Genomic DNA, 115343 nt, shown 5'->3' with positions numbered 1-115343 from the left:
CCCGTGCTCTTCCATTCGCGAACGCATGCGCGCGGTGAGGCCCTCCCCCACCTCTTCGTGATCGTCAGAAAACTGATCTACCACTAACACGTCGCTGAGGAACTGTGTGTAATCGTAGTTCTTCTCGGCATCGATATGGGTCTGCGCGCTGTTGCTACAACCCGTCACCAGGGCGATCAGGGACAGTAAAAGGCAGACGATCAAAAAAGAGGGAGCTGAAATGTGACGCATTCGAATAGCGTGCTGTCAAGTAGTAGGTTTAGAACGTGTTTGGTGGATCGCCTTCGGCCACCCGGAGGTGCGGACTGCTCTACGGTCGATCCTCGCGGAGCTCGCAAAACGAGGCTCGGCTGATCTCGTGCATTCTGTCTGCTGCGTCAGTGCTAACGGATCACCGCCAGACTCATGATCTGCCTGAACGGCCGCGCTTACTTCTTTGCGATACATCCGGCAAACAGATGTATAATGATTAAGTGCGTCCTGCTCATCAGCCCAATCCTGTTACGTCCATCTCGTGCCCTCCTCAGCACAGGAGCAACGCGAACATCGGGAGGGCCAGTACCTGGGCATCGTGCAAACTAACCGCAGTCAACGCGACTGCCGCGCCGCTCCTAGCGCATCGCGATTCCGCTCTTCCAAACCAAAGACCCCGTCATTTTCCATCGCCTGCACGAGTTCGTTTGCAATTCGGTCGGCAAGAAAGGACTCATCTTCAAACGTTTCGACGATCCCGCGCCACATGCGACGTCCCGTATCAACATCGTACAGACCGGCATCGACGTTAATTAGCATCGGAACCTGACTTTCGGGAATCCCATCGGAATCCATCCTGCGCTCGTTGAACGTGAGCAGCAAGGCATAGGGCATCTCGTTTTCCTTCGCGTGGTCAAGCCCCGGAGCTTCGTCAAGTTCAAGGTTGTCGTAAACCCGCCATTCCGCAGCCGCTCCGTACTCCGCGAATGCTGCTTCTAATGCCCTCGCTAGTTCATCTTCGGCGACCAGATCGGCGGCTTCTACAGATACGAAGAGATCCTCGACCGGAACAGCAAAGTCGTCTGCAACGGTCGACCGCGTCGTCGTCTGTAGACCCGGACCGCAGGCAGTCAGGGTCAGATTGATCGTGAAAAGAAAAACGATCCAGGTGCACGAAGGGCCGAGCAGACCAGATAGCAATAACCTTCGCTTCTTCGCAGGAGAGTACGAAAGCATAGAAAGCGGAAGCAGTCAAACGCAATGAGAAAAAGGACAAGAAGGAAGCGATATTCAACATCACACCCCACGCTTCCTCTATTGAAATAGACAACGCGATGTCGATTAACGGTATGTGCCGGACACGTTGTCATTCTGCATTGGGGGAAGAAGACGGTCTTCTGCGAGACGCTCTACCATCTTATCGGCCATCACCTCGCCTTCCATGGACTGGCTGGTTGTCTTTGTCCCTTTGGCTGTAACATCGGCTCGCCAAATTCGCTTTTGTAGATTTACGTCGTAAAGACTCGCCTCGAAGACGTACGACTGATGGGTCGTGCTCGCCATCCCTCCCGTTGGCCCCGTCGGCGGTGCGTACGTTGTGCTTTCTGATTGACTTTTCTCCTCGATGAGGAGCACGTGCGAGGCGTCCACACTCCGCGCCTTCTCGTACGGAACGACGAGTGCCTTCTCTTTCTCAAGACGAGGGCCTCCTTCGCTCTCTTCCTTGCTGTCGGGGGTGTACGCTCGATGCTGAACCGTCGTCCCGATGCCGTAGGAAACGAGAGACAGACGGATCTTTTCGGATGCGCGCTGCGCGAGTCCTTCGAGGTCACTGCTGATGGCCGTCTGCAAATGCAAACGTTCCACGGTGCCCGCGTAGTCTGGGTCTTTTTTAGATACAACTTCAGCCGACGTACAGGCTGCGAAGAGGCCAACCGCAGCGATGAGTGCAACACATCGGGATAGAGAATTCGACATAGGTGAGGCCATATATAAAGAGGTCAGTAGCGTGGGCTACGTCACACAAGCAGAGAGGATGAAAACTCGGCACGCCAAGTCAACGAATACATATTTTAATACGTAAGGTATCTTGTGCTCACCTCATAATTCACCATGATTACCCCTCACCCCATCTATTCATCTCATATTAAGAAAAGAACACATACAGACTAGGGCACACCGGTCTGCGGTCGTGTCCTCTGGAACTCAGCGATGACTTCTTCAATTCTGTAAGCACTCTCTTACTACAGACTCCATCGTCTTTGTCCTCATGATGTGTTGTTGTCGCGTGCCCCGCTCTTTGGTCTAGCGCCCCGGCCCCGACAATGCCTAACATATTTCAGCAGTCTGCCCTATTGTCGCCTTCCCGGTTTGCGCCGTGAAGGCGTTTTTCATTTTGCTCCCGACTGACCCTGCTCCGCCGTGACTGTCACGATCATCCACGAAAACGACGACTGGCTTCCTCCGCTTCGCGATGCACTCGATCGCGCGGGCGTGCCATTCGACGAGTGGTTCCTCCACGAAGGCCATTTTGACGTCCTCTCCGCCCCACCCGAGGGTGTGTTCTTCAACCGGATGAGCGCGTCGTCGCACACGCGTGGCCATGCCGCGAGCGTCGATCACACGCGTCAGGTTCTGGCGTGGCTGCAGCGGCACGGTCGTCGCGTCGTGAACGGGTTGCCTGCATTCGAGCTTGAAATGAGCAAGGTCCGGCAGTACCAGGCCCTTGCGGCAGCAGGTGTTCGAGTACCCGAGACACGCGCTGTCGCCGGCGACACGGAGGTTCTTATCGACGCAGCCAAAGAGGTGCCGGCTCCGTTCGTCACGAAGCACAACCGCGGCGGCAAAGGACTCGGCGTCCAGCTCTTCAAAACGCACGAGGCCTTCGCGACGCACGTACGATCCGACGATTTCGTGCCATCGCCCGATCACATCACGCTTCTTCAGCAGTACATCGAAGCCGCCGACCCTCAGATCACGCGATGCGAGTTCGTCGGTGGCACCCTCGTCTATGCCGTGACAGCTGACACCCGCGAAGGCTTCGAGCTCTGCCCCGCAGAGGCCTGCCGCACGGGCGACAGTTGCACGATCGACGGCGACGATAGCCTCTTCGAGCTGCGCACGGAGCTCCCCGCCCGCCTGATTGCTCAGTACGAACGGTTCCTTGCCGCCGAGCACGTCGATGTCGCGGGAATCGAGTTTATCGAGGACACGGAGGGTCGCTGCTGGACCTACGACGTGAACGGAACGACCAACTACAACCCCGAGATCGAGACGGCAGCCGAGCAAAGCGCATGGGACGCCGTTGCCCAACTCCTCGGCCAGGAACTCCAGGTCGCAGCATAGAAGCATGCGCTCACCCTACATTTCGCATTTCGCAATTAGCATTTCGCAATCGCAATGATCGATCTCGGTATCTGGCTCCCCATCTTCGGCGGATGGCTTCGAAACGTGGAAGACGAAGGGATGCCACCTACCTTCGAGTACAACAAGCGGGTCGCACAGGCGGCAGACGAGTCCGGCTTTTCGACGATCCTGATCGCCGAACTGAACCTAAACGACATCAAAGGAATTCGGGCGCCGAGCCTGGAATGCTGGACGACGACCTCTGCTCTGGCTGCCGTCACCGACCGGATCCGGCTTATGTCTGCCATCCGTCCGGGCTTCCGGGAGCCGGCCGTAACGGCGAAGATGGCCGCCAACATCGATCACATCAGCGGCGGACGGTTCGAGATCAACCTCGTCTCCGCGTGGTGGGAGGAGGAGATGAAGATGTACGTTGGCGACTGGCTTGAGCACGGCGATCGCTACGACCGGTCCAGAGAGTTCGTCGAGATCCTGCGCGGGCTGTGGACGGAGGACACGTTCTCGTACGACGGCGACTTCTACACGATTGAAGACGCGATTCTGGAGCCGAAGCCGGTTCAACCGCGCGGCGTGCCGATCTATGCGGGAGGCGGGTCCGACGAGGGACGCACGATGATCGCCAACCACTGCGATCACTATCTCATGCACGGCGGCTCACCCGAGAAAATCGGTCGCGACATCGAAGACATGCGCCAACGTCGCGCGGAGGCAGGCTACAACTCCGATGATATGCAATTCGGAATGGCGGCGTATGTAATCTGCCGCGACACGGAAGAGGAGGCGCAGGCCGAGCTGGATCGCATCACGACCATCGACTACGAGTCCGAAGGCTACGATAGCTACGACGACTTCGTAGAGAACTCGAAGCTGGATTCAGAGATCGACCTCAAGGACTACTCGGTGTCGAACCGGGGCCTGCGCCCGAACCTCGTTGGCACCCCGGAGCAGATCGTGGATCGGTTACAGGAATACGCCGATGTCGGCCTCGACCTCGTGCTTCTGCAATGCTCCCCGATGCTGGAGGAAGTTCAGCGCCTCGGCCGGGACGTGATCCCCAAGCTCAAACGCGTGAAAACACGCGTGTAGGTTTGGAGGTGTTGAAGTGTCAAGATATTGAGGTGTTAAGGTGTGAATGTATCCTTGAACCCTGAACCCTACCTACCGGACACGTTCATTCGAGCGTGTGTCATTTCAGTATTCCTAGGCGCGGCTGCTCGGAGATGGATGGGAGTATGTGGGTATGGGAGTGTGTGAGTGCGTCATGTTCGACGATAACGTCTCGTTTCCAGGACGCATGAGACGCACGAGATCCGTTTTTCGTAGACATACGAATGAAGTCAAACTGTGCGGTAGCTAGCCTTGAACCCTGAACCTTGAACCATGAACTCAAAACACCCGCCCCGTCTGCTGGCAAAGCAGCTTGGAGCGGGCGAAGGTTAAGGATCGTCACGCGCGGTTTATGCAGTCGAGGGTTCGGCCTTCGGATTCAATAGACCCTTGGCGAGGTTCGTCATCCGCTGGTCTATCTCCGAGCTCTCGTCCAAATTGTTCTCAAGTGCCTGTGCCGCCTCATCCATGCCGAGTCGCTCCGCGTACGTGTGGGCACACCCGTACCCGGCGATTCCGTAGTGCTCGACGCGCTGAGCATCGGCGATCAGCCCCGCATCGCGGACAGCGGTTGGCTCCGACTCCTGAATGTACTCAGTCCCTTCCTTGAGGAGCCCTTCCATTCCGTGGCATTTCTCGCCGGTCGGCTCGACGTTCATCGCGTTACAGATCTGCTGTAACCGATTCATGCGACGGGACGCCTGCTCGATCCGGTCAGATAGCAGCGTCTTCAATTGCTGGGACTGAGCCGCATTAGACCAGCGCTCGTAGGTCTTCTGCACCTGCGTTTCCGCGTTGTAGAGATCACGAACCTGTTCGATGAAGAGGTCTTCCAGGTTAGCTACCGTCATGACCCTCTGAGCCGATCGATTCGCAGTTCACTCACAGCGTGTTTGCAGTTATAGTATGGGAGCAAGCAACATTCCGCCCGACCTGAACGGGACCTGCACTCCGAAATCCCCCTGCGTCGGTGTCACATTGTCGACTTCTAAGTCCTGCCGACGACAGGGTGACGCGTCGATTTCTCGAGTCGTCATGCCTCCGCCTCCTCCAGACCGTGGCCCCGAAGCCAACAAAATCGCGGTAATTCCACCCCCTTTCTCCCTTTCTCCCTCGCCCTTTCCCCCTCCCACATCCCTCACACCTCAAACCCCAAACCTCACAAAACCATATCAACGACATCGCGAAGCGTCTTCGCCCCGGTAACATCGATGTCGAGGTCGACCGTGATGCGGTCGAGGTTGTTCTGTGGAATAACGGCGCGCTCGAAGCCAAGCTTTGCCGCCTCCTTAAGCCGGGGTTCGACCTGGCTGACGGTTCGAATCTCGCCACCGAGCCCCACCTCGCCAATTAACACGCTGCCCGTATCCGTCGGCACGTCTTTAAAGCTGGAGGCCGCGGCCACGGCCACGCCGAGGTCAACGGCCGGCTCGTCCAGTTTCACACCGCCCGCCACGTTGATGAACACGTCGTAATCGCTGAAGGCGAGGCCGGATCGCTTCTCCAGCACAGCGAGAATCATCTGCAGCCGCTTGTACTCGAATCCGGTGGCCGTGCGTTGCGGCGTCCCGTAGCTACTCGGTGTCACCAGCGACTGGATTTCCACGAGCACAGGACGCGTCCCCTCCATCGAGCACACGACGGTCGAGCCGCTGACCCCATAGCCGCGCTCCGAGAGAAAAATTTCGCTTGGGTTCTGCACCTCCCGGAGCCCGGACTCACGCATCTCGAACACGCCGATCTCGTTCGCCGCGCCGAATCGGTTTTTGACCGAGCGCAGAATACGATACGCGTGATGCCGGTCGCCCTCGAAGTACAGGACGGTGTCGACCATGTGCTCAAGCACACGGGGGCCGGCGATCGTGCCTTTCTTTGTGACGTGACCGACGAGAAACGTAGAGAACTCCAGTTCCTTCGTGATTTTGAGCAATGAGGCGGTGCTTTCGCGCACCTGACTGACCGAGCCCGGCGCGCTGGAGAGATCGGGACGGTAGATCGTCTGAATCGAGTCGACAATGAGAATGTCTGGCTCCACGTCTTCGACGGCAGAGCTGATTTCCTCCACATTCGTCTCCGAAAGCAGAAGGAGATTTTCCGAGTCGACCCCAAGGCGCTGAGCCCGCAGCTTCACCTGCCGCTTCGACTCCTCGCCTGTCACGTACAGAATCGTGTGATTCGGGAGGTAGCGTCCCATTTCGGTCATCAGCGTCGACTTTCCGATGCCGGGATCCCCGGCGATCAGGCTGAACGAGCCCTGCATGATGCCGCCGCCCATCACGCGGTCGAACTCCACAATGCCCGTGCGAAGGCGTGCCTCCTCCGTCAACTCAATCTCCGTCAGACGCTTGATGTCCGCATTGGTTGTCCGGTTGGCCCCCCATCCTCCGCGAGAACCATTGGACCCGGCGGACTTCTTTTTTGATGCCCCTTTCGGCACGCGGGCTTTCACTTGCGACTTCGGGGTTTCCTCGACCATGGTATTCCACGCCCCGCAGCCGGGACACTTGCCCATCCACTTGTGAGCTTCGTGTCCGCATTCCTGGCAGACGTACAGAATGGATTTCTTGGCCATGGTTGACGAATGGATCGATCAGAGCAACGAAAATCGAGCGCGCTGGGATGACGAACCAAGACGCTCGCGTGACAGTTGATACAGAATGCCGTACACAGCCAAAGCAAGAAACCTGGTCGGGCACGTCCGGCGCACAACGTCAGTCTACGCGCCAGATCTGCCAACGTTGTGTCACTGCCTGGTGGATCGGCGCACGATTGTAACAGCTCAACCGCATCATACCGGCACCTTTGCAACGTATTCACGGCACGGGATGAAGTCGCCGTCCGTGTTAACGTGTACGTTGTACGCCGAAGTGCATTCGCCTGACGGCACGGCATCCCTTCATTTTCTGCTCTTAATCTCACGCGTCTGGTGGCCGATCGTCTCCTTGCCCCGTTCTACACGCTCGGGCGCTACATTTTGCTGCTCACCCGTGCCTTTTCGTCGCTTGATGAGGTTCGGACGTACTGGGGAAACCTGGTCACGCAGATGGTGCGCATCGGGATCGACTCGCTTCCGATTACGGCATTGGCAGCGGCGTTCTCTGGCGCGGTGCTGACCGTCCAGACCGCCTACCAGTTGGAGGCGTCCTTTATTCCTAACACCATTATCGGCTCCATCGTCGTCCCTTCGATGATGCTAGAGCTCGCCGCCGTGATCACAGGGTTTATCCTGGCCGGTCGTGTCGGCGCTCGCATCGCGGCTGAACTGGGCACGATGCGGGTCTCGGAGCAGATCGACGCCCTGGAAGCGATGGGGCTGAACTCGATTAGCTTTCTCATCCTTCCGCGCGTGCTGGCCGGTATCATCATGTTCCCGGTACTCTACGTCGCGGCCTGCCTGATCGGTATCGGGGGCGGCGTCATGATTGGACACGTCGGAGGCTTTCTCAGTGCTCAGGAATTCATCGACGGCGCGCGTCAATTTTTTAAGCCGTTCGATCCATTCTTTGGTCTAATTAAGTCCTTTACCTTCGGCTTCATTATCACGTCCATCGCCTGCTACAAAGGGTACTACACAACCGGTGGCGCTGAAGGTGTAGGCGACGCTACAACGCAGGCCGCCGTCCAGAGCTGTGTATTTATCTTGATCGCGGATCTCTTCCTGGCTGTTACGCTTCTCTGACTCTCCCCGTGCTCTCGCTCGCTGTACCCCTTGCTGCATGATTGAGGTAGAAAACTTATACAAGAGCTTCGGCGACCTCGACGTTCTTGAGGACGTCGACCTTACAATCGAAGATGGTGAGACGATCGCCATCATCGGGCGATCCGGCTCCGGGAAAAGCGTCCTTATGAAGCACCTGGTCGGACTGCTAAAGCCGGACAAGGGCCGGGTCCTCGTCGACGACATCGATATCGGCGCCATTCCATACGAAGAGCTCCGCGAGGTCCGAAAGCATTTCGGCGTACTCTTTCAGGGCGGCGCTCTGTTTGATTCGATGACCTCATTCGAGAATATCGCCTTCCCGCTAAACTACTTCACCTCGCAGTCAGACGAGGAGATTCGCGAACGCGTTCTCGAGTGCCTCGAACTGGTCCGGATGCCAGATGTCGGGCCCAAAAAACCGTCGGAGTTGTCCGGGGGCATGCGTAAGCGTGTCGCCCTGGCCCGGGCGATCGCGCTGGAACCGCGGTACATCCTGTACGATGAACCGACGAGTGGCCTTGACCCCGAAACGTCGAACACGATCGACGAGCTCATCACTCAGCTCTCCGACGAGCTTAACGTGACCAGCGTGGTCGTGACGCACGACATGCACTCCGTTTTCGCCATTGCCGATCGTGCGGCGTTTCTCCACAACTGCCACATGCACTGGGTCGGCCCGGTCGACGACATCCACAAAAAGCCGGATGAGATTCTCGACCGGTTCGTCAAAGCCAACGAGTACCACGTCGGCGATCCGCTACGTGCCACAGCCTCTCAACGTGGACAGGTATAAGCAGGCTGTACCGCTATCTCACCTTCTTCGACTCTCCCGCACTCGTTCGTTCGCGGACTTCCCGCATGACTTACAGTAAAGAAATTAAGGTCGGCCTCTCGATCGTCGTCGCAGCGATCGTGTTCTTTGTCGGACTCCGATTTTTACAGAACGTCCCGATCTTCAAAAGCAGCTATGCGCTGCAGACGGAGTTTCAGGATGCCGGTGGCCTCGTTGCCGGTAACCCCGTCCAGATGAAGGGCGTGAATATCGGCACGGTCGAGAGCGTAAAGCTGGACCTCAGCGACCAGGTCGTCCGCGTGATTTTCCGCGTGGAGGAAGACGTGAAGGTCCCGCAGGGCTCGTTTGCAGAAGCATCAGGATTCAGCGCCCTCAGCGGAGTGAAACTGGCGATTACTCCGGGCCCCGCCAGCAACCCGCCTGTCGAGCCCGGCTCCACGCTACCTGGCCCGCCGCAGGGTGGCATCCTCGAACAGCTATCGGACGCCGGTCCTCGCCTCGTTTCGCGTGCCGACTCGACCCTGACCGACGCGAGCATAGCCATGCAGGCGCTCAGCGAAAAGGTCAGCAATCCGACGAGCAACCTGAACCAGCTCATCAGCGCACTCGAGCAAACGGGCCGCAACCTGGAGCGCGCCACGGACGACGAAGCCCTCGGCAACACGATCGAGAACCTGGAAGCTGTAACGGCTGATCTGCGCCGCCTCTCGGGTGAGACTCAGGCCGCCGAGGACTCGCTGTCCGAAAACAACCTCGGCGAAATCATGGCGCGCCTGAACCGGTCGCTCAACAAGCTCGATCGCAACCTCGCCAACCTCGAGCGTTCGACGACGAATCTGGGTGAGATCACCGACAAGATCAATAACGGCGACGGCACGGCCGGCCGCCTGATCAACGACCCGAGCCTATACAACCGACTGGACTCTGCCGCAGTGCAGGCGAACGAACTCCTGCGCGATCTGCAGGAGAATCCGAACCGGTACCTAGACGACATGACACTGGTTAAAGTGTTTTAGTTCAGGGTTCAAGGTTCAGGGTTCAGAGTTCAGGGTTCAGAGTTCAGGGTTCAAGGCTAGCTACCGGACCGTTTGATTTTAATACGGTACGTCTTGGGGCGACTTTGAGAAACGGGCCTCGTAGGGTCTCATCCGTCTCGAAAACAAGGCGTTATCGTCGAAAAATGACAAACCCTCACACGCCCCCACACGCCCCCACACGCCCACATGCCTACGCATTCGGGAGGATCTGCGCCGGGGGATGTGGACGCGACGCAGGCACCCGTGAAACCGTCCGGTAGCTAGGGTTCACGGTGCCCTTCTTTTGGTCTCATTTCTCGTAGATGGCGGATCACGATACATCATCGGCACCGGATATTGCATCCTCGGAGGCGGGCGCGTCCTCTTCCGAGTCGACGGCTGGTGACCCGTCGGCACCGTCCTCCGCTCTGTTCCCCGTACCAGCGACGCGGACGGGGCGCCTTCGCCGCCTGCTGGTCGCAACGGTCCAGAAACACATGCCTCGCCCGGACGAGGAGGCGGAAGCGGTGGAGGAGCCGCCGCGTCGTACGGGCAGCTACGCTCGCTGGCTGCCGATCCTTCGCGCCGTTCCGTGGATCCTACTGGGCGTGTTCGGTACCTCCTTCGTCTGGGACTTCCCGGGCGCCGAACTCACCGTCTGGGGCCACACGATCACGGTCGAAGGCCTGCTTCGCATCACGTCGGTCAGCGGCCTGATCGGTTTTCTGACCAACTGGCTCGCGCTCACGATGCTCTTCCAGCCCAGGGAGCCGCGTCCGCTGGTGGGCCAGGGCGTCATTCCTGCTCAGCGTGAGCGCGTAGCCTGGCGATTGGCACAGGCCGTGTCCGACGAGCTGATTAACGAGGAGATCATCATCGAGAAGATTCACGATAGCGATCTCACATCGCGCTATCGGGATCTCGCCCTCTCCATCACGCGGGACGTGACGGAGGACCCGGTCTTTCGCGCCGAACTCAAGACGCTGCTGGAGGACTACTTCCGCGAGGTTCTCTCGTCTCCGGAAGTGCGTGAGCGCATCGTGGACTTTACGGAAGCGCAGATCGAGAAGAACGTCGGTGAGGGACTGCCTGGCCTCGCACTCCGTGTCTATCGAACAGTTGGGGAGGAAGCCTTTCAGAAGCGGCTCGATGAAGCCGTTGGCCAACTCCCGGATGCCGTCGGTCCCATCCTCGACGAGGCCATGCCGTATCTCGACCATGTGCCCGAACAACTCGAGCGCCGCGCCGATGAGATCGAGGTCCTGCTCACCCAACTCGTGCTCCGCTTCGTGGAATCGATCAATATCCAGAAGATCGTTCTGGACAACGTCCGCGCCTACGACGAGCGTCAGCTTGAGAACCTCCTAAAACGCACGACGAACGAACAGCTCAATTACATCAAGTACCTCGGCGGCGTGCTCGGCGTCATCGGTGGACTGGTCATCTGGGCGCCCGTTGCCTCCTTGATCGGACTCGCTATTCTCGTTCCAGGCGTCTGGGCGATGGACGAAGCCCTGTTTCGCATGCAAGGCGGGGAATAGGGTCAGGGTTCACGGTTCACAGTTCACGGTTCACGGTTCGCTGCTAGCTACCGGACCGGTTGATTTCAAACCGGAATGTCTTTGTATGTCATCGAGGAACGGACCTCGTGCGTCTTATGCGTCTCGGAAGCGAGCTATGGGTTCGTTGGGAAGAACGGGCCGACGTTCGTGCTTCTGACGAACGATGGTGCACCCAACAAGCGTCTCGTTTCGCTCGACACCCGTGAACCGGAATCAGGAATCGCGACGCCCGTTCCGGAGACGAACGCCGTCCTGCAGAACGTGGAGCGGGTGACCAATTCGTCGTGCCTGCAGTCGATGACGTCAAAGCGAAAGTGACCGTCCATGCCCTGGATGGCTTGCAGGAACGAGAGGTCGAGCTTCCCGCCATCGGTAGCATCACCCGCATGACCGCCTCTCCGATGTCGGATCATGTCTACTACGGTTTCGACTCGTATACGCACCCCACGTCGATCTACCATGCCGATCTCAGCGTGCAAAGCGAGCAGGTCTTCCTCAAGCCAGAAATCTCTGGATTCGATGCCGACCGTTATGCCGTAAAGCGGCATTCTACACCAGCAAGGACGGCACGCGAGTCCCGATGTTTATCGTTCACGGAAAGGGACTAGAGCTGGATGGATCCAACCCGACGCTCATGTATGCGTACGGCAAGTTCAACATACGTCTCACCCGGAGCTTCTACGTCGGAAGGCTCCTTTGGCTAGAAATGGGAGGCGGCTACGCCGTAACGAATCTGCGCGGCAGTGGTGCGTGCGGCCAGACCTGACACGAAGCCAGCATGCTCGAGAACAAGCCGAACGGCTTCGATGAAATTCCTGCCGCCGGGCAGTATTTGATTGACGAAGACTACACTTCCAGCGAGAAATTGGTCATTGCCGGAGGGTCGAACGGCGGCCTGCTCACCGGCGCCTCACTGGTCCAGAACCTAAACCTCTTCGGCGCTGCGATCGTCTCTGACCGCGTTCTGGGCATGCTTCGGTATCACAAATTTACCACTGGCTGGGCAGGGGTACCCGAATACGGTTCGTCAGATGACCCAGAGCAGTTCGACGATCTCCGCGCATACTCTCCCCTTCACAATGTCGAGGACGGACCCGCCTACCCGGCGACGCTCATCATCACGGCCAACACCGATGATCGAGTCGTACCGGCGCATTCGTACACGTTCGCTGCTCGTGTACAGGGGCACAGCGTGGCGATGAACCGGTTCTGTTGCGCGTGGAACCAAGGCCGGTCACGGTAGCTGCAAGCCGACGTCGAAGATTATCGCGGAGCAATCTGATGTTTCCGCTTTTCTGGCGCGAGTTTTGAAGGTACGTATCGGTGACATTGCACTCGATACCTCGAGCCCCCCACGCCGGTAAGCCCCACCCGCCCCGGCGGCAGAAGGAGGAGCGATCGGAGACGGCCTGTTTGAAGGCGTCTTGGATCGCTCCTCTTTTGCGTTTGGGTACAGCGTCTCCGCATTCATCAGGCAGCGTCCTCCACGCTACATATTCGAACACGCCTTCTCTGATTGTGTCCGTCCGTGCTACGTGTTACCTTTCTATTCACTTGACCGTGGGAATAAGGGTCTTTATTGTCTGCGCCGTGTGACCTCTCCGAATCGGGCTCCCACCGGTTCTCCGTTTGCCTCTCGCTTCTCGACGGCCGCATCTGATGAAAGACTACGAACCGCTGTCCGGCGTCGACGCCGCCTGGCTGCGCATGGACGAGCCCACCAACCTGATGACGATCACGTCGGTCCTCGTCCTGGAGGACCCGATGGATCTCGCCACACTGCGAGAGATCGTTGCAGAACGGTTCGTCGGCTTCACACGCTTTCGCCAACGAATTCGCCCGTCGAGCAGTGGCGTGCAGTGGGAGCTGGACCCACACTTCGACCTGACCCAACACGTGCGTCGGTCAGCCCTACCTGGCGATGCGGGGAAGCACGAGCTGCAAGAGCATGTCAGTGAGCTGATGAGCATGCCGCTGGACCGCAACAAGCCGCTCTGGGACCTTGAGCTCATCGAGGATTACGCTGGCGGCAGTGCCGTGATCGCTCGCATCCATCACTGCATTGCGGATGGAATCGCACTCGTTCAGGTCCTCCTGTCGTTGACGGACGAATACTTCGATCCGTCACGCTTTCCAAAAGCGAAGTCCGGCAGCCGGCTCCCCAGCCTGATTCGCGCTCCACTCAATGCCGCCAAAAAGGCAGCGGACGCAGCCAGCGTGCTGATCAACGAGGGCGCTCACTCGATCGTCGACCCGAGTCGAATCACGCACCGCGCCAAGCAGGGACTGAGCCTCGGCGCAGCCCTCTCGAAGCTTGCTCTGATCGGGGCCGACTCTGATACGCGAATCAAAGGCAACCTCGGTGTCGCGCAGAATGCCGCATGGTCGGGGCCGATCGATTTGGAGGTCGTAAAGGAAACCGGTCGCGCGATCGACGCCAAAGTCAACGATGTGCTCCTGGGGGCCGTCGCCGGCGCGCTTCGCCACTACCTGGAGCAGCACGGCGACCCAACGGACGGCATCTCAATTCGTGGAATGATTCCCGTCAACCTGCGACCGATCGAGGATGCCTTCGACCTTGGCAATCGCTTCGGCCTCGTTTACGTTGACCTCCCGGTCGGCCTCGGGGACCGCACGGAGCGCGTGCTTAGCGTGAAACAGCAGATGGATGAAATCAAGGCATCCTCTGAGGCGGCAGCGGCGTTCGGCATACTGGAGGTCCTCGGCTACTTCCCGAATGAGCTCGAGGAGCAGGCCGTCCGCCTCTTCAGCAGCAAAGCCAGCGCAGTTCTCACAAATGTGCCCGGCCCCCGCAAGATTCTCCACATGAAAGGTCACCGGCTACAGCACATCATGCCCTGGGTGCCCCGAGCCGGCAACATCGGGCTGGGCATCAGCATCTTCAGCTACGCAGGCGAAGTCCGGCTCGGCATCGCGTGCGACAACGGACTCATTCCAGATCCAGGAACGATCCTCGAAGGCTTTGAAGAGGAGTTCGACCAGATCGTCGAATCCTTCGGTGAGAACCGAGGCGATACCGCTCCCTCCACGACGCCACCCGAAAATGAGCCGGCTGATGACAGTGAGGGGATGACCTGAGTACCGATTATGGTTAGATGTACTTAGCTCACATCCGGGTCGCCAGCATACAAAAGCGCCGGAGCGATGTCGTTCGCTCCGGCGCTTATCGTTTCCATTAAATAGAGGACGCACTGATCACGCGTCGTCCGCTTTCTGTTTCTCCTCCAGAGCTTTTGTCAATCGGTCGATCTTATCGTTCAGATCATCGACCTGCGACCGTAGGGTTTCCATCTCGGTCTGCGTCGGCACACCCATTCGGTTGAGCGCGTCGCCCACTTCGTCACGCACCTGCTCCTGTGCTGACTCCGCGGCCTGTTCTCCCCCGCGTCGAAGTTCGTCCACTTTCCGCTTCACGGCCTCTTGCGTCTCTCTCCGTGATCGCTCCCACGTCTTCCCCTCTTGCACAAGACTGTCGAAGACCTGGGCACTCACCGTTTCAGCGTATGAGAGCGCGCCTAGGCCTGCGAGCCAGGCATTCCGTACGCCTGTCGCAGCCGCCGTGGCAACGTCGCTGAAATTCACGCTCGTTCCAGAAGAGGACGACGATTTCGAGGAGCCATTGGCCGATGATTTTCGTCGGCGCGATCGGCTGCCACGCGTGATGTTGATGTTGGGGCTGGAGTCGTCGCTCATCGTCGGTCGATCCGTTCAGTGATAAGACCAGTTCGAGTCGGTGTGAGTCCACCGTCGATACGGCGGAAAATCAGCACGGCCGGGTTGTCGCAATCGACGAACAGTCCGACCGCGGGTTCCACATTGACCCTGTTTTAGTACGTTTTGTCAATCTTAGCTGCTACCTCGTTCAGCCCTCGGAAGACGCCCATGTTCGACATGATCTTGATCGTTGACCCGTCGATGTTGTAATCGGGGGACGTGAGCGCCTGCATCGCTCCGATTTCTCCCTTATCCATCTTCACCCACATGTCGTACGGGGCCGACGCCCGGGCCATCATCACGGATTTGTCGAACGGTTCGTCACGCATGTCGCTCGACGGGGCGTCGTCGATCCAGAGATCCACGTCTACGATCTTGCCGTCGTCGAATGTGTACGCGGCCGCGACGTCTTCGCCACTCGGCGTATCGAAGCAGCGGAGTTCGATCGTATTGGAGAATCCCGAGGCCGTCTCCTGGAATTCGTTGTCCGAATTGATTGCCTGAACGAAGGCTTCTACGAACTCGGGCGTCCAGTACCGGGGAGCGTCACTCATCGATAGGTCGGCAGTGTAGGTCGGGGAGAGCATGGACCGCACATGGTACGAACCGCATGCAGACATTCACAAGGGTTGTCGCCATGACGTGCTCATTTCACCCGCCCACGAACGATTCCAAATCCGGCGCTTGCCTTTCGCGGTCTTCTGCGGGACCAACCTCCGTTCACTCGTGCACTGAAATCAATCCGCCGATCAATATGCCGTCCCGTCGGCTGGCTCGCGGTCATCTGGGTGCTGAAGGACCTTGTAAATCAGTGCGGCCGCAGCTCCAAAAATGATGTAGTTCGCGATGAGGGCCAACTTACCACCGATCGCAATATCTGGAGCAATCGTCCACGTCAAGGCCACATTGGCCGTGTAGAGAAATCCACCAAAGGCCCCACCGATGATAATTGCTATGAAGGTTTTCCAGTGATGAACGAGCCGCGCGAGAACCGCCGTTGCGGCCAGCGAGAGAGCAAAGTGAATCGCGAGCGTACTAATGAAGCCTCTGGTGGTGTACTGCCCAGGGGTAAGGTCAACAACATCCTTGATGGTTGCGCGAGCAGGCCCGATCGGCGTTCCCGCCCCCAAGGCACTGGCCAGAAGTTCGAGCAACAGAAAGACAAGACCTGCACCGAGTCCGGCAACGGCGGCGGCAGAAAGGGAAAAGTTTGACGTCGGCTCGTCCGTGGTTGGCCTCGTTTCCGTATTCCGTGCCACAGATGAGACCGGCGCGTCAGACGGGGATGGCTTTGAGCTCATGGTGACCACATCGTCGTCGAGTCATAAGATTCGAGCTTCATCATCACATGCGATGAGCTTGAATTGACCCGCGACGCACGGTGGTTCGCCACACCCGTTACGATCGTGTTGTGCCCAGACGGTGATTGAAAAACGTTCCGACGGAGGGAGCACAAAGGCTCTCAGCTCGACGTTGGCAGTCCGGCTGCTGCCGGGTCGACCTTCTTCGACGCAGGCGCGCCGTCCCCGGAAGGAAGCGTGGCCTTCTTGGTTTTCGTCGGACGGTCCGGCAGGCGCGCAGAAGGAATCTGAATGTCCGGGGCGTCCGGCTTGAAATTGAGCATGACCTCCAGGACGCCCTCCTTCGTCTTCGGCTGCATGAGCTGGTGGCGGAGCTTCGACGCGTTGCGGAAGCCCTTAAAGTAGCCGCTGTAGTTTCTCCGCATCTCGAGCACGCCTGTACGCTCGCCCAGCCATTCGCACTTCATGGACAGGTGCTCCGCGACGACCTGTACGCGCTCCTCCCACGACGGCGGAGGCGGAACCTCTCCCGTTTCCATGTAGACCTTCGCGTCGCGAAAAATCCAGGGGTTGCCAATGGCGCCCCGACCGATCATGACCGCATCAACGCCGGTCTCGTCAAACATCTTGTCGATACGCTCCGGATCGAGGCCGTCGCCATTTCCGACCAGTGGGATGTTGCGCACGCCCTCCTCTTTGATCTTGCGCAGCCACTTCCAACGCGCTTCGCCCTTGTACTTCTGCTCCCGGGTCCGCGCATGGACCGTTAGCGCGGCTATGCCCAGATCCTCCAGCATGCGAGCAACGTCTACGATCTGAATCGAGTCCTCGTCCCAACCGAGCCGCGTCTTAACCGTTACGGGCCGATTGGCCTCCTCGATGACCGCCGCTGTGATTTTCTCCATCTTTGGCAGGCAACGGAGAACACCCGCGCCGCCGTCCTTGGATACGATTTTTCGGACCGGACAGCCAAAATTGATGTCAATCACGTCCGGATCCACGGCGTCGACCAACGGAGTGGCTCGCCGCACCTCGTCGATTTCGCCTCCCCAAACCTGAACGCCGATGGGCCGCTCCTCGTCAAAAATCTCGAGCTTCTGATGCGATCCCTCGACGTCATGCAGAAGGCCCGCCGACGACACGAACTCCGTGTACAGCATGTCCGCCCCGTACCGCTTGCAGAGAATGCGGAACGGCGGATCACTGACATCCTCCATGGGAGCCAGGAAAAGAGGTCGGTCGCCGAATTCGAGGTGGCCGATACGCATAGGTTGCAGGCGCGGCGAGGGATGACACGATGTATTGACGATAGGCAGGACATGCGAACCCATTCGCTTTTTACCCTGTTCCGTCGAACGGCATCCTCTGAAGACGATGTCGATTCTCTTTGCGATCTATACATTTTCAAGCCGGCTGTATCATTCTACCGGCGTGCAGCGTCTATTTACCACATTCGCCGACGCTTCCTTCCATACTTCGCTGGAGATATGACCGAATCTACTTCCACTCCGTCAACGACGCGTTTCACCTTCCTTGATCGCTTCGCGCAACAGAAAGCCGCGCTGTGGTCAATGGCCGTGCTCGCTATGGTGACCCTCTCCGGTTGCGGGACGAACCTGATCGACCGGATCCAGCAACCGCGCTGGGGGATTTGCGGAACGCTCGTCATTATTCTGGACATCGTCGCGCTGGTGGACCTCATCGGCGACCGCGGCCGAAGCGCGGCCAACAAAGTCATATGGGCCCTCGTCATCATCTTTATGCCCGTCCTGGGCGTCATCCTCTACTTCTTCCTCGGCCGATAACATTCCGTGTGTGCAGTGTGCCGTCCATGTCGTTTCGCCGCCGTCCTCGTCCTCCTTCTGTTCGTGTCCGGGTGCGCGACGACACCCGTACGCCCGAGCGAGAATAACGCGGAACTCAAGAAGCAGTACCGTGCCGCAATTGAGGATGCAAAAACGGCCGAGGCATCGGAAATATCGGTCGAACTTACACCCGTGAGGCCGTACGTATCGAAATTGCGGCGACGACCGGCCGGTACGCGGGACGAGCCATCTCACGTTCGCGTTGCGACCTGGACGGCCGAATACGGGGACGTGGCTCCCGGCGACACCATTCGATCGGCGGACGTCGTCTGGGTGACGCTCGTGCCGGAATTGCAGTCCTTCTGCCGAACGAGCGCGCTTTCGGGCCGGGCGCTGAATGTGCGTCTGGCGCAGGTTCTTGGTCTTCCACCCGACGTCGGATACACGCGATTCGTCGAGATGTGGGTTCGCCCTGACGACCTTCGCCGTCCCTGCCCGGACCCGGAGATTACAGATCGAGAGTGTGAACTCTCGACTCCTCGACCGGCCACGGCGATCGAGGTGGATACGTCGCACGTGCGCTGGATGGAAACGACTCGAGCCGCGTCCTACGGGCCAAATGGCTATCCGTGGACGCGGCTCGGTTATACGTATGACTGGAATCCAAATACGGACGAGGTCGGGACGAGCGAGTACGTGATCCGGAGCGGCGCAACCGTCGAGATCCACGCCGTAGCTTCTACGGCGGAATACTGCCGCCCGTAACCGAGAGGGGCAGCTCGCCTACTTCCGGCTATTTGAATCGTTCTTCTGTTGCTCTCGCTCGCGTTCCAGCTCGCGCTGCTCCTCCTGCCGTCGGCGCTGCGCCTCTTCCGCTTCTCGAGCCATCTGCTCAGCGCGTTGCTCCATTCGTTTTGCCTCCCGCCGCAGGTGTTCTGCATGTTCGCGCAGAACCTCCACGTCCTGCTCCATTCCAAGCGCTCGGAGTGAGTCCCCCATACGCTGGAAGCGAAAAATCCGGGGTCCACTCAGACTATCGAGTTGCATGAGACGCGGGAGCTGAAGCGTATCGAGGCCTTCCAGAGATCGGAGACTGCGTTCGATGAGACTATCTGTATTCACCTCTTCGATCGACATGCGGATCACCGTGCGCAGACGATCCATGTCTAGATCGAACGCCTTCACCTGCGCGCGGAGGGCTGCTGTATCGATGCGCGCTGCTGCACGAGCGATCGAGTCAACCTGCGCCACCCAGGACGTGTCTTTTCGAATGATAAACCGGCGTGCCTCCTCCCTGTCGCTGTCGCGGACAATCACCGAATCGACCACGACCGTTCCCGAGCGCATCGTATCTACCTCTCCATGTGGAATCACGACGGTCGATGTAATCACCTCCTCCGTTGTTGTCTCCGTCGACGGCTTCTGAGATGAGCACGCAACAAGAAGAAGAGGGACCAGAAGGAGTGTCGCTGCAGCGCACAGAAGAGATGACCGACGGACCGGCTCCGTCTGACCTTGCGTTACCATCCGCCGAATACGATGAAGCAGCGCCCCGTCGCTGGCCGCCGGTGTCAGCGCCACACCCGGCGCCGGTCGCTGGAGAAGAGCCTGCTCTGCCACATGGGTGAGTGCCTGAGCATACGTCAGCGGCTCAATGCCCGACTCGACGACGCGGTCATCGGTAACATGCTCACGTTCACGACGAACCTGCTTCGACAACCACCAGACGCCCGGATGGAAGAACAGGAGCGTCTCAGCCGCAGCCTGAAGCCAACCGACCATCACGTCGTGCCGGTGAACATGCGACAACTCGTGCACGAGAAGAGCTTCGAGCTCCTCACGATCGCAGGTAGCCATGAGGGACTCCGGCAGTACGATCATCGGACGATACCATCCGCACACGAGCGGAACCTCAATGCGCTTGGACCGGCGCACGGCGATGGCTTCGTCGAAGCCGGCTCGCTGCGCAGCCTGCACGGCAACGGACTGCATGTCGTAAGGTAAAGAGCGTGCCGACGCCCGGAGACGCCGAATCCACCAGATGCCTCCGGTCACGCGGAGCGCCAGAAGACTCACTCCGGCCAGCCAGAGCGCCACCCACACGGGTGCCGTGCGATCAATCGCGCTCTCCCACTGCGCGAGCATCTCAGGCGGAACGAATGCTCCGACCACAGCTCCGGCGGACTGCATCACGTCCCAGGGGGCGATCGACTCACCGGGCGTAGGCGAAGCCTGATCGGCCCCGACCTCAAACGGAGCGGGATTATCAGGCGGGCTCGGAGCGGGAGGGACCGCTGTCGGCGGCGCAGGCGCCGGAGGTGCGTTTGCGGAGGGCCCGGGCGGTACCGGAGGCGCAGTCTGCAACCCGCTCGACACCACCGGCAGGAGCAGCATTAGCACAAGCGCCGACACCGCCACGGAATAGCGCCAGATCGGCCGAACGTGACGGAGAAGCGCCAGAAGAAGGACGGCCGTAGCAGCGACCACGGCGCCCTGCCATACCGCCAGAATCAGCAGGTCGCCCAGAGGCGACGCGGCTTTCGACCAGACGCTCCAGAGTGAAAACGCGTCGAGCATCACCGGGCTATCACTGATTATCGATTCCATCGTCAGCATCATCAGATTGTAGAGAGTCCAGAAGTTCGCGGATGGCCCCGAGCTCTTCGCCGGAGACCCGATCGCCCGAAATTGCGTGTGCGACGAGCCGGCTAGCGGAGCCGCCGAACGCACGATCGAGTAAGTCGTCAACGAGACGCCGCTCCGTCGCGCGTTCCTCGACTGCGGCGGCATACACGTGGGCACGACTGGACTCGTCTCGCGTCACCAGCCCTTTCTCATGCATGATCTGCAATTGCTTGAGTACCGTCGTATAGCCGGCCTCATCGACGTGGTCAAGCACATGACGGACCGTGGACGGCCCTTCGCGCCAGAGTACGCGTAGCAGCGAGAGCTCCGCATCCGTAGGAAGAGGAAGGTTGGGATCAGACATCGGGGCGGGAGGCGTGGGAAGTACGATGGCATTCGTAGGATACTACGAAATGCTTCGTATGTCAAGTCAAGACGCCATTTTTTAGAAACACGAAGCCCGTCTGCTCGTGAAGACGGGACCGTTGGAGAACTAGAGCCGGTGACATCGTTGGTCGCAGGCGCTTGCATTGATCTCCGCGGAATCGCACGTTGTACGGGGGACGGCCCACGTATCCGGACTCCCCCGTTCTCTTCTGTCTTCTGCCGACTTCCTTCAATTTCCGCAGCCCCGATGGACACAATCCTTCGTATCGCTCTCACGCCCGACGCCACCGCCAAGGCGACGCCGTTGGAACTGCTCGAAGATTTTGCGGATGCCACGCCCGGCTGGCATTACTTGGAAAGCGAGTCCCAACACTATGCGGCAGAGAAAGGGGTGGAGGCCTGTGTCCTCCGTCACCAGCGCGGGGGACAGCCTCGCTACGTCGATCTAGCGTTCGCCGCAACCGACCCCGACAAGCCCTACAACCTTGAGCTGGTCCTGGTCAACGCACCGGATGCAGAAAACCATCTTGCTCCCAACGATCGTCAGCAGATCGGGCGGACCTTCCTCACGGCGATGAGGAATTATCTAGATGCCCGCCCCGGCCATGCGACGCTCGACGTGGAACAGGAACAAGAATAAGTTCCAAACCCTCTGGCCGATATCCATCGTGGCGTGATCGCACCATCAACTGGGGCGAGTCACAAATTTGTGACATCCGCCCCGCGTAAACAGCCGAACTCACTTCGTCATTTCTTGACATTCTATCGCATCAGCGGTATTCATGGGCCATACGTCCTAGAGTCCGCTGTGGTGAACGGTGTGTCCGCCCGTCCCGCTACCTGGCGGCGTCGATAACCTCCTGCTCGGACGGGTGGCTGACCCATGCTACGCGATCACATCCTCCCTGCCTCCGTGGTAGGGTTTCTTCTGCTATTTGGACTTCTCATTCTCGCAACCCGGCCCGCTCCCCCGGAAGCAAATGCGGTGCAAAGCACGGCTGTAGCCGTCGTTGAACTCTTCACCTCGGAGTCCTGCCTCACCTGTCCCCCCGCCGATTCTCTGCTTGGGCGCATACAGCGGGAGGCCCAATCGCACGGACGCCCCGTCTACACGCTCGATTTCCATATCGGCCACCCGGGCACAGGGCATGATGTGCCTCGCGCACTTCTAGACGTCTTTACCCAGCGCCACCGGCGATACGCGCAGAGCCTCGGGTCGCACATTTACTCGCCACAAATGATCGTCAATGGCACCGACGTATTTGTCGGATCCGACGAGTTTCACGCGCGGCGAAGTGTTGGCAGAGTGCTTCGTCAACACGCACCCGTTCGTCTCCATGCGCACGCAACGCCGAGACCCGGCGGTCGAATCGCCGTAGACGTCCGAGCAACCGGAACCTTCACCGATGCCGTGCTGAACATTGCACTCGTGACTCCGGACACAGCCGACCCCAATCCGGTACACGACGGTCTCGTTCGGGCATTCGTTTCTCACCCACTGGAGGCAGAAATCGTAGTTGACCTCACAATCTCACCTCTGGTGGACATATCAACCGCGCGCGTCATCTCGTTCGCCCAGGATGCGAAAACGCTTGCTGTTCTCGGAGCAACGGAGGCGAACATCGAGTAAGGGGATTCCCTCTCGATGCCTCCAATTCTTAACGTTCGCCCCTTCTGTGCGCTCCCTTCTACTGATCGCAGCCGGCGGCGCGATTGGCGCCCTGATGCGTCACGGCGTGTCGGCACTGGTCCATCGCTACGTTCCCGCCTCCTTCCCCTGGGGAACGCTAGCAGCCAATTTGGCCGGTTGTTTTCTCATCGGCGCATTATGGGCCGTATCCGAGCGATCGTCGTTCTCCCCTGCACTCGGTCTCTTCCTCTTCACCGGAATGATCGGTGCATTCACGACGTTCAGCACCTATGCCCTGGAAAGCCTCCAACTAATGCAACGTGGGCACGTGGTCAGCGGACTGGCTAATATCGCGCTTAGCACGCTCGCCGGGATTTTCCTCGTTCTGATCGGCATGCAAACGGCGAAATGGATCCTGGACACGGCGTCAGCAGCGGCCGGAACGGCATGACTCCACCACGCCCCGACCGAATATCGTGCTACGACCCCGCGTTGAAATCATAGATGATCGCCGCGCTCATCGAGAATCGAACGCCATCCCCTGCACGACCCGTTACATCCATCAGAGCAGGCGTGATGACGATCGGGAGGCGTGGTAGCGGCGTAATCGACATGCCGAGGCTCAGATCCTGACCCGTCCAGTTTGCGATCGCGTGGACGGGACGAAGCAGGCGGACAGCAAGGCTTCCGAAGACGCCCGCCCCCGTGTCCCCACGGAGAAACGCCCCTTCTGACTGAAACCGGTCGCCTCCGACGCCCACGCTCGCGGCCATGACCCCGAACGGGACCCACGGCCCGCCGTCGTGCAGTCGGGCGGATTTGCTGACGACGGCGTACGGACTGCTGCCGCCGTCCGTCCCCTCGGTGTGCCAGATGTTCTCCCATCCCACGGCGATGGCCGCAGACGCCGGAAGCCTCCGATGCAGCTTCAGGCTGACGGATCGATCTTTCGCGAGCTCGGTGTAGGTGTCGAGGATGTTCAGGGTCACGTCCAACCCGACCCATTTTTCCGGATCCCCAAAGCCGGCCCCCATCGTGACCACACCATCGGTCCAGTCTGCGTACCGAATCCGCTCTTGTACCGATGCCCCCGCGTAGACCTGTCCCCATCGCGCCCCAAACGCCGTGGGCGTATTGATCGTTGTGCCGGGCAGAACGGCAACAGCGGCCGGCAATTCGACACCTCCCCGCTCTACCGGACTGGAAAGCCTGTGCGTCGCACGTAGCGCCGCTAGGGTATCATCAGACGTCGTATCTGCTCTCGGCTCGTCGCTCCGTTCGGGCGCGTCCTGAGCCGCGACGGCAGCAGGGCTGACGAGAGCAATGACGATGATGCAAAGCAGGAGCACACGCATCGCAGGACGAGAAAAGGACGAGGGAGTGGGTGAAGACATCGACCTGGAAGGCACGGCTACACGTCAGCAGCGGTGCAACGGAACCGTTCGGTACATACCGTCAGCCTCGTCAGATTAAGACATGGACGATGCATCGAGAAGGGATGTCAACACGTCCTGAATGACGATAAACGAATCGGGCGGATCGAGCAGAAAGGACGCCGGCGCAGCATCCACCAGTTCGTTAAAGGCGTTCGTGGCCCGGACGAGCGCGGGGGCTTCGACCTCACCGCCAGCGATCAATCCGGCAACAGCCTTCGTCAGGCGCTCCGAGTGCTCGTCCGAGATTCCATAAGCCTCGAGTTGACCCGCGACGTATGCAATTGCCGCTTCGTTATCCGTCGAACGGGAGAGCAATTCGGCAAGGAGCGGGGCCGGAGCCGCCGTGATACGGATCGACCCTGTGGATGTCAGCTGTGCGCCACTGACAAGACGCTGCTGGAGAACGACGGCCATAGCGTTCACGCGCTGCTGGACAGCGTCACTGGCGAACGTCGCATTCTCGATCCGGGATGACTGGGATATCGCGCCGGCAACGTCACTTCCTGATACGTCACTTCCGCTTCCGCCCGTATCGGAGCCATCCTGTGCCCAGGCTGGAGCGGTTGTGAGCGCCAACATGACGAGAAGTGCGGAGACGACGCGGAGCGCAACGGATGAACGTGGAGACATGGGAGCGCATCGGATGTCGGATGGGTGCTGTTTCGGGCACGCCTTCGCGTGCCAGGCGACGGAAGGGGAAACCTCGCCATGCTCAACAATACACGTCCCATCCGTCCACCCACATCTTCGTCCGGATCAGGCGTCTCGGACTTCAGGCGCATTCGCTCATGCGTTCATTTCTACCCTCCACCTCAAAGCACGCGCACCCTTGGCGTATAAGCTTGCATCGGTGTGCATCTACCCGATGATGCGCAACCGGGCGTACTTCAACTTCAGCTTTTTATTGCCGATGTCCGACCCGAAGTACACCACGGCCGTCGCCTTTTCGCCTCTTCCTTCGACATCCTGAACTTTGCCCTCGCCAAACTTCGAGTGCTCGACGCGGACCCCCGGGACGATTTCTCCCTGCCCCTCGTCGTACACCACGCGACGCCCGCCACCGGACGACTGCTCGATGCGCTTCAGCTTCCGCTCCTTCCCATTTGACGCGCCGGAGCCGGATCCATCCCGAAGGTTGCGTCGGTAATAATGCGGATCGACACCATCATAATTCGACGAATCGGACCCGCCGTCACTGCTTGATTTGAAGCGGTTCTTTTTCTGATCGAGTTCGCCACCGCCGGCGGTACGCACGACATCCGAATTGATCTCGTCGAGGAATCGGCTCCGCGTCTTGGTCTCGCGGTCGCCGTAGCGGTATCGGCTGCGTGCCCAGCTCAGGAAAAGGTACTCCTCCGCCCGCGTCGCGCCGACGTAGAACAGGCGGCGCTCTTCCTCCAGGTCCTGCTTTTCCTTCGCCGCCATCTCCAGCGGAAAAAGTCCCTCCTCCAGCCCGGCCACAAAAACGACCGGATACTCCAGACCTTTCGACGCGTGGAGCGTCATCAGCGTCACCTGATCGGCGTCGTCCTCCTCGTCCTGACTCGTCATCAGCGCAATTTCCTGCAGGAAGACGCTGAGCGATGGATCGTCGCTTGAGGCCACAAAGTCAGCGATTCCACTGACGAGATCTTGCACGTTCTCCCAGCGCATCAGATTCTCGCGCGTGTGATCCTTCCGGAGCTCGCTGAGCAGGCCGGCCTCACGAATAATCTCCTGTGCCAGTTCATCCGCCGGCATACTCTCCGCCTTCGACGCATACTTGGCGATCAGGAAGCGGAACGACTCGACCGCATTCTTCGCACGGGTGGACAACGTATCGATGTCTTCGACACGCTCGATCGCCTGCCACAGGGTGAACCCGTGCTTATTGGCAAAATTCTGCAGCCGCTCCTGCGTCTTCCGCCCGATACCCCGCGTGGGGTAGTTGATCACCCGCTGGATGTTGGCGGTGTCGTTCGGGTTCACGATGAGGCGAAGGTACGCCAGCGCATCCTTGATCTCCTTCCGCTGGTAGAACGGCGTTCCCCCGATTACCTGGTACGGCACGTTCTCCTTTCGGAGTGCCTCCTCGATCGGTCGACTCTGTGCGTTGGTGCGGTAGAGAACGGCGAAGTCCCCGTGCGACAGCCCCTCGCGGACGTGGAGGTCACGGATGCGGCGTTCGATCTTCTTCGCCTCGTCCTTCTCGGATAGCGACTCCATGAGGGCGATGTACTCGCCGTCGTCGTTCTCCGTCCAGAGCTCCTTATCGAGTTGATCATCGTTCTCCTTAATGATCGAGTCCGCCAGCGCCAGAATACGCCCGGTCGAACGGTAGTTTTGCTCGAGACGAACGGTCGTCGCGTCCGGAAAGTCTTTCTCGAACGACAGGATGTTCGTGATATCGGCCCCGCGGAACGCGTAGATGCTCTGTGCATCGTCCCCGACCACGCAGAGGTTGTCGTGAGCGTCCGCGAGATTCCGCGCGAGCATGTACTGCGCGTGGTTCGTGTCCTGATACTCGTCGATATGGACGTACTTCCAGCGCGTCTGGTACTTTTCTAGGACATCGGGATGCTCGTCGAACAGTTCAAGCGGACGCAGGAGCAGGTCGTCGAAGTCCATCGCGTTCGCTTTCCGCAGCGCCTTCTCGTACGCCGGGTAAATCTTCGCCGCCGCGTCCTGAGCCCGACCCCGAGCGACACTAGCGTACTTCTCGGGCGAGACCATTCGGTTCTTCGCGTCCGAAATCAGGTTCTGAATGCCCCGCGGCGACACATCGTCCGTGCTCACGTTGAGGCGGTTCATCTGCTGCTTGATGATCCGCTTCGAGTCATCGGTGTCGTAGATTGAAAAGTCGCGCGAGTATCCGATCTTTTCGCCATCAATGCGGAGGACGCGGGCAAACGACGAGTGAAAGGTGCCGACCCACATGCCTTTCGTTTGATCGCCGACGAGCTTCTGCACGCGCTCCTGCATTTCACGCGCCGCCTTATTGGTGAAGGTCAGCGCGATAATCTCGTGGGGCTTCGCTTTGCCCGTTGCCAGAAGATATGCGATCCGGTGCGTCAGGGTACGCGTTTTTCCGCTTCCCGGCCCCGCGATGATCATCACCGGGCCGTCGGTGGCCTTCACGGCCTCACGCTGCCGCTCGTTGAGCCCATCCAGAATCCGCTTCTCGGCTTCCGGATCCGGGTCGATGGACGTCGGCTCTTCTCTCTGAATGGGGATCTGACGCATAAAACGAACGGGCGCTCTCTTTGGGACTTTCGGGACGAGGGAGGACAGGTGAAGCCTCCGCCGTCTTGCTGTTAGACATGCACGTTCCGTACGACGCGAAAAGTGCTACGTTCGCTGAAGATGCGGGAAACGGTGCGAAATCTGGCCTCACCACACACAGATTCGTGGGCATGGGCTACCATAAACACATATTATAAACATATTATACATGTCCAGTCGCTTCTTTTCAACGGACAATCCTCCATCGAGCCTGGCTGCGACGAGTCTATGTGACGGTAATCGAAAACAAAACGCATCCGTCTGACGAAAGACAAAAGGTTTTCCTGCGCCTCATGCGTTGATGCAACCATTGAGGCCCAGCCGGATTAAATGACAACACATGACACAACAAGTTGGCCCAGTGTAACGATTCGTCCGACCTTCCGTTGATGTTGTGCCTGTCCGCGCTCCCGGCGCGACAACGGACGTTCACTTTCTACTCCGCATTTCCCTTTCCCCCATGATATCACGCCTTCAGGCCGCTGGTGCGGCACTTCTTATGCTGCTGTTTCTCGGCTCTATGCCGGCCTCTGTCACGGCTCAGTATTCCGAGTCGAACGATGCAGCGAGTCTCAACCAGTCCTCCTTCGCACCAATCGAGTTTCCGAACCCGGATGTCTTTCGCGCAAGCGATGGGCGTCCCGGTACGGAATACTGGCAAAACGAAGCGGACTACGTCATCGACGTGACCCTCGACCCGGAAACGAACCGCGTCTCCGGGAGAGAGACCATCACGTACACGAACAACTCACCGCACGATCTGACGCATCTCTGGGTCCACCTGGAGCAGAACCTCTTCGACCCGGACAGCCGCGGAGCTCGACTCACCCCGCCGGATGCACGGTTTAGCGGAGCGTTTGAGAATGGCGGCTACGAGCTATCGAACATTCAGGTGAATCGCGGATCCGACTCGCGCGATGCGACCTATCGCGTCGACGGCACACGCATGCGGATCTCTCTCGACGAGCCTCTCGAAGCGAACGGGGGCACGCTAAAGCTCTCAATGGACTTCTCGTTCATCCAGCCGAAGTACGGTGCGGACCGACACGGACGCCTCGATGTTGAGAAGGGTACAGTCTACGAGTTCGCGCAGTGGTACCCGCGGATGGCCGTGTACGATGACGTCAACGGCTGGAATACGCTTCCTTACCTCGGCCAGGGCGAATTCTACCTGGAGTATGGGGACTTCGACGTGAGCATAACGGTCCCACATGACTACGTCGTCACGGCCAGCGGCGAGCTTCAGAATGCGGAGGACGTGTTGACCTCCACGCAGCGCGATCGACTGGATGAGGCCCGCTCCAGCGACGAAACCGTTCACATCATCACAGAAAGTGAAGCGGGATCCGACGCCACGCGTCCGGACGGCTCCGGCGAGATGACCTGGCAGTACCGCGCCGAAAACGTGCGTGACGTGGCCTGGGCCGCCTCCGATGCGTTCATCTGGGACGCAGCCCGCGCAAAAACGGGAGACGGCGATATTCTTGCGATGTCGCTCTACCCGCGCGAAGGGATCGGTACAGAGGGGAATCCGGGGTGGGAGCGCTCGACGGAGTACGTGAAGCACTCCATCGAGCATTACTCTGAAAAATGGGAGTCCTACCCGTATCCCGTCGCCATCAACGTCGCCGGAATCGTGGGTGGGATGGAATACCCGCAGATCATGTTCTGCTCGGTCGACGCCCGTGGCCGCGGTCTCTTTGGCGTGACGGACCACGAGTTCGGTCACACCTGGTTTCCAATGATTGTTGGCTCAGACGAGCGACGGCACGTCTGGATGGACGAGGGCATTAACTCCTTCCTCAACGTGTACTCGACGATCGAATTCTACGACAGCGACATCCAGACGCAGATGCAGCGACTGACCCGCGTCTTCACGGCGTCAATGAAAGGGATCGGCGGACAGCAGCCGTCGGCGACGCACGCGGATCACATGCGGCGCAACGCCCTCGGCTTCCTCGCCTACCGCAAGCCGGCCACTGGTTTATTGCTGCTCCGCGAGTGGATCATCGGCCCGGACGCCTTCGACGCAGCGTTCAAGACGTACATCGACCGATGGGCGTACAAGCACCCGCAGCCGTCGGACTTCTTCCGCACGCTTGAAAACGAAACGGGCGTGGACCTGGACTACTTCGTCCGGAGCTGGTTCTACGAGACCGACGTGCTCGACTTTGGCGTGACTGACGTCACCGTCCAGTCCAACGACGAGACGTTCGTTCGGGTCGAGAACAGCGGCGAATTGATGATGCCGATGCCGGTGCAGGTCACGTTCGAAGACGGCACGACGGAAGACCACCGTATTCCCGCCGAAGCGTTCGTCACCGGCGATGTCCACACGATCGCCGTGGATTCCACGTCCCCGGTAACAAAGGTCGTGATCGACGCGCAGCAGATTCTTCCCGATATCGATCACAGCAACAACACGTGGACCGCGTCGGACGCAAGTTCGACATCACAGTCTTCGGGTAGCGACTCCTGAAGCAGTAGACCAGGTAATTCTCACCGACTGGCCTCTTTCGCCTGCAGAGAGTCAATCCAGGGCGCCCCGACATCCGTCGAGGCGTCCATTTTTTTGTCTACGTCGGTTGAAGTAATCGCTGGACCGCATTTACAGCGGGATGTCTGGACGTCTACAACCCTAGAGCAGAAAATCGATATGCTGCGCTCTGGCGGCTAGCTACCGGACCGGTTGATTTCAAACCTGGATGTCTTCGCATGTCATCGGGAAGCAGACCTCGTGCGTCTCGTAAACGAAGCGCTATCGTCGAACATGATGCACTCTCCTGCGCCCATTCCCCATACTCCCGTGCATGTCGGCGCAGCCGTACCGGGAAATGCTGAAATGACACACGCTCTTATGAACGTGTCTGGTAGGTAACTCTGGCGGTGTAACGGCCTCCTCTTCACGACATCTTAGCGTGATTACGATTTTTCCTTCATCTCTCATCGAATCAGCATCGAGTTGTGCTTGCCCTCCTCGTGCCTGATTGTATTTTTAGAACACGTAGATGTGTCGCTGAGCTACGCCTGCCCTCGTTCCGCCCCCTTCACCTCGCTCCCACCGCATGTCTTTCCCCATCGCCCTGCTGCGTGGCCTGATCGGGCTAGCCGTTTTCATTGGAATCGCCGCTGCCTTCTCGAGTAACCGAAAAGCCATTGACTGGAAGCTGGTCCTCTCCGGGGTTGGATTACAGGTGGTCTTCGCTCTCCTTGTCTTGAAGACCGGTCCCGGTGAGTTGCTCTTTGATGCCATCGCGACCGGCTTCCGTGATCTGCTTAGCTTCACGTACGAGGGCACGAAGTTCATCTTCGGCGAACTCGGCAATCCCCAGATGGGCAATAATTTTGCCTTCCAGGTATTGCCGACGATTATTTTCTTCGCATCCCTGATGAGCGTGCTTTACTTCTTGGGGATCGTGCAGCCGCTGGTGAAGGGCATGGGCTGGTTGATGCAGAAAACCCTCGGCATTTCCGGCGCCGAGTCGCTGTCGGCCGCCGCGAACGTGTTCATCGGACAGACGGAGGCCCCCCTCGTGGTCGAACCGTACGTCGAGAAAATGACGCGCAGTGAGCTCATGACGCTAATGTCCGGCGGAATGGCTACAATCGCAGGAGGTGTACTGGCGGCATACATTAGCTTTCTCGGAGGCGAGACCGAGGCCGAGCAGGTTCTGTTTGCGAAGCATCTTCTGTCCGCCTCGATTATGAGTGCGCCCGCTGCGATCGTGACGGCAAAGATTTTGGTTCCGGAAACGGAGGAGCCTGAAACGCGCGGCGCGACCGACATGAACGTCGAGAAAGAAGATGACAACGTCATCGAAGCGGCGGCAACGGGCGCCGGGGAAGGCCTGAAGCTGGCGCTGAATGTCGGCGCGATGCTCCTCGCGTTCATTGCACTGATCGCCGTCATCAACTGGGTCCTCGGCGGATTCGGAAATATCACCGGTTTGAACGAAATGATCGCCAACGCATCCGGTGGGCGGTTCGAAGGGCTGACCCTCGAGGCCGTCTTTGGATTCATCTTCGCCCCACTCGCCTGGGCGATGGGCGTCGAAGCGGCGGACATCCTCAGCTTCGGTACGCTCCTTGGCGAAAAGGTCGCCGTCAATGAGTTCGTGGCGTACGCATCGCTTCAGGACCTGAAGGATGTGATGAGCCGTCGCTCGGTCATCATCGGCACCTACGCGCTCTGCGGCTTCGCCAACTTCAGCTCGATCGCAATTCAGATCGGCGGCATCGGCGGCATCGCGCCGTCACGCCGCAGCGAAATCGCGGCCCTCGGACTGCGCGCCGTCCTCGGTGGAGCACTCGCCTCGTGGATGACGGCCACCATCGCCGGCGTGCTTGTGGCTTGAGGGTTCAGGGTTCACGGTTCAGGGTTCAGGGTTCAAGGTTCAGGGTTCAAGGTTCAGGGTTCAGGGTTCAGGGTTCAGGGTTCGACGGACTGCCGAATAGCCTGAAGAGAATGCCCTCTGAGATAATAAACAAAAAAGCGTCGCACGGCCGGGCGACGCTTGATCCCTGCGAAAATGGAAGGACGGCCAATCATCGAACCGAACCGGAAAAGACGAGTCAGGATGGTCCTGAGATGTTACCCATGTTGCCGGGACCACAGGGTTCAGGGTTTCGGGCTGGCTACCGGACGATTTGATTTCAATCCGGATCATCTCTGTGCGACATCGAGAGAGGGACCTCGTTAGGTCTTATGGATGTCGAAAAAAGGCGTGAGCGTCGAGCAATGACAAACTCTCACACGGCCATGCTCCCATACTCTCATACTCCCACGCATTCGAAGAACACCTGCGCCGGGGAATGTGGACGTGACGCAGGCTCCAGTGAAAGTGTCCGGTAGCCAGGGTTCATGGGGCACGCCGTGGCGACATGGATAACAGGTCCCCTCGGCTACGCGGTTGAAGGGCTATTTCTTAACCCCTGCCCTGTGCCCATTCTCTCTTTCCCCCGCTCCCCCTTTCTCCCGCTCCCCCATTCCGTCACTCTCGTTCCCCAACCGCTTCGCCGCTTGCGTCCGAGTCCAGCGTCCGGGGGATGGAGCCATCCTCCAGGCGTGCGCGGAGTTCGTCCCACTGCGTGCGCAGTTCACCGTCGAGGTGAGGCAGGGCATTCTCGATCAATCGAGCGGCGTCTTCCGTCCGATCGAGCGCAGCGTAGACCTCGGTCCCGATCGTCAGAATGCGGTCGCGCATCTGTGGGCTGCCCAGTTCCTCCCAGTTGAGCTTGCCACGCAGACTGTCCATCTCGGCTGCGGCACGTTTCATGTCGTTCCGCTCGTACGCGTCGATCATTTCGCCCACATCCTTCACGACGGCAGATTGCTGCTCGACCCAGGCGCGAGCGCGATCAAATTGCTCGGTTGCGCTCGAGTCCCCTTCCGATCCACCACAGCCGGCAAACAGGAGGAGCACAACGATAAGAAAACTGAGGGCAGGACGGTTGCGAAAAGACATGTCCGTCGGAGCGATTCGTCAGGGAAGCGAGGTGCGCGCAGGAACGTAGTCCCTGCTGTCAAGACAGGAGACGATTCCACGACGAATCCGTTTCCACAGCGCCGGACGAAATTGCTTTTCGGGTGCACTGGAGTCGATTCATTCTCCAGCAACGCAAGCAGTCGGCCCTCATGCACTTGCCGTGGCGACGTGATCGATGTGTGCATCGGCCGTGACGGAGAACACGCTGTCACCCGGTACGGACGTCCACTCTTCGTCCGTAAATGGCTCGCTTACCAGAATGCGGGCGGCGTAGGACTCTCTCTCGGGCGTCCGAGCGGCGTGCACCGTTCCACAAATCCCGCAACCGCGAGGCTCCGTCCGGAGCAGCGACCAGAGCGGTGCCCCGATGGTGCATCCGACCAGTCCGTCCGTTGTGCCACTATTCCAGAGCACCTGAAGCAGTGGCATTTGCATGCCATCTCCGATCGACACGTCCGTATCCGCACGCTGACTCCAGCGAAGCACGTTCCACGTAACGGCCCGGAGCGTCCGCATGGGCGTGCGTGACGGCATCTGATCGCGCCGTTCCAGCAGCAGTTGAAAGACGTGCTCTGCAAGGGAATCCGTCTTCAACGCATCGCGGCGCCGCGGACGGAGTGCTCCCCGAATGTCACTGCAGACGGCTTCTGCCGAGGCGATGGATACACGAATCACCGCCATCGAGGCGCCTTCCACCAGGGGCTGGAGCACGCCTCGCTCCGACCCCGGTGGCGGACACCATGTCAGTGACGTTCGGCTCATCCCATCCTGTGCAGCCGATCGTGTGCGCCGGCTGTAGGGCTGCGGTGTGCGCTGAAGTCGAGTGGTGACATTTCCTTCGCACACGTGAGCCGTTCCCCAGGCTGGCACACCCCGACCGCTCTTTTCTCCAGTAGCGATTCTCTGCTCGTGCCGCTCCACCAGTTCACAGTCCACCCGAGTCGGATGCGTTGCGACCATTCCGTACAGGTATGACATCATCTCGCAGACGTTGGGAAAGATCAGCCGTACCGGCGAGGTCTGCCTTCCCTCTCCGGCACGTGTTACGTATCGGACAGTAGTGGCGGCGTTACGTATTAGACGTGAACCACATGGTCCGCCAACCGTCGTTTCTCTTACCGCACCGGGCGACGAGACGCGATTGGTATTATTGCTACACGCCACGACCTCGGGACGACCAGTGCGTGAGGCATCTTTTTTTCTGGACCGTACAATAATTGAAGACAGCGGTGCGTTCGCATCATCCCACGCGACGTCACCGTCTGGTGATCGATCACGAGCGCTTCCCACACGCGCATGGCTCCCACCGACGAAGAACTGGTTTCCGCTTACCTGGAGGAAGGTGATGAACGTGCCTTCCGACAGCTTGTGGAACGATACCAGGACCAAATTTTCGGCTATATCATGAGCATGGTTAAAGATCGTGCTCTTGCCAATGACCTGTTCCAGGAAACCTTCCTGCGTGTGATCAACGCGATGCAGGACCGGCAGGGGTCGTACACCCGCCAGGGATACTGGAAAAGCTGGGTCATGCGCATTGCGAGAAACGCGACCATCGATCACATGCGGAAGCAGAAGAAGTGGGCTGATGTGTCCTCAGACGAGGAGGAAGGCTATTCTTTCTGGGACCGGCTTCCGGATGATGCGCCGGTTGCGGATGAAGAATTGCATCGCTCGGAGCAGCGCGAGTGGCTCGACGAACATATCGAACAGCTCGCACCGGAGCAACGAGAAGTGCTGCTTCTTCGCCAGACGACGGACCTGACATTTCGAGAAATTGCTGAGCTTACCGACGTATCGATCAACACGGCCCTGGGCCGGATGCGCTATGCACTCAAAAACTTACGCAAGATGATCGAAGCGTCGGGTAAGACGTCGCTCGCCCCGACCGTGGACTCGTAATCACCCAGCGACTCCACGCCTATTCTCTGCCGCTTGCTGTTCGACGACCCGCACCCGCACTTATGGACGAGACGCTACGCATAATACGTCACCTCTACGGAGAAGAGCCTGATCCACAGGACCTCCAGCGTGCCATGAAGGAAGACCCGGCCCTGGCCCGTGAGTACAACGACCTGGCCGAGGTCAAAACACTGCTTGACAAGAAGGAGCCGGCCCGTCCCGATGCCTCCGTCCTCGACGCTATTACGGAAGCTGCGGCAGATGCATCGGCATCTCACGAAGTGTCCGACACCCCAGACCGTCCGCGTGTCGACCGTGAACCGGTGTCAGGAGGAGACCGAGACCGGTCTCGCATCTCTCGGCGCCTCCAACAGGCCGGCGTTGCTGCTGCAGTCCTGCTGCTCGTCGCCATCGGATGGTGGCAGATCGATATGGATGATTCAGCGTCATCCGTTCAGATCAGCGCGCAAACCGAGCGGCAGCTACCCGCCGCCAATCGTGACCTTCCTGACTGGGACGAAGGCGACGATGTCGTCCGCCTACATCGCAGACTCGAGGTGGTGAATGCGCGAAGCGCATCGCCGACGTCGTGGAACGACCGCCCCGACCTGATCCCGACACAATCACGTCGTCCGTAACCATGGGCACGTCAGAACGTCCCGGTCCCTGCCTCCCTCTCCTTCCCTCCGGCCTGCTGTTTTCCTGCACCCCGATCTCATGAGCCGACTCAACGCCTTTTTCGGTCTCGCGATTGCACTCCTGCTCGTTGTCGCGCCCGCCTCGGCGCAGACTCAGACGCGAACCCTCACGATCCACAACAACACCGTCTACGTCGACGGAAACCCGATCTCGAAGGACCAACTTCCTTCTTCCCTCGACGTCTCGGGAGTCGAAGCGCAATATCGCTTTCTCGGGATTCGGAAACCTGTGGTCGAAATCAATGGATCGCTGTATGCCGTGACGAACACCCTGGAGCCCGTCTCGGAAGACGAGGTCCGGCGCCAGTCCGATGCGTCCGTCATCTTGCAGCGTCCCCAGATGCAATCACCGGCGAGCGGACTGGCCCAGGCATCGACGGCACAGGGACGAAATAGAACGACGGCCGAGAAGAACGTATCGCGCCGCGCCGACAACATGGAGGTGGCTCGTCAAGAATACCTGCAGGAGATGCAGCGTCGGAGCCAAGAGTTGTACGAAAAGCTGATGCGCGAGCGTCGCATGGAACTGGAATCTCGTGAGATTGCACGAACGATACGACTTCTCCCCGACGGCCCGGAACGGGACGCGCAAATCGACACACTGCGCGCAACGCTGAACCGGATCTTCGACCTGAAGCAGGACAACCGACGGCGCGAGATTGAGCAACTGCAGCGGCAAATCGATGAGTTGCAACGACGACTCGAGAAGCGCGAAGACATGCGGGACGAGATGATTCAACGTCGTCTGGAAGAACTCATTGGCGAAGAGACAGCCGCAAACGAATAATCTGCTTTCCGCTAGACGCACTCGGCGTCCCCTACAAGGTGCAGCCCCTGCCTGCCCGGCTTACGCCGCGGCAGGCTTTTTTATGCCGATGGCACACGCCCACACCGATCTCAACCGAAAATCTGGTGTCATCACCTTTACTTTGCGGCCCATAGATTGCATACTTTATGTTACGCTTGAACCACCCCATTCTCGTGCCTGCTGCACGCTGCTGAATTATCGCCGTCCCTATCATGAGTGCTTTGTCACTGTCTTCCCTCGTTCCTGGCTCGATGCATCGCGCCCTGCGTTGCATCGTGATCTTGGCCTGTGTGCTCGGGCTGTCCGTACCCAAGGCACAAGGAACCGACGGCACACGCGGTGACGCTTCAACCGTGGAGGCACGTGCACAACTGACCAACATCTCTTTTACGGCCCGATCAGATGGCGGCGGCTATGTCGTCCGGGTTCAGGCATCCGGGAAGATTGCGGCGTACGGCATGCCCCGTTCCGTCGGTAGCAACGAACTCAAGTGGACGCTCTATAACACCGACCTGGCGTCCTCTTTTCAGCATGATGCACCCGAGGGACCCATCACCGGGTTCACAACGAACAAGCAAGATGGGCACATCATCCTCCGGTTTGACCTCAGCAGAACGGTCGAGCCCGACGCCTATCGCGATCGGTCGTCGAACGACATTCTGCTGAACCTCGCCTACCCTGGCGGCACCGACGCTCCGGGTCCCGTACCCACACCTGCGACCGCTGACGCCCGTTCCAGTCGGTCCTCCTCGAACGGGTCCTCTCCTCCAACGCGAACGGCCTCCTCGACGGCGTCCGCCGGTGGCTCATCGAATGCCGCGGCTGCTGCCATGCTGGGTGGAGCATCACAACAGGCCCGCGAACGCTGGCGCCTCGACAAAGTCGTCATTGATGCTGGGCATGGTGGAAAGGATCCGGGAGCCTCAGCAAACGGGCTTCGGGAGAAGGATCTCGTTTTGAAAGTGGCGAAAAAGCTGGGCGGGTATATTGAGGACAACCTCGGCATTGAGGTCGTCTACACGCGAACGGACGATACCTTCATCGAACTGGAGGAGCGTGGCAAAATCGCCAATCGGGCGGGCGCGAAGCTATTCATTTCGATCCACATCAACGCAGCGCGTTCGCGATCGGCTCGCGGCACGGAGACCTACTTCCTCGGACGGCATAAGTCGGAGGCCGCACGCAAGGTCATGGAGCGTGAGAACTCGGTCATCCGCTTTGAGGAGAACACGCAGAAGTACGAGGACTACGACGAGCAGGCCCTCGTGCGGCAGGTGCTCGCCCAGAGCGCATACATGCGACAGAGCGAGAAACTTGCGTCGCTCATCGAATCGCAGTTCGAGGACCGGGTAAGCCGTCGGAGTCGCGGTGTTCATCAGGCCGGTTTTTACGTGCTGTGGAGCGCGTCCATGCCGGCCGTTTTGGTCGAACTCGGCTTCCTGACCAACCCCAGCGAAGCCCGTTTCCTGAAAAGTGAGCGAGGTCAAACGTATCTCGCAAGCGCCATCTTCCGAGCCGTTCGCGACTACAAAGCGACGTACGAGAAAGGCATCACCCCCACGTCGCGGTAAAACGCATCCAGATCGGGACGTCCTCGTTTGCGCACATCGAAATCCGTGAGGCGAGCGGCGGCGTACCTAAGCGACGGATTCTTTACGTCTCATTGCGCGAGTGGGTACGAATCGGGCGCGTCCATTCGTTTTCTCTGCCCGGCCGTTACCCTCGCGATGTCATGCGCGGCCTATCTCCGTGTACGGGGTCGTTCTAACTGGGCCGATCCCTGACGGCTCACTTCCGGACTGGATCACCACCTCGTGAGATTCGTCCGACGTGTTCGACGGACGCTCCGCTCTCCGTTGACAGCGTTCCCCTTCTGGCCTTTTTCGATCAAGTCTCGACTTTCTATGCACACGCGTCTTCTCCGCTCGCTCATCGCACCCGCTCTAACGGTTGCGGCCCTGTTGCTCGTTTTCACTGCCTGTGATACGGCGACGACGGGTGATGATACCATCACCCTCAACGACCCCGCGAACCCCACGACCGTGACGTATGAGTTCGAGTATGATCCAAGCACGGCCGTCAACGGCGAGATCGGTGTAGCCTCTATCGGCACCGACAACCTTGGTTCAATCATCGGCACGTACGGTTTCAGCCGGGACGATGTCGTCTCCGCCCGCGTCACGAGCATCACGATCAGTCGATCGGCGGGGACACGATCTGCCTCGTCGTCGAAGCTCTACGACTATGTCGAAGACATCAAACTTCATCTCGGAGGCAGCGAGTCCGGACCGCTCATCGCTCCCGAACAGGCTGTCCAATCTACTCTTGAGACCAACCTCAACACTGCCGACACGGATCTGACGGGCACGATTCAGTCCGGGCCGGCGCAGGCGTTTATGATCATCGGTGTGAACAACACAAGCGAGACACAGGGCTTCATCGAAGCCGAAGTCGACTTCCGCATTGAAGTCCAAAGTAACTAGGCATTGCGGCAGCCTTCCTAGCGTCCTTCTCATCACGAAAAAAGCGGCCCGACCGGAATCACCCCGGTCGGGCCGCTTGCGTCGTCACGGCTGCAATTGAATGCCGCTCGTGCCGTACATGCTGAAATGAACCGTGTTAGTTCATCCCCACAGTCGTGAGCACGAGGACATCGCCTGCGGCTTCGGCATTGGTCACGCCGGCCGAACTGAAGGCCGTCTCTGCCGAGGTCTCTGCGCTTCCGTAAAACGTGACGTAGGCGTTAGCCGTGTTGCTCGGATCAGTATCGAGCGCACTGAGGAGCGTCTGAAGCGATGTAGCAAACGCATCCTCAGCCGTGGCGATTGTGGTGGCCGTCGTGCTAAAACCCGACTCGATGGCCGTTCTCACGTCCGATTCGTACGTCGCCTTCGCGTTGTTAATTCCCGTGACACTAGCCGTAGCACTTGCGCGAATGTCTGCGACAAGGGCCGCCTGTGCATCCTGCAGTGCCGTGATGCTCGCCTGCGTCGCACCGGCCGCCTGGAAACGGGCTTCATTCGCGGCTCCGGTTGCGAAGGCCTGAAACAGCTCGGCTTTCTGTTTTACTTCTGCTTTGGCCGCTGCTGAAAGTGCCGTCGCCCGCTTCATGATCGTCGATGTTGCCGCCTGACGCGCTTTGGCCTGCGTTTCGGCTGTCACACCCACGGCGACAAAGACGTTTGCGTAGCTTTCTTCAAACGCATCCTTCGCTGCCGCTCGCTCTTCGGCATTTGCAGCGGCATTCAGATCACTCTGCAGCTGAAGGAAGAGCGCTTCTTTTTCCTCCTCCACCGTTTCCATCGCTACGCTGGACTGGCTCTGGGCGAAGAATTCGGCCTCCGCGAGAATGCCTCCGGCGATCGCTTTGGCAACAGCCTGTGGGCTCGTTGCGCCGCTGTTGATCTCGGCTGCGAGTTCCGCGTCGACGTGCGCTACCACATCAGCACTCGTAACGCCTTGCTCGTCTTCGCCATTGGCGTCTTCGTCTGTGTCACCAGACTCGGTGTCGGAGTCTCCATCGGAATCATCACCGTCGTTCCCGTCCTCGCCGTCACTGTCTTCGTTCTCGGCCTGAACGTATACGTTGGCTTCTGCCGTGGTCTCGTTCGTGAGCACGGCGGATTGCACGTTGCTCCGACCGTCCACTTTCACGATCGCCTTCTGTTCGAAGTCGGCACTGGCTTTCTCCGCCGTCACAATGACGATGCCGCGAGCGCCCGTACCTTCGACGTCGAGCTCAAAGCTCCCGTCGGCGTTCGTAGTCGTTTCGCCTTCAAGTTCATCGGTATCGCCGTCGCTTGTGACGCTCACCGCCGTCACCGTGGCACCCTCAACGCTCGCCTTGGATGCTTTGGCAGATGTTGTAGCCTGTCCGGAGATTGTAGCCCTCGTCGGGCCGCTGTCTCCGTTACTACCGCTGCTATCGCAGCCGGTGAGGATGAGACCCACAAACAAAAGTGGGATGGCCGTCCATGTCGCAAGATGATTCGTACGTCGATTCATGCAGACGTAGGGGGTGTTGAGGGTAAATGTTGAACTGCGCCCATCAACAGGGGCAACGCCCACGCCTAGAAGATCTAGTTCAAGTGATCTTGTCGCACGGATCACGATCTGATTACATGTTTTTAGCTCGCTTGAACACAAGATGCACATATGCGAGCAAAAGACGGTTCTGCCGATCTGCGCACCGGATGTGGATGATAAAGTAGTTGTTTACATCTGGTCGTGTCGATCATGAACACCAACCTTAGGACCCGGACCTCTCATGCGCTGATACACACCGTTTCACATATCGTCGGATGAAACACCGGCGTTCGATCATGAGGATTCCAACTGATGCTGGATCCACTCTACAACCGAGCGCGCATCTGCCACCGCGTGTCTAGCGTTTTCAAAATGGTCAGGCAGGCGACGACGGAAGAAGGCGTCCGGTTCGTAGAGCAGAGTGATATCGAGCCTGGATAGTTCGTCGATCGCGCGAGCAAGGTCTGCCGGCCACTCGCCTCCCACTCGCACCATCAGCTCCGACAGGTTGTGAGTCACAGGGGGCGCTTCTCCGCTCCGATCTCGAAGAATTGCTTTCATCGACTTCTCGACAGCAAGGTGGGCAAGAGCTACGGCATGCGCACTGAAGCCCTCGTTCAGGAGATGCTCCGCCGCACGCAAGTCACGGCGGGACTGCTCCCACCAATCGGACGATGACAAACGACGATGCGGCATAGTAGAATCCAGACGAGCGGAGGAACGTGCTGGTGCATTAGCGGAGGCGGTCGTCAAGCCAGGTTGCGACGAGATCGAGCACCTGAGGCGCGACGGTCAGTTCGATGCGTCCGTACTCTCCCGGTCGGCCTGTCGTGGCTGGTTGAAGCAAGTGGTTCAGCCCGTGGATCTCGCGAATGGTTATGTCGGAGGACGCCCCACCCGAGAGCGCCTCACGCAGCGCACGTGCATTCTTTTCCGGCTTGAGTTGCGTGTCCCGCGTGCCGTAGATGGCAAGCACCGGCTCATCAAGACGGCGAAGGGCCGGTGCCGGATCGTAGCGGAGGAATGCGCGCAGCCATGGCGCGGTGAGACGCTGAATTTCTTGCTGGATCACCTCCTCTCCACGAATTCCCTGGGAGTCGATCAGGACGCGTCGTAGCTCGTTCGCCATTGCCGTCGAATCCGCGTTCTCTTTGATCGCGCGAAAAATCCGCTCCTGCGTTCCGCGCTGCATGGCACGCGTTCGATCGTCGACGTTATTTGCCTCTGCCCGGATGTCGAGTTGATCGCTCAGCACGTCGTCGCCCGGAACGGATGGCGTTGCAAGAAGCACGACGGCATCGACTCGGTTATCCCGGTTCGCTATCATCGTTGCGATCGTGCCCCCCTCACTGTGACCGATCACGGCGAGGGGCTCGTCGTTCACCTCGGTCCTCGAAGCGAGCGACGTCAGCGCCGCCTCCGCATCCCGCGATAGTTCTTCGGTCGTCAACCCTTGTGGCTCCCCTTCCGAGGCGCCGACCCCGCGTTCGTCGTAGCGAAGAACAGCGAATCCGGCGCGCGTCAACTGGTCCGCCCACACGCGAAAGGGTCGGTGACCGGCCACAGACGCGTCGCGGTCTTGTGCTCCTGCCCCGGCGATGAGTAGCACACCTGGATGCCGTCCCGTGCCTCTCGGAATGGTCAGGGTGCCGGCGAGCGGTACACCATCTGGAGCGCTGAACTGAATGTTCTCGACGCGGTATGGAAGCGGCTTTTGTGGTTGCTGCGGTCGCTCGATCGATGGCGCTTCATCCGTCTTGCGCAACGTGAGGGGAAGTCGCGCCGGACCCTGAGCCCACTGCCCGTCGATCGTTTGCTTTTGCATATCGATCACGCCAGCAAATTGCCCGGAGATCGAGCGGACGCCAATCCTCAGCGTATCGGCAGTCCGAACGACCTGCGAGAGCTGGATTCCCGTGGCACCCTGATCCGGGCTGTCCATCGTACCGGTTAACTCGCTATCCTGGTTGCGGCGTAGATGGAAGACGACCCGAAACTCACCATCCGGGACCTTTAATGTGCCCAGCCACGAGCCCGTTATGGACGTGTCCGCGAGCGGCTGTGCCTCTGCCGATGAGGGGACGAGTCCACCGACAGCAAGAACGAGAACGAGCAGGAAACGGACCATGCAGGATATAGGAGATGGGAAAATGATGGGCAGCAATATTTATGTAAACGCGGACGCTCCGCCCGGTCGTGTGACCTCACACCGAAGTTCATCGACCTTGTACAACCGGGCGCCGCGCTTCAGGACACTGCCGATATCTTCGGTGCTACAGTTGGTCGATACCCGGTAAAAATGGGCTGGGCAATCGCAATCCGACGCTCCTACTCCCGAGTGCGGGATGTCAACAGGAAGGCGCTCTCGGACTGCGCCCGCCCAGGTGCATTCGAGGTGTTGATTGGCGGTCGAGACCCATGCACCTTCCAGCCGCGAGACCTGTCGCACATAATCGACGTGCCAGTGCGGCGATTCTTTCTTCACCTGCAGGTGCCGTCGCAGCCGTGCGCGCAGCCCACCGGACCCGAAGGCACTGCCGACGTAGACGTACCGACCGGGCGCCAGTTCAACATCACCGAGGGCGCCGACTTCTACTGACGTACGATCGTCGACGTGCAGGAGCAACACATACGTTCCGGTTGCGGCCATAGGGTCGAAGGAAACGTTAGGGTCCCGCTTCCGGCCGACGGCGATGAGAGGATCGACGCCTTCTACCGATGTGCGGCGCTCTTGGTATCCATTTTCCAGAATGCAATACCGCCAGCCTGCAGCCCAACGTCGACGTGAGCCACCTTTTTCGCGGTCTTCAGATCGACAATGTCGACCGTTCCAGGCTCGCCGCCGACGCCTTCTGCCGTCATGAATGCATACCGGCTGTCGGGCGTCACGACGACACCATGCGTCACACCTCGAGTGTTCTCGACGACCGCACGGCGCTCACCACTCTCAAGGTCCCAGATGCCGGTTTCTCCCGACCCCTTGTAGGAAACGACCAGCGTGGAGCCATCAGGCGTTACATCCAGATTGTACGGCTTCGTGCCCTCTCCGGTATCGAAGCGCTGCGTGACGGTCCACGTCTCAAGGTCCACAACGACGACCTCATCCGCGCCGTTGTGCGCGACGTAGGCGAGCGGCTTCGACGGATGCGGCTGAACCCACGTTGGCTTCGTCATGCCTTCACCCGTTTTCAGCGTACGAGACACCTTTCCACTCATCACATCGATCTCGTAGAGGGTGCCATCCATCATGCCGACCGAGTAGTGCTTACTGCCGTCCGGACTGAGGCGCGAGCCGTGGGGCATAATGCCCGTTTCGACGGTCTCAATTTCCGTCATCGTCTCCGGTTCGACCACCGATACCGTGCTCGGCACTGGTTCGCCGTGCAGGTTGAAGTTCACAACGTAGAGAAGCCCTGTCACCTCGGAGATTTGCATCGTGGCAGGAAACAGGCCGACCTCGGCCGCCGCCACCTTTTTGTTTGTGCCCGTCTCGTACTTCACGACGCGACCGTACGGCTTGCCGTGCGCGATCGAGACGAACCAGTGATCGCCATCCGGAGATACAGTCATCCCATGCGCGCCTTCCGTCTCCACCGGTATCTGCCCGACGGAGATCGTTTCTTCGACGACAGCATCGGTCCCATCGAAGCGAACCAGAGCGACTTCGTCGGCGGACTCGGACGCCACGTAGGCGTAGTACTCCTGCGCCTGAACCGGAACGGCCGCGACGACGAGCAAGAGCAAAGCGAACAGCAGAGATTGAACGGTGCGCATGTAGAAAACCGGGTGCAGTCAGCGCGTCAGTGAAAAAGCTCTTCGGGTCTACCGGGAGGCCGAGACCTTCTCTTTCTCCGGCTGAGTGAATTTCACAACCCAGAGGCCCGAATTCCAGTCGGAAAAGAAGACATGTCCCTTGTGCGGCTGCGGCCCCCAGGCCATCGGTGCGTTGGGGACGCGACCTTCCGGATCGAACGAGCGGAAACGTGCGATCTCGCGTCCCTGAGCGTAGAGGTCGCCCTTCAGGTCACCGGAGAGGTCCACGACGCGGAGACCGGCGTTATAATAGGCGACGTACAGCAGGTCGCCGTCGACCCAGTAGTTGTGCGTTCCGGCTTCCGGCACCTGGTAGCGTGCATCCTCGGTCGGATTCTCTGGATCCGTGAAGTCGATGAAGTGCAACCAGCCGGCCGGAATTGTCGGCTCGTTATCGACATTGAGACCATTCGGGAATGCCTCATCTCCGCCTATGACCCACTTTTTGCCCGTCTCTTTGTCATTATACGGAAAGGCTGCGTGGTTCCACCCGCTCGGATAGGCGTAGCGGCCTATTTCGACCGGATTCGACGGCGAGCCTCCTTTAACGCCATTCCCGACGTCCACGAGGACGACACCATCGTCCCAGTTCGACGAGTACGCAATGCCATCCATCACCCAGACATCGTGGATCGAAGCGCCCGGCGTGTCAAGCTCGAACGTCGCGACATGCTTCGGATTTGCGCGGTCCTCAATGTTCAGGATCTCGTACCGCTGTCCGGCGCTGAGCGCGTAGACATGATCTTCGTAGATAAACAGGTTGTGCACCCCACCGGTCAGGCGATCCGTGTACTCCGTGATGATCGAGACATTGTTCGGATCGGTGCAGTCGAGGATAACGATGCCGTTTTTCCGGTCGGAGGCTCCCTCCCGACTGATGATGCAAGTCCGACCGTCTTCACTGACTTTCACGTCGTTGACGGTTCGCGCATCCACCGTGACGGTGTCCACGGGCGTCGGGCTGGCAGGGTCGGTCACGTCCCAGAAGTACGCCTCGCCGTTTCCGCCCCATGTGCCGGTGATGGCATAGTCACGACCGTCGGCGGCTTCCCATACCCAGAGGTCAGAGGTGTGAACATTCGACACCTGACCGCGACCAACGAGTTCGATGCTGCCCTCCGGATTGCGCTCGGTGATCGTGACCGTCGCTTCAGCCACGTGCGAGCCACTTGTCGCTATCACCGTGTAGGTGCCGGCATCTTCCGCCACGAAGCGTCCGTCGGCACCGATCTCGGCTGGTGCACCGGGAGCGATCGGCTCCGTCTGGTCGATGCGTACGGCGTAGCGAACCGGGGCATCCTCCACGGCTTCGCCATCGGGATTTTTCGCCGTTGCCTCGAATGCGAGAACATCACCCGTCCGTGCCGACTCGGCGCCTCCGGTCAACTCCAACGCAACCACGGGATTTTCCTTCACCTCGATCTGCTTCGTGGCCTTGAAGTCTTCCGCCGTCGCCGTCAGCGTGACGGTACCGGGAGATTTTGCGTGAACGCGATGCAGGCGATCCACCGTCGCAACGGACGGATCGCTGCTTTCGACGCTCACCGCCACGTCGTCTCGCGCCGTTCCGTCTTCGGTCTGAGCCTGGACGGTCATCGGCATCATCGTGCCCGCATAAACGGACGCAGGGGCTTCGACGAATGCCACACCGTCAACGGGCTTCGGCGTCACCTTCACCATAAAGCGCTGAATGATACGCTCTTGCTCGTCCTGAGCGGGCCGGAGAGCGATCATCTGATGTTCGCCGGCTTCTTCAGCCGTCAACACTCCGCTCCGCGTGGCGATGACCGCGCGGGACGGGGAGTAGAACACAATCGTCGTATCGCGCTGACGCTCGCCATCGGGAGACACGTAAAATGCTTCGAGCTGCATCTCATCGCCCACCTGAAGTGCCGGATCGGCGGGTTCGACTTCGACGGACTGTCCGAGAGCGGGCGTCACGAAGCCACCCACGGCCAGGAGCAATGCAAGACAGAGAGATCGAAAGGTCATAACGCGTTCAGACATGGAGGGCCGGAGCAGAATGGAAAGGTCCTTTTTAATAAAAGGCTCGCGCACCGTCGAAGCAATGAACAGTAGTCCCGTTAATAACATATTTTGGCCCATGGGCGACGGCGGTGTGACCGCTTTTCGAAATTCACGTCTGCGCTGCTGGCGTCCACTAAATAATGCGCTCCGGATCGGGCTCGATCACCGGGCCGCGGTAACCAAAGACGGTTTTCAGTGCACGTGTAAACGTCGACGACTGCTTCTGCACGTACCACTGGTCCGCAACCCGCTTGACGCCTTCGCCCCAGGCCGGATATGGGTGAATCGTGTCCCCGATGTTGCGCAGCGTCACGCCGTTCCGCATGGCGACCGCGAGAGAGCTAATCAACTCGCCCGCATGCGCCCCCAGGACGCTCGCTCCGAGGATCGTCCCGGTCAGGCTCTTCGCATGCACCTTAATCCAGCCGGCCGTTTCGCCCTCGGTGATGGCACGGTCGAGCTTGCTGAACGGGAATTTGTAGGTCTCGTAGTCGACACCCTGCTCATCCAGGTCGTCCGGGAGGGCCCCGACGTGAGCGAGCTCCGGATCGGTGTACGTCACCCATGGAACGTGCGCTGCGTCAATCTTAGACGGCACCTTCAGAAGTGCGTTCGTAACGGCCACTTTCGCCATGTGACCACTCATGTGCGTGAACTGGTAGCGCCCGGTCACGTCACCCACGGCGTAAATGTGGCGCTGGCTCGTCCGGCAGTAGTCGTCGACGGTAATGCCTTTCCGTGAGACGTTGACGCCGGCCGCATCGAGATTGAGTTGTTCGACATTCGCGGTCCGGCCCGTAGCAAGCAGGACGGCGTCGGCCTCCACATCGACGGCATCGCCGGCGGCATCGGCATGAATTGACGTCACACCCTTCTTCTGTTCGATCGAGGTAATGTCTGCGTCCAGGATGTACCGAACCCCTTCCGACACAAGCACCTGTCGAAGCTCGTCCGCTAGCTGGGCGTCGTCGTTCTGTAGAATACGATCGCTCATGTCCAGGACGGTCACATCCGTCCCGAGCCGCGAGAAGGCCTGTGCCATCTCCGACCCGATCGGCCCCGCCCCGATGATAGCGAGCCGTTCCGGTTGCTCCTCTAAATCGAAGAGGTCCTCGTTGGTGAGCACCGGAACGCGGTCGAGCCCATCGATCGGCGGGACGAACGCACGCGCGCCAGCGGCAATGACGATGAAGCGCGCCGTGAGCTGCTCGCTGCCATCGTCTCCCGACACGCTGACGGTGTGATTATCGACGAACCGGGCGGTCCCGCTTCGCACGTCGATGCCCATATCTTCGAAAATTTCCGGCCGATCGGCATCGTCGTACACCTCCTGACGCACCTCTCGCACGTGCTCCATGACGCCTGCGAAGTCGACCTCAAACCGTTGATCGGTGAGTCCGAATCGGCTCGCGTTTCGTGCCTGATGCACGACCTTCGCGGCCTTAAGCAAGGTCTTGCTCGGAATACAACCGGTCCACGTACAGTCGCCTCCTAAGGCCTCGCGCTCGATCATCGTCGTCTTCGCGCCAAGGTTTGTAGCGATACCCGCACTTGAAAGCCCGGCCGCGCCGCCACCGATGACGAGAACATCATAGTCGTAGGAAGCCATAGCGAAAACCGTAGAAGACTGGGTATAAATGACAAAAGGGCCGGAGTACGAAACTCCCGACCCTGTCTCTGTTTCCCGCCTTCAGAGGACGTTACGTCTGAGGCCACGCTGCACCCGATCGAGCAGCCTCATTTCTGGGCGACGGTCTCCTCGGACGTCACCCCGTTGGTCGTATCCATCGGGGTCGAACGACTTTCCAGTACGACGGCCGACTCCTGCGGACGGATCGAAACGTGATCGCCCGGCTGGTACGACATCCGGTTGTGTGTGTGGACAAGGTACTCTGCCCCGTCGCACTCCACTCGGTACGTGATGTCGTGCCCCTTGAACGCCCGGTCGATCACCGTTCCTGTCGGACCGGCATCTGTGTCGCCGGGTTCGAGCGTCAGGTGCTCGGGGCGAAGCGATACCAGTACGGTGCCCTCCGCGTCGCGGTTAAGACCGATCTCTCCGAGGGCGGTTTGCGCCTGCCGTCCGCGCGCCTGCGACAACAACAGGTTGGTTCGCCCGAGAAACTGCGCGACGAAGAGCGTTCGCGGCTGGTAATATACCTCTTCGGGCGTCCCGACCTGCTCGATCTGGCCCCCGCGCATGACGGCGACGCGATCGGCAAAGGAGAGTGCCTCCTCCTGATCATGCGTCACGAGAACGGCGCTCATGCCTCTCTCCTTCAGTAGGCCACGCACTTCCTGCCGTGTGCCTTCACGAAGAAGGGCATCGAGGTTCGAAAACGGTTCGTCGAGCAGGATCAGCTCTGGGCAGGGAGCGAGTGTGCGGGCGAGGGCCACCCGCTGCTGCTGGCCGCCCGACAGGTGATGCGGCGTTCGATTCTCGAATCCGTTCAGGCCCACCATTTTCAGCGCCTCCCGCGCCTGAGTCTCCCGCTCCGCCTTCGGCACGTTCTTAAGACCGAACACGACGTTTTCCAGAACCGTCAGGTGCGGAAACAGCGCGTAATCCTGAAATACGAGTCCAACCCCGCGCTCTTCTGGCGGTACGTGGACACCGGGTCCTTCGAGCATCCGATCGCGCATACAGACGGTGCCGGAAGACGCTCGCTCGAAGCCGGCAATGCACCGAAGCATCGTCGTCTTTCCACAGCCGCTCGGGCCGAGCACGGCGAAGATCTCGTTGTCCCGCACGTCGAACGACACGTCGCGCACGACGAGAGGGGCGTCGGGCGTGAAACGCTTCGACAGTTTGTTAACGGAAAGAATCTCGGTGCTCATAGCTGGGGAAGGCACGAGAAGAACGCGTCGGGGGAGACCCGACCTCGCTCCGCGCGAAGCGAGCCGGATTCAGGCAGTCTCTTCAATTTAGACTGTGTCTGTATACTACGCACGCGCCTCAGGTTTTCGTCCCGTATGTTCGGTTCTTCGTGATTTTTCTTGAACGAGCAGGAGTCCGACGAAGGCGGCGGAGAAAAACATGATCGCGAGTGCGTAGGGAGCTGCGGAATCGAACATCGCCTCATTGGCCGCGCTCCAGGTTTTCATCGCCAGCGACTCGAAGCCTGGAGGCGAAAGGAGGAACGTGATCGGCAACTCTTTCATCGCCGACAGGAAGACGAAGGCGACACTGACCAGCAGCCCGCGCCGGAGCAGCGGAACGGTGACGGAGAAAAACGCCTGCGCGGGCGTCCGGCCAAGCGACCGGGCGGCTTCCTCAAGATTTGGCGGGGCCTGATAGAGTGCACTCCGGATCGGTCCGATCGCCTCGGCCATAAAGTGAAGCGCATACGCGAACACGAGTAGCGCAAGCGTCTGATAGACGATCGGGAATCCCGCGAGCGTGAACACAATCAACGCCAGCGCGAAGGCCAGCGGCGGTGTCGCATAGCCGAGATACGCCACGCGCTCGATGATGCGAGTCGCCCGGGACGGCTCGCGGACACCGACGTAGGCGACCGGCAAGGCCAGGAGTGCAGCGAGAACCGCGGCCGGGGCAGACGCCGAAACGGAGGCCCACAGCGATTCGCCCAGGGACGCCCACGGCAGACCACTCACGGCCGAGTCCGTCATCCAGAACGCCACCGTGAGTACGGGCAAGGCAACGGACACGAGCCCGACCACTGCGGCAAAGATGTAGGCCGGAGTCGTCCATTTCCCGAGCCCGACCCGACGCGTATTTCGGCTTGCGCCACTTCCCGTTCGATGAAGCAGCAGGCCGCGAAGCAATCGGGCCTCCAGGAACAGAATGCCTATCGTCAGGGCGAGTAGCATAAGCGCCAGACAGGCGGCGTACACTCGGTCGTAGGCCGCCTGATACTGCAGGTACAGCGCGTAACTGAACGTCTCGAATCGCATCAGCGAGACAACGCCGAAATCTCCCAGAACGTGGAGGACGACGAGGAGTCCGCCCGAGAGGAACGCCGGGCGCAGTTGCGGGAGGATGACGCGTGTGAACACCTGCCATCGGCCGTAACCAAGCGCCTGCGCCGACTCTTCGAGGGCGGGATCGAGTCCCAGAAGCGCCGTCCGCAGGTTCAGAAAAAGGTAGGGATACGTGCCCAGGCTGAGCGCTATCAGCGCCCCCTCGTACCCCGACAGGCGCGGCAGCACGATATCCGCGATCTGGGCGAGCGTCCCGTACGCGCCCGTCGTGGACAGCAGAACGTACGCCATCACGTAGCCGGGCACGGCCAGCGGGAGCACTCCGAGCAGCGTGAGAACACCTTTTCCTCGGATCGACGTTTTCGTCGTCAGCCAGGCCAGTGGGAAGGCCAGTACGATCGTCCCTACAAGAACACCTCCTGTGAGCGAGACCGTATTCCACAGCAGCCGAACGTTTCTCCAGCGAAACACCAGATCCGACAACAGGCTCCACTCCGCCTGCCCGGCGCGCACGAAGAGATAGCCGAGCGGAATGACGACGCCGAGCGCCACGATAATCACGGGTGGCGCCACGTACCACCGGCGAAGAGAGGGCGGAATGCGATCGATCAGATTCACAGAGGAAAACATCCACTTCAGTAAAACGGGAAACGCCGATCCCAGGGAGCAGCGTCACTAGCGGACCGAAATGCCCGCGGCCCGGAGCACGCCGCAATGGCATGTCCAGGCCGCAGGTCAACGGCGCAGTTCTGTACGTCGAACAGGACGCGAACGGTCCGTCGTTCGCGCGAAGAGCCGGTCGTTACAACAGGTCGGCGTCACGCAGCATGTTGAGCGTTTCGTCGATCTCCCGCAGACGCTCCAGCTCAAAGTCCGGGCTGAGGAGCAACGCACGATCCGCATCCATCATGTACGAAGGCACCTCCGTTCCATTGATGACGGGATACTCGTGCACGGTCTGCGCACCGTAGGCCTGTGCTTCTTCCGAGAGAAGGAAACGAATGAAGTCCTGTGCAGCGGCCGACTGATCCGTCGTCTGCAGCACGCCCGCTCCCGTCACAAGAGCAAGGTTTCCGACGTCCCCATCTTCGAAGTGATACGTGGCGACCGGGGCCGAAGCAGCAATCGACTCTTCTTCTCCTTCTTCCTCTTCTTCATGCTCTTCTTCTTCGTACTCACCCTCCGGCGCCGGATTCGTGATACGGAGCACGTAGTAGTGGTTCGTCAGGGCGATATCGATTTCGCCTGCTGCAAGCGCCCGAATCATCGGGGTGTTAGAGGTGTAGCTCTTCGGGTTCAGCTCCTTCATGCTCTCCAGCCATGCGCGGGCCGTCGAGTCGCCTTTCGTGACGCGCAGCGCCGTAACGAAGTCCTGGAAGCTGGAGTAGGCGGGCGTCCAACCGATGCGTCCTTCGAACTCGTCCGCATTCGGCAGATCGGTGATTGAGGCCGGGAGAGCGGTGCTGTCGACCTGGTCTGTGTTGTACGCGAGAACACGGAAGCGGGCCGTTACCGGCGTCCACTTGCCACTGGCCGACGCAAAACGGTCCGGCATCGCGTTCAAGGTGTCCGGCAGGTCCGCAAGCAGGTTGTTATTCACGGCATTGCCGAGAGCACCCGCGGTGTTCGCCCAGAAGACGTCAGCCGAGCTCTGGTCTCCTTCTTCCTGCAGCGCCGCCAATAGCTGCGAGTCGGTGCCGTAGCGAATCTGCACGTTTACGTCCGACTGCGCACGGTACTTCTCAACAAGAGAGTCGACGAGGGCCTGGCTGCGGCCGGAGTATACGATAAGCTCCTTGTTCTCCTCTTCTCCACCCGACTGGCACGCGCTGAGGCTGAACACCAGAAGCAAGGCGGAAAAAACAGTGGCGAGAGTACGTATCATAGCAGACATTCGATCGATGGGTGACTTGTTTAGACTCATTCTAAAATAACGCACCCAGAATGTCTGTTTCAAAAAGCAGATTGGCCGTTTCCTCGCAAAAACTCCACACGGAGTGAACGACACAGGATCAGTTCAGGAGTCGCTCGACAGCTTCGCCGAGGCGATCCGGGGCGTGCTTCTGCTTCTGACGCCGGGCCCCCACCTGGAGAGGCATCGAGAGGTCCTCCTGAACGAAGCGAATGACGGCATCTGCTAGAGCGTCGGGATTTTCCGGGGGGACCACCAGGCCGGCTTCCCCATCAGGAACGATTTCCGCAAGGCCGCCAACATCCGTCACGACCATCGGCGTCTCGAAGTGAAACGCGATTTGCGCCACCCCGCTCTGCGTCGCGGAGACATACGGCTGGACGACAAGATCTGCAGCCCCGAAGAAGACGGGCACCTCATCGCCCGGAATGTATCCATTGTGCCAGTCTACCGCCTCCTCCAGTTCATGCTTCCGTATGAGTGCGCGGTAGCGCTCCGGGTCATCATATACCTCTCCTGCGATGACAAGTCGCACCTCCGGCACCGCGTCACGAATCCGCGGCATCGCTTCGAGCAGAATGTGGAGACCTTTGTACTCGCGGATGAAGCCAAAGAATAGAAGGACCGGCGCCTCGTCGGGCAGATGTAGCTGCCGGCGGGCGTCCGCCTGGTCGACCGGCTCACCGAACCGTTCGTACACGGGGTGCTCGATCTGCTCGATCACAGCGTCCTCGCCACAGAGCGATCGTACATCTGCAGCCACCGCATCGGACATGACGACGTAGCTGTCGCATGCAGCGAGAAAGAATCGGCTGAACTGCGCGTCGAACAGATGGCGCTCGTGCGGAAGAGCGTTGTGCACGAGGGCGAGGGACGGAATCCCTTTTCGCCTAAGCCACCGTGCGATCAGCCCGTATGCTGGAGCAAAAAACGGCATCCAGTACTGAAAAATCACGGCGTCAGGCTTCAAGCGCGCGAGGTGGGCAGCGGTCTTCGCCCAGGTCCACGGTCGGATGCTATCGATGAGGCGTGGCGCACCGCTCACCTCATCCGGCGGCTCCCCGTCCGGCTCGTACTGCGTCTTCCCGGGAAAAAGCATCTCCGGATACTGACGCGAGAAGCTGATCGGTCGAACATCGTGACCCCGGCGCGCGAGTACCTCCACCGTCATTTCCGTGAAGTGGGCGATGCCACCGCGATACGGATGGACGGGACCGACAACAGCAATGCGGGCCATGCAGGCAGAAGGAATGTACGAGAGGGAACGACGGGCCAGACCGGACCAACGTGTTATCCGTCGACCGTGCTCATGTCAGGATAGCGATCGCCCGCGGCCGCGCCTTTCGGAGCAATATCGTCGAGGTGGTCGAGGTCGTCGGCCGACAGCTCGATCTCCGTCGCCGCGACGTTGTCTTCCAGATGCTCCGGCCGCGTCGTGCCCGGGATGGGGACGATGTCATCTCCCTGGTGCAGGACCCAGGCCAGCGCAAGTTGAGCGGGCGTCACCTCCTTCTCTGCTGCCATCTGCTTGACGGCGTCGACGAGGTCCAGGTTCTTCTGAAAGTTCTCGCCCTGAAAACGCGGATTATGGCGCCGCCAGTCGTCCTCCGGCAGATCCTCCGGCGATTCGAATCGACCCGTCAAAAATCCACGTCCGAGCGGGCTGTACGGCACGAAGCCGATGCCGAGTTCGCGCACCGTATCGAGAATGTCGTCCTCGGGATCGCGGCTCCACAGCGAGTATTCCGTCTGGAGAGCCGTGATCTTACGCTCCCGGTGAGCTCGACGAATGGTGTCCGACGCCGCCTCGGACAGGCCGATGTATCGCACCTTGCCGGCATCGATGAGCTGCCCCATCGCACCGACGGTTTCTTCGATCGGCACATCCGGATCGACGCGGTGGAGATAATACAGGTCGATGTGGTCGGTCCCGAGCCGCTCCAGGCTCGCGTTGCACGCCTCGTGAACGTAATCCGGCCGACCGTTCAATCCGTGCATACCACCTTTCTCGTCTCGGACGATTCCGAACTTCGTCGCCAGTGTGACTCGATTACGATAGGGTTCAAGCAGTCGGCCTACCAGTTTTTCGTTGGTAAACGGGCCATACATATCAGCGGTATCGAAAAACCTCACCCCGAGATCAAGGGCGCGCTGAAGCGTGTCCTTCGCGCGCGTTTCGTCGGGCGTCCCGTAGAACTCGGACATGCCCATACAGCCGAGACCGATCGTGGAGACCGTGGGACCGCTGGAGCCAAGCGTACGCGTTTCCATAGCAGCATCGAAGTTGAGGACCGGAGAGAACTCAATCGGGCTACCGCCGACGGAATGTCCGGTTTCAGATATGCGGACCGGACGACGACGGATGAAGACAAATGCTGGCTGTGCTCGTCCGTCTACCTCCCCTCGGACAGCGTCCCACGTTATGACTCGTAGGACGGAGACGGTGTGCTGGATTCCGCCGTCTGTGCTAACGGCGCCCCCGCTGCATGCCGCACCTCGGCCACCTGATAGGATTCGGTTTCCTCCATACGTGGTTTGATGACGATCTCACCGAGCAGACCCGTGGTGAACATCTGCGCGCCGAAGAGAATGAGGAGAGCTCCGAGCAAAAGCAACGGCCGATCGCTAAGCGCTTCACCGAAAACCAGCTTGTCGATCGTTAGCCAGAGACTGGTTAGGAAGCCGAACAGAAACGCGACGGTGCCGATGGACCCGAAGAAGTGCATGGGCCGAACGGCAAAGCGGGTGAGGAAAATGACGGTGACGAGATCCAGAAAGCCTCGAATGAAGCGTTCCAGGCCGAACTTCGTCCGACCGTATTTCCTCGGATGATGCTTCACAGGCTTCTCGGTGATCCGGTCGTAGCCCTCCCATTTCGCGAGAAGCGGGATGTAGCGATGAAGCTCGCCGTAGACGTCGACACTCTTGACGACTTCCCGTCTGTAGGCCTTCAGACCACAGTTGAAGTCGTGTAGCTCAAGGCCGGAGATCTTCCGGGTGACAAAGTTGAAGAATCGGCTTGGGATCGTCTTGCTCAGCGGATCCTTCCGCCGCTTCTTCCACCCGCTAACCAGGTCGTTACCCTGCTCCAGCATCTCGACGAGCTCCGGAATTTCTCCCGGGTCGTCCTGCAGGTCTGCGTCCATCGTAATGACGTACGCCCCACGCGCATGCTCAAACCCGACGGCGAGCGCTGCGGACTTACCGTAGTTGCGCTGAAACCGAATGCCGGCGATGCGCTCATCCTCGTCGTGGAGGCGGTCGATTTCGTCCCATGATCCGTCGCGGGAGCCGTCGTCGACAAGCCACACCTCGAATGTGAGATTGTGCTCCGTGCACGCCGTCCGAATACGATCGACGAGTTCGGGCAACGACTCTACCTCATCGTAAACCGGCACCACCACGGAGACATCCGGGATGGATTCAGCAACTGAATGTGGTGAAGAGCCTGGCATCAGCGGTCGAGATTCGTCAGAGGGGATGAAGATGGACATTCATCGGGTCCATCATCGCACGTCTATTTGCCGACGATGGCAGATGCCACCGAAGAGGGACACCATGAGATGGCGGGCCTGCCGAAATGTTTAGGCCCAACGCCCCTACAGGGAACGAGCCCGAGACGACTGAAGGAGTTGTCCCTCGCGGTTCACAGTCGCACTCGAGCCGGTTCTGGAGCGTCGCCCAAACGTAGCTTACACGTCGATCGTCGCGTACTTCGCGTTTCGCTCGATAAACTTGCGTCGCGGCTCCACGGCATCGCCCATCAGCGTCGAGAAGATCTTATCAGCTGCGGCTGCGTCCTCGATCGTTACCTGCTGCGTCTTCCGCGTTTCCGGATCCATCGTGGTGGTCCAGAGCTGCTCGGGATTCATTTCACCGAGACCCTTGTAGCGCTGCAGACCCGGCTTCTTGCCGTCCTCGCGGAGCTCACGCATCCGCTTCTGCATCGCGCCATCGGTCCAGAGGTACTCCTCGTTTCGGCCGTAGTTGATGCGGTAGAGCGGCGGCAGGGCAATGTAAATATAGCCTTTCTCCAGAAGCGGGCGGAGCTGACGATAGATGAACGTGAGCAGCAGCGTCCGAATGTGGGCGCCGTCCACGTCGGCATCCGTCATGAGCACGATTTTGTGGTAGCGGAGCCGCGACAGGTCGAACTCTTCCTCCGTGGAGGTGAGCCCGGTGCCGAGCGCCGTCACCATGTTCTTGATCTCATTGTTCTCCAGGATGCGGTCGAGGCGTGCTTTCTCGACATTGAGGATCTTACCGCGGAGCGGCAGAATCGCCTGGAAGTGGCGGTCGCGGGCCTGCTTTGCGGAGCCGCCGGCAGAGTCACCCTCAACCAGATAGAGTTCGGACTCCTCCGGGTCGCGCGACGTGCAGTCCGCGAGCTTGCCGGGAAGGCCGCCCCCTGTGAAGGCGTTTTTCCGCTGCACCAGTTCGCGCGCCTTCCGAGCGGCGGCGCGGGCCTGGGCAGCCAGAATCACCTTATTGATGATCCGCTCAGCCTGCTTCGGATGGTCCTCCAGCCAGCGCCCGAGAGCGGTGTTAATGAGCGACTCGACGACCCCTTGAACTTCAGAGTTACCGAGCTTCGTCTTCGTCTGCCCCTCGAACTGCGGCTCCGCAACCTTCACCGAGAGGACGGCCGTCAAACCTTCGCGAAAGTCATCGCCCGAAAGGTCGAACTTGATCTTCTTCAGCAGACCGTTGTTCTGCGCATACCCTTTCAGCGTCCGCGTCAACGCACGGCGGAACCCGGAGACGTGCGTTCCCCCTTCGTGGGTGTTGATGTTGTTGACGAAGGAAAGGACGTTCTCGTTGTACGTGTCATTCCACTGCATTGCGAGCTCGACCGGGACCTCGCCGTCCTCCGTGATGTAGATCGTCTCGTCCAGCAGAGAGTCGCGTCCTTCGTCGAGATATTCGACAAACTCGGCCACGCCACCTTCCGAATAGTAGCGCTCGGACTGCAGCTCGGGGTCGTCCTCGCGGTGGTCCGTCAGCGTAATCGCGACGCCGCTATTCAGGTACGCCAGCTCGCGGAGACGGTCTGACAGCGTGTCGAACCGGAAGTCCGTCAGCTTAAAGATCTCATCATCGGGCCAGAAGCGGATGTGTGTCCCCGTGACCTCGTCGTCGCGCATGGGGCGAATCTCTTCTACGGGGCCATCCGGCACGCCGCAGACGTAACTCTGCTCCCAGACGGAGCCGTCACGCCACACGGTGGCCTCAAACTTCTTGGCGAGAGCGTTTACACACGACACACCAACGCCGTGTAGACCCCCAGATACTTTGTAGCTATCCTTGTCGAATTTACCGCCGGCGTGGAGAACCGTCATCACGACCTCGAGCGCCGAGCGATTCTCGACCGGGTGGGTATCGACAGGGATCCCACGCCCGTTGTCCTTGACCGACACCGATCCATCCTCATGAATCTCGACAGCGATCTCATCGCAGTGGCCAGCCAGAGCCTCGTCAATCGAGTTGTCGAGGACCTCATAGACGAGGTGGTGCAGGCCGCGAATGCCCACGTCCCCGATATACATGGCGGGACGTTTTCGTACGGCTTCCAGCCCTTCGAGGACCTGGATATTAGACGCCGCGTAATCGCTAATCGCGCGATCGGGCAGGTCGGTTGTGTTACTCATTGGGCGCTAAAGTTGGCGAAGCAGAACGTTCGTACAGAGCCGGAATCCAGATATGGATATCAGATCCGTACGTATACGGTACAGCCCGCGCGGAGTTCAGTCAAATGCGCTGTGCGAACTGTTCGCAAACGTGAGGTGAGCTGTGGGGTTTGAGGTGCGGGATTCGGGGGATGGGGACATCCGGACACCCCGTCTCCCTTCGTAGAGTCACTCCACCTCATGTCGGACCCACACGACGAAGCTGATCCCCCGCTCGGCGATGACGTCAAGGTCCGCCAGAACTTCCTCCTCGTCCGCCTCAATCAGATACTCCACTTCTCCATGGATCGAGCGGGCCTCTTCAACCAGGGATTCGGACACGTCGGGGTACAGGCTGAGAAGACGCTGATGCATCGAATGGAGAAGCCGTTCGGCCCGACGGAGCTTCATGAGCAGATCGAAGTGACGCACCGCAGCCGCGATCGGACGTTCGTCCTGATGCGAGAGGTGCATTCGTCCGAGCATGACCTGCATCAGCAGGTCCATCAGATCATCGCCGGCGTTGCGGAGGGAGGCGCGGGCCCGATCCGGCGGCTCCTGCGCCGAGGGGTCGAGCCCGGCCCGCCGTTGTGCTACAGAGCGACGTACGTCCTCTGCCGTCGACAGCGTAGCCAGCAACGTCATCGATTGAAGAACAGACGCTATGGTCGAAGCCGAATCGGCATTGCTCATCGTCGACACCAGAATGAAAGAAACAGACTACGGACGCTCGGAGCCACTGCATCGAAAGGCCGGCCGCTAGACTTCAAGGTAGCGCATGAACTCGTCCACCCGATTCTTCATTTCCGTATCGTCCTCCCCGAAGCTCGCGACGACGTGATAGTCGTTGTGCTCGAGAACGTGGCGTATGCGCGTCGTGTCCGTAACGTTTAGCTTCAGCGTGACCCGAATCTTTTCGGTAGATGAATCCGGTTCCTCCGAGGCGACGGCGAGAACCTTGGCGTCGTTTTGCTCAATCAAGTGTACGAGCTTCGCGAGCGCATAGTCGCGCTGATCAACCTCAAGCGCTATGATCGCACCCGAGCGTTGCGTCGCCATGAGCTTGGCGAACTCGTCGAAGATGTCGTGCCGCCGGAGCAGGCCAAGGTATCGCGCACCGTCCGCCGGAGTTACCGGGACGGTGCTGAGCCCGTGCTCGACCATTGTCCGTGCAGCATCGAAGATATGCTCCTGCGGACGCACGCTCACAGGATGAACGGACAGGAGGTCTCCGATCATTTCGTCGGGACCATCTGCGCTCATCATTTGCTCTTCGGATATGATTCCGACGAGCTGGTCATCTTCGTTCACGACCGGAAGATGACGGATGTGGTGCTCCATCAGGAGCCCGAGCGCATCCTCGACCGTATCGGTCGTCTTGAGCGCCGGAATGGCGGTGTTGATAGCATCCTGTACCTTCATCGGCGTGACAGGTCAATCCAGAAGTCTGGGAAAGCAGCAACGAGGCCAGTGCGGGAATCTCGGCACACGTTGTAATACATAGACGCAATGCTCGTGCCGGTGCTCCGCGAATGGCAATGTGTCATGCTAATGTCGCGAATCCGTCACGTCGTGTCTGGCACGTCCTGGTCCGTTGGCGGCTCGACTGCCTCCAAAACCACAGCGTTGGCGTCCGGCGCCACATCAGGCGTGCTTTCACCATTTATGTCATCCTGCGGAAGAGGGTCGCCGTTGGCCCCGATCACGCGGAGCGGACCGAACGACTTCACCATCCGCTCAATACGTTCCGCGTTTCGGGGCGCCGCACGGTAGTGCATCCGCGCTACGGCCTGTGGACTATCAAAAGTAGCCCCCTCCGATCCGTCACCTCGTGCCGACGGGATGCCCTGCGCGTAGACGTACTCTTCGCTGAGAACATCGGCGAGGCGATGGATGCTGGAAATTGTCTTCGGCTCGGTCACGGGGACGTACGACACGCGCTCGACGTAGTCCCGCTCAATCAGCGCGAGCATGTCTTCCCTGAGCGCCTCCAGCCCCATGCCGCGGAGTGCAGACACGAAGGAGGCGTCGGGGTAGTCTCGCTTGAGCGCTCGAATCAGGTGTGCATCCTCCTGAGCGTCAACCTTGTTGAACACGATCAACGTGGGTACCTCGTCAGCTTCAAGCTCCGCAAGAGTTTCGTTTACGACCTCCATATGGTCCTCGAAGCGAGGGTGCGTCACGTCCACGACGTGCACCAGCGCATCGGCCTCCCGGACCTCGTCGAGCGTGCTCTTGAAGCTCTCGATGAGGCGGTGAGGCAGCTTACGGATGAATCCGACCGTGTCCGACAGCAGAATCTCCTTGTTGGAATCGAGCTCGACGGTACGCGTCGTGGCATCAAGCGTAGCGAAGAGGCGGTCTTCCGCGAATACTTTCGTGTCGTCGGCCAGCGCGTTCATGAGCGTGGACTTGCCGGCGTTCGTGTAGCCGACCAGCGAGACGGTTGTGAAGTTATGCCGACCCTTCCGCTGCGTCGTTCGCTGCCGGTCGATCTTCTCCAGCTTCTCGCGGAGCTTTGCCATCCGCTTGTCGATCAGGCGCCGGTCCGTCTCAATCTGCTTCTCACCCGGCCCCTTCGTCCCGATCCCACCGGACTGACGCGAAAGGTGTGTCCACCGTCTTGTCAGGCGCGAGCTCAGGTAGTCGAGTTGGGCGAGTTCGACCTGTGTTTTCGCCGCTGCTGTTTTGGCGCGGCTTGCGAAAATGTCGAGGATCAGGCCAGATCGGTCGAGCAACTTGCAGTTGACCTCCTTTTCGACGTTTCGCACCTGCACGGGCGAAAGATCATCATCGAAAATAACGAGGTCTGCCCCCAGTTCGGAGACCCGGCGTTTCAGTTCTTTGACCTTTCCTGACCCGAGAAATGTGGAGGGATCGGGACGGTCGAGAGATTGCGTCATCCGGTCCACCACCTCCGCGCCGGCCGTCCTAGCGAGCTGTTCGAGTTCGTTAAGGTGATCACGAACATCCCAGCGGGACTCATCGGCACTGATGACACCGACGAGGATGGCGGTTTCGTCTGACTTCGCTGTTTTAGGCTTATACAAAGGCGATAATAACTTATGAGCGAACCGTTGAGTGAGGACTGCGCCGACGTGCCGGCTCCGTCCCATCGACCATGCTGTACCAGAGATACTACATGGGATTTGTTAATGATGGCAAACTCCGTGCGAACATGTCACCTGGCCGCGTTCCATGCCAGAGTGCGGGTACGCCCCGACATCTCCGCACCGGGAAAACGAGTCAGCAGTACAAATTCGCATGGATTCAACCAAACTACACAATGTGTACTTTCTAGCGATCAGGGTGTTGCACCCGACCCGGCCACAATGACCGTTGTGGACATCCGTCTGTACACTCACCTCGAATGCTATGCGGACAGGTCCCGGAGTACATCGACGGGGGCTTCGTGCTCGAAGGCGACACGGCGCAGGCCGGGCACGTAGCGATTCATCACTACAACGTTTGCCGTCACGAGATTGCGGACCAGGGCGACGGAGACGTCGTCATCCGCTACGTCAATGCTGGTTTTCATCCGCAACTCTCCGGTATCTAAGCCGAGCTCAAAGTTGCCGATCGGCAGGTCGAAGTTCACTCGTGTAATGAACTCCGCCACGGCCCCAAGGCGGTCCTGCGGCACAGCGTCCGGATACACCGAGTAAAACAGCGCCTGGTCGGCCTCTTCCAGGGCAATAGCGTAACACATCCACGTATCGTCTTCGCCTTCGAACTCGCTTTGCAACGCCGGGCGCGGTTTATCGACGGCATCTACGGGCCATCCGCTGGTTTCGAAGAAGGCTTCCAGTGCCGAGCGAATCGGTCCGGAAGAATCGGTCGACGGCGATCCGTTGGACGGAGAAGAAGGAGACTGATGCATGCAGCGGGTCGGGAGCAATGAAAGGGGGAATTCCCTCTCGACGGGCACTCCGGTCGTCGCTACGTCCATGCGCGACCTCGACAGCTACTCGTCGAGAGTTTCTTCATCGTACGGTTTGTGCATCGTACACCGGAACCGGGGTGCGAGTTTTCTGGAGATGAGTTGTTCAAACGGTGCTCGCACGTGCTCCGATACCGGAAGGTTGATCCGGCGGTGACTGCCCTCATCGTCTTCGTAAAAGAAAACGAGGTACGACTGCCCCTCCTCTTCCGCAAAAAAGTAATCCGTAATCTGACTCCACGAAATCGCCCGATTGATGCAGGTCATATCATGGATGATGCCATACTCCGTCACCACGACAGAGCGGCACAACCACGTCGCCACCCACCAAAAGATGCCCCCGGCCGGGTAGCCAACGATGACGTGAGGGTCGATGCTGTGCCCGGTCCACATTGAAAGGGCAAAGGCGACGAAGACGACCAGGAGGAATAGCGATGGGCCGATCGGCACCTGTAGAAACGACGGTCTCCGCCAGGAAAGAAGCGGTTTGCGGATACGCAGACGACTGATAATGGCCAGCAGCATCGACACGGATGTGACTCCCACGAAGACGGAGAGCACAACCGCGTGCAGGACGAAAAGGATTTCTGCAAAATCAGCCATGGCTACCGTCGAACACGTGGGCTCTCCGAGGGACATCGGGAGATCAGGCCGAGAGGCGAATGCAGGGGCGAGCAACCGCTAGCGGCCGTGATCGACAACCTCTAATCTGCAAAGGCCGAGGCTGCGTAGACCGGTTCAGGCTGCTCCTTGCACCCGAACTAGGCAGAGACCGTTTCGGGCTGCCAGAGCCGTGCGAGAACCTGTTCAGCAACCAGGAAAATCAACGCCAGCAACAAAAAGACGTTCCAGATTTCCGTCCCCGCACGCTGCTGTTCGAGAGCTGCTGCAACACTCTCTGTGTCGGACGTCACCAGAGGCTCGACCGAGTGTCCGGTGGCCTCACTTAGCTTTGATCGCGCCACATCGACGGACGCCGCAGACAGATCTGATTCCTCAGCACGAAGAGCGACCGCAAGGCGCCGAACCAAGGTCTCCCCGGACATAACGTCATAGATTCCGGTCTCATGGAGATCTTGTCCCACTTCAAGGAGCGTCGCGCCGAAGAGAGATCGCTGTTCTGGAACGCGGTCGACGCCATCGGGCCCAACCAGTCGAAGTTCTTGCTCGGTCAGCACAGCCGTGACGCGCAGCTCGTGCGACGCTCCTGCCGTGATAGTTTCCCCGCCGACGGACGTCCCTGCCGAGAGGTAGTACACGGATCGATACAGTAAAGGGATAAACAATCCGCGGACAGGAAGGTCGCTCCACTCCGGGTCCGGAGCCACGGCGGCAACCAGGGCGACGCCGCTCCCCGCGCGAAGCTCCTGCAGAAACGGATAGCCGTTCGACAGATCGATGAGCGTCTGTCCCCGGGCGCCGGCGGTGGGTGCATTCATCGCGTAGTACACGTCCGGACTCTCAACCTCAGAGGACGAAGGATCGCTCTCCGCGTCAAACACGCCATCGAAAAGCGGATGCTGAAGATCCACGCGGTCGAACGTAGCGATGGAGCGGCGCGTGCCCAGTTCACCACTAAACCCGCGGAAGCTTCCCGCTCCGAGTTCAGAGAAGAGGCTGCCGTACTGCTCGGGTCGAGCCTGCGCGCTGGGGAAGAGCATCATGCCGCCGCCCCGCTCCACGTAGCGCTTGAGAGAGCTGATCTCGCCACTCGACAGACTCCGCGGCCCGACCAGCAGCACGGCGTCGTATCCGCCCAGTTCGGTGGATGGCAGCGCCGCTTCCGAAATCGTTTCTGTTTGAAAGGCAAGGCGATCCGATGTCATCTCAGACGACAGCGCCAGGTCGACGTAGCGCGTTCGCTGACCCTCCCCTCGGACGACGAGAACACGACGCTCCTCCGGCACGTGAAGCACGAAAGGACGCGCATTGTCTGGAGAAAACGCGTCATCCTCGATCTCGACGGTGCCGGTCAGCCACCCACGCGAGGCGGGCGACACGGTAAACGACACCGTCTCGGGTTGGCCTGGCTCAAGGTCGGCCGTCGCCTGCGCAACACGCTCCCCCTGAAGGTAGACGCTCGCAACCGATCCGGGAAGCGTCTCGCTCCCGTGATTGACCAGCGTCGCCTCGATCTCGACCGCCTGCCCCACCTCGATAATGCGGCTTTTGACCTGCACATCGGTGACGCCGGCATTGGCGTGTGAGCGATCCCCGACCGGAAGGAGCGTCGTCACCACGTCCTCCGGCATCGATGTCGCCGTTGAGTCGCCCAGCATTGACGCCTGCAGGTCCGATGCGACATACACAACCTTCCGCGGAGCGGTGCTTTCAGAAAGCGCCTGTGCGGCCTGCGCAATTGCTGTTGACAGCTCGGTCGCACCCGCTGCCGGTTCGACCTGCCGAATCGCATCGCGGGCCGCCGGCAGATTCTGCATCAGCGAGGGACGCGCAGCCACGGCCCGGGCCGTGGGCCACACGATCACGTCGTCACCATCCGATGCGGTGGAAAGGACATCGTCGGCCTGGGCAAGCGCCTGCTTCAGATACTCTCCGTCCGCATCCGACATCGTCATGGACAGGGAGTTGTCAATGACGATAGCGTGCGCCGTGCGAACCTTTTGCCCAACCCCGGAGAGACCGCCTGTCAGCGTTGGTTGGGCAAAGGCAAGCACCAGACAGGCGATCGCGAGCATCCGAAGAGCTAGCAACAGCCACTGCTTGATGCGAACACGCTGCACCGCCGACTTCTGCAGCTCCTTGACGAACGAAAGCGAGCTGAAGTCGACACGCTGCGGCCGTCGCAGATTGAAGAGGTGCAGGAGCAGCGGGATGGCTACCGTCGCCAGCGCAAGCAGAACGAACGGGTTGAGAAAACTCACGTCAGGTGTCGGCGGCGTCGCTCCAAAAGTGTTCGAGAGAGGGATCGCTGCAACCTCCCCGTGAATCGGCGGGTTCCGGACCGCTCGTCTCGCATCTGGCGCGTCGTGGATAGCGACGACCCGTTCCCCGACGCGTTTTGCAGGCCGTCACATACCGTGACATCTCGGTGTCGATCCGAAAGCGTCCATCAATTCCACCTCGTAGCCCGTATGTTGTCACGTGGGACATCACCGATCCGTCGATCTCGCTGCTTCGGCCGCCATGACCACACCATCCACACCCGCTGCCCGGCTCCGGCGCGATGCTCGTGCGGCGGAGTGCTCGCAGACGGTATTTCTCACGGATCGCCTGATGAAGGAATGGGCGGATGATCACGGGCGGGTCCGCCACACGCTGCTGGCCGTTTGCCCGAACTCCGAGACGGTGACGCGGTCTGCGCTTCAGGCCGCGAACGAAGCGCGCGCGCCGCTCCTCTACGCTGCGACCCTTAATCAGGTGGATCGCAACGGGGGTTACACGGACTGGACGCCGGCAACGTTTTCGGCGTTCGTATCGAAAGAAGTCGACCGGCTGGGCGTTGACGTGCCGGTCATCCTCTGCCTCGACCATGGCGGTCCGTGGAAGAAGGACGCGCACGTCCGTGACGGACTGGACTACGAAACCTCTCTCGCGGAAGTTAAAACATCCATTCGCGCCTGCATCGACGCCGGCTACGACCTCCTCCATCTCGACCCCACCGTGGACCTGCGCCTCCCCCCGGGCCAGCCCGTCGCCATTGAAACTATCGTCGAGCGAACAGTCGAACTTCTTCAGGATGCGGAAGCTCACCGAAACGAGACGGAGCGCGGCCCGATCGCGTACGAAGTCGGCACGGAGGAAAGCGGCGGGGGATTACAGAGCGAGGATCGATTCTGCGATTTCCTACGGCTTCTCGGCGCCGAACTTGACCGCAAGAACCTACCTCGACCGCGTTTCGTCGTCGGTGATGTCGGCACGCGGCTCGACACCTCGCACGTGAACGGCGTGCGCATTGAACGCCTCACGACGGAGGCTCGACGCCAGATCGGCGCCCTTCTGAAAGGTCACTACACCGACTCCGTCCACGACCTCACGGTGTACCCGCTCAGTGGTGTTGGTGGAGCCAACGTGGGGCCTGGCCTGTCCGCTGCCGAATTCGATGCCATAAAAGACCTCGTCAAGCTCGAACAGCGGCTCGATATTGACTCCGGATTTATCGACGCCGTACGTACCGCAGTAATTGAGAGCGGCCGGTGGCGGAAGTGGCTGCACCCAGAGGAAGCCGGGCTCGACTTTATGGACCTGCCGAAAGACCGGCGCGACTGGCTCGTCCACACAGGATCCCGGTACGTCTGGACCAATCCGAGCGTGCAGTCTGCCCGCCGACGATTGTATGATAACGTACGGGATTACCGGGACCCGGAAGCCTTCGTGCACTGGCGCGTGCGCACCGAGATTCTACGCTACATGCACGCGTTCAACCTGGTCGGGCTCACTGAGCGGCTATGAACGGGGATGTCCACGCAGCAATTTCTACCGTACGAACTCCACGCGGTCGATTTTTCCGTCCTCGTTGACGTGATACATCGCGATGACGGTGAGTTCGTCCTCTCCGAGCCCCGTCACACGCTCGTAGTCGACCACGAACTCGCCCTGCTGCATGCGCTTGGTGACATTCGCGAAGAGGTTCGGTGAATCCTTAAACATGCCGGCATACGGCTCGCGCATTGCCTCCTTACCCTCGGCGTCGAGCCGATTCGGATAGGTGTAGATCTGAACGCTGTCTGCGTAGGCGTCCATGAAGCCATCCAGGTCGTGTGCATTGTACGCATTGAGTTGCTGCTGAACGGCCGCTTCCGCCGTGGGTGGAACCAGCGCGCGAATCTTCATCAGGTTGCCGCGGCGCATCACAGCATCGACCTCAAACGCGTGCTGCAGATCCTCAAGTGGATTACCCCGCACGATCGCGAGGTCGGCCTGCATGCCCGGCTCGATCCGGCCCAGATTGTCCTGCCCCATGAGCGCCGCACCGCCAACCGTCGCTGTAGCAAGTACTTCGGCGGGCGTCAATCCCGCGGCCCGCATCAGCTCGAATTCCCGGGAGAGCGACGGCCCGTGAAGTGTGCCGATGTTACCGGCATCCGTTCCTGCAGCGATCGTAACGCCCGCATCGTGTACCGCCTTCAGATTGCGGATGGCCACCGAGTCCGACGGAATGTCCGGCCGACTCGAGATCATCTGCTGGATTCGATTCGGAACCAGCGAATCCGCGATCACCTGGAGGTCGAATAGAGATCCGATGACGTCTTTCTGTCCAATCCGGTGCTCCGCGACGGTGAGGTCCAGCGTCTGCGCGAACGTTTCGCGATACCGCTCGCTCACCATCAGCGTCGGCACATAGATGACGTCTTGCTCCACCAGCTGCCGTACGAACGCGTCGTCCACCGGCTGGTCGTACACACTGTGCACGAGAATGTCGGCGCCGGCTTCGACGGCTGCATGGGCCGTCTCCAGTTGCGTCGCATGAACCGCAACACGCGTATCCCGACCGTGCGCCTCCTCGATCACCGCATCCACCACCGGGCGGAAGGCCTCCGGTCCGTCCCCACGCACGATGTACCAGATCTTGACGATGTCAACGCCCGCGTCAATCTGCCGGCGGACCTCCTCCCGCGCGGCCTCCGGCGACTCGAATCGCAGGATCGGTTTATCATCAACCGTGAACTCGTCGGGTTCGACACTGGAAATAAGCGGACCTGCTGTAACAACCGTCGGTGCCGCAGTCATTGTGTCGGTCTGCGCACGAACGTCCAGGTTCCACATCGGCCCACCGACGTCAACCACCGACGTGACCCCGCTGGCAAGGTAACGGCGGAAGGTATCAGGAAGACGCTCCTTAATTCCGGCAATCTCTTCCTCGTACGGTCGCACGTTACGAAGATCGACGACGTCCGGCCGGGCATACAGGCCTCCGCTCTGAAAGAAGTGAACGTGGCCGTCGATCATCCCCGGCATGACGTAGCGACCGGACACATCGATGACTTGTGCATCCTCGGGAATGTCGACGCTATCTCCAGACCCAACCGCGGCTATCTCGTCGCCTCGGATGACGATCACAGCATCGGCCAGCGGCGCCTGTCCCAGTTGGATCAGGGTTCCGTTGACGAGTGCCCGAGACTCGACGCCCTTGCTCTGGGCCGCAGCTGAATCGATGGCGGGAAGCAGCATTGCCACAGAAAGAATCAGATAGAGCATCAACCGACGCCATATGCCCGTCCTGGCCGAAACAGACGCGGATCTCCGATTTCCTGCACAGCAAACAGACGTCATGACGATATGCGGTTTGTCAGAAACATGGCAGGCCTAAACGTACACACTGCGCCGAACTATTCCATACCGCTACAGTTGACCTTCAGTCCACTCATTGCCTCGCGCTTTCGACTGCTATGCCCACGGTTTCTGTCATCGAACGCGTCGACGGCGATCTGCAGGTCGCGATCCCCGAGGATATGCTCGACCACCGCCATCTCGAGGAGGGCGACCGTGTCCACGTCATCGAAACGTCCAGCGGCATTCTCATCGTCCCATTCGATGCGGATTTCGAGGAAGCGATGACGTTTTACAACGAAAGCAAAGCGGAATATAGCGATGTTCTCCGCGCGCTTTCCGGATGACCCCGGAGGTATGTCGTCGACCAATGGGGCACGTCTGTGTCGGCCTTCCGATGTCTTCCTCTCTTCGCTTCCAGCGCTGGCGCTCACCGATCACCGGTTTTCTCGGCCGACGGTCTTGCTGACAACGCGTCTTTTGCCCACCGCCCTCCGCCGCATGCCTGACGCTGGATCATCATATCGTTCGCCCGACACATCTGATAAAGATCGTCCTCCGCCGGACCCGTTGGGCGAAAACGTGGAGGAGCCGAACAGCTCCGAGCCACGCACTCGGGAAGAGGGGAGTGCCGAACCGCGGTGGATCACTCGGCCAATGCTAGATGCAATGCACGCTGACCTGGTACGAACGTACGGCGGCCTTCCCGGCGTCAATGCCGATGGACTCATCAGTCTGGCCCTCGCTCGGCCCCGAGACCGGTGGGCAACGAAAGAGCAGCGTCCGGACCTCGCAGATCTGGCGTCCACATATGTGTACGCCCTTTCGAAAAATGCCGGCTACCGCGACTGCAATCTCCACGTCGCATTTATGGCGATGAACGTCTTTCTCGACCTGAATGGCCGGCGGCTGGAGGTCGAGCCGGACGCTCAGATTCCCAAGCTGATTCGGGGCGTCGCCAGCAATGGTCCAGAAACCCTTGCGTCGTGGATCCGGGAGCGTTGGAAGAAGCGATAGCTTCGTCTATACCGTAATCACGATTATTCCCGAAGCTCACTCGGCGAGAAGGTCTTCAATTGCGTCTCGCAGTGCCGGCTTCAGGATGAGCCCCGTATGCTCGTACCGGATCTGCCCCTCCCGATCGATGAGATACGTTCGGGGAACCGTATTCCCGGGAAAATGCCGGGCGGCCACCCGGGGATCGTGGATGGTCGGAAAGTTGATTTCGTACTCGGTGACGAAGTCGCGAACCAGATCGTCGCCGGTACGGTCGACGGAGATGCCGATGAATTGCACGTCTTGCTCCTTCATTTCCGCCTGCAGATCGACAAATCCCGGCATCTCTACGCGGCACGGCGGACACCACGTTGCCCACACGTTGACGACGACAATGTCGCCCCGGTAATCCGATAGCCGGAATGTGTCTCCGTCAAGCGTCTGCGCTGTGACGGACGGTGCCGGCGAACTGGGCTCCGAGAGATCAATCGGTGGCATCAGCTGGAGGTAGAGGTAGACGGCTGCACCCAGCAGCACGGGCCAGTGCCAGTAGTCCCAGACGAAGCGGCCAACGCGGCGAAGCAGGGACGATTGGGCGGTGCCGGTCGACGATCCGGCGGAGGAAGAATCTGTGGACATCAGCAGAGAAAGCGAATCGAATGGATCAGTCGGCGCAGATATTAAGCCGACAGGTACGAATCCGGCCGTGACGCCATGCGACCCCGCGGAGTTTGAACAGGGCTGGACATCTTGACCGGTTAGTGTCGCTACCGCCCGCGGCAGCCCACCGTTCCAACATCAGCGGGCGCACGCTTGATGGCCGCCCGATCACATGGAGCCCGTCACTCGGGAACCGTCTCTCGTCTCCGGACGGCTCGAAAACAATCGGTGAGGTATCTCTATCGGGAAACGAGGTGTTGCGGGGGATTTCGACATCTCTCATCTGATCCCGCACCCTCGATTTAACAGCGTGGCGGGCACAAACAGCGACGACGGGTGCTCTCTAGCTGCAGGGCCACAGACCGCAACCGTTGAGACACACCCGTCGTCCCGATTCATCCATCCGACGAAAGTATACGAAAGAAACGTGGGACTGTCATCCGATTCCCTGGATTTTCCGTCACAGAGAACAGAATGTTACGCCGAAAGCGACGCGCCTCAACGGCTTTCGGTGCATGCCCAGAATTTCTATACATACGCAGAATGAACGAAAGCGGCTCTTGAGGCAAATGAGCCGCAGACTCAGGGCGAACAGGAAGCTCATCCTTCACGGTACATCGCTGTAACCGCGGCGCCGTTAGCGAACGACCGAGACTCGGCGTGTCATTGTCGTCCCGGCGGTGCGTGCGCGGACGAAGTATGTCCCACTCGGGAGTTGGTCTGTAGTAAGGCGCAGGTGAAGCGGTGCTCCGGGACGAATGGGACCAGCATGGAGTGTCTTGACGCGCTGTCCCAGAAGATTAAACACCTCCACGCTGACATCGGCTGCATCTTCGACCTGGATCTGCACCGTCCCACTCTCCCGTAACGGGTTCGGGTAGGTTGTCATGGCCAGAGGCTTCGACATCGCAACGTCGACGGTGACGGGGTCGAATACGGTTTCCTGCCCGTCTACGTCGACCTGCCGAAGTCGAAAGGTATGACGTCCGGGGGCGAGATCTATCGTCTCGAACGAGTATCGCGTGGCTTCACTGGTCGTGCCCTGACCGGCGCGAAATCCGATCGTTTTGAATGTCGTCGCACCGGGCGCGCTATGCTCGATGTGGAAGCCATCGTTGTTCGTCTCCGACACAGTCTCCCACTGCAGTACAGCAGCGTCGTCGTCCGACGTGGCCGTAAAGCCAGACAGTTCCACTGGAAGCTCCTGGCTCATGGTCGCCCGCACCTCCCTTGGAGATAGTACACCAGAGTAAATTCGCAGCTCATCGAGGCCCCCGTTCCAGATATCGCTGCGTCGTTTCGCGCCTTCTCCCACGCGAAGATGCACGTTCCCCACCGTAGGGCCCGACGTTTTCAATGGGGAATAGGTCGCCTTGTCAAAGGTCCCGTTGATAAACAAGACCAGAGGCTTTCCGCTCTCGTAGATCAACGCGATGTGCTGCCACTGCGACGCCTGCGCGTACATCCTGCTCTCATACTCTTGTTTGCCGTTCACGGTACGCACGCCTCCCTTGATTACGTTAGGGGCTCCGCCAAAAAGGCCTTCTGCGTCATACCGAAGAGAAATGTTCTGATCATTACCGTCTGGGGGCCGGGTATTCAGAATACCCGAATCTGTTGGGATCTCATCCGATCGAACCCACACGGTAATCGTAAATGCATCGAGCCCGTTGAGATATTTGTTGGCGTTCGGATCTTTCAGAAAGCCGGGACCACCAGTCAACCGAACCGCGCCATTTAGACGTCCTTCCGTTGTCCAGCTTACACCTTTACCCGTTACTCGGAGGTAGCGACCGTTTCCGCTGTCGTCCGCGATGACCTCGCCCGTTCGGTATTCCGCATCCACGCCAGCTTCAGGCGGGCGATCGAACGAGTAGTATGTAAGCAGTTTTTGGCCGGTCGCTGGTGCGGAACTAATCATAAGCACGCACCAGAGCGCAACCAGTTGTTGCCAGTTCATCGTGCCGTCACTTCATTAGAACGAAAGGGGTGTGGGGGGACGCGCTGAACCAGGATCTGGGGATTGCCGCTTCAACGTGTCGAGCTAAACAGAGGAAAGGACCGTGCCAGCTTGGTTCCCCTCCGTCGAAAACTGACGTGCTTCAAACAGATACACACCAAGCTGTCGTTAACCTTATTCCGCAGTCCATGCCTGGACATACATTCGTTTCGAATTATCCAGCCTGTATTCGATTGGTAATGATACACGATATATCGAGGCACAAAGAATCGAGGGGGTGAGATTCGAATGTACTCAGAAATAGTACTTTCTACCCACGTCCGAATACTCGTCGTAGAGCGCCAGTCGATGGCATGACGGCCCCACTCGATCAAGATTCCTTTCGAGCACACAAAAGGGGCAGCCCCGGATGGGACCGCCCCTCTGATTCACTATTGCAACGGCTTCACGCCCTGTATTTCGTGTCTCTCTACCGCGTGACAACGAAGCGTTGCACGCCGTCAAACTGCTCTCCCTGTACGCGGAGGAAGTACACGCCACTCGGAAGCGAGGACGCGTCAACGCTGAGCGTTCGCGTCTCCTGCCCCGACATTGAGCCGGAAAACAGCGTGCTCACCCGCCGACCGAGGAGATCGTACAACTCCACCGTCACCGGCTGCGCCGTCTTCACCTGCAGCGTCGCCGTTGCCTTCGAGGTGACCGGATTCGGTGCGACGCTCGACAGCGTGTATCGCTCCGTCAGATTGATCGTCGCCGTCACCGTGGAACTGAAGCTTTCAACTCCATCGATGTCCACCTGGCGGAGGCGGAACTGGTGGGTCCCGGACTCCAGGTCTGTGACGCGGAAGGCGTACTCCGTCGGCTCCGAGGTCGTCCCTTGCCCCTCCACCTGTCCGACGGACCGGAAGCCGCTGCCAGCAAATTTTTGCTGGATGTCGAAGCCGGCGTTATTCGTCTCCGACAGCGTCGTCCAGTTGAGCACGACGTCATTGCCGTCGATCGAGGCCGTAAACGCGCCGAACTCGACCGGAAGCGGCACGCCGTTGTCGTTATTGATGCCAGCCGAGGCATCGGTCATTACGCCGAAGTCCGCCTGCAGCGCGAAGCCTCCGACGCCGTTTACGTTGCGAGCCGTGGAGACACCATCAGCTTCTGGTACCGCTCCCGGCACCGGGTAAGTCAGCGACTGCAAGACGTTGCCTCCGTCGTCTCTCAGGATGATATCGTCGCCTCCGTTGTTCAGTGCCGGAAGTCCAACATCAACGAAGCCCGCGATGCCTGCGGGCGTACCGCCGCTGAATATGACGGCCGCCTCGCCGGGCTCAAGCGTCGTTCCAGCGGGGAAGACGTACGGTGCTCCACCACCTCCCGCTTCGTCATCTAGCTCATAGCCACTGATGTCGACCGGGGCGCTCGAGATGTTCATGATCTCGACAAAGTCATCTCCGGTGTCGATTGTGCCGTCACCATTTGCATCAACGCCCCCATCCGTAACCGTTGGATCGGCGAGGAATTCGTTAATCGAGAGCGTGTTCTCCACGGGAAGCAACGCAGTATCACCATTTGGAAACACGGCGAGCAGTCCGAGAGCGGGCTCCGTGCCGCTCCCCCCGACGGGATCGTTGTACGGAGTGTAGAACCCGGAGGCCAGAACGAGTGCCGTAGTGGCTGAAGTGAGCGGCGCGGTGAAGGTAGCGACGGTTACGGCGCGCGAATCGTCGGTGATCGAAACCGGATACGTACCGGTTGGAACGCTCGTGTAATCGGTGATGCCGGTATATGCCGCTCCATCCGCAAGCGTGACCCCGGCTCCCGGCACGAACGCATCGACGGTCGGCGCGTCGGGCGCACCGTGGACGACAAGGACTTCAGCGTTACCAGCCGTTGCTGGCACCTCACGAACACCTGCCTCAATTAGTAGCTCAAAACCGGTCGCCTCTCCATCTGGGTTCGTCTCGAAGTCGGCGGGCGTAAGAACCCCGCTTGCTATGATGGCCAGGGAGGCGTTCGCTTCCACCTGAAGATCGAAGGTCGCGATAGCATCCCCCACGCCGGTGCTGTTACCCGGAGCTACGGCAACGGACCGAACGCCGGAGTTCAGATCGATGAAGGGCGTTGCGCTACGAAACGCGAAGTCGTCCAGCGCTGGTGCCAGCTCTCCGTCGACGTAGATGTCGACGGTTTCGGCAGCCGGATCCGGCGCATTATGGATGATTTGGACGCGTGCTGCGCCTAAGTCGATGACATTCCCCTCCGCATCGACCGCGATCAACGTAAACGGAGCGACGGGGGAAGGCGTCTGGTTACCTGGCGTCAGAAAGCCGGACGCAACGACCGTGAGCGTCTCATCCGCAAACCCGGTGAGGTCGACATCAAAGGATGCGACGACCGTGCTGTTATCGTTACCGGGCGTCACCTCAAGCGTGACGGGGCCCGCACCTGCATTGGCATAGCCCGTAATCGCATTATATGCCGCGTCGTTGACAAATACGGCTCCTCCGGCCAGGACATCCACCGTCGGAGCATCGGGCGAACCATGGACGGCCCGAATTTCGACATCTCCGTCCTGTGAGTCAACTGTAGGGCGCGCGTCCGCGGCGACATCGAGAGTAAAACCTAGCGAGTTGCCTGTCCCTCCATCGCTGAAGTCACCAGGCGTGAGCACGCCATTCGCCACGACGGTGTAGTTCATGCCTGCAGCGAGCGTAACCTGAACGGGTCCGACGATCGCATCGCCAGATCCAGTGCTTTGCGGCCCGGCGACAAAGATGTTGTAGTCGCCCGGTGCGAGCGAGAGAAAGCCGGTGGCCGTACGAAAGTCGACGTCCTGTATGTCTGTGACCGGCGTTCCATCCAGTTCCTCAATGTAGATGTCGACCGTGGATGCATCCGGATCTGGCGAGTTATGAATGATTTGAACCTGGGCATCCTGTGCATGAGCAGGTGCGACAAATCCAAGTAAACCGATGGCTAGGGTAAGCACGGTCACCGCAAACGGTAACGCGAACTGTTGCAAATATCGAAACATAGCTCCAATAATTGAACGTGGATATGTGGGACGAAGAGCCGTCGGTCGGTGAGGGGCCGAGGTCCGCCGACGGGTTGGTCGCATATGTTCAGCGACCTCCGACCGAGAAGCCGGATGCAACGGACATGGATTGCAATATGAAGATACCGTGCACCACACGGATCAATGTGACTCCTCGGTAAACTCGTCGCTCATTATCGACACGTTGCAGTTACTGCGGCCTCATGTTAGAAGCGAAAGACATGTTCATCCGTCTTCTGAGTGATATTGTCGGGATCGCCCAACCCGTGTCTTCGCAGTGGCTCCGAGTTGGAAAGAGCAACGTTTCAACCATATACGTTCAGAACCTGTTTGCCGGACAGCCTTCGGCGATCCGATGGTACGGACCTCCGGATAGTCGGTCCTCGCTATGTTTGCAATACTGGGTCGGTTGATCTCGCGCTGTGTCCACTCCGTCATCGCGAAAAGATCACTGTCAAACGTATGATAGGCATGAACACCCGTCGTTACGTTTCGAGACCCATCCGCCAAACAGGTTGTCAAACGTTCTTCTGTCAGGGGAGGCGTCCGCCGAATCGAAGCCGTCGGAGACACCGACATTTTAACGTCGAAACGGTATTACAGAGGCCGGTCTGCCAAACGCTCACGGTACCATAGAAAACGGGTGATCTTCGCGAGGAAGATCACCCGGTCCAGGATAGCCGCGCAACGTCGGGAAACGTCCACGAATGAATTACTCTACAGGCTCCAATCGGAAAAGGCCTCCGTCGCTCGCGTCGGTCAGAAGGTAAAGATAGCCGTCTGGACCTGTGCGTACGTCGCGGATTCGTCCCAGATCGTTCTCGAGAAGCGTTTCCTGATGCACAACTGTCCTTCCATCTAAAACGACACGCTGGATCTTCTGGTGTGCGAGCGCGCCAACGAAAAAGTTGCCCTTCCAGTTCGGGAAGCGATCGCCATTGTAAATAGCGAGCCCTGACGGTGCAATCGACGGATCCCAGTACGTGACCGGCTGCTCCATACCCTCCTGTTCGAACCCTCCGATCTCGCGATTTGACATGTACTCACGTCCGTACGTGATCTCCGGCCAGCCATAATTGATGCCCCGGCGAATGAGGTTGAGTTCATCTCCGCCTCGTGGACCGTGCTCATGAGACCATACGTCGCCTGTTTGCGGATGAACGGCCATACCCTGAATGTTTCTGTGGCCGTAGCTGTATATCTCCGGCAATACGCCTTCCATGCCGACGAACGGGTTGTCGTCTGGCACCTGCCCGTCGAGCGTGAGCCGGATCACGCTGCCGATCGACGAGCCACGGTCCTGAGCAGGATCCCGTTTCCCTCGATCCCCGATGCTGAAAAGCAGCGTCCCATCTCCGGGAAAAACGATCCGCGAGCCAAAGTGTCGACCTCCCGAAACGAAGGGCGTTTGCCGGTACAACTCCTGTACATCGATCAGGGACGTGCCATCCACTCGGGCCCTGGAGAGTACGGTTCCATGACCGTCATCCGTCTCGGCAACGTACGTGAAGTAGATCCATTCCGTCGACTCATACTCCGGGTGAAGTGCGATATCCATCAGTCCACCCTGCCCACGCGGAGAGATCAGTGGCAAACCCGAAACCTCGTCAAGTGAGTCGCCTTCGACGACCAGCAGACGCCCGGGTCGCTCGGTAATCAGCGTTCTCCCGTCCGGAAGCCACGCCACAGCCCACGGATGCTCAAGGTCATCGACGAGCCGTACCACGCGGAACGTTGCTTCTTCCGACTCCACGCGCTCGATCACGACGTCGGGGTCAGGAACAGCAGCGCTATCGGGGGACGGCGTACCGTTCGTACAACCCGTTAGGATCAAAGCCAAAATAATTGTCAGCATGCGCATCGCCTTCACTTGAGTAAACGAGCAAATATGTTATGTGTCGTCTGGCGCCCCGGATGTTCGCGGACACCCTGAATTGTGGCATCAGATATTCAACTCACGAGTATCAAACCCGACGCAATAGAACGAGCCCCCGTTCCTCGAACCGATCACGATTTTGCCGTTCAGCCGTGTCTTACTAGACATAACATCGATGTCTGAGCGTTTAATGACACAGGATATGATTGACATTACAGGGTTGTCCACATACCTTAAAAAAGTCATATACCTCGCTTGATCATCAATGCTGGTGGGTCTAGTACTGAGATTCTCGCACTCCCCGCAAATACCAACTGCTCCAATGAACCGCCTCAGCAAATTAGCTCTTGTCCTCGTACTCCTGGCCTTTGCAGTCACTGCGTGCGCACCATCCGAGCAGGTTACGCAGTCCTACAGGGGCGGAGAAAACGCGTGGGTATATGAAACGAGCAGCGTCCGGCTTAGCGACGTGACCTACTCTTCCGGGCTTAATGAGCCGAACTTCGAGGTCGATGCGCGAGCGGAGTGCCCAGACACGCAGTGCCCGCCCGAGGAGTACGTCCTTCGGTTTCGCCTCGACTCGGGTGCGGAGCGTGTCGAAATCACATCTACGGACGTACGTCTGTGGGTCGACGGGGAGCGGTTGGACTGGGAGAATCCGTTTCCCTATCCGGAAGACGAACGCCGAAGCGTCCGCGGAACGCTTGTCCAGATCACAGCGACCAAAGATCAGTTCAAGAAAATCGCCGAAAGTGAGGAAGTACGAGGCAAACTTGGTGGATTTGAATTTACGTTGTTCTACGATAGTCGCGCCCCATTTCGAGCGATGATCGACAAGGTCAATCCGGATACGTCGGACCCCGACTCGCCCGCGGCTTGAGGGTTTGCTATCATCGGTCGTCCCTTGCGGCTGCTTCTGTGTGACGCTCTCACACGGACGCAGCCGTTTCTTTTCTCCCATACGATCTTGTGCGAGCCACCCGGATCCTGATGGATGACATGAACATTTTTGCAGAGCGATTCCCCGCCTTGCTCCAATCGTGATCAGACATTCGAACTTCGTTATCGTGTCGCCGGCATCAATGACGAGGCAATGACGTTAGAAAGGGTTGCGCGTCGATCTCTCGATCAAATCGTCAACCGGGAACCGGCGCTCCGTTTCCAAGAATCGAACATCCGACCCTTTCCGGATGACGCAGACGACTGACACCGCCCCCACGCAGGACCCGGTTATCGCGAACGCCTCGGTTTCGGCACGCGAGACCGCCAAGCACAGCATCGTGATCCGCGGAGCGCGACAGCACAACCTGAAGAATGTCGATCTCGACCTTCCCCGGAACGAGCTGATCGTATTCACCGGCCCCTCGGGCTCCGGTAAATCCTCTCTCTGCTTCAACACGATATACGCAGAGGGACAGCGCCGCTACGTCGAGAGTCTCTCGGCGTACGCCCGGCAGTTCTTGGAGCGCATGGACAAGCCGGACGCCGACCTGATCACGGGTCTGGCTCCGGCGATAGCCATCGAGCAAAAGACGACGGCGAAGAACCCGCGTTCGACGGTCGCGACGCAAACGGAGATTTACGACCATCTCCGACTTCTCTTCGCTCGCATTGGCACCACATATTCTCCCATCAGCGGTCGTCCGGTATCGAAAGACACACCGCGGAGCGTCGCTCTCGACGTGGAGGATGAACTGGATGACGGCGCACGATTCTACCTCTGCTTTCCTGTCCCGGAGCACTCCGGCATCGCCCTCCGCGACGAACTCAAGAGCCTGCGCGAGCGTGGCTTTTTCCGGATCGTTCTCTTGCCCACGGAGAAGCAGGCCGAACGCGGCGAACGCCCCGAGATCCTCGACCTAAATGACACCGAGCCAAGCTCCGTCAACAACTACGGGCGCAACCGGCTGCTCGTGCTCGTCGACCGCCTGAAGGTAAAGAAAGGAGACGACGCGACACGCGATCGGATTGCCGACTCGGTCGAGCAGGCTTTCAAGGAGGGAGAAGGACGGTGCACGATCCAGGAGGTCCCGCGCGAGAGGCCAATCCCGGCGGCACTGGAGTACAGCCACTTCTTCGAGCGCGACGGCATGCGGTTCAAGGAACCGACGCCGCTCATGTTTAGCTTCAACAGCCCCGTCGGCGCCTGTCCCAAGTGCCAGGGATTCGGTCGCGTCCCCGGCCTTGACCCCGACCTCATCGTTCCCAACAAGGAGCTGTCGATCAAACAGGGCGCCATCGCTCCCTTTCGCACGGACAAGTGGTCGAAACACTTCAAGTCGCTCATCAAGCTTGCCGCGCAGGAAGGAATCAACGTCGACTGCCCGTACCGCGAACTGGAGGACTGGGAGAAGGAAATCGTCTGGGATGGCAAAGACGACTACATCGGGATCCGCGGCTTCTTTGATTTCCTCGACGAACGCTCGTACAAGACGCATTATCGGATCTTTCGTGCTCGCTTCCGTGGCTATTCAACCTGCCCGAAATGCGATGGCTACCGGCTCGCCGACGACGCGCTCTACGTCAAGATCGGCAGTGAGGAGACGACCGGGCGGAAGCACATCGGAGAGGTGTGCGCGATGACGACGCGCGAGGCCCGCGACTTCTTCGAAGCGCTCGAGCTGACCGAGTACGAAGAGGAGGTCGCAGGTCGCGTGATGGACGAGCTTCGCAAACGGAGTCGCTACCTGGTCGATGTCGGCCTCGATTACCTGACGCTCGACCGCCTCGCGCAGACGTTGTCCGGGGGCGAGACGCAGCGAATCAACCTGTCGACGTCGCTCGGCTCTTCGCTCGTCGGGTCGCTCTACGTGCTGGACGAACCAACGATCGGTCTCCATCCTCGCGACAACGACCGGCTGATCGGCATTCTCGAGCGGCTGCGAGACCTCGGAAACACCGTCCTCGTCGTAGAACACGATCCGGCGACCATGGAAGCAGCCGATGAAATCGTCGACCTCGGCCCCGGATCCGGTTCATTCGGCGGACAGGTCACCTTTCAGGGCACGTACGATGAGGCGCTCGAGTCAGACGAGTCGCTCACGGGGCAGTACCTCAGTGGCCGAAAAACGATTCCGCTTCCGGACAAGCGGCGCGAGGTCGACCCAGACCGGGTGCTGACGATCGAGAATGCACGACAGCACAACCTCAAGAACATCGATGTCGACATTCCGCTCGATATGATCGTCTGCGTGACGGGCGTCAGCGGCAGCGGAAAGTCGACTCTCACAAACCAGACGCTTTTCGAGGGACTGCACCGGCTCAAAGGCGGCAGTGGAGACGGCAAAGTCGGCAAGCACGACGCCATCCGCGGGCACCGAAATATTGACGCGGTGGAGATGGTCGACCAGCAGCCGATCGGACGCACGCCGCGGTCCAATCCGGCGACGTACACCAACGCGTTTGATGGCATCCGGAAGCTCTTCAGCGAAACGCGGCCGTCGCAAATTCACGGCTATGAGCCCGGCTTCTTCAGCTTCAACGTGCCAGGCGGGCGCTGTGAGGAGTGCAAGGGCGAGGGCGTGGTCAAGGTGGAAATGCAATTCCTCGCCGACCTTTACCTCGAATGCGAGGCGTGCGGAGGGAAGAGATACAAGAAGGAAGTCCTCGACGTCACCTATCAGGGCAAAAACATCGCGGACGTCCTGAAGATGACCGTCGACGAGGCCGCGGACTTCTTCGAGGGCGAAACGACGATCATTAACAAGCTGACGGTCCTGCAGGATATTGGTCTCGGCTACCTGACACTCGGTCAACCCAGCACGACGCTCTCCGGCGGCGAGGCCCAGCGCATCAAACTGGCCAGTCACCTCGGTGGCCGCAACAAGGACCGGACGCTATACATCTTTGATGAGCCAACCACGGGCCTCCACTTCGACGACATCAAGAAACTCGTCGACGCGTTCGATCAGCTCGTCGAAAACGGCCACTCCGTCCTCATCGTCGAGCACAACCTGGACGTCATCAAATACGCTGACCACGTGATCGACCTCGGACCGGAGGGTGGTGATGAAGGCGGCCAGATTGTCGAAACCGGTACGCCGGAAACGATAGCAGCGCACCCGTACAGCCACACGGGACGATTCCTGAAGGACGTGCTATAAAAGTTCAGGGTTCAAAGTTCAGGGTTCAGGGCTAGGTACCGGACACTTTCATTGAAGCGTGTGTCATTTCAGCATTCCTAGGCGCGGCTGCTCTGAGATGGATGGGAGTATGTGGGTATGGGAGAGTGTGAGTGCGTGATGTTCGACGATAACGTCTCGTTTCCAGGACGCATGAGACGCACGAGATCCGTTTTTCGTTGACATACGAAGACAGTCCGGTTTGATATCAAAACTGTCCGGTAGCTAGGGTTCAGGGTTCAGAGCTACCTACTGGACACGTTCAATAGAGGGTGTGTCATTTCAGCACTCCCTCGGCGCGGCTGCTCCAAAATGCATGGAAGTATGTGGGTATGGAAGTGTGAGTGTTCGTCGTTTTCGACGATAATACTGAATCCAAATGATCGTGTCTGGATGCCGTGCGTCGGCTGTGGGGTCGATTCGACCGAAACAAGGGAAAGAGACGCAGGAATCAACGTTTTTGGGGACCCTCACAACCTGTTTGGCGGATGGATCGCGAAAACGTGAGCGCCGTCTTATATGCTGATTCGCAGGCCTGAATCGGGGAGCCTTTCACAATGACGTCGTCGACCCGGCTCGCGAGATCAACCAAGCCTTGGATTGCGAACGGAGCGAGGACCGACCGGCGGGAGGTCCGTACCGTTGGATCGCCGAAGGCTGTCCGTCAAACAGGTTGTCAAGCCCGCGAATCGCTTCCACAGATGATCGTGACCCCGACATTATCATTTGGATTTGGTACAACGCCTCGTTTCCGCAACGCATGAGGTCCGCTTCTCGAAGACATACGAAGACATTCCGGTTTAAAATCAAACGCTCCGGTAGATCGGGTTCAGAGTTCTGGGGTACCACGCAGCTTCGGGAGCGGTAGAGCCCATGCTCTACGTGTCATTTCCATCCCAACACTTACCTACCCTCACACTCTCAGACTCTCACACTTTCAAACGTCCACACTTCCCTACTTCCACACCTCCAATCCGCCCCGGCGTGCGTCAAGAATGGCAGAACCCGTAGGTCGTAGCATGGCGAGGGAGCCGGAGGCACGAACCCTGTTCCCAGTCGGTCGTTTGGTGCGGCGACTCGTATGACTCCGCCTTTCCTCCCGCAGCATGACTGACTCCGTCCCAGCTCCGTCATCCAGCCCGAAGCGCGTCGCGCTTTTTACCGGCGCCTACAATCACATCGCGGATGGCGTGTCGCTGACGCTCAACCGGCTCGTGCGGCATCTGGAGACGAAGGAGCACGTCGAGGTTCGAGTTTTCGCCCCGACCGTCGAGAATCCGCCGGTCGATCACGCCGGGACGCTCATTCCGGTGCCCTCCATTTCTGCTCCCGGACGCAGCGAGTACCGACTCTCTCTCGGGATCACGCCATCGGTTCGGCGGGCACTCGACGACTTCGCCCCCACGCTCTTCCATATCGCGACGCCGGATATTCTCGGCTACCACGCGCTCCGTACGGCGCAGTCGTGGCACGTACCGGTCGTGGCGTCCTACCACACGCACTTCAGTTCGTACCTCCGGTACTACCGACTCGGCTGGTTGGAACGAGCGGTCTGGGCGTATCTCCGGCACTTTTACCAGAAATGCCGCCACACGTACGTACCGTCCACCGCCATGGCGAACATCCTGAAGGACCACGGCATCACGGATGGACTTCACCTGTGGCAGCGAGGCGTCGAAACCGACCGATTCAACCCGTCGCGTCGCTCTGACGAATGGCGACAGCAACACGATTTGGACGATCGTCCGGTGCTAGCATTTGTCAGTCGTCTCGTCTGGGAGAAAGGCCTGCATGTCTTCGCCGATGTCGTGCGGCGCCTTGAAGACGAGAATGTGCCGCATCAAAGCCTGATCGTGGGCGACGGTCCAGCCCGTGCCGAGCTCGAAGAGAAGCTTCCGAACACCGTCTTTACCGGATACCTTGAGGGAACCGAGCTTGCCACCGCGTACGCTTCGTCCGATGTCTTCCTTTTCCCCAGCGATACGGAGACATTCGGCAACGTGACACTCGAAGCCATGGCCTCCGGACTCCCGACCGTCTGCGCAGATGCCGTCGGGAGCCGCGACCTTGTCGTAGACGGCACGACCGGTCACCTCTGCCCACCGGATGACACCGACGCCTTCACCGATGCCGTGCGTCACCTCCTGACCGACGCCGGTGGTCGCACTGCGATGGGCGAGGCTGCACTGGAACGAGCACAGGATTTTCGATGGGAGGCCATCCTCTCAAAGATGAACGACTACTACGACGCCGCCCTCGTCGGCGATACTACCTTCTCCGTGTGATCGCCACTCGCCGCTTCCATCTTGTCACCGACCGCCCCTGCTGACTGTGCGCCTTCTCTTCGTATCTCACTCGCTCCCGCCTGAAGGTCGACCGATGGACAACATCGGCGGCATGCAGCGAGTCGCCATGAAGCTCCACGAATCGCTGAACCTTCGCGACGCGGAAAGCTCGGCCTTCGACTACGACGCCGTCCTCCTTCGCTCCTCATGGAGCTGGACGCACGTCAAGGTCCTACCCTTCCTGCTATGGGCTGCCTGGGTGATTGCGAAGAAGGCGCGGCGCGATGACGTCGATGTCGTGTTGTTTTCCTCCATGGTCACAGCCGCTCTGGCCGTTCCCCTGCGCCCCCTTCTCCGTCGATACGGCGTACGCACGGCCGCAATTGTTCACGGCCTGGACGTCACGACACCCTTTCCGCCGTATCAGTGGTTCGTACCGAAGGTCTTCGACGCTCTTGACCTCGTTCTCCCCGTCAGCCGGGCAACGGGAGAGGCGTGCACCCAACGAGGACTGCCCGATCACAAGCTGCAGGTGGTCCCAAACGGCATCGACCCCGACCGCTTCCGGGCGCCGTCCGACCGCGCGACGCGTCGCCACCTTCTCACGGACGCCCTCGGTCCGCTCCCGGACGATGCGCTTCTCCTCTGCAGCGTCGGGCGGCAGGTCGAACGCAAGGGCTTCGAGTGGTTCATCCGAAACGTGATGCCCGACCTCCCCGAGGACGTGCACTACTGGTTGGCCGGCGACGGACCGCAGACCGAGTCCATCGACGCCGCCATCCGTGAAAACGGGCTTGGCGACCGGGTGCGACTGCTGGGACGCATATCCGACGCGGATCTCGCACGACTGTACCGCGGCGCCGATCTGTTCGTGATGCCGAATGTGCCGGTGCCGGGCGACATGGAAGGATTCGGCGTGGTGATGCTGGAAGCGGGTCAGTGTGGAACGCCGGCGATCGCCTCCCGACTGGAGGGCATCCGCGACGTGATCACCGACGGCATGAATGGCCACCTCGTCGAGCCGGAGTCACCAAGCGCCTTCCGGCAGACCATCCTCCGGTACCACGACGCGCCGGATGAACTTGCCGGCTTCTCCCGTCGCGCTCGCACCCATACGCAGGCAACCTTCGGCTGGCCAGCGGTCGCGGAGCAGTACATCCAGGTGCTCCGAGGACTCACCGACGGGCACAGATAAACGCAACGCGCTGTGGGCGATCGACGCAGGACAGGAGACCTGGCCCTGCAAGTGATCCGTCGATCCGGCGGGGAAGCGCGCATGTCCAACTGATGACGCTTTCCCACACCGACGCATGTCCAGATCAACGAGAAGGGGATGCAACGGAAGCCTTTCCTTTCGCGCGACGGACGCTTCCCTTTTCCAACCCATGCGAGGACGCTAATCCGGCTATCCTGCACGGCGTGCAGACCATGAGTACCAGCAGCTCGTTCAATTTTTAGACGGATTGCAGCGCGGTGGATTACCACACATCCCAGAACGATCATTTCGTCCGCTACCGCGTCACGCCAAACCCCGGAGATGAACAGCGAGGTCGGAAGGGAAGGGCAGTCTCGACAAATAAATGCGCATTTGCTTTCTCCAAGACTCACGTCATATCCCCACTACGCGTCGTTTCGCTCCATCCCCGGCAGTTCCGGTGCCGACATCCGGCGTGGACGAGTCGAGATTGCCTCCAAAAAATCGAGTAACGCCTCGATCTCTCGCTCCGATAAATCCAGCGGCTCAAGCAGTGGCGAGGTCTCCGGGTACAGCGGGTTTCCCGCTTCCTTTTTCGGAATAACCTGCGGCATGCCGCGGTCGTACATGTCAATTACCTCCCGCAGGTTAAAGATCAATCCGTGGTGCAAGTAGGGACCGGTGTACGTCACATCCCGAAGGGACGGCGTTCTAAATTTGCCGACGTCGGATGTATCCCCTGTGACCAGGAACCGACCCAAGTCCTCCGAAGGTCGTCCGAGATGGGACTGGCCCAGGTTGTGGAATTTGTCGTCGGACAGCAGGGCGCCGTTGTGGCAGTTCATACACTGCCCCGTCGTGCGGAAGACATGCAGGCCGTAAATCTGACGATCGGTCATGGCGTCACGATTCCCCTGCAGGAAACGATCGAAGTCGCTCCTCCGACTGGTGATGCCGCGCTCGAACGTTGCAATCGCCTTCGCGATGCGCTGCGCGTTGATGGTCGAATCGCCGAAGCTCTGCTGAAATAAGCGAGGGTAGTCCGGTAGGTCACGGATGCCTTCCCCAACAAGGTCGAGACCCTGATTCATTTCGCGCGGGCCCGCGATGGCGGTCATGGCCTGCTCTTCAAGGTCCTCCGCGCGTCCGTCCCAGAAAAGGTGATCGTAGTATGCCGCGTTCAGGACCGTCATACTGTTTCGCTGTCCCTCACGCCGGGCATGGCCAAACGAGCGTCGTCGTCCGTCACTCCAACCAAGATCCGGATCGTGGCAACTTGCGCAAGCGAGCGTACCAGATGAAGAGAGCCGCGGGTCGAAGAAGAGCTTTTTTCCGAGATCCTCTTTTGTCTCTGAGTACGGGTTATTCGCTGGATACTCCACGTCCGGAAGCGGGGCAAGAGGTCGATGGGAAACGTCCTCGGACAGATGAGGCGCTGGCCACCCGCCCTGCGGTCCTTTGTAGGTCCGGATGATGGCAGGAACGGCATCGGCCTGAATCGGCCAGCTGCTCATTTGATAGAAGAAGACACCCAAGACGACCACGACCAGGCCGATCAGGAGGCTAGATCTCATTATGGCGAACCGTGGGTCCATAATACGAGAGTAAGTCGCAGATCGCTGCGATTGTAAGAACGTCCCGAGGTCTCATCACATCGATGAGACGGAATAGGTAGAAAAATGGCCCGGCGGGAAGGATTGAGAAACGGTAAAGAAAAAGGGGCAAATCGTAGCGACGAGCCCCTCCTTCAACGAGTATCTAAACTACGTACGTGTATATTTCCGTCAGGAGCTCGGGCGCCGGTCACTTAGCTCGAAGCGCCGCGTCACGAAGCCGTTGTTCACGGCGGTCTCGTCGAAGGTGATCGTGATGTTGATCGTACCTTCGGTTTCGTTGTAGGTGCCGCCCTCGCTGCTGATGCCAATCACGAAGCTTTCAGGATTCGTGACGCCATCATCCGTCTGATCGGGCTTGTACACACGGATCTCGTCTTGCACTAACTCAACCGTTCCGGTCGTCGCGCCCGGTCCATCGGGTGTGAGACGGAAAAGGCTCGGGTAGTACAGACCGGCCGATGCAGAAGAGACGCCTTCATCGACGGTGTTCGGCTGCTCGCCGTCGTCGTAGAACTCCACCATGTTCAGCATATTGGTGCTGCGGGTGAAGTCATCTTCGCTCCAGAGGAAGGAGCCAAAGCCGAAGACATTCGGGTCGGCCGATGGATCTTCTCGGACGGGGACGATCGTGAAGGCAAACGACTCATCGAAGATGACCCCTGCGGAAGGATCCGTATTGAGTCGGCCGGTCTCCGGGACGGCGACGTCGCTGAATGTGTTGTAGGTGTAGAGGCGTGCGAAGTCCTCATCGGGAGCGTACGTCGCGATGTCGGCGACCGGGTTCACGATTGTGATGTCCGTCTCCGTTGTCCCACCGATCGTGACGGCGTCGTTCGCAGGCGTCTGCAGCGTCAACGTCAGGGTTTCGCTTTCCCCGTAACTGCGTGTGTCTTTAACAGCGACCTGAATGGTATCCAGCGTCTCGCCAGCGAGAATCTCGATGGAGTTGTTCAGGAGCTCATAGTTTTCACTCGTTGCGGTTCCACCGGTCTGGAAGTCAAGCTGCAGATTTGCCGGGGCCGGCTGGTTCACTTCAACCAGCACGTCGAGCGTGTCCTGATTGTATTCGTTCGTCTCGTAGCTCGCCTCCTGGAACGAGACGGTGAAAGAGCCCACCATCTCATCGTCGGTGATGGTCACCGTTGCCCCTGCGGTCGCGCCACCGGTGTAGCCGTCCACTTCGTCGGCGTCGATCAGAAGCTCAATGGTTCGATCCTGATCGTCGATGGAGGCATTGTCGATCGGCGTAATCGTGAACGTGCCAGACGTGCTACCGGACGCGATGGTCACGTCGTCGGATGCGGGTTCCTCATAATCGACGCCGGCAATGGCCGAGCCGCCCACAGTGATCGGAATCGTTACCTCTTCCGAGGCCGGCGAATCGAGCACGACCTCTACGTCGAGACTCTGCCCGGCTTCCGACACCTGGTAGGTGTCCTGACCAAACTCTACAGTGGTTTGCATGGCCATGTCGTTACTGTCGCACGCGGCGAACAACAGAGCGATGGACAGGAGACAGGCCGGCAATAGCGATCGGCGAAGCGCGGAAAACATGGAACGGTACGTCATCGTCGGGGCGATTGTACGGAACGGCAACAAGGGACTGCTCTTATCTGGATTAGATATAGATAAGGGCACATCAGGACATTGACAAGGGCGCCAAACCCGGTCCGGCCGACCGAATGCGATTTTCATGGTGCTAAACATGTGGTCGGACGGTCGGCGCGCCACTGGATCAGTACTCGTCGTTTTGCCGGAGTGCGTCGTTGGCGTTCATCGCGTCACGCGGGATCGGGAGGACGAACCGCGGGCTCGGGTACGCCTCGTTGCAGGATGGTTCGCCTGAACAGTACCGGCGAGTCACATCTTCCTCGTAGCGCGTCCGATCGAACAAGAGGTGTCCCTCGAACGCGAGTTCGCGACGCCGCTCTTCTAGGATCGCCTCGAGAAGGGCGTCACCGGATGCTGTCACCGGATCGGCATCGGGATTGGCGCGGAGCCGAATCGTGTTCAGGTCCTCGCGCGCCGGGTCCGGGCGATTCAGGTTGGCGTAGGCCTCCGCCCGGTTGAGGTACACCTCTGACAGCCGCAGAACGCCGATGTCGTTCGGCTCCTGCGTCGACGGCTCGGGATATTTCTGTGTGCTAAGGAGCGTGTCGCCCTCATCGACCACCGGCTGAATCAGCCCGTCCGGGCCCCGGCCCCGAACGTCCGCGTCATCATACAGATCGATGATGTCAGTCGTCGCGCTGAGTACCGGACTGGTGTCGGATACGCGGTTGCCCCAGTCACTCGACAGCGTGTACGTGGCGTAGCCAGACCCGTCCAGGCGCAGCAGGTATTCATTGCGGACGTAGTCGTTTTGCCACATCTCCCGCATGTCCTCGGTCGGAGCCAGGTCCGTGGCCCCGCTCTCGATTACCGCGTTGCTGAGCGTCACAACCTTCGCCCACTCCCCCTGATACAGGCGAACTCGTGCCAGCAGCGCCTGTGCGCTCGTGGCGGAAACGAAGACCGGGTCGAACGACTCGCCTTCTAACAGGTCGATCGATCGCTCCAGGTCGTCCACGATTTGCTCGTAGGCATCCCGAACGGTCGAGCGCGGCACTTCCTCATCCGGGCGCGGCGACTCGGTGAGGACAACAATGCCTACGTGTGACGCATCGTCGGTGTAGTTGTAGGGCTGCGCAAAGATGCGAACCAGATCGAAGTGAACGAGCGCGCGGAGACCGAGCGCCTGACCGAGGATGCGATCCTTCTGCGCCTGCGTTCCGTCAGGGACCGTCGGCACCGCATTGATCACGTTATTGACTGCGTTCAGAATCGCGTATAGATCCGTGTAGGTCTCGACCGTGAGATCCGGAATGCTGTTGAACGCCTCGATCCGACGCAGCTCCGTCTCGGCCTCAGTCGTGAGCCCCGGATTGATCGTAACGTTGCCGCCGGTCAGGTCGCCATAATACGTCAGAAAGCCGCGATACGCGTCCCCGCTGCGCATCGTGAGGTTGTATGCGCCGTAGAGCGAGCTCTCCACACTTTCGATGTCGGAAAGCGCTTCGGTCCGCGCGATCTCGGTTGTCGGCTCCTGGTATAGAAAGCCATCGCACGAGGCCAGGCAGAAAACCAGGATCAGGCTGAAATAGAGGGAGGGGGATTTCATATCGTGACGTCAATGCCTGCGGTGATCGTGCGCGCCTCAGGAAAGCGATAGCGGTACTCGGCCGCCCCGTTTCGACCATCGGGAGCGTCGCCGAAGTAGATGTAGCCGATGTTGGAGGCGTTGATGAAGGCACCGGCACGCTCCACGCCGACGCGCTCGGCCAGGGACTGGGGCAACGAATATCGAAGCGTCATATTCGCGAGCTTGACGTAATCGAGGTTGTAAACGTAGCGGTCGGTGACCGAATACGGCGGCGCGTTCTCCGACAGACGGGGCACGTCGGTCTGGTCTCCCGGCTCCTGCCATCGGTCGAGCTGGTTGACACTCTGGTTGTTAAACGAAATCTGGCGCCCATCCGTGGCATACAGGTTCGACACGAGAATGTCGGAGCCGAACGAATATTCCCCGACCAGGCGTAGGGACAGGTTTCGGTAGGAGACGGTGCTGGAGAACCCGCCGAACACATTGGGATTCCCATCGCCGATCCTTTGCCGGTTCTCGATCCGACTGGCGACACTGTAGTCGTCGGTCACCGTCCCGTCGGGCAGCTCAAAGAGAGCCTCGCCGTTCTCGGGGTCGACACCCGCGTACTTCACCCCGTAAATCGTCCGCACATCCTCCCCTACGCGGTATCCGATGCCGCTCACCGTGGAAATGTCGGCGTCCTCGAGCTTCAACTCGGTCACGACATTCCGATTCGTGGCGGCATTGGCGTCGACGTCCCAGGTGAAGTCGCCGTCCTGGAAGATAGAATAGCCGAGCGTCACCTCGATCCCCGTATTTCGCATGTCGGCCGCATTCACGTCACCGATCGTAAAGCCGGACTCGTGCGGGACGGCAATGGAGGAAATGGCGTCGACGATTTCGTTCCGGTAGTACTCGACCAGAACATCCAGTCGGCCAAACAGCGTCGCGTCGATGCCGGCGTTGAACTTGTAATTCTTTTCCCACGTGAGCCGCGTGTTCTGCGGCGTGGACGGGACGAGGCCGATCTGTCCGGCGTACGCGTTCTGCGAACTGACGGAGTAAAGCCCCCGCGCGGCGTACGACCCGATCCGGGAGTTACCGGTGCTACCGAAAGAGCTTTTGATCTTCAGAAAATCAAGAAACGAGAGATCGCGGAAGAAGCGCTCTTCCGACAGCACATACGAGACGCCCAGCGATGCGAAGTTGGCGTTGCGCACGTCGCCGCCGAAGATGGACGACGCGTCGCGTCGCGCATTCAGCGAGGTGTTGAACTTCCCGTTATAGTTATAGCTGATCTCCCCAAACGTCGAGAGGGTGGTGACGTTGTCGTCCGACGACGCAGCGTCGCGGTCCTCCCGATCGCCCGCAGCCTGAAGCACACGAAGGTTATCGTTCAGAAAATTAGATCCGGAGCCGCGGAGGACCTTCGTATTCTTCTCCTGCGCCTCGACTCCGCCGAGCGTAGAAAACGCGTGCGCCTCCCCGAGCCGGAAGGAGTAGTCGCCCGTCAGGTTCGTGATCCACTTCCGATTGCGTCGGTTCACAATCGTCAGGCCGCCGCCGCTGTCGTTGCCCGTCGCATTCTTTTTCGATCGGTAAATAAAATTGCGGTTCTGGTAGTAATCGATCCCGCCGAGCGCACGCAGATTCAGGTTGTTGATCGGTTCGACCGTGACCTGAAGGCTGTTCGTCGTGGAAAGGCTGTTGTGGTCGTTGTCGTTTTGCACGATGACCGCCAGCGGGTTAGGCCGATCCTGAAAAATGGTGGCGTCGTTGAATCCGCCGTCTGCGTCGTACGGGGAAATGTTTGGGGGAAGCGGAACGTTGCTGAAGCTGCCGAGCGACACCTTTTCGATACCGGTCACGCCGTTGCTCAGGTTGACCCGCGCCAAATCCCCTAGTTGATAGTCAATCCGCGAACGGAAACCGTACTTCTGGAAGGAATTCCCGCGCGAGATGGTCTCCTGATCGTTGTAGTTCAGCGACACGCGGGCCGACAGGGTCTCCGTGCCGCCGCTAAAGCTGAGCGTGGCGTTGGTGAACATGGCCCGTCGCTTCAGCACCTCGTCCCAGTTCGTGTAAACGCTGTCGCTTCCCACTTCCTGCGCCGCCTCCTCCGGTGTGGCGCCGTCGTTGATGAGCGTTTCCTGGTACAGGCGGACGTACTGCTCCGAATTGAGCAGCATCACCTCGTTGATGGAGTTCGACATGCCGCTACTGACGCGGGCCTCCACATCGAAGCCGTCCGTCGCGCCGTCCTTCGTTTCGATGAGAATCACACCGTTGGCCGCATTCGCGCCGTAAATGGCCGCTGCGGAGGCATCTTTCAGGACCGAGATGCTCTCGATGTCGTCGGCGTTGATGGAGGCGAGCGGGTTCAGGAGCTCCTCCCGCCCTGCGGCCTGGTTAAACTGTTCGGATTGAATGTCGTAGAGCGGAACACCGTCGATGATGTAGAGCGGCTGAGAGGACGTCGAGCGACGCAGTTGGGGCGTTGGCAGGCTACCCTGACCCCGAATCTTGACGGAGATGGGTTTTCCGGCTTCCCCGCCGGACGGATTGTTGACCTTCAGGCCGGCGATTTTTCCACTAAGCAGCGTCTGGAACGACGCCTCGGGCCGCAAAGGCTCCAGCTCCTCCCCACTGATCTCGGTGACACTCCCGACCAATTCCGTGCGCGTCTTCTCGATTCCGTACCCGGTCACGACAACCTCCGACAGCTCCTGCTGGTCGACCTCCATCTCGACGACGACGTCTGTCCGGCTCTCGTCGAATGTCCGCTCGACGGTTTCATAGCCCACGAAGGAGAACACAAGGGTCCGGCTCTGCCTCTCGCCGATTGTGATCGAGAAGGTACCATCCGATGTCGTAGCCGTCCCGCGACCGGTCTGCTTAATCCGGACATTGACGCCGGGAAGCGGGTCCGCATTTTCATCAATGACGATCCCGCTGATGGTGATCGTATCCGACGTCCGGCTGGCGCCCTCGTGGGCCGCGCGCGCCGATGTGCTCAGGAACGCGACACAAAGTCCACACAAGAGAAGCCCACAGGCGGCAGCACGTTTCGTGACGAGAACGTTCATTCGGAGTGGTACGCGGTCGTGGTCAATCGTCAGGGGAAATGGGAGCGCGCAGAAGCCGATTGAACGTAAAGAAGAGTCGGCCCATCGAACCTGTCGGTCTATCGAAACTACTGTACGGCACCGGCTGGACAGGGACTGTTCGCAACCAATTTAGATTAAGTCTAAGGAATGGATATGTCGTCATCAATCAAGGCTCGACGAATTAGACCCGCTCAAGCGCGTTGCAACTCGTCATGTTCTCACGTCGCCATATCTTTGTCCCATGCCAGTGTCACGTTCGCCAATCCACTTCTACTTTCTCTCAGCGCTTATCCATGGATCTGACCCTGAATCATTTCCCCTGTCACGCCACCGACAAAATCCGATACGCTGACACCGACCGGCAAGGACACGTAAACAATGCGCGGTTCGCAACTTACCTCGAGACCGGCCGGGTCGAAGTCCTCTATCATCCCGACGACCCGCTCGTAGCAGATGACGCGGAGTTTGTTATCGCCCGTCTCACACTGAATTTTGAGGGAGAGATCCAGTGGCCAGGATCCGTTTCGATCGGCACCGGCATCGAAGAGATTGGTACGAGTTCGGTAACGATCTCCCAGGCGATCTTTCAGGATGACCAATGCGTAGCACGAGCTGAAACGGTCATCGTCCAGGTGGACACCGCGTCCCGCTCAGCACAGCCACTCGACGACACGGCCCGGGGTCGACTGCAGGCCCTACAACTCGATGTCGGAACGGTCGAATGACCACTGCTCACGGCACGCCATCCTCGACGCACCGCCCGGGCAGGTCCCGTGCGAACTTGCTATCTTTTTTCTGGTGATAACATCCTAGAAAGGAACGTCCTTACACCGATCAGCCGTATCGCCTACCATATTCAACCCATTCCGTAGCTATGATCATCAACGGCGACTTCGAGATCATATCCTGGGACGAAGAAACGTATTCCAACGTGGGCGAAAGAGCCAAAATGACGCGAGCGTCGGTATCCCAATCGTTCGAGGGCGACTTTGAAGGCGACGGACAGGTCGAGTACCTGATGGCGTACTCCGATGACACAACGGCCCGCTTCGTCGGACAGCAATGGATCAGCGGTCACGTGGGAGAGAGAACAGGAAGCGTCGTCCTCCAGATCAGCGGCACATTCGACGGGGAGACGGCCCAGGCCACGTGGACGGTGGTAGACGGAACGGGCACCGAAGACTTCCGCGGCGTGACCGGACAGGGAGGTTTTACGGCCCCCCTTGGCGACCGCGCGGCTTACACGTTCGACCTCACGTTCCCGGACGCAGGCTCTTCCGACGCTGCAGCCGAGTAAAATCTATGTTGCGGATCGCGCACCGGTAGCGACAATACAAAAGGGGAGTCGTATTGCCCACCTCCGCTCCCTCCCCATGTCCATCGAGCCCCTCGCCGTTCCCGTCGACACCTGGGACCTGTTCACGCCGTCGGACGAAAATGACCGATTCGAATCGTGCCGGGCGTGCGGTCGGTCCATCAAGAAGGATACGCCACAGTACGTCATCGAGCGAGAATTTACCCGGACTGAACCCGGTGCCCCCGCCGAGCTTGCGTACGAATTTACGATCTGCGAGTCCTGTCTGGCGGATCAGGACGCATCGTATTCACCCGACTCGCAGGAGCACATCGCGCAGTTCTACTCCGACGTGATTGACCTCAACGTGCGAGCAGAACAGCTACTTGCCGACACATCGTCCGACGAGATCCCTAATATCGACGCGTGGGTCGAGCGGTGCGCGGTGACAGGAATGAGTGTGGAGGATGCCACCCGGTTCCGTGTGATGGCTTATGCCGTCGGCGAATGGCTGCTACTCGCGGGAATGCCGGTCGTTATGACGGAGACGGCTCTGGAGCGCCTCGAATCAGGACTATCGGACACGACGAAAGAGCGGGCTCGCACGTTTGCAACCGACGCCCTGCACCTGCCGCCGGACCAGTACGTCATCACGCCTGCGGTTTAAAACCAATCGTCTGGCCTGTCAACGAGTCGTCGCGTCTTCGATCGGGCGCACACGGAGTCGGGCGTGAACGGGTCGGTGATCGGTGTACGGGTAGCTCTCGCCCACGGTACCCGAGACCACTACGATCTCCGGATCGGCCAGCACGTGATCGATTCCAACCAGCGGCGAACGGGATGGGTACGTGGCCGGCCACCCCGTCCCCGCATCGTGCATAACATTCTGCATGCCGCGGGCGATATGCCGGTACTCCCAGTGGTGGACGGTACTGTTAAAATCGCCGGCCACGATCACGGGAACGGTCTCCTTCTCCATCTCCGATCGAATGGCCCGGGCTTCCTCGGCGCGGCGTAGCGTCGCCTCCCGATAGGCAGCGAGGTACGGGCCCCACGTTCCCGGCGATAGCCACTGAAACCCCGATTCTCGCCACGGCTTGCGCTTGCTGACCGTATAGAGGTGCAGGTTGTACAGCACGAGCGGTTGTCCCTTCCACGTAAACGTGACCCGACTGGCCGGCGCGATGCGTGTCCGGTCGATGGGATCGTGCTCGCCGACCAGCGTGAGAGAATCCGTTCGGAAGCGACTGACCACGGGCTGTGGAATGCGGTGTCCGGGCGGAAACGAATCCGGAAGGCGAAAGGGGCGATTCTGCACGAGCTCGTAGAGATGCGGAGCCGTGCGGCGTTCGAACAGCGGGCCGTTCTCGGTACGGACATAGGCATTTGTCTCCTGCAGCGCGAGCATGTCCGGTTCCACTGCATCTACGACCGACACGAAGGCATTGGCAAGTTTTGCTCGACTCGGCCCGTGGGTGGGGGCGTTGAAGGACGTGATCGTCAGATCGTCTTCGTGTGCTGTTTTCGGATCCGAAAATAGCACAGGTCCGAATCGGCCCGCGATCATCACCAGAACCGCGATGCTGAGCATGAATCCGACCAACTCGCGTCCTCGGATCGCGGCGACCATGCGGACAAACGCCAAGGGAGCCAGCAGGATGCTAACATACGGCAGCAGAACGGCAAACGGACTCGTCCACCAGAAGTGAGAGGGAGGCAGATATGCCGTGGCGTACCCGAGTAGGAATAGGCCCAGCAGAACGATTGTGACGAGCAGAAACGCGCCCCGTCGGACGGCCCGAAGCGCGAACTCTACGGCCGCTCCAAGCGTGGAGGCCCGGCGGATGTCAACCTCTGTGGGCATTTATCGAACAAACAGACGAGAAATGAGACGAACTCGGACGAGTGCCGTGCGAAAAAGAGGGGACGCTGGCAACTGACGTCTCTTACGCAAGTTGCGACTCGGTCTTGGCCCAGGGGCCAGTCTGGTCGGCTCCGGCTGTGGGAGAAATGACTTCGCCATTTTCGCGCTGAAAAACTTGTTTACCCCCCGCCGCCGCTTCGATCTCGGCGACAAATCGATCTCGCCCCCGGTGGAGCCACGAGCGAAAGGACTCGAGGTTGTGTTGTGCTGCTTCGAGCGACGTCAGATGCTCGTCCAAAAGCGAGAGGTTGAACCGTTCGCTTCGCACACCCGCACCCGCGCGGACCGTATCGAAGGCATTGCACCACTGCTCGAAATGCCCCTCCACGGGAACGACCTGAACCGGTTTTCCGAGATACATAGCCTCGGCAACCGACTCGAATCCCGCCGTTGATACCAATCCACGACAGCGAGCCATCATCGATAGAAATTTCTGGCCGTCGAGTTGATGAAACGTCAGCGTTTCGTCGTATTCTTCGACGAGCTCCTCCCCGGGGCGATCCCAGAAGCAGTGAAGCCGAACCTCAGGATGCTGTTCGTGCCACCGAACGACCTGCTCCGCATATCCCCGATTCACGAGGTACACCAGAAAGAACGGCTCCGTGCGATCGACCGGCTGCGCGAAAAGCTCTTGCCGCAAGAGCGGCGGCATCACGCGCAGGGTGGAACCGGCATCGGCTTCCCCTACCGGATCCACCGGGTACAACGACAGAGCGAGACACCGGTCGGCACGCCACGCCGTCGATCGTGCAAACGCGCGCGCCATCCACCGGCTGAGCCGTCGCCCAGGCGGAAATCGGTATCCCGAGTGCAGAAACATGTACTGGTGCCCGACACAGACGAGAGGCGGGTCCGGTGCGTGTCGAAGGTACGTCCAGCCGACCATCGGCTCGAAGAAATTGATCACGACATCCGGGTCGTGCGCCTCAATTCGATCCCGCAACGACCGCGTCTCGCGATACAACTGACGCGTGTCGCGGAGCCCACGAATGGCTGTTGCGAAGGGGCGAACCGTTCGCTCGTCCGGGTCCGCAACAAAGTTGGGACTTTTGATAAACGAGATCGGCTCATCCAGCCGATCCTGGACGAAATCCGGAACGTCGCGACGGTCGCTCCGCCCCATCACGACACCTGTAATGGAGTGCCCGGCTGCAATAAGTAATCGACGAAGCGCGAGGGCCTGGGTCATGTGCCCGCGGCCTTCGCCCTGGACTACGAATAGACAGCGTAGCGACATGCTGTGATCATTCTAGAAAAGTCTTCGGGACCGAAACGTACACAAAATTCCGGCCTGGGTTGCACGCTCACTTCCCAATGTAAAGAACGCTGCCGATAGATATTTTAGAGCAGCACATTACTCCATCAGATCCAGGCCGGGAAATTGTTCGCCTCCCCTCCCGAGAAAGGACCAGGATTCTGCCCAATTATCCTCGGGCCCGACGGCGCCCATGTACGACACATTTTCAAAAAACGCTGATGGGACTGGGATGCGCTCGGAGCTCAGAGCATCGCGCGTCGCTCGAGGGTCAAGGTTGCTTATCACACCATAGCTATCACGAGACAGATCCTTGAGAGGTGAGAGCGAGACGATCGAGTTGTCCGTTTCGAGAGCCTTTGCAAGCGATTCTGCGAATGTACCGTCGTTCGCGACCAGTCCTCCAAAACTCGACCCCGTCCCGGCGACGAACGTCCCGCCAATCTCATAAAACAGATTGTTCGATATAGCGAGGTCTCCACGTTCGAAGCGTGCACGGCTATCGCCAGAATCGTTACCGGGTACATCTTCGATATAGACAGCACCACTCGGGAAGCTTGCTATAATCGAATTGTAGTATGATCCCGCAAAGTTATCTCGGATGTGAAGTGCCGTTGAGCCCGCGCCGTCGAGGCCAGATCCCACGTACGTCATGTTGAACAAGGTTGGGGACGCGTACGGCTTGCTATCCTCCCCGCCGAAGTCCGATTCACCGCCGTCGTGCTCAGCGGCATGGTCGGCGTAGACGGAGTTCTGCACCGCCAGCCAGAACTGCCCACGGCCGCGATATCCTTGATCGAAGTCAAACGAGTCATCGGTCGTGAAGGCGCTGATCAGATACTTGGCGTCGACCGTTCCTCCGAAAAACTCGATGCCATCATCCTGATTATTGAACACCTCAACGTACTCAATGGTGGTGCCTCGACCTACACCGGCGAGCGTCAAGCCGTTGATCTCATTGCCCTTGTCGAGCACTGTGCCGCCATGCCGAATCGACACGTAACGTAGAGTACCAGAGCTGTCATTTTCGTCCGTTCCACCATACTGATTACGGATCTCGTTGAGGGTGATCCCTTCCACGTTTAGCACGTTCGGCGTCGTGTTTAAGGGCGCGCGTCCCATGATGATCATTCCGCCCCATAGCCCCCGCGCATTGGCTGGCAGATCGTCTACGGTGCTTAAGTCATCCTTTTCTGCTGTAAAGATAATCGGCTTCTGAGCCGTCCCACTCGCGTTAATCGTTCCGCCGCGAGCGACGACGATAGCACTCGCCTCGACGCCTTGACCGCTTTTCCCTCTGATGACGGTGCCCGGTTCAATGGTCAGAGTCTGGCCTTCGTTTACGAACACAAGCCCATCGAGAATCCACTCTCGATCCGCGGTCCATGTGACGTTCGTCCCCTGCTCCGGATGTTCGATTCCGTCATCTCCGCCAACCACGACGACGGCTGGTTTTCCATTATGGGTGGTCGACTCGTACGTCGCCTGCCCCATCGCGCGGGGGGTCAACGCGGCAAACAGAGATAGAGAAACGACCAGAACGAGGGTTTGCATCTCGGGGATAGAAATGGGAGTCGAAGTGGGAAAGAGCATGAGAGCAGATGTCCAGGGGAGGTTAAAGAAGGCTGAAGCGGCGTCAGGGTCGCATTGCACCGTGAGAATCTGTTTGAGAAATGAGCGTGAGAGCATCCACAACGTTCGCAGCGAAACCGTACAGGATGTTCTGACGCCCACCACCCAAAGGAGTGGACACAGGTGAGAAACTCGCTTCGATGGCAAGGCGACACAGCAACGCCGGGCCCTCCTTAGAGAACCCGGCGCACTGGTGTCACGGATGGATCAACCCATGCTACGCGGGGCGCAGCTTGGATTGATTAGTTGAAGTATCCGTTCTGGTCGAGCAGCGTCCAGCCCTTGGCCCAGTTCGTGGTCCCGAAGGCACCGTAGTAGCCTGTATCTTCCAGGCTCCCGTTCACGCCGCTGTTCTCGAGCGCCGCATCAGGGGTCGGGGCACCGGATGTCGCATCGCCAGAAGCGAGCGGATTCAGGCCGTTCGTGCCTGACTCACGGCTCACGCTCTGGATCGGCGAGGACGTGAGCAGCTGGTTGCCATTGTCACGCAGGTACTGCGCGAGGTCGCCACGGTAGCTCGGGTTGATCTCATTGCCCTGGTCATCTTCCGTGAGCTGGATGATGTCCTCGAACGTGGTCGGATTGGTCGTCGCACCCGGATCCCAGCTCGGGCCGATGTTCCACCAGAGATTGTTCTTGTGATTTAGGTCACCGGCTTCCTGACGTGCACGGCTGTCTGCGCCAGAGGCGAGATCTTCCACCTGAAGACCGGCGTCGCGCCCTCCCTCGAGGAAGACCGAGTTGTAGTAGGACGACGCGTTGTTGTCGCGGTGAATCAGGAACGGGCTGTTGTTGTCACCCTGAGCGTTTTCGCCCGGGCCAATACCGATGTACGTCGCATTGAAGATGTGCGGCGTAGCGAGCGGCGTTCCGTCTTCCGGATCCGTTCCGCCATCCATCTCCGCGATACGACCGGCTTCAACGGGCGACTGAATGCCGAGCCAGAACTGGTGGTTGCCCGTCATCCCCTGATCCATATCGAAGGTATCGTCGGCGTTGAATGCACCGACCAGGTAGCGCGTATTGACCGTGCCACCGAAGAATTCGAAGCCGTCATCCGAGCTGGCGAAGGCCTCCACGTACTCGATCGTGGATCCATTTCCGACGCCACCGAGCGTGAGCGCCTGAATCTCATCACCCGCAGCAAGAGCGGAGCCACTGTGACGGATCTGGACGAAACGGAACGTACCGACGTTGTGACCGGCGTTGCTTCCACCGTACTCTGCGCGCGGATCATCGCCCGGCACACCTTCAACGCTTTGCGTGGCCGGAACCGTGTTGAGCGGGGCATCTCCGAGGAGAATGATACCGCCCCACTGGCCGCGGACATCGCGCCCGAGACCGCTGCCGTCATCTGCCTGCGCGGTGAAGATAATCGGATCGGCTGCGGAGGGGTCACTGCTTCCGGGGTTACCATCCGCGTTGATCGTACCGCCACTGGCGACGACGAGGGCCGTCGCGTTTTCGCCGGAACCCGGCGCGCCTTTGATGACCGTGCCCGGCTCGATGTTCAGCGTCTGGCCCAAGTTGACGAAGATGTACTCTTCAAGGATGTAGACGAAATCGTTCGTCCAGGTGACCGACGTGACGTCATCGCCGTTCTCATCGACATAGCCGATGCCGCCGCTGTTAACATCCGTCACGCGGATAGCATCCTGACCATCAACGGTCGTGGTGTCGTAGGCTTCGACCGTGAACGGGGTGTCGTTGTCGTCGCCGTCATCGTCACTGCCATTGTCGCCGCTGCTGTCACATCCGGTTAGGACGAGCGCCGGGACGAGGAGGAAGAGACCGAGAAGCCGCAGTGCGACCGACCACGGGCTCTGCTGGTTCGTTTCTGTGTTTTGCATGATGCAGACGTTGTATGAGAGGGTGTAGCGCGCGAGGAGGAAAACCAGGGCAGGATGATGATTCCGTAACATGCCCTTTTTAACTGCCGAAGGGACGAACCATCGCTGGTTCATCCCTTCGATCGAACAAACTGTGGCAAACCACAGGTGGTGAAGCGTGGGGGTGCGGATTAGAAGCTGTAGGAGACGCCCATCGAGATGCTACGTCCGAGAGGGCGAAGATCGTTGACGAACTGCTGTCCTTTGAAGTCCTGGGCGATCACTTCATTCTCGTCGAGAACGTTCTTGACGGATGCTTTCAGGGTGAGCCCGTCGAAGAGGCGCTGGGAAGCCATCACGTCGATGATGTTGCGCCCCTGCTCCTCAAGGTCGACGCCGTTGCGCGTCACCGTATCGATGCGATCGCCGAAGCGGTTGTAGAAGACATTGATGCTGGTTCCGATTTCAGGATTTTCGTAACCGGCATTGAGGTTCACGATGTAGGGCGACTGTCCTTGCAGCTGACGTGTGTCAGACGGGTTGTCCCTGTAAGCGCCAATCGCGACGAGCTCGAGGGAATCCCGCGTGACGGCTGACTGCGTGAGCGTCAGGTTGCCGCCAATCTGGACGTACTGCAGCGCCGGGTGGACGAAATCGAGCCGCTTGCGAGCCTCGACCTCGAGACCGTAGACCTCTGCCGTTTCCTTGTTTTCGTAAGTGACCGTGACGTTCGCCGAGCGGCTCGGGTCGATCGTTCGCTCGATCGGGTCGTCCAGGTGCTTGTAATACGCACTGACCGACAGCACTTCACCCGGACGGACGAACCATTCCCAGCGAAGGTCGAAGTTGTCGACGAGCGTCCGATTCAATTCAGGATTTCCCTGCACGACGTAGTCGCCAATGAAGTCGAACGTCTCCGCCGGAGTGAACTCTCGGAACGTGGGGCGTGCGATCGTCCGGCCGTAGGCACCGCGGACATTCATGTTGTCCTTCAGTGTCCAGACGACGTTTGCCGACGGCAGGATATCGAGCTGCTCGAAGTCACCCCGCGTATCCTTCAGCGTGATGATCGACTGCTGGGTGTATTCGGCACGTGCCCCGCCGATGAACTTCACGCCCGGAACTCCCGGAATCGGGAAATCAACCATGGCGAAGCCGGCGCCGATGGTCTGGTCGGCGTCGTAGTTGTTATTCGGCTGAAACTGGTCTTCGATGTACGTGCCGAATCGGTAGAGGCCGTTCTGCTGACCGATGAGACCCGCCTGGTCGTTGATGTAGCCGTTGGGGCTACCGGCATACCGGGCTTCGCTCGTAACGTCTTCGACGTGGTCGAACCGCTGCTCCCGATACGTCCGCTCCTTGTAGTTGTACGTCCCTCCGACTTTCACCGTCGCAGTCGACAGCGGGAATTCAACCGACAGGTTGTTGGCCCAGATCTGCTCGTCGAGATTGCGGAAGTACCGCGCCACGGCCGGGTTGTAAACGGACCGAACGATCGAGTACGTGGTGTCGCTATCTGTCGCCTCGACGTTGTTTGAGAAGACCCGGAAGTCCGGCTCGTCCCGATTCGCTTCCGACAACGACGACTTCCACTCGATCCGGAGCGGGCGCTTGCCTTCGCCGATCTGATGCGACCCGCGTAGTTCACCGGACATGATGGAGCGCTCGATGGTCTGCAGCGTGCGCGTCTGGAACGTGCCGGGAAGCTGATCTCTCGGGAGTAGCCCCGAATCGAAGCGAGCGGACTCCTCATTGTTGGCATTGTAGAGGACCTGGACCCCAACTTCGTTCTTCGGATTTGGCTGAAACGAGAGACCGAAGAGACCGCCGTACTGCGTCGTCTGCGTTCCCTTGCTGGTCTCGTCGAAGCGAGCGGTCGCCTGAAGCTCCTCCACGTCGGTCGCGGTCTGCTCGAAGCGTGCCGTGACGCCGTCTGAATATCCGCTGTAGGATTTGTCGTACGAGGCGGATGCAATCACGCCGATGGCTCGATCATCCAGAACGCTAAACTGATTTCCGAAGGAGACTTCTGCACTCCGGTTGGCGATTGCGTCAGATGTGACGGGGGCAATCTGCGATCCGAAGGCCTGTGTGACCTGATCCAGTTGCTGGGCGGCTTGCTCGTCGGTGAAGGCGGCAGATAGCGAGGGCACGCCGTTCGATGCAGCAGTTGGCACGCTACTCAGACCGCCGGTTGGCTGCAAAACCGTGCCACCGAGTCCGACGGCACTATTGTAAGACGAGGAAGCGGATGCCTCGAGAAAGAAGCTACTCGGGAAGGACTTGGTCGAAACGTTGACCGCGCCGCCCGTGAAATTGCCGGGTTTATCCGGTGTGAAGGATTTCGACGTGACCACGTTCTCCACCAGGTTCGCGGGAAAAAGGTCAAGCGCGACGCTCTCGCCGTCCGGGTCCGTGCTCGGTAGGCTCGAGCCATTCAGTTGAGCCTGAACGTACCGCCCCTGCAAGCCGCGGACGTTAACGTATTTGCCCTCGACGATCGACGCGCCCGTGACCTTGCTCATGGCATCCGCCATGTTGCCCGCTCCGGCCCGGCTGATCTCCTCCGCGCCGATGGCGTTACTGACGGACGCCGCGCGGGCGCGCTCCTTCAGCAGTCCAGCTTCGGACGAGCGAGACGCTTCAGCCTCAACGATTACCTCGTCGAGCTTTGCCGTCTGCTCACCGAGCGTGACGTTGAGTTCCGTCGTCTCACCCGCTGTGACTTCCACGCCGGTAATTGTTTTCTTCTGAAACCCGACGAAGCTGAAGACCACCTCGTACGCTCCGGGCGCGAGGTCTTTGAGCGTGTACCGTCCGTTGAGGTCCGTCGCGGTACCGGTGGTCGTGCTCGCGATCGATACGTTGGCACCAGGGAGACTTTCTCCGTTTGCCTGGTCGACAACGACTCCGGAGATGGATCCTGTATCTTGCGCGAAGAGGGACGTTGCGCCGAAACCGACGCATAGAAAGAGGGTCGCAAAAGCGATCCGTAATCTAGAAGATGGCAGCATGTGAAAACCGTATATTCCGAACAGATTGAGAGCGCGCAGCGACAGCACAACTCAGTCGTTCGAGCCGTCGCCTCAACATCAGGTCATCGTCGCGCGGACGTACTGCTTCGTGCACCGAGCATTAGCTCGCGGATCGGGCCCGAACCCGGCCAAGGTTCGAGCCCACCGGTTCTCGGTGCTGGCCCGCGCGCGCTTGGCAGACGCACCGCGACCGCCGTCCGCGAGATGACCAATCACACGGTAAGGCCGCAGTGTTACGTGACGATTACCCGGTGATTACGGCTGGATTAATGGGTCTGTCTTCCGCGTTTGTTCACGTGTGGATCACGATCGGTTCACCTTCTGTCAGGGAGCGATGAAGACGTCATGAGCTTGGGTTAACATTTCCTGTTCGATTTCTTCGCGCGCTCCTGTACATTGCACTCCAACCCATTAAGACCTTTGCGAACCTGATTTGTGCAGCGTCCGTAGATGGCAATCGGAAATGCACAGATCTCTAGATTGACTCTTTTCCACACTCCTCTCTCCTCGTGCCATCCTCGTCCACATCTCGCCCCGACCAGAGCCCGAAGGATGAAGGACGGTCGCTCCCCGGAAATACGACGTTGATCCTGGCTGCTCTCTGGCTGATGATGTTTTCGGCAAGTAGCCAGCTCATCATCATGGTTCCGATCCTTCCGGAGATCGAGGTTACGCTGGGAGTCAACGAATTCTGGCGGGGCATGCTACTGACGTCCTACGCGGTCGCGCTCGGCGTCTCTGCCCTCATCACGGGTCCGGCCTCCGATCGCATCGGGCGCCGGAATATTCTTCTGGGCGGGACCGTGCTGATGTCGATCACGCTGGTCTTCCACACCGTGGCGGCGGACTACGAGCTCCTTATTTTCATGCGGATCCTCGCCGGAATTGGGGGCGGGATGCTGAGTGGAGGCAGCGTGGCATACGTTGGAGACTATTTCCCGTACGATCGACGCGGTTGGGCAAACGGCTGGATCATGAGCGGAACGGCGTTTGGCCAGGTTGCCGGCGTTCCGATTGGAAAGATCCTGGCGACAGAGTTTGGGTACCGGTGGCCGTTCCTGCTCTTCGCGATCACGATGGCCCTCGCAGCCTTCATGATCTGGCGATTCGTTCCACAGCCGGACATGGAGCTGGACAGCGGTCGACTGACGCCCCGCCGCGTGACGCGGAAGTATCTGGATATGCTCGACGGCCCGGTGCTCGCCGCCGTGGGCTCGTACACGCTGATGTTCGCCGGCTTCGGCCTCTTCACGACCTTCCTCCCCTCCTGGCTGGAGTCGACCGTCGGGCTGACCGGCTATGAGGTGGCTCTTCTCTTCGCGATTGGCGGCGTAGCCAACATCATTGCGGCCCCCTCGGCGGGGCGCCTGTCGGATGAGATTGGACGCAAGCCGCTGGTCGTCTGGGCCTCGGTCGCTCTGGGCGTGATCATGCTGATCGCGCCGTACACAATCGATGGGTTCTGGATGGCCGCCTTCCTGTTCTTCCTCGCGATGGCGAGTGTGGGCATCCGGATCGGACCCTTACAATCCCTTCTCACAGCTCTCGTCCCAGATAACCGGCGCGGCCTGCTCATGGGACTCGCTATGAGCGTCGGACAGGCCGGCTTTGGCGTCGGAAGCTTCCTTGCGGGCATTGGCTACGGACAACTCGGGTACGTAAGCAACACCTTAACCGGGGCGTTCGCTATGCTCTTTATGGCCGTCCTCGTCAAGCGGGGCCTTCCCGAGCCAAGCCTTCGGCGCGCACGTCCCTCTACAGCCTGATACCTTGTTTGGCGAATGAGTGGCAAACAACGAAGCGTCGCCGTTCATGCCGATCATAGGGCCGACGGTTATCCTTTCGCATGGATGCAGCAGACCGGGTGCATGAGATCAACCAATTCTGGTCGTGCAAGCACCGCGAGGACCGATTGCCGGGAGGTTCGGACCTCTGGATGGCCGAAGGCTTTCCGCCAAACGGGTTCTAATGTCTGAACCAACCAAACCGCACCCTCGACACACCTGCGAATCGATCGACTGTTTTCGACGTGATCGCACTGCTTTCCCTTCTCCTCATCCTGTCGCCTGGCCCCGACCCGTTCACGACCGAGGACTTCCTCGAGGAAATCGGCTCCCGTGACATCTCGGTGGTGAATCAGTCCGATGCGGAAAAACGCCACGGAGCCAACACCTGCACCGCCATCGTCACGGCTCGATCGGCCCGACTGGTTACCTGTGAATATGCTACGGTCGCAGACGCCCGACGTGTGGCGTATAATCGGTCAGACTACGCACGGACCGTCTTCCAGCGAGGAACCGTTGTCATCTATCTACGAAAGGGAGCGAGCTCTCGTCTTCGGGAGGCAGTAGTAGACGTCACCGGGATATCCTGAGTCGCAGCGTCGAGCAGTATTGCACCTTACCGAAGAAACCAGATCAAGCCGCCGAGCGCGAGTAGCATGACGACCCAGAGGGTCATCGCGACCCGTGTGGACGCCCGCGCTTTTTCCATCTCCGTCCAATGTCGTGGGCGAACGCCCTGAACGAGGAATGTCGAGACGCCGGCAAGGTTGATACAGACGACGTTCGTCATCGTCAACACCGCGGCGCTCCCCGCGAGCGCGGTCTGCCCGGACCCGAGGAAGAGCCCGCACGCGACGAGTGGTGGTAGCAGCGCCACCGCAACCATGACTCCAACGAGTGCCGTCGACACCCCGCGTGTCACAGCCAGCGTCCCGGCCGCACCCGCTGCAAGCGCCAGCGCGACATCGGACATGTGGACGTCGGTTCGAGACGCCAACTCCGGAATCGATGCGTCGATTGTCACGACCGCCCCCAACAGCATCGACATGAAGAGGACGAGCCCGACGCCCGCAAGGTTCACGCTCACAGCGCGACGCAGCAGCGCCGTATCGCCGAGCGTCGTGCCCAGGGCGAGCGCGATATTCGGCCCGATCAGCGGCGCGATCACCATGGCCCCGATGACGACGGCGACGTTATTGCGCAGCATCCCTCCCGCCGCCACCACCGTTGACAAAACGACCATAGCAAGGAAAACGGCGCTCACGCCGACGGACTCACGAGCGTACTGATACAACTCCTCGCGGTCAATGCGACTCGTCGTTCCGTTATCTTCGTTTCCATCGCCGTTGTCGTTGTTCTCCATGTCGATTCGCGGATGGGTCGCCTCGACGGCAGACCAGACGATCCGCACATCCTCCCCGACGTGGTTGTTCACCCAATCGGTAAACGCCTCTGTCTGCGCCGACCGGAGCACGACGTGCGTCCAATGACGTCCCGTTGTGGTATCGACCTGCCAGTGATCGATCAACTCAAAGTCGTCATTCGGAATGACGATCGGCTGCTGACCTGGGGGCTGAATGATGTCAACGGAGCGAAGCGTGGGCACAGAACGTTACGGCATTGAAGACAGGAGGCGAGACGGGCGGACGGGCAAATGTAAGGAATGGAAGACTCTTTATCTGGGAGTTCATAGTTCAGGGTTCATAGTTCAGGGTTCAGGGTTAGCTACCGGACACTTTCACTGGTACCCACGTCACGTCCACATTCCCCGGCGCGGCTGCGCCGACATGGACGGGAGTATGTGGGTATGGGAGTGTGAGAGTGCGTCATTTCTCGACGATAACGCCTCGTTTCCGAGACGTGTGGGGCTGACGCGGTCCGTTTCTCGAAGTCGCACGGAACCATTCCGTGGTGGAACCAAACTGTCCGGTACCTAGGGTTCAGGGTTCAGCGGAGTGCCGAATACCCTGGAGAGAATGTCCACCGAGACATTAAAACATATTAGCGTTGCACGGCCGTGCGACGCTTGATCCATTCGAATAGGGAAGGAGGCCCGAGCATCGAAGTGAACCAGAAAAGAAAAGTCAGGATCGTCCTTCGGTGTTACCGATGTTGCTGGGACCACAGAGTTGAACCTTCTAACGATCCAACGGTCCGTCGTGACACACGTCGCGAACAACTTCCGCGGACTGGCTTTCACGTATCAAACGACTGTACGCGCTTTCTCTGCAACCGAACCGCAAGCAATTTATGGCCGACCACCAGACGTGGGACTCCCCACCGGAGATGCAGATCGATGACGACGCCGTCTACGCGGCAATGCTCGAGACGAACAAAGGGACGATCGAGCTCGAACTGTACCCCGAGCACGCTCCCAATACTGTCAACAATTTTGTCTTCCTCTCGGAGGAAGGGTTCTACGACGGCGTGACATTCCACCGCGTCATCCCCAACTTCATGATTCAGGGCGGTGACCCGACGGGCACAGGGCGTGGAGGACCCGGCTACACGTTCGACGACGAACTGAGCGGCAACCCGCTCTCGCACGAGGCCGGCGTGATCTCCATGGCGAATGCGGGACCGAATACCAACGGAAGCCAGTTCTTCATCACCCACGAACCCCAGTCGCACCTCGATGGCAAGCACACCGTGTTTGGCAAAGTAACAAGCGGAAAGGATGTCGTCGACGAAATTGAAGGGGGTGACGCAATCGAATCGGTCTCCATTGAGAAAAAATAAATCTTTGCCCTGATCGGGCGCCGAACCTCTTCCCGAGCTGAAATTTTGTACGTTCTGCTATGAGTCCTCGCGTTTCCATCGGAATCATGATTGCCGCGACGGCGGCTACCATCGCCGTCTTCCTATTCCGGATCAACTGGATCTACGGAACGTCTGGGCTGATCGTCATGGCCGGCACGGGCTTTTTTGCTGCCAGCATGTACCTGAGTGATCGGGATGACCACCCCAACACGGCGTTGGCTGCGTCCAAGCTTCGAGCGATCGGGATCACGATGGTCGGACTCGGCGCCCTGTTCGCCGCGTTAATGGTGATGATTTAAACGCCCTAACAATCCCTCATTCGAGCTGCGTGCGGCACCCCAAGGGCACGTCCCCCGGAGCGCTGCATTGCTGAACCGCGTCGGGTTCACCTGCTTGACGCGCCTCGATGCCGTCCGGTCCGCTCGCTCTCGCTCATCGAAGCACGTTCTGCCAAGGCCTTTTAGTGTTCATGCCGTCATGACGCGAGGTCCCGATGTATCTTCGCGAAGGTTAAGCAACTGACGGACGAATGCTCCCCCGGAGTCCACCGTGATTCCGGCGGGGGCTTTCTCTTATCCACTCGACGTTTCTGTTGCCGTGCTTTATCCAACTCTTGCTGCTGGCGCTATCCCTCCCGGGTTTGGTGAAATCACGATTCTGGCCGCTGTCAGCGTCGCCATCGCCTACGTCTGCTATCGGCTCAAGCTCGTCCCCATTGCCGGGTTTCTGATCGCGGGTGTGATCATCGGCCCCAGCGCACTCGGGCTGGTCGACGACATCGAGCTGGTCAACACGCTGGCGGAAATCGGGGTCATCCTGCTTCTGTTCACGATCGGGATCGAATTCAGCCTGGACAAACTCGCTCGCATCAAGCGGCTCGTCCTCGGCGGCGGGGCGCTGCAGGTGTTTGGAACGATGGCTGTCGTGACGGGCATCTGCCTCGCTCTCGGCGTCGACTGGCGCTCCGCCCTGTTCACGAGCGGACTCGTGGCGCTATCGTCAACGGCGATTGTCCTTGGGCTCCTCTCGGATCGTGGCGAAACCGACACACCGGTCGGACAGAGCGGCCTCGGCATTCTGATCTTTCAGGACTTCGGCATTATCGTGATGGTCCTGCTGGTTCCGTTGATCGGCGGAGGTGAAGGCTCGACCCTCGACCTTCTTCTCGCCCTCGGGAAAGCTCTGCTCATCATTGCCGTCGTCGTTGTCCTCGCACGAAAGGTCATTCCCCCGCTCCTGGCCCGGGTCGCCGCGACCAGACGCAACGAGCTCTTCCTGCTAACGGTCGTCGCGCTCTGCTTCCTGATCGCCTGGATCATGGGCCTCGCGGACGTAAGCCTCGCACTTGGCGCGTTTCTCGCGGGCCTGATCGTCAGTGAGAGCCCCTACGCGACGCAGGCGTTAAGCGAAGTCCTGCCGCTCCGCACGGTCTTCAACGCAGCCTTTTTCGTGTCCGTCGGCATGCTCCTCGACGTGCGCGTGCTCCTCGATGCGTGGCCGCTGGTGCTGGGAGCTGCTGCCGTCGTTCTGGTGTTGAAACTGGTTATCACGTCGGTGGCGCTCCTCATCATGAAGATGCCGCTGCGAATCGCCGTGGCCTCGGGGCTGATGCTGGCACAGATCGGCGAGTTCTCCTTTGTTCTCGACATCGCCGGGCGCGACGTCGGCCTCTCCCCGATGGGCCTCGGAAACGAAGGCCAGCAAGTGTTTATCGCCACCACCGTACTCCTCATGCTGTTGACGCCGTTCATGGCAAGCGTTGGAGGCCGCGTGGGACGAGCCGTGCAGGACGTTCTCGGTCCTCTGAACACAGCCGACCTCCCAGACGACAAACCGATCAAGCTCGAAGATCACGTCATCATCGTCGGGTACGGTCCAGCCGGGCGCAGGCTGGCGCGCGTGCTCCGGCAGACGGACATCCCGTTTGTCATCATCGACCTGAACCCACAGTCGATTCGTGAAGCTCGGGAGGAGGGGTTGAACGCTGTTTACGGCGATGCCACTCGGCCCCACGTCCTTGAGGTGGCCGGCATCGAGCACGCGAAGCTCTGCGTCGTGGTCATCAGCGATCGCGATGCCACCGAGCGAACGGTCCATAACGCCGCATTCGAAAACCCAACGCTGCAGATCATCGCCCGTGCAGACTTCCTCGACGACGTCGACCGCCTGCACAAAGCCGGCGCAGAAATCGTTATTCCGACCGAGATCGAAACCGCCGTGCGTCTCTTCGGTGATGTACTGCACGCGTATCGCGTCCCGAGTGACGAGGTAAACCGACACATTCGCGAGGTCCGCGCCAATGACTACCGCCTCATCTGCGACCCTGAGCTGCCGGCGTCGGACCCCAGCATGGACCAAACGCCTGGCATGGTGCTCGACGGGCTGAGCGAGGAAGGTCTCCACACGCGCACCGTGACCGTTCGCGACGGTGCAGCGGCCGCCGGACGAACGCTTGGCGAGCTTGCGCTCCGGCAAGATTATGACCTCACGGTTATCGCAATCCGCCGCAACGGCGACGTGATCGGCTCCCCCGACGGCTCCGAGGAACTGCTTTCGGGCGATCGACTCGTTCTGGTCGGCCCCGCTGCCGCGTTCGCGGGATGTGCCGACATCTTCCGCTTCTTCGACGAACCCGATATTGTCGATGCCTGACTCAACTGACGACACTCGCAATGCTCCTCGGCGGTCTCACCCACAGGTATCCAATCGACGCCGGTCTCGGGGCACATCGCGATCTCCAGATGCTATATCGAACACGCCGGCCGATCCCGTTGAGAAACGACTCGAGTGGTTCGCGAAATGGTCAGACGATGTATTTACGATCCCGGGCACGGGCTTTCGGGTGGGCCTCGAACCGCTGATCGGCCTGATTCCGGGTGTCGGTGATGCGGCCGGTCTCATCGTCAGTGCCTACGTCCCCATCGAGGCGTGGCGACAGGGCGCCCCGAAGCGGCTCATCGGCAAAATGGTCGGCATCATCGCCGTCGACGCCCTGGTTGGCGTCGTCCCGGTGCTTGGTGACGTATTCGACTTCGCGTACAAAGCCAACCGCCGCAACGTCGAGATGCTTGAGGACTGGCTGGAAGAGTGAGGAGGTGTGAAGGTGTTTAGGTGTTTAGGTGCGAACGTGTTTAGGTAGGAACGCCTCGATTTCAAGCTCAACTCTGCGTACTATTCTCACACTCTCACACTTCCACACTTTCGTACTTTCATACTTCCACACTTTCCCGCTTTCATACGTCCACACTTTCATACGTCCGCACGTTCATACTTTCAGACGTCCACACGTCCACACGTCCACACGTCCACACGTTCACACATCGTCCCCCGAAACAAGTCGTTCCTTCTGCCCTCGGCGGAGTTGCTTGATCGCGTACTCTCGTGACATCGCCGCCGACTGCGAATCGTACGATTCCGTGTAGACCACGTCGACGGGCGTGCGTCCCCGGGTATACCGAGCTCCCGTTCCCGCATTGTGCTCCTCCACGCGTCGTTCCACGTCGGTCGTGTAGCCGGTGTAGTACGTGCCATCGCAGCATTCGAGAATGTAGACGTAGTGACCGGTGTCGTCCGGGGAAGGGGTGTCGCTCATCGGGAATCGTGATCGTTCGGTGGAGCACTTGGGACTGCCACGCTGCAGACGTATGTTGCAGAACGCGCCGCATTTCACGCGCGGACGACGCAACCTTTCCGCCCTTCTCCATTCCCTCATTTATTCTCTTCGCTATGGTCACCGCGATTGTTCTCATCAACACCGAACGTGGCGCCGTCAACGATGTCGCCGACGAACTAGCCGGACTGGAGGGCGTCAGCGAGGTGCACTCCGTCGCCGGCCGTGTCGACCTCGTCGCGATCCTCCGAGTGCCGAAAAACGAAGATCTGGCCGAGCTCGTCACCGGTCGCATCCGTCACATTAAGGGCATCACAGACTCCGAGACGCTCATCGGCTTCCGCGTCCACTCGAGCCACGACCTGGAGAATATGTTCTCGATCGGAATGGGATGATCGATCGAATTCAGGATTTCGGATTGGGGATTGGGGTCTGTGCGTTGAAACGTTGAACGTAGGCTCGTTAGAACGCGGTGCATTGCGGCGTTTCAACTCTGAACCTTGAACTCTGAACGTTCCCCGTTTCCTTTCCTCGGAAGCGCTTTGTAGATTGCTGTCCCCCGTTCTTCTGTAACTGCTGCTCACCCCTATGATTCGTTTCCGTTCGGCCGCCGTCGCGGCCTGGATGGCAGCCTGTCTCGCGCTGTCATGTTTCGTCTTCTCCCCCACTGCTCTCGCCCAGTCCTCTGACGATGAGGAATGGGATATCAACGCCGCCCACGGGCCGACCGAAACCGTCTCGTTCACGACGACGGAAGGGACCTGGATCACCGTCGACGTCCACCCGAACGGTGAAACCCTCGTTTTCGACCTGCTCGGCGACCTGTACACGATGCCCGCGTCCGGCGGGGAAGCCACCCGCATCACTAGCGGCCCAGCCTACGACGTGCAGCCCCGCTTTTCGCCCGACGGCTCCCGGATCGCCTTCACCTCCGATCGCGACGGCGGCGACAACCTCTGGACCATTGCCCGGGACGGCTCCGACCCACAGCAGGTCTCAGATGAAAGCTTCCGCCTCGTAAACGGCCCGGCCTGGACACCGGACGGAGAGTATCTGCTCGGACGGAAGCACTTCACCAGCACGCGTTCGCTCGGTGCCGGCGAGGTGTGGATGTACCATCGCTCCGGCGGCAGCGGGATGCAGCTCACCGAGCGTCGTAACGACCAGCAGGACCAGGGCAACGAAATCGCCGTCCACCCGGACGGACGCTACGTCTTCTACTCGGAGGATGTCACGCGCGGCCCGAATTTCCGCTACAACAAAGACCCGAATGAGGGCATCTACGCCATCAAGCGGCTCGACCGCAAAACCGGCGAGATTGAGACGCTGATCTCCGGTCCCGGCGGCGCGTCACGCCCGGTCCCCTCACCGGACGGCAAGAAGCTGGCGTTCATTCGCCGCGTCCGCGCAAAGACGGTGCTCTACATCTATGACCTTGAAACGGGCATCGCCTCGCCGGTCTTTGACGAGCTGTCATTCGACCAGCAGGACGTTTGGGCCATCTTCGGCACGTACCCGAACTTTGGCTGGATGCCCGACAGCGAGAACGTCGTGCTCTGGGCCGAAGGCAAAATCAAGAAGATCAATACGAGCGACGGATCAGCCGACGTAATCCCGTTCGAGGCGGAGGTCGAACAGACCGTGACCGCCGCTGCGGAATTTCCCGTCGAGGCGCATCCGGAGACGATTCCGGCGCGCATGATCACGGGCGCCACCACGTCGCCGGACGGTCGCACCGTCGTCTTCCACGCCAACGGGTCGCTGTACACGAAGCGCCTCCCGAACGGCACGCCGAAGCGCCTCACCGATGACGACCACTTCGAGTACAATCCGGCGATCTCTCCCGACGGACGTACCGTCGTCTACACGACGTGGGACGACGAGAACCTCGGTGCCATCTACGCAGCGCCGCTCTCCGGTGGCAACGCAGAGAAGCTCACCGAACGCCCCGGCTACTACCACACGCCGCGCTTTAGCCCGGACGGGTCGAGAATCGTCTTCCGTCGCGGCGAAGGCAACGTCCTCCTCGGCACACAGCACGGAAGTGATCCCGGCCTCTACTGGATGGACGCCGAAGGTGGCGAGATGAACCTTATCCAGGAGGACGGCTACGACGCTCGCTTCGACGCCTCCGGCGAGCGCGTCTACTTCATGACCGGCTATAACGTCGGCAAGTCCTACAAAAGCGCCGATCTGGACGGCGGTCACGTACGCGACATCTTTTCTCTGAAATACGTCGACACCATCGTGCCCAGCCCGGATGGCGAGTGGGTCGCCTTCACGGACCTTCACAATGCGTACGTCGCCCCGATGCCGACGACGGGCCAGGCGATCGAACTGAGCAAAGACGTGACGTCGATTCCCGTCAAGCAGATTTCGCGCGATGTCGGAATCGATCTGCACTGGTCGGCCGATAGTGAATCCGTCCACTGGATGACCGGGCCCGAGTACTTCTCTCGGTCGCTGGAGAACACGTTCGCGTTCATCGATGGCGCACCGGAGGAACTTCCCGCGATCGACACGACGGGGACGGACATTGGCCTGGAACTAGAGACGGACGTGCCAGAAGGCACCGTCGCTTTGACAAACGCACGCATCGTGACGATGAACGGCGATGAGGTCATCGAGAACGGCACGATCGTGATCGAAGGCAACAAAATCGCCGCGGTCGGTGCGGATGTCGAGATCCCGGACGGCGCGCACGTCGAGGACGTGTCGGGCAAAACCATCATCCCGGGCTTCGTCGATGCACACGCTCACGCGAACCACTTTTACAGCGGTCCGACGCCGGAGCAGAACTGGGGCTACTACGCCAATCTCGCGTATGGCGTCACGACGATGCACGACCCGTCGGCCAACACGCAGTTTGTGTTTCGCCAGAGCGAGCTGCAGAAAACCGGCCGGATCGTCGCCCCGCGCGTCTACTCCACCGGCACCATCCTGTACGGTGCCGACGGCGACTTCAAGGCGGAGGTCAACAGCCTGGACGATGCGCGCTCGCACCTTCGCCGCATGAAGGCGGTCGGTGCGTTCAGCGTCAAGAGCTACAACCAGCCGCGACGCAACCAACGCCAGCAGATCATGAAGGCCGCGCGCGAGCTGGAGATGCAGGTCATGCCGGAAGGCGGATCGACGTTCTTTCACAACATGACGATGATCCTGGACGGCCACACAGGCATCGAGCATAACCTGCCGGTGTCGCCCCTCTACAAGGACGTGATGGAGGTCTGGAAAGCGACGAACGTGGGCTACACGCCGACGCTCGTGGTCAACTACGGCGGCCCGAACGGTGAGTACTGGTGGTACCAGAAGACGGATGTCTGGGCCAAGGACAAACTCCTGCAGTTCGTCCCGCGTCCGATCGTAGACGCCCGGAGCCGCCGCGTCACGCAGATTCCGGACGAGGAGTACCAGCACATCGAGGTGTCCGCACAGGCGAAGAAGCTGATCGACCAGGGCAACACGGTGCAGATCGGTGCGCACGGACAGCTTCAGGGGCTCGGCGCTCACTGGGAGCTGTGGATGCTGGAGCAGGGCGGCTTCACGCCGCATGAAGCACTACGCTCGGCGACGCTCCACGGCGCGCAATACCTCGGCCTGGACGACGACCTCGGTTCGCTCGAGGAAGGGAAACTGGCGGACCTCGTCGTGATCGACGGTAACCCGCTGGACGACCTGAAGCAGACGGAGAACGTCGACCTCGTGATGGTCAACGGCCGTCTTTTCGACGCTTCGACAATGGATCAGATCGGCAATCATCCCGAGGAGCGCGGACCCTTCTGGTTCCAGCGCGAAGCCGTCAACGACCAATTCATCTGGATGCCGGACTCGTTCATGGAGGAAGGCGGCGCCACGTGCTCCTGCGGCCGGGGACGGCATTAGGTTAGTTCAGGGTTCAAGGCTAGCTACCGGACAGTTTCAGATTTGATACAAAACGGCTGTTGCATCACCGGCGACGCACACGAAGGTTGAGGGTGGACACCCACTCACTTCTCCGTGTGGACCGATGAGCAACAGCCGACGCCTTCAAGATAGCATCGAGCGAGCCATTTGCCAACAGCTTCCTCCACTGCGTAAGACCCGGA

At 59.7% G+C, this 115343-nt stretch carries 90 protein-coding genes and 1 pseudogene (1 of these 91 running past the window's edge); 39 read left to right on the top strand and 52 right to left on the bottom strand.

Features of this window, described 5'->3' with window-relative positions:
* The 3 genes from CRI94_RS04075 to CRI94_RS04065 form a co-directional block, all read right to left on the bottom strand.
* On the bottom strand, nt 1-231 hold the 5' end (the start) of the coding sequence (locus CRI94_RS04075) for a hypothetical protein (RefSeq protein ID WP_098074401.1). 402 nt of this gene lie to the left of the window's left edge; 231 of the gene's 633 nt are visible here — the first part of the coding sequence; it begins with the start codon at nt 229-231; its stop codon lies off the left edge, out of view.
* 357 nt (nt 232-588) lie between these two features.
* Nucleotides 589-1209, bottom strand: coding sequence for a hypothetical protein (locus CRI94_RS04070; RefSeq protein WP_143815290.1), 621 nt, complete (start codon nt 1207-1209; stop codon nt 589-591).
* 105 nt (nt 1210-1314) lie between these two features.
* Nucleotides 1315-1950, bottom strand: a complete 636-nt coding sequence (locus tag CRI94_RS04065; protein WP_143815289.1) for a hypothetical protein — start codon at nt 1948-1950, stop codon at nt 1315-1317.
* Nucleotides 1951-2394: 444 nt separating this feature from the next.
* Here CRI94_RS04065 and CRI94_RS04060 point away from each other — a divergent pair, with 444 nt between their 5' ends.
* A complete protein-coding gene (locus CRI94_RS04060) occupies nt 2395-3318 on the top strand; it encodes an ATP-grasp domain-containing protein (RefSeq protein WP_098074398.1) in 924 nt (307 codons plus the stop codon).
* Between the two features lie 57 nt (nt 3319-3375).
* Nucleotides 3376-4425 carry an LLM class flavin-dependent oxidoreductase gene (locus CRI94_RS04055; protein ID WP_179862187.1) on the top strand — a complete coding sequence of 350 codons (1050 nt, stop codon included), beginning with the start codon at nt 3376-3378 and terminating at the stop codon, nt 4423-4425.
* 371 nt (nt 4426-4796) lie between these two features.
* Here the strand turns inward: CRI94_RS04055 and CRI94_RS04050 are convergent, their stop codons facing one another.
* Entirely contained in the window at nt 4797-5297 is a 501-nt protein-coding gene (locus CRI94_RS04050) for a YciE/YciF ferroxidase family protein (RefSeq protein WP_098074396.1), read from the bottom strand.
* Nucleotides 5298-5605: 308 nt separating this feature from the next.
* Nucleotides 5606-7018: a DNA repair protein RadA gene (gene radA / locus CRI94_RS04045; RefSeq protein WP_098074395.1), complete on the bottom strand. Its 1413-nt coding sequence runs from the start codon at nt 7016-7018 to the stop codon at nt 5606-5608.
* A 354-nt stretch (nt 7019-7372) separates the two neighbouring features.
* Between radA and CRI94_RS04040 the strand changes: the two genes are divergently transcribed.
* The 7 genes and pseudogenes from CRI94_RS04040 (at nt 7373) to CRI94_RS04005 (ending at nt 14616) form a co-directional block, all read left to right on the top strand.
* On the top strand, nt 7373-8125 hold the full coding sequence (locus CRI94_RS04040; RefSeq protein WP_098074394.1) for an MlaE family ABC transporter permease: 753 nt from the start codon (nt 7373-7375) through the stop codon (nt 8123-8125).
* Nucleotides 8126-8162: 37 nt separating this feature from the next.
* Nucleotides 8163-8939: an ABC transporter ATP-binding protein gene (locus CRI94_RS04035; RefSeq protein WP_098074393.1), complete on the top strand. Its 777-nt coding sequence runs from the start codon at nt 8163-8165 to the stop codon at nt 8937-8939.
* A 65-nt stretch (nt 8940-9004) separates the two neighbouring features.
* Nucleotides 9005-9955 (top strand): MlaD family protein, encoded by a 951-nt coding sequence (locus CRI94_RS04030; RefSeq protein ID WP_098074392.1) that lies wholly within the window; start codon nt 9005-9007, stop codon nt 9953-9955.
* Between the two features lie 323 nt (nt 9956-10278).
* Nucleotides 10279-11496, top strand: coding sequence for a DUF445 domain-containing protein (locus tag CRI94_RS04025; protein ID WP_098074391.1), 1218 nt, complete (start codon nt 10279-10281; stop codon nt 11494-11496).
* A gap of 75 nt (nt 11497-11571) precedes the next feature.
* A pseudogene (locus CRI94_RS18140) lies at nt 11572-12125 on the top strand (hypothetical protein).
* Between the two features lie 170 nt (nt 12126-12295).
* A complete protein-coding gene (locus tag CRI94_RS04010) occupies nt 12296-12760 on the top strand; it encodes a prolyl oligopeptidase family serine peptidase (RefSeq protein WP_098074388.1) in 465 nt (154 codons plus the stop codon).
* A 416-nt stretch (nt 12761-13176) separates the two neighbouring features.
* A complete protein-coding gene (locus tag CRI94_RS04005) occupies nt 13177-14616 on the top strand; it encodes a WS/DGAT/MGAT family O-acyltransferase (protein WP_098074387.1) in 1440 nt (479 codons plus the stop codon).
* Nucleotides 14617-14733: 117 nt separating this feature from the next.
* Here the strand turns inward: CRI94_RS04005 and CRI94_RS04000 are convergent, their stop codons facing one another.
* The 4 genes from CRI94_RS04000 to dusB all read right to left on the bottom strand — a co-directional run bounded on the left by CRI94_RS04000 (nt 14734) and on the right by dusB (nt 17821).
* Nucleotides 14734-15231, bottom strand: a complete 498-nt coding sequence (locus tag CRI94_RS04000; protein WP_098074386.1) for a phasin family protein — start codon at nt 15229-15231, stop codon at nt 14734-14736.
* Nucleotides 15232-15365: 134 nt separating this feature from the next.
* Entirely contained in the window at nt 15366-15806 is a 441-nt protein-coding gene (locus CRI94_RS03995) for a hypothetical protein (protein ID WP_143815287.1), read from the bottom strand.
* Nucleotides 15807-16001: 195 nt separating this feature from the next.
* Entirely contained in the window at nt 16002-16553 is a 552-nt protein-coding gene (locus CRI94_RS03990; protein WP_098074384.1) for a hypothetical protein, read from the bottom strand.
* 161 nt (nt 16554-16714) lie between these two features.
* The gene (gene dusB / locus CRI94_RS03985) at nt 16715-17821 is read right to left on the bottom strand and encodes a tRNA dihydrouridine synthase DusB (RefSeq protein WP_245846067.1); all 1107 of its coding nucleotides are present in this window, start codon (nt 17819-17821) and stop codon (nt 16715-16717) included.
* A gap of 219 nt (nt 17822-18040) precedes the next feature.
* Between dusB and CRI94_RS03980 the strand changes: the two genes are divergently transcribed.
* Together CRI94_RS03980 and CRI94_RS03975 are read left to right on the top strand one after the other, a co-directional pair.
* On the top strand, nt 18041-18358 hold the full coding sequence (locus tag CRI94_RS03980; protein WP_245846066.1) for a PLD nuclease N-terminal domain-containing protein: 318 nt from the start codon (nt 18041-18043) through the stop codon (nt 18356-18358).
* Nucleotides 18359-18421: 63 nt separating this feature from the next.
* Nucleotides 18422-19123 (top strand): hypothetical protein, encoded by a 702-nt coding sequence (locus CRI94_RS03975; RefSeq protein WP_098074382.1) that lies wholly within the window; start codon nt 18422-18424, stop codon nt 19121-19123.
* Nucleotides 19124-19141: 18 nt separating this feature from the next.
* On the opposite strand, the gene CRI94_RS03970 is transcribed toward CRI94_RS03975, so the two are convergent.
* Both CRI94_RS03970 and CRI94_RS03965 read right to left on the bottom strand, forming a co-directional pair.
* A complete protein-coding gene (locus tag CRI94_RS03970; RefSeq protein WP_143815286.1) occupies nt 19142-20965 on the bottom strand; it encodes a M56 family metallopeptidase in 1824 nt (607 codons plus the stop codon).
* Nucleotides 20946-21347 (bottom strand): BlaI/MecI/CopY family transcriptional regulator, encoded by a 402-nt coding sequence (locus tag CRI94_RS03965; RefSeq protein ID WP_098074380.1) that lies wholly within the window; start codon nt 21345-21347, stop codon nt 20946-20948. Before CRI94_RS03965 ends, CRI94_RS03970 begins: the two co-directional genes overlap by 20 nt.
* A gap of 270 nt (nt 21348-21617) precedes the next feature.
* On the opposite strand from CRI94_RS03965, the gene CRI94_RS03960 reads away from it, so the two are divergent.
* The 3 genes from CRI94_RS03960 (at nt 21618) to crcB (ending at nt 23451) form a co-directional block, all read left to right on the top strand.
* Nucleotides 21618-22010: a hypothetical protein gene (locus CRI94_RS03960; protein ID WP_098074379.1), complete on the top strand. Its 393-nt coding sequence runs from the start codon at nt 21618-21620 to the stop codon at nt 22008-22010.
* A 273-nt stretch (nt 22011-22283) separates the two neighbouring features.
* Nucleotides 22284-23000 (top strand): DUF1223 domain-containing protein, encoded by a 717-nt coding sequence (locus CRI94_RS03955; RefSeq protein WP_179862144.1) that lies wholly within the window; start codon nt 22284-22286, stop codon nt 22998-23000.
* 46 nt (nt 23001-23046) lie between these two features.
* A complete protein-coding gene (crcB, locus tag CRI94_RS03950) occupies nt 23047-23451 on the top strand; it encodes a fluoride efflux transporter CrcB (protein ID WP_098074377.1) in 405 nt (134 codons plus the stop codon).
* Nucleotides 23452-23479: 28 nt separating this feature from the next.
* Here the strand turns inward: crcB and CRI94_RS03945 are convergent, their stop codons facing one another.
* The 3 genes from CRI94_RS03945 to CRI94_RS03935 all read right to left on the bottom strand — a co-directional run bounded on the left by CRI94_RS03945 (nt 23480) and on the right by CRI94_RS03935 (nt 27658).
* Nucleotides 23480-24394 (bottom strand): hypothetical protein, encoded by a 915-nt coding sequence (locus tag CRI94_RS03945; RefSeq protein ID WP_143815285.1) that lies wholly within the window; start codon nt 24392-24394, stop codon nt 23480-23482.
* Between the two features lie 75 nt (nt 24395-24469).
* Nucleotides 24470-25066: a hypothetical protein gene (locus CRI94_RS03940; RefSeq protein WP_098074375.1), complete on the bottom strand. Its 597-nt coding sequence runs from the start codon at nt 25064-25066 to the stop codon at nt 24470-24472.
* A 228-nt stretch (nt 25067-25294) separates the two neighbouring features.
* Nucleotides 25295-27658 (bottom strand): ATP-dependent helicase, encoded by a 2364-nt coding sequence (locus tag CRI94_RS03935; protein WP_098074374.1) that lies wholly within the window; start codon nt 27656-27658, stop codon nt 25295-25297.
* 499 nt (nt 27659-28157) lie between these two features.
* Here CRI94_RS03935 and CRI94_RS03930 point away from each other — a divergent pair, with 499 nt between their 5' ends.
* Nucleotides 28158-30176: a M1 family metallopeptidase gene (locus tag CRI94_RS03930; RefSeq protein ID WP_098074373.1), complete on the top strand. Its 2019-nt coding sequence runs from the start codon at nt 28158-28160 to the stop codon at nt 30174-30176.
* A gap of 586 nt (nt 30177-30762) precedes the next feature.
* Complete coding sequence (locus CRI94_RS03925; RefSeq protein WP_098074372.1) at nt 30763-32052, top strand: NupC/NupG family nucleoside CNT transporter; 1290 nt, start codon at nt 30763-30765, stop codon at nt 32050-32052.
* A 636-nt stretch (nt 32053-32688) separates the two neighbouring features.
* Here CRI94_RS03925 and CRI94_RS03920 read toward each other — a convergent pair.
* Together CRI94_RS03920 and CRI94_RS03915 are read right to left on the bottom strand one after the other, a co-directional pair.
* Nucleotides 32689-33162, bottom strand: a complete 474-nt coding sequence (locus CRI94_RS03920) for a hypothetical protein (RefSeq protein ID WP_098074371.1) — start codon at nt 33160-33162, stop codon at nt 32689-32691.
* Nucleotides 33163-33330: 168 nt separating this feature from the next.
* On the bottom strand, nt 33331-34161 hold the full coding sequence (locus CRI94_RS03915) for a class II glutamine amidotransferase domain-containing protein (protein ID WP_179862143.1): 831 nt from the start codon (nt 34159-34161) through the stop codon (nt 33331-33333).
* Nucleotides 34162-34479: 318 nt separating this feature from the next.
* Here CRI94_RS03915 and CRI94_RS03910 point away from each other — a divergent pair, with 318 nt between their 5' ends.
* From CRI94_RS03910 to CRI94_RS03890, 5 genes are all read left to right on the top strand, one after another.
* Nucleotides 34480-35085: an RNA polymerase sigma factor gene (locus CRI94_RS03910; RefSeq protein ID WP_098074369.1), complete on the top strand. Its 606-nt coding sequence runs from the start codon at nt 34480-34482 to the stop codon at nt 35083-35085.
* Between the two features lie 62 nt (nt 35086-35147).
* Entirely contained in the window at nt 35148-35723 is a 576-nt protein-coding gene (locus CRI94_RS03905) for a hypothetical protein (RefSeq protein ID WP_098074368.1), read from the top strand.
* Between the two features lie 79 nt (nt 35724-35802).
* Nucleotides 35803-36570 carry a hypothetical protein gene (locus CRI94_RS03900; RefSeq protein WP_098074367.1) on the top strand — a complete coding sequence of 256 codons (768 nt, stop codon included), beginning with the start codon at nt 35803-35805 and terminating at the stop codon, nt 36568-36570.
* 233 nt (nt 36571-36803) lie between these two features.
* Complete coding sequence (locus CRI94_RS17810; protein ID WP_218919348.1) at nt 36804-38162, top strand: N-acetylmuramoyl-L-alanine amidase family protein; 1359 nt, start codon at nt 36804-36806, stop codon at nt 38160-38162.
* A gap of 333 nt (nt 38163-38495) precedes the next feature.
* Nucleotides 38496-39074 carry a hypothetical protein gene (locus CRI94_RS03890; protein ID WP_098074366.1) on the top strand — a complete coding sequence of 193 codons (579 nt, stop codon included), beginning with the start codon at nt 38496-38498 and terminating at the stop codon, nt 39072-39074.
* Between the two features lie 136 nt (nt 39075-39210).
* On the opposite strand, the gene CRI94_RS03885 is transcribed toward CRI94_RS03890, so the two are convergent.
* The 20 genes from CRI94_RS03885 to CRI94_RS03790 all read right to left on the bottom strand — a co-directional run bounded on the left by CRI94_RS03885 (nt 39211) and on the right by CRI94_RS03790 (nt 64800).
* Nucleotides 39211-40596, bottom strand: a complete 1386-nt coding sequence (locus CRI94_RS03885; protein ID WP_098074365.1) for a hypothetical protein — start codon at nt 40594-40596, stop codon at nt 39211-39213.
* Nucleotides 40597-40911: 315 nt separating this feature from the next.
* Nucleotides 40912-41313 carry a HEPN domain-containing protein gene (locus CRI94_RS03880; RefSeq protein WP_098074364.1) on the bottom strand — a complete coding sequence of 134 codons (402 nt, stop codon included), beginning with the start codon at nt 41311-41313 and terminating at the stop codon, nt 40912-40914.
* A gap of 37 nt (nt 41314-41350) precedes the next feature.
* The gene (locus tag CRI94_RS03875; protein ID WP_098074363.1) at nt 41351-42745 is read right to left on the bottom strand and encodes an alpha/beta hydrolase family protein; all 1395 of its coding nucleotides are present in this window, start codon (nt 42743-42745) and stop codon (nt 41351-41353) included.
* A gap of 39 nt (nt 42746-42784) precedes the next feature.
* Nucleotides 42785-43267, bottom strand: coding sequence for a GIY-YIG nuclease family protein (locus CRI94_RS03870; RefSeq protein WP_098074362.1), 483 nt, complete (start codon nt 43265-43267; stop codon nt 42785-42787).
* A 62-nt stretch (nt 43268-43329) separates the two neighbouring features.
* A complete protein-coding gene (locus CRI94_RS03865; protein WP_098074361.1) occupies nt 43330-44391 on the bottom strand; it encodes a YncE family protein in 1062 nt (353 codons plus the stop codon).
* Nucleotides 44392-44439: 48 nt separating this feature from the next.
* Nucleotides 44440-46437: an Ig-like domain-containing protein gene (locus tag CRI94_RS03860; protein WP_245846065.1), complete on the bottom strand. Its 1998-nt coding sequence runs from the start codon at nt 46435-46437 to the stop codon at nt 44440-44442.
* Between the two features lie 154 nt (nt 46438-46591).
* Entirely contained in the window at nt 46592-48067 is a 1476-nt protein-coding gene (locus CRI94_RS03855) for a dihydrolipoyl dehydrogenase family protein (protein WP_098074360.1), read from the bottom strand.
* Between the two features lie 128 nt (nt 48068-48195).
* The gene (locus CRI94_RS03850) at nt 48196-49296 is read right to left on the bottom strand and encodes an ABC transporter ATP-binding protein (RefSeq protein ID WP_098074359.1); all 1101 of its coding nucleotides are present in this window, start codon (nt 49294-49296) and stop codon (nt 48196-48198) included.
* A gap of 105 nt (nt 49297-49401) precedes the next feature.
* On the bottom strand, nt 49402-51030 hold the full coding sequence (locus tag CRI94_RS03845) for an ABC transporter permease (RefSeq protein ID WP_098074358.1): 1629 nt from the start codon (nt 51028-51030) through the stop codon (nt 49402-49404).
* Between the two features lie 172 nt (nt 51031-51202).
* A complete protein-coding gene (locus CRI94_RS03840) occupies nt 51203-52285 on the bottom strand; it encodes an iron ABC transporter substrate-binding protein (RefSeq protein WP_098074357.1) in 1083 nt (360 codons plus the stop codon).
* Between the two features lie 127 nt (nt 52286-52412).
* Nucleotides 52413-53549: a glycosyltransferase gene (locus CRI94_RS03835; protein ID WP_098074356.1), complete on the bottom strand. Its 1137-nt coding sequence runs from the start codon at nt 53547-53549 to the stop codon at nt 52413-52415.
* Nucleotides 53550-53602: 53 nt separating this feature from the next.
* A complete protein-coding gene (locus CRI94_RS03830) occupies nt 53603-54583 on the bottom strand; it encodes an aldo/keto reductase (protein ID WP_098074355.1) in 981 nt (326 codons plus the stop codon).
* Between the two features lie 149 nt (nt 54584-54732).
* Nucleotides 54733-55767, bottom strand: coding sequence for a glycosyltransferase family 2 protein (locus CRI94_RS03825; protein WP_098074822.1), 1035 nt, complete (start codon nt 55765-55767; stop codon nt 54733-54735).
* A gap of 237 nt (nt 55768-56004) precedes the next feature.
* Nucleotides 56005-57960 carry a DNA topoisomerase (ATP-hydrolyzing) subunit B gene (gyrB, locus tag CRI94_RS03820; protein WP_098074354.1) on the bottom strand — a complete coding sequence of 652 codons (1956 nt, stop codon included), beginning with the start codon at nt 57958-57960 and terminating at the stop codon, nt 56005-56007.
* A gap of 207 nt (nt 57961-58167) precedes the next feature.
* Entirely contained in the window at nt 58168-58671 is a 504-nt protein-coding gene (locus CRI94_RS03815) for a hypothetical protein (RefSeq protein ID WP_098074353.1), read from the bottom strand.
* Between the two features lie 66 nt (nt 58672-58737).
* Nucleotides 58738-59400: a CBS domain-containing protein gene (locus CRI94_RS03810; RefSeq protein ID WP_098074352.1), complete on the bottom strand. Its 663-nt coding sequence runs from the start codon at nt 59398-59400 to the stop codon at nt 58738-58740.
* A 143-nt stretch (nt 59401-59543) separates the two neighbouring features.
* Nucleotides 59544-61028 carry a GTPase HflX gene (gene hflX / locus CRI94_RS03805; protein WP_245846064.1) on the bottom strand — a complete coding sequence of 495 codons (1485 nt, stop codon included), beginning with the start codon at nt 61026-61028 and terminating at the stop codon, nt 59544-59546.
* A gap of 323 nt (nt 61029-61351) precedes the next feature.
* On the bottom strand, nt 61352-61858 hold the full coding sequence (locus tag CRI94_RS03800) for a YbjN domain-containing protein (protein WP_179862142.1): 507 nt from the start codon (nt 61856-61858) through the stop codon (nt 61352-61354).
* A gap of 84 nt (nt 61859-61942) precedes the next feature.
* Nucleotides 61943-62521, bottom strand: a complete 579-nt coding sequence (locus tag CRI94_RS03795) for a hypothetical protein (protein ID WP_098074349.1) — start codon at nt 62519-62521, stop codon at nt 61943-61945.
* 158 nt (nt 62522-62679) lie between these two features.
* On the bottom strand, nt 62680-64800 hold the full coding sequence (locus tag CRI94_RS03790) for a BatA domain-containing protein (protein WP_098074348.1): 2121 nt from the start codon (nt 64798-64800) through the stop codon (nt 62680-62682).
* Between the two features lie 262 nt (nt 64801-65062).
* Between CRI94_RS03790 and CRI94_RS03785 the strand changes: the two genes are divergently transcribed.
* A complete protein-coding gene (locus CRI94_RS03785) occupies nt 65063-66328 on the top strand; it encodes a class II D-tagatose-bisphosphate aldolase non-catalytic subunit (RefSeq protein WP_098074347.1) in 1266 nt (421 codons plus the stop codon).
* A 24-nt stretch (nt 66329-66352) separates the two neighbouring features.
* Here CRI94_RS03785 and CRI94_RS03780 read toward each other — a convergent pair whose 3' ends face one another.
* Nucleotides 66353-68047 carry an amidohydrolase family protein gene (locus CRI94_RS03780; protein WP_245846063.1) on the bottom strand — a complete coding sequence of 565 codons (1695 nt, stop codon included), beginning with the start codon at nt 68045-68047 and terminating at the stop codon, nt 66353-66355.
* Nucleotides 68048-68265: 218 nt separating this feature from the next.
* Between CRI94_RS03780 and CRI94_RS03775 the strand changes: the two genes are divergently transcribed.
* Together CRI94_RS03775 and CRI94_RS03770 are read left to right on the top strand one after the other, a co-directional pair.
* The gene (locus CRI94_RS03775; protein ID WP_098074345.1) at nt 68266-68493 is read left to right on the top strand and encodes an AbrB/MazE/SpoVT family DNA-binding domain-containing protein; all 228 of its coding nucleotides are present in this window, start codon (nt 68266-68268) and stop codon (nt 68491-68493) included.
* A gap of 154 nt (nt 68494-68647) precedes the next feature.
* Nucleotides 68648-69163, top strand: a complete 516-nt coding sequence (locus tag CRI94_RS03770; protein ID WP_143815284.1) for a type II toxin-antitoxin system death-on-curing family toxin — start codon at nt 68648-68650, stop codon at nt 69161-69163.
* Between the two features lie 36 nt (nt 69164-69199).
* Here CRI94_RS03770 and CRI94_RS03765 read toward each other — a convergent pair whose 3' ends face one another.
* From CRI94_RS03765 to CRI94_RS03750, 4 genes are all read right to left on the bottom strand, one after another.
* Nucleotides 69200-69781, bottom strand: a complete 582-nt coding sequence (locus CRI94_RS03765; RefSeq protein WP_098074343.1) for a TlpA family protein disulfide reductase — start codon at nt 69779-69781, stop codon at nt 69200-69202.
* A 658-nt stretch (nt 69782-70439) separates the two neighbouring features.
* Nucleotides 70440-71762 (bottom strand): LamG-like jellyroll fold domain-containing protein, encoded by a 1323-nt coding sequence (locus CRI94_RS03760; protein WP_098074342.1) that lies wholly within the window; start codon nt 71760-71762, stop codon nt 70440-70442.
* A gap of 469 nt (nt 71763-72231) precedes the next feature.
* On the bottom strand, nt 72232-74790 hold the full coding sequence (locus tag CRI94_RS03755; RefSeq protein ID WP_179862141.1) for a DUF4397 domain-containing protein: 2559 nt from the start codon (nt 74788-74790) through the stop codon (nt 72232-72234).
* Nucleotides 74791-75523: 733 nt separating this feature from the next.
* Entirely contained in the window at nt 75524-76672 is a 1149-nt protein-coding gene (locus CRI94_RS03750) for a PQQ-dependent sugar dehydrogenase (RefSeq protein WP_098074340.1), read from the bottom strand.
* Nucleotides 76673-77009: 337 nt separating this feature from the next.
* On the opposite strand from CRI94_RS03750, the gene CRI94_RS03745 reads away from it, so the two are divergent.
* From CRI94_RS03745 to CRI94_RS03725, 4 genes are all read left to right on the top strand, one after another.
* Nucleotides 77010-77567, top strand: coding sequence for a hypothetical protein (locus CRI94_RS03745; protein WP_098074339.1), 558 nt, complete (start codon nt 77010-77012; stop codon nt 77565-77567).
* Nucleotides 77568-77877: 310 nt separating this feature from the next.
* Nucleotides 77878-80790: an excinuclease ABC subunit UvrA gene (uvrA, locus tag CRI94_RS03735; protein WP_098074337.1), complete on the top strand. Its 2913-nt coding sequence runs from the start codon at nt 77878-77880 to the stop codon at nt 80788-80790.
* A 1124-nt stretch (nt 80791-81914) separates the two neighbouring features.
* Nucleotides 81915-83093: a glycosyltransferase family 4 protein gene (locus CRI94_RS03730; protein WP_098074336.1), complete on the top strand. Its 1179-nt coding sequence runs from the start codon at nt 81915-81917 to the stop codon at nt 83091-83093.
* A 46-nt stretch (nt 83094-83139) separates the two neighbouring features.
* A complete protein-coding gene (locus CRI94_RS03725) occupies nt 83140-84288 on the top strand; it encodes a glycosyltransferase family 4 protein (protein ID WP_143815283.1) in 1149 nt (382 codons plus the stop codon).
* 425 nt (nt 84289-84713) lie between these two features.
* Here the strand turns inward: CRI94_RS03725 and CRI94_RS03720 are convergent, their stop codons facing one another.
* From CRI94_RS03720 to CRI94_RS03705, 4 genes are all read right to left on the bottom strand, one after another.
* Entirely contained in the window at nt 84714-85862 is a 1149-nt protein-coding gene (locus tag CRI94_RS03720; RefSeq protein WP_098074334.1) for a cytochrome-c peroxidase, read from the bottom strand.
* A gap of 210 nt (nt 85863-86072) precedes the next feature.
* Complete coding sequence (locus CRI94_RS03715) at nt 86073-87473, bottom strand: Calx-beta domain-containing protein (protein WP_179862140.1); 1401 nt, start codon at nt 87471-87473, stop codon at nt 86073-86075.
* A gap of 166 nt (nt 87474-87639) precedes the next feature.
* Entirely contained in the window at nt 87640-89064 is a 1425-nt protein-coding gene (locus CRI94_RS03710; RefSeq protein ID WP_098074332.1) for a RagB/SusD family nutrient uptake outer membrane protein, read from the bottom strand.
* Nucleotides 89061-92114 (bottom strand): SusC/RagA family TonB-linked outer membrane protein, encoded by a 3054-nt coding sequence (locus CRI94_RS03705; protein WP_098074331.1) that lies wholly within the window; start codon nt 92112-92114, stop codon nt 89061-89063. Before CRI94_RS03705 ends, CRI94_RS03710 begins: the two co-directional genes overlap by 4 nt.
* 314 nt (nt 92115-92428) lie before the next feature.
* Here CRI94_RS03705 and CRI94_RS03700 point away from each other — a divergent pair, with 314 nt between their 5' ends.
* The 3 genes from CRI94_RS03700 to CRI94_RS03690 all read left to right on the top strand — a co-directional run bounded on the left by CRI94_RS03700 (nt 92429) and on the right by CRI94_RS03690 (nt 94096).
* On the top strand, nt 92429-92860 hold the full coding sequence (locus CRI94_RS03700) for an acyl-CoA thioesterase (protein WP_098074330.1): 432 nt from the start codon (nt 92429-92431) through the stop codon (nt 92858-92860).
* 149 nt (nt 92861-93009) lie between these two features.
* Nucleotides 93010-93432 carry a DUF3224 domain-containing protein gene (locus tag CRI94_RS03695; RefSeq protein WP_098074329.1) on the top strand — a complete coding sequence of 141 codons (423 nt, stop codon included), beginning with the start codon at nt 93010-93012 and terminating at the stop codon, nt 93430-93432.
* Nucleotides 93433-93508: 76 nt separating this feature from the next.
* Entirely contained in the window at nt 93509-94096 is a 588-nt protein-coding gene (locus tag CRI94_RS03690) for a hypothetical protein (protein ID WP_098074328.1), read from the top strand.
* Nucleotides 94097-94114: 18 nt separating this feature from the next.
* Here the strand turns inward: CRI94_RS03690 and CRI94_RS03685 are convergent, their stop codons facing one another.
* The 5 genes from CRI94_RS03685 to CRI94_RS03665 all read right to left on the bottom strand — a co-directional run bounded on the left by CRI94_RS03685 (nt 94115) and on the right by CRI94_RS03665 (nt 103083).
* Nucleotides 94115-95293, bottom strand: coding sequence for an endonuclease/exonuclease/phosphatase family protein (locus CRI94_RS03685; RefSeq protein ID WP_098074327.1), 1179 nt, complete (start codon nt 95291-95293; stop codon nt 94115-94117).
* 82 nt (nt 95294-95375) lie between these two features.
* Nucleotides 95376-96590 (bottom strand): glycosyltransferase family protein, encoded by a 1215-nt coding sequence (locus tag CRI94_RS03680; RefSeq protein WP_098074326.1) that lies wholly within the window; start codon nt 96588-96590, stop codon nt 95376-95378.
* A gap of 117 nt (nt 96591-96707) precedes the next feature.
* A complete protein-coding gene (locus CRI94_RS03675; protein WP_098074325.1) occupies nt 96708-98162 on the bottom strand; it encodes a hypothetical protein in 1455 nt (484 codons plus the stop codon).
* A gap of 320 nt (nt 98163-98482) precedes the next feature.
* Entirely contained in the window at nt 98483-100090 is a 1608-nt protein-coding gene (locus tag CRI94_RS03670) for a hypothetical protein (protein ID WP_143815282.1), read from the bottom strand.
* Nucleotides 100091-100260: 170 nt separating this feature from the next.
* Entirely contained in the window at nt 100261-103083 is a 2823-nt protein-coding gene (locus CRI94_RS03665) for a TonB-dependent receptor (RefSeq protein ID WP_143815281.1), read from the bottom strand.
* 530 nt (nt 103084-103613) lie between these two features.
* Here CRI94_RS03665 and CRI94_RS03660 point away from each other — a divergent pair.
* Nucleotides 103614-104870 (top strand): MFS transporter, encoded by a 1257-nt coding sequence (locus tag CRI94_RS03660; RefSeq protein WP_245846062.1) that lies wholly within the window; start codon nt 103614-103616, stop codon nt 104868-104870.
* Nucleotides 104871-105133: 263 nt separating this feature from the next.
* A complete protein-coding gene (locus CRI94_RS03655; protein ID WP_098074322.1) occupies nt 105134-105478 on the top strand; it encodes a hypothetical protein in 345 nt (114 codons plus the stop codon).
* 26 nt (nt 105479-105504) lie between these two features.
* Here CRI94_RS03655 and CRI94_RS03650 read toward each other — a convergent pair whose 3' ends face one another.
* Nucleotides 105505-106494 (bottom strand): TIGR00341 family protein, encoded by a 990-nt coding sequence (locus tag CRI94_RS03650; RefSeq protein WP_098074321.1) that lies wholly within the window; start codon nt 106492-106494, stop codon nt 105505-105507.
* A 644-nt stretch (nt 106495-107138) separates the two neighbouring features.
* Here CRI94_RS03650 and CRI94_RS03645 point away from each other — a divergent pair.
* From CRI94_RS03645 to CRI94_RS03630, 4 genes are all read left to right on the top strand, one after another.
* The gene (locus CRI94_RS03645; protein WP_098074320.1) at nt 107139-107627 is read left to right on the top strand and encodes a peptidylprolyl isomerase; all 489 of its coding nucleotides are present in this window, start codon (nt 107139-107141) and stop codon (nt 107625-107627) included.
* 59 nt (nt 107628-107686) lie between these two features.
* The gene (locus tag CRI94_RS03640) at nt 107687-107947 is read left to right on the top strand and encodes a hypothetical protein (protein WP_098074319.1); all 261 of its coding nucleotides are present in this window, start codon (nt 107687-107689) and stop codon (nt 107945-107947) included.
* Nucleotides 107948-108245: 298 nt separating this feature from the next.
* Nucleotides 108246-110300 carry a monovalent cation:proton antiporter family protein gene (locus tag CRI94_RS03635; RefSeq protein ID WP_245846061.1) on the top strand — a complete coding sequence of 685 codons (2055 nt, stop codon included), beginning with the start codon at nt 108246-108248 and terminating at the stop codon, nt 110298-110300.
* Nucleotides 110293-110739 carry a DUF4112 domain-containing protein gene (locus CRI94_RS03630; protein ID WP_098074318.1) on the top strand — a complete coding sequence of 149 codons (447 nt, stop codon included), beginning with the start codon at nt 110293-110295 and terminating at the stop codon, nt 110737-110739. Before CRI94_RS03635 ends, CRI94_RS03630 begins: the two co-directional genes overlap by 8 nt.
* A 222-nt stretch (nt 110740-110961) precedes the next feature.
* On the opposite strand, the gene CRI94_RS03625 is transcribed toward CRI94_RS03630, so the two are convergent.
* Nucleotides 110962-111240: a GIY-YIG nuclease family protein gene (locus CRI94_RS03625; protein WP_098074317.1), complete on the bottom strand. Its 279-nt coding sequence runs from the start codon at nt 111238-111240 to the stop codon at nt 110962-110964.
* 134 nt (nt 111241-111374) lie between these two features.
* Here CRI94_RS03625 and CRI94_RS03620 point away from each other — a divergent pair, with 134 nt between their 5' ends.
* Both CRI94_RS03620 and CRI94_RS03615 read left to right on the top strand, forming a co-directional pair.
* On the top strand, nt 111375-111653 hold the full coding sequence (locus CRI94_RS03620; protein ID WP_098074316.1) for an Lrp/AsnC family transcriptional regulator: 279 nt from the start codon (nt 111375-111377) through the stop codon (nt 111651-111653).
* 193 nt (nt 111654-111846) lie between these two features.
* Nucleotides 111847-115140 (top strand): amidohydrolase family protein, encoded by a 3294-nt coding sequence (locus CRI94_RS03615; protein ID WP_098074315.1) that lies wholly within the window; start codon nt 111847-111849, stop codon nt 115138-115140.
* Nucleotides 115141-115343: the final 203 nt, after the last annotated feature.

This window comes from Longibacter salinarum, from assembly GCF_002554795.1.
Lineage (GTDB): Bacteria > Bacteroidota > Rhodothermia > Rhodothermales > Salinibacteraceae > Longibacter > Longibacter salinarum.
This window is presented reverse-complemented; position numbering and strand designations above follow the sequence as displayed.

Bases quoted from the DNA above. Each gene is read 5' to 3' on its own strand.
- CRI94_RS03910 (WP_098074369.1), top strand. From the start codon at position 34,480: ATGGCTCCCACCGACGAAGAACTGGTTTCCGCTTACCTGGAGGAAGGT.
- CRI94_RS03640 (WP_098074319.1), top strand. From the start codon at position 107,687: ATGAGTCCTCGCGTTTCCATCGGAATCATGATTGCCGCGACGGCGGCT.
- CRI94_RS03900 (WP_098074367.1), top strand. From the start codon at position 35,803: ATGAGCCGACTCAACGCCTTTTTCGGTCTCGCGATTGCACTCCTGCTC.
- CRI94_RS03665 (WP_143815281.1), bottom strand. From the start codon at position 103,083: ATGCTGCCATCTTCTAGATTACGGATCGCTTTTGCGACCCTCTTTCTA.
- CRI94_RS03845 (WP_098074358.1), bottom strand. From the start codon at position 51,030: ATGTTTTCCTCTGTGAATCTGATCGATCGCATTCCGCCCTCTCTTCGC.
- CRI94_RS03930 (WP_098074373.1), top strand. From the start codon at position 28,158: ATGATATCACGCCTTCAGGCCGCTGGTGCGGCACTTCTTATGCTGCTG.
- CRI94_RS03890 (WP_098074366.1), top strand. From the start codon at position 38,496: ATGCACACGCGTCTTCTCCGCTCGCTCATCGCACCCGCTCTAACGGTT.
- CRI94_RS03715 (WP_179862140.1), bottom strand. From the start codon at position 87,473: ATGACGTACCGTTCCATGTTTTCCGCGCTTCGCCGATCGCTATTGCCG.
- CRI94_RS03915 (WP_179862143.1), bottom strand. From the start codon at position 34,161: ATGTCATACCTGTACGGAATGGTCGCAACGCATCCGACTCGGGTGGAC.
- CRI94_RS03875 (WP_098074363.1), bottom strand. From the start codon at position 42,745: ATGGTCCGTTTCCTGCTCGTTCTCGTTCTTGCTGTCGGTGGACTCGTC.
- gyrB (WP_098074354.1), bottom strand. From the start codon at position 57,960: ATGAGTAACACAACCGACCTGCCCGATCGCGCGATTAGCGATTACGCG.
- uvrA (WP_098074337.1), top strand. From the start codon at position 77,878: ATGACGCAGACGACTGACACCGCCCCCACGCAGGACCCGGTTATCGCG.
- CRI94_RS03765 (WP_098074343.1), bottom strand. From the start codon at position 69,781: ATGTCCACAGATTCTTCCTCCGCCGGATCGTCGACCGGCACCGCCCAA.
- CRI94_RS03710 (WP_098074332.1), bottom strand. From the start codon at position 89,064: ATGAAATCCCCCTCCCTCTATTTCAGCCTGATCCTGGTTTTCTGCCTG.
- CRI94_RS03620 (WP_098074316.1), top strand. From the start codon at position 111,375: ATGGTCACCGCGATTGTTCTCATCAACACCGAACGTGGCGCCGTCAAC.
- CRI94_RS03770 (WP_143815284.1), top strand. From the start codon at position 68,648: ATGCCTGACGCTGGATCATCATATCGTTCGCCCGACACATCTGATAAA.
- CRI94_RS03730 (WP_098074336.1), top strand. From the start codon at position 81,915: ATGACTGACTCCGTCCCAGCTCCGTCATCCAGCCCGAAGCGCGTCGCG.
- CRI94_RS03760 (WP_098074342.1), bottom strand. From the start codon at position 71,762: ATGAACTGGCAACAACTGGTTGCGCTCTGGTGCGTGCTTATGATTAGT.
- CRI94_RS03920 (WP_098074371.1), bottom strand. From the start codon at position 33,162: ATGTCTTTTCGCAACCGTCCTGCCCTCAGTTTTCTTATCGTTGTGCTC.
- CRI94_RS03815 (WP_098074353.1), bottom strand. From the start codon at position 58,671: ATGAGCAATGCCGATTCGGCTTCGACCATAGCGTCTGTTCTTCAATCG.
- CRI94_RS03865 (WP_098074361.1), bottom strand. From the start codon at position 44,391: ATGCGCACCGTTCAATCTCTGCTGTTCGCTTTGCTCTTGCTCGTCGTC.
- CRI94_RS03925 (WP_098074372.1), top strand. From the start codon at position 30,763: ATGTCTTTCCCCATCGCCCTGCTGCGTGGCCTGATCGGGCTAGCCGTT.
- CRI94_RS03800 (WP_179862142.1), bottom strand. From the start codon at position 61,858: ATGCATCAGTCTCCTTCTTCTCCGTCCAACGGATCGCCGTCGACCGAT.
- CRI94_RS03785 (WP_098074347.1), top strand. From the start codon at position 65,063: ATGACCACACCATCCACACCCGCTGCCCGGCTCCGGCGCGATGCTCGT.
- CRI94_RS04005 (WP_098074387.1), top strand. From the start codon at position 13,177: ATGAAAGACTACGAACCGCTGTCCGGCGTCGACGCCGCCTGGCTGCGC.
- CRI94_RS03675 (WP_098074325.1), bottom strand. From the start codon at position 98,162: ATGCAAACCCTCGTTCTGGTCGTTTCTCTATCTCTGTTTGCCGCGTTG.
- CRI94_RS04000 (WP_098074386.1), bottom strand. From the start codon at position 15,231: ATGAGCGACGACTCCAGCCCCAACATCAACATCACGCGTGGCAGCCGA.
- CRI94_RS03795 (WP_098074349.1), bottom strand. From the start codon at position 62,521: ATGGCTGATTTTGCAGAAATCCTTTTCGTCCTGCACGCGGTTGTGCTC.
- CRI94_RS03775 (WP_098074345.1), top strand. From the start codon at position 68,266: ATGCCCACGGTTTCTGTCATCGAACGCGTCGACGGCGATCTGCAGGTC.
- CRI94_RS03980 (WP_245846066.1), top strand. From the start codon at position 18,041: ATGACCGAATCTACTTCCACTCCGTCAACGACGCGTTTCACCTTCCTT.
- CRI94_RS03885 (WP_098074365.1), bottom strand. From the start codon at position 40,596: ATGAATCGACGTACGAATCATCTTGCGACATGGACGGCCATCCCACTT.
- CRI94_RS03810 (WP_098074352.1), bottom strand. From the start codon at position 59,400: ATGAAGGTACAGGATGCTATCAACACCGCCATTCCGGCGCTCAAGACG.
- CRI94_RS17810 (WP_218919348.1), top strand. From the start codon at position 36,804: ATGAGTGCTTTGTCACTGTCTTCCCTCGTTCCTGGCTCGATGCATCGC.
- CRI94_RS03695 (WP_098074329.1), top strand. From the start codon at position 93,010: ATGATCATCAACGGCGACTTCGAGATCATATCCTGGGACGAAGAAACG.
- CRI94_RS03680 (WP_098074326.1), bottom strand. From the start codon at position 96,590: ATGTCGCTACGCTGTCTATTCGTAGTCCAGGGCGAAGGCCGCGGGCAC.
- CRI94_RS03625 (WP_098074317.1), bottom strand. From the start codon at position 111,240: ATGAGCGACACCCCTTCCCCGGACGACACCGGTCACTACGTCTACATT.
- CRI94_RS04025 (WP_098074391.1), top strand. From the start codon at position 10,279: ATGGCGGATCACGATACATCATCGGCACCGGATATTGCATCCTCGGAG.
- CRI94_RS03630 (WP_098074318.1), top strand. From the start codon at position 110,293: ATGCCTGACTCAACTGACGACACTCGCAATGCTCCTCGGCGGTCTCAC.
- CRI94_RS03830 (WP_098074355.1), bottom strand. From the start codon at position 54,583: ATGGAAACGCGTACGCTTGGCTCCAGCGGTCCCACGGTCTCCACGATC.
- CRI94_RS03960 (WP_098074379.1), top strand. From the start codon at position 21,618: ATGGACACAATCCTTCGTATCGCTCTCACGCCCGACGCCACCGCCAAG.
- CRI94_RS03615 (WP_098074315.1), top strand. From the start codon at position 111,847: ATGATTCGTTTCCGTTCGGCCGCCGTCGCGGCCTGGATGGCAGCCTGT.
- CRI94_RS03880 (WP_098074364.1), bottom strand. From the start codon at position 41,313: ATGCCGCATCGTCGTTTGTCATCGTCCGATTGGTGGGAGCAGTCCCGC.
- CRI94_RS03825 (WP_098074822.1), bottom strand. From the start codon at position 55,767: ATGCCAGGCTCTTCACCACATTCAGTTGCTGAATCCATCCCGGATGTC.
- CRI94_RS03995 (WP_143815287.1), bottom strand. From the start codon at position 15,806: ATGAGTGACGCTCCCCGGTACTGGACGCCCGAGTTCGTAGAAGCCTTC.
- CRI94_RS03840 (WP_098074357.1), bottom strand. From the start codon at position 52,285: ATGATACGTACTCTCGCCACTGTTTTTTCCGCCTTGCTTCTGGTGTTC.
- CRI94_RS03780 (WP_245846063.1), bottom strand. From the start codon at position 68,047: ATGCTGCTTCCCGCCATCGATTCAGCTGCGGCCCAGAGCAAGGGCGTC.
- CRI94_RS03645 (WP_098074320.1), top strand. From the start codon at position 107,139: ATGGCCGACCACCAGACGTGGGACTCCCCACCGGAGATGCAGATCGAT.
- CRI94_RS04035 (WP_098074393.1), top strand. From the start codon at position 8,163: ATGATTGAGGTAGAAAACTTATACAAGAGCTTCGGCGACCTCGACGTT.
- CRI94_RS04070 (WP_143815290.1), bottom strand. From the start codon at position 1,209: ATGCTTTCGTACTCTCCTGCGAAGAAGCGAAGGTTATTGCTATCTGGT.
- radA (WP_098074395.1), bottom strand. From the start codon at position 7,018: ATGGCCAAGAAATCCATTCTGTACGTCTGCCAGGAATGCGGACACGAA.
- CRI94_RS04010 (WP_098074388.1), top strand. From the start codon at position 12,296: ATGCTCGAGAACAAGCCGAACGGCTTCGATGAAATTCCTGCCGCCGGG.
- CRI94_RS03860 (WP_245846065.1), bottom strand. From the start codon at position 46,437: ATGTCTGAACGCGTTATGACCTTTCGATCTCTCTGTCTTGCATTGCTC.
- CRI94_RS03850 (WP_098074359.1), bottom strand. From the start codon at position 49,296: ATGAGCACCGAGATTCTTTCCGTTAACAAACTGTCGAAGCGTTTCACG.
- CRI94_RS03870 (WP_098074362.1), bottom strand. From the start codon at position 43,267: ATGGCCGCAACCGGAACGTATGTGTTGCTCCTGCACGTCGACGATCGT.
- CRI94_RS03720 (WP_098074334.1), bottom strand. From the start codon at position 85,862: ATGAGATCTAGCCTCCTGATCGGCCTGGTCGTGGTCGTCTTGGGTGTC.
- CRI94_RS03835 (WP_098074356.1), bottom strand. From the start codon at position 53,549: ATGGCCCGCATTGCTGTTGTCGGTCCCGTCCATCCGTATCGCGGTGGC.
- dusB (WP_245846067.1), bottom strand. From the start codon at position 17,821: ATGCGTATCGGCCACCTCGAATTCGGCGACCGACCTCTTTTCCTGGCT.
- CRI94_RS03990 (WP_098074384.1), bottom strand. From the start codon at position 16,553: ATGAGCTCAAAGCCATCCCCGTCTGACGCGCCGGTCTCATCTGTGGCA.
- CRI94_RS04050 (WP_098074396.1), bottom strand. From the start codon at position 5,297: ATGACGGTAGCTAACCTGGAAGACCTCTTCATCGAACAGGTTCGTGAT.
- CRI94_RS03750 (WP_098074340.1), bottom strand. From the start codon at position 76,672: ATGCGCATGCTGACAATTATTTTGGCTTTGATCCTAACGGGTTGTACG.
- CRI94_RS03945 (WP_143815285.1), bottom strand. From the start codon at position 24,394: ATGTCTTCACCCACTCCCTCGTCCTTTTCTCGTCCTGCGATGCGTGTG.
- CRI94_RS03940 (WP_098074375.1), bottom strand. From the start codon at position 25,066: ATGTCTCCACGTTCATCCGTTGCGCTCCGCGTCGTCTCCGCACTTCTC.
- CRI94_RS03905 (WP_098074368.1), top strand. From the start codon at position 35,148: ATGGACGAGACGCTACGCATAATACGTCACCTCTACGGAGAAGAGCCT.
- CRI94_RS04030 (WP_098074392.1), top strand. From the start codon at position 9,005: ATGACTTACAGTAAAGAAATTAAGGTCGGCCTCTCGATCGTCGTCGCA.
- CRI94_RS03745 (WP_098074339.1), top strand. From the start codon at position 77,010: ATGAACCGCCTCAGCAAATTAGCTCTTGTCCTCGTACTCCTGGCCTTT.
- CRI94_RS03970 (WP_143815286.1), bottom strand. From the start codon at position 20,965: ATGGAATCGATAATCAGTGATAGCCCGGTGATGCTCGACGCGTTTTCA.
- CRI94_RS03700 (WP_098074330.1), top strand. From the start codon at position 92,429: ATGGATCTGACCCTGAATCATTTCCCCTGTCACGCCACCGACAAAATC.
- CRI94_RS03690 (WP_098074328.1), top strand. From the start codon at position 93,509: ATGTCCATCGAGCCCCTCGCCGTTCCCGTCGACACCTGGGACCTGTTC.
- CRI94_RS03670 (WP_143815282.1), bottom strand. From the start codon at position 100,090: ATGCAAAACACAGAAACGAACCAGCAGAGCCCGTGGTCGGTCGCACTG.
- CRI94_RS03685 (WP_098074327.1), bottom strand. From the start codon at position 95,293: ATGCCCACAGAGGTTGACATCCGCCGGGCCTCCACGCTTGGAGCGGCC.
- CRI94_RS03965 (WP_098074380.1), bottom strand. From the start codon at position 21,347: ATGTCTGATCCCAACCTTCCTCTTCCTACGGATGCGGAGCTCTCGCTG.
- CRI94_RS03755 (WP_179862141.1), bottom strand. From the start codon at position 74,790: ATGTTTCGATATTTGCAACAGTTCGCGTTACCGTTTGCGGTGACCGTG.
- CRI94_RS03855 (WP_098074360.1), bottom strand. From the start codon at position 48,067: ATGGCTTCCTACGACTATGATGTTCTCGTCATCGGTGGCGGCGCGGCC.
- CRI94_RS03935 (WP_098074374.1), bottom strand. From the start codon at position 27,658: ATGCGTCAGATCCCCATTCAGAGAGAAGAGCCGACGTCCATCGACCCG.
- CRI94_RS04065 (WP_143815289.1), bottom strand. From the start codon at position 1,950: ATGTCGAATTCTCTATCCCGATGTGTTGCACTCATCGCTGCGGTTGGC.
- CRI94_RS03705 (WP_098074331.1), bottom strand. From the start codon at position 92,114: ATGAACGTTCTCGTCACGAAACGTGCTGCCGCCTGTGGGCTTCTCTTG.